The 114,145-nt window shown below is 44.7% G+C and carries 114 protein-coding genes, 2 tRNA genes and 1 pseudogene; 95 read left to right on the plus strand and 22 right to left on the minus strand.

From position 1 onward, the window contains the following. The first annotated feature begins 154 nt into the window (after positions 1 to 154). Genes ACMN7X_RS05225 through ACMN7X_RS05260 form a run of 8 tightly spaced genes read left to right on the plus strand, consistent with a single transcriptional unit; the run spans position 155 to position 7,900 of the window. Complete coding sequence (locus tag ACMN7X_RS05225) at positions 155 to 1,021, plus strand: branched-chain amino acid ABC transporter permease (protein ID WP_418746437.1); 867 nt, start codon at positions 155 to 157, stop codon at positions 1,019 to 1,021. Positions 1,022 to 1,034: 13 nt separating this feature from the next. Further along, complete coding sequence (locus tag ACMN7X_RS05230; RefSeq protein ID WP_418746438.1) at positions 1,035 to 2,015, plus strand: branched-chain amino acid ABC transporter permease; 981 nt, start codon at positions 1,035 to 1,037, stop codon at positions 2,013 to 2,015. Beyond that, complete coding sequence (locus tag ACMN7X_RS05235; RefSeq protein WP_418746439.1) at positions 2,008 to 2,817, plus strand: ABC transporter ATP-binding protein; 810 nt, start codon at positions 2,008 to 2,010, stop codon at positions 2,815 to 2,817. The genes ACMN7X_RS05230 and ACMN7X_RS05235 overlap by 8 nt, the downstream gene beginning before the upstream one ends. Next, positions 2,810 to 3,520 carry an ABC transporter ATP-binding protein gene (locus ACMN7X_RS05240; protein WP_418746440.1) on the plus strand — a complete coding sequence of 237 codons (711 nt, stop codon included), beginning with the start codon at positions 2,810 to 2,812 and terminating at the stop codon, positions 3,518 to 3,520. The genes ACMN7X_RS05235 and ACMN7X_RS05240 overlap by 8 nt, the downstream gene beginning before the upstream one ends. Positions 3,521 to 3,540: 20 nt before the next feature. Continuing rightward, positions 3,541 to 4,647 carry an iron-containing alcohol dehydrogenase family protein gene (locus ACMN7X_RS05245; protein ID WP_418746441.1) on the plus strand — a complete coding sequence of 369 codons (1,107 nt, stop codon included), beginning with the start codon at positions 3,541 to 3,543 and terminating at the stop codon, positions 4,645 to 4,647. A gap of 51 nt (positions 4,648 to 4,698) precedes the next feature. Further along, a complete protein-coding gene (locus tag ACMN7X_RS05250) occupies positions 4,699 to 5,592 on the plus strand; it encodes a ribokinase (protein WP_418746442.1) in 894 nt (297 codons plus the stop codon). Positions 5,593 to 5,603: 11 nt separating this feature from the next. Beyond that, entirely contained in the window at positions 5,604 to 6,992 is a 1,389-nt protein-coding gene (locus ACMN7X_RS05255) for a lactate racemase domain-containing protein (protein ID WP_418746443.1), read from the plus strand. After that, positions 6,989 to 7,900 carry an AEC family transporter gene (locus ACMN7X_RS05260; RefSeq protein WP_418746444.1) on the plus strand — a complete coding sequence of 304 codons (912 nt, stop codon included), beginning with the start codon at positions 6,989 to 6,991 and terminating at the stop codon, positions 7,898 to 7,900. Before ACMN7X_RS05255 ends, ACMN7X_RS05260 begins: the two co-directional genes overlap by 4 nt. A 92-nt stretch (positions 7,901 to 7,992) precedes the next feature. Here the strand turns inward: ACMN7X_RS05260 and ACMN7X_RS05265 are convergent, their stop codons facing one another. From ACMN7X_RS05265 to ACMN7X_RS05285, 5 genes are all read right to left on the minus strand, one after another. Next, on the minus strand, positions 7,993 to 9,915 hold the full coding sequence (locus tag ACMN7X_RS05265) for a diguanylate cyclase (RefSeq protein WP_418746445.1): 1,923 nt from the start codon (positions 9,913 to 9,915) through the stop codon (positions 7,993 to 7,995). A 213-nt stretch (positions 9,916 to 10,128) separates the two neighbouring features. Continuing rightward, positions 10,129 to 10,752: a manganese catalase family protein gene (locus ACMN7X_RS05270; RefSeq protein WP_418746446.1), complete on the minus strand. Its 624-nt coding sequence runs from the start codon at positions 10,750 to 10,752 to the stop codon at positions 10,129 to 10,131. After that, positions 10,716 to 11,027, minus strand: a complete 312-nt coding sequence (locus tag ACMN7X_RS05275; RefSeq protein WP_418746447.1) for a spore coat protein CotJB — start codon at positions 11,025 to 11,027, stop codon at positions 10,716 to 10,718. The genes ACMN7X_RS05270 and ACMN7X_RS05275 overlap by 37 nt, the downstream gene beginning before the upstream one ends. Continuing rightward, positions 11,024 to 11,248, minus strand: coding sequence for a spore coat associated protein CotJA (locus ACMN7X_RS05280; RefSeq protein ID WP_418746448.1), 225 nt, complete (start codon positions 11,246 to 11,248; stop codon positions 11,024 to 11,026). Before ACMN7X_RS05280 ends, ACMN7X_RS05275 begins: the two co-directional genes overlap by 4 nt. Positions 11,249 to 11,317: 69 nt before the next feature. Continuing rightward, positions 11,318 to 12,202 carry a diacylglycerol/lipid kinase family protein gene (locus tag ACMN7X_RS05285; RefSeq protein ID WP_418746449.1) on the minus strand — a complete coding sequence of 295 codons (885 nt, stop codon included), beginning with the start codon at positions 12,200 to 12,202 and terminating at the stop codon, positions 11,318 to 11,320. A 177-nt stretch (positions 12,203 to 12,379) separates the two neighbouring features. Here ACMN7X_RS05285 and ACMN7X_RS05290 point away from each other — a divergent pair, with 177 nt between their 5' ends. From ACMN7X_RS05290 to ACMN7X_RS05335, 10 genes are all read left to right on the plus strand, one after another. Continuing rightward, positions 12,380 to 13,699, plus strand: a complete 1,320-nt coding sequence (locus ACMN7X_RS05290; RefSeq protein ID WP_418746450.1) for an aspartate kinase — start codon at positions 12,380 to 12,382, stop codon at positions 13,697 to 13,699. Between the two features lie 139 nt (positions 13,700 to 13,838). Beyond that, the gene (locus tag ACMN7X_RS05295; protein WP_418746451.1) at positions 13,839 to 14,717 is read left to right on the plus strand and encodes an amino acid ABC transporter substrate-binding protein; all 879 of its coding nucleotides are present in this window, start codon (positions 13,839 to 13,841) and stop codon (positions 14,715 to 14,717) included. Between the two features lie 177 nt (positions 14,718 to 14,894). Then, a complete protein-coding gene (locus ACMN7X_RS05300) occupies positions 14,895 to 15,545 on the plus strand; it encodes an amino acid ABC transporter permease (RefSeq protein ID WP_418746452.1) in 651 nt (216 codons plus the stop codon). An 11-nt stretch (positions 15,546 to 15,556) separates the two neighbouring features. Next, a complete protein-coding gene (locus ACMN7X_RS05305) occupies positions 15,557 to 16,315 on the plus strand; it encodes an amino acid ABC transporter ATP-binding protein (protein ID WP_418746453.1) in 759 nt (252 codons plus the stop codon). A gap of 132 nt (positions 16,316 to 16,447) precedes the next feature. Further along, positions 16,448 to 17,458: an SPFH domain-containing protein gene (locus ACMN7X_RS05310; RefSeq protein WP_418746454.1), complete on the plus strand. Its 1,011-nt coding sequence runs from the start codon at positions 16,448 to 16,450 to the stop codon at positions 17,456 to 17,458. Positions 17,459 to 17,599: 141 nt separating this feature from the next. Continuing rightward, the gene (locus ACMN7X_RS05315) at positions 17,600 to 17,764 is read left to right on the plus strand and encodes an Arc family DNA-binding protein (RefSeq protein ID WP_418746544.1); all 165 of its coding nucleotides are present in this window, start codon (positions 17,600 to 17,602) and stop codon (positions 17,762 to 17,764) included. Positions 17,765 to 17,786: 22 nt separating this feature from the next. Beyond that, positions 17,787 to 18,440, plus strand: a complete 654-nt coding sequence (gene deoC / locus ACMN7X_RS05320; RefSeq protein ID WP_418746545.1) for a deoxyribose-phosphate aldolase — start codon at positions 17,787 to 17,789, stop codon at positions 18,438 to 18,440. 1 nt (position 18,441) lies between these two features. Further along, positions 18,442 to 18,897 carry a cytidine deaminase gene (locus ACMN7X_RS05325; protein WP_418746455.1) on the plus strand — a complete coding sequence of 152 codons (456 nt, stop codon included), beginning with the start codon at positions 18,442 to 18,444 and terminating at the stop codon, positions 18,895 to 18,897. Further along, entirely contained in the window at positions 18,894 to 20,081 is a 1,188-nt protein-coding gene (locus ACMN7X_RS05330; protein WP_418746456.1) for a phosphopentomutase, read from the plus strand. Before ACMN7X_RS05325 ends, ACMN7X_RS05330 begins: the two co-directional genes overlap by 4 nt. A 45-nt stretch (positions 20,082 to 20,126) precedes the next feature. Beyond that, positions 20,127 to 21,443, plus strand: coding sequence for a putative ABC transporter permease (locus ACMN7X_RS05335; RefSeq protein ID WP_418746457.1), 1,317 nt, complete (start codon positions 20,127 to 20,129; stop codon positions 21,441 to 21,443). A gap of 49 nt (positions 21,444 to 21,492) precedes the next feature. Here ACMN7X_RS05335 and ACMN7X_RS05340 read toward each other — a convergent pair whose 3' ends face one another. Continuing rightward, positions 21,493 to 22,911 (minus strand): sigma-54 interaction domain-containing protein, encoded by a 1,419-nt coding sequence (locus ACMN7X_RS05340; protein ID WP_418746458.1) that lies wholly within the window; start codon positions 22,909 to 22,911, stop codon positions 21,493 to 21,495. 299 nt (positions 22,912 to 23,210) lie between these two features. On the opposite strand from ACMN7X_RS05340, the gene ACMN7X_RS05345 reads away from it, so the two are divergent. From ACMN7X_RS05345 to ACMN7X_RS05380, 8 genes are all read left to right on the plus strand, one after another. Beyond that, positions 23,211 to 24,779: an acyl CoA:acetate/3-ketoacid CoA transferase gene (locus ACMN7X_RS05345; protein WP_418746459.1), complete on the plus strand. Its 1,569-nt coding sequence runs from the start codon at positions 23,211 to 23,213 to the stop codon at positions 24,777 to 24,779. Positions 24,780 to 24,801: 22 nt separating this feature from the next. Continuing rightward, positions 24,802 to 26,094 carry a GntP family permease gene (locus tag ACMN7X_RS05350; protein ID WP_418746460.1) on the plus strand — a complete coding sequence of 431 codons (1,293 nt, stop codon included), beginning with the start codon at positions 24,802 to 24,804 and terminating at the stop codon, positions 26,092 to 26,094. A gap of 12 nt (positions 26,095 to 26,106) precedes the next feature. After that, positions 26,107 to 26,886: an enoyl-CoA hydratase-related protein gene (locus ACMN7X_RS05355; RefSeq protein ID WP_418746461.1), complete on the plus strand. Its 780-nt coding sequence runs from the start codon at positions 26,107 to 26,109 to the stop codon at positions 26,884 to 26,886. 13 nt (positions 26,887 to 26,899) lie between these two features. Then, positions 26,900 to 27,343 carry a MaoC/PaaZ C-terminal domain-containing protein gene (locus ACMN7X_RS05360; RefSeq protein ID WP_418746462.1) on the plus strand — a complete coding sequence of 148 codons (444 nt, stop codon included), beginning with the start codon at positions 26,900 to 26,902 and terminating at the stop codon, positions 27,341 to 27,343. A gap of 43 nt (positions 27,344 to 27,386) precedes the next feature. Then, on the plus strand, positions 27,387 to 28,529 hold the full coding sequence (locus tag ACMN7X_RS05365) for an acyl-CoA dehydrogenase family protein (protein ID WP_418746463.1): 1,143 nt from the start codon (positions 27,387 to 27,389) through the stop codon (positions 28,527 to 28,529). A gap of 11 nt (positions 28,530 to 28,540) precedes the next feature. Then, the gene (locus tag ACMN7X_RS05370; RefSeq protein WP_418746464.1) at positions 28,541 to 29,326 is read left to right on the plus strand and encodes an electron transfer flavoprotein subunit beta/FixA family protein; all 786 of its coding nucleotides are present in this window, start codon (positions 28,541 to 28,543) and stop codon (positions 29,324 to 29,326) included. An 11-nt stretch (positions 29,327 to 29,337) separates the two neighbouring features. Beyond that, positions 29,338 to 30,336 (plus strand): electron transfer flavoprotein subunit alpha/FixB family protein, encoded by a 999-nt coding sequence (locus tag ACMN7X_RS05375; RefSeq protein ID WP_418746465.1) that lies wholly within the window; start codon positions 29,338 to 29,340, stop codon positions 30,334 to 30,336. A 262-nt stretch (positions 30,337 to 30,598) separates the two neighbouring features. Continuing rightward, the gene (locus ACMN7X_RS05380) at positions 30,599 to 30,784 is read left to right on the plus strand and encodes a hypothetical protein (protein ID WP_418746466.1); all 186 of its coding nucleotides are present in this window, start codon (positions 30,599 to 30,601) and stop codon (positions 30,782 to 30,784) included. Between the two features lie 352 nt (positions 30,785 to 31,136). On the opposite strand, the gene ACMN7X_RS05385 is transcribed toward ACMN7X_RS05380, so the two are convergent. Both ACMN7X_RS05385 and ACMN7X_RS05390 read right to left on the minus strand, forming a co-directional pair. After that, positions 31,137 to 31,703, minus strand: a complete 567-nt coding sequence (locus tag ACMN7X_RS05385) for a chromate transporter (protein ID WP_418746467.1) — start codon at positions 31,701 to 31,703, stop codon at positions 31,137 to 31,139. After that, complete coding sequence (locus tag ACMN7X_RS05390) at positions 31,700 to 32,260, minus strand: chromate transporter (protein ID WP_418746468.1); 561 nt, start codon at positions 32,258 to 32,260, stop codon at positions 31,700 to 31,702. The genes ACMN7X_RS05385 and ACMN7X_RS05390 overlap by 4 nt, the downstream gene beginning before the upstream one ends. A gap of 297 nt (positions 32,261 to 32,557) precedes the next feature. Between ACMN7X_RS05390 and ACMN7X_RS05395 the strand changes: the two are divergent. Both ACMN7X_RS05395 and ACMN7X_RS05400 read left to right on the plus strand, forming a co-directional pair. Continuing rightward, positions 32,558 to 33,769 (plus strand): annotated as a pseudogene (locus ACMN7X_RS05395) (IS110 family transposase). A 223-nt stretch (positions 33,770 to 33,992) separates the two neighbouring features. Continuing rightward, complete coding sequence (locus ACMN7X_RS05400) at positions 33,993 to 34,868, plus strand: LysR family transcriptional regulator (RefSeq protein WP_418746469.1); 876 nt, start codon at positions 33,993 to 33,995, stop codon at positions 34,866 to 34,868. Here the strand turns inward: ACMN7X_RS05400 and ACMN7X_RS05405 are convergent. Continuing rightward, positions 34,852 to 35,292, minus strand: coding sequence for a DUF3842 family protein (locus ACMN7X_RS05405; RefSeq protein WP_418746470.1), 441 nt, complete (start codon positions 35,290 to 35,292; stop codon positions 34,852 to 34,854). The genes ACMN7X_RS05400 and ACMN7X_RS05405 overlap by 17 nt on opposite strands. A 54-nt stretch (positions 35,293 to 35,346) precedes the next feature. After that, positions 35,347 to 36,936: a peptide chain release factor 3 gene (locus ACMN7X_RS05410; protein ID WP_418746471.1), complete on the minus strand. Its 1,590-nt coding sequence runs from the start codon at positions 36,934 to 36,936 to the stop codon at positions 35,347 to 35,349. Positions 36,937 to 37,129: 193 nt separating this feature from the next. Between ACMN7X_RS05410 and ACMN7X_RS05415 the strand changes: the two genes are divergently transcribed. From ACMN7X_RS05415 to ACMN7X_RS05425, 3 genes are all read left to right on the plus strand, one after another. Next, positions 37,130 to 38,206: an endonuclease/exonuclease/phosphatase family protein gene (locus ACMN7X_RS05415; protein WP_418746546.1), complete on the plus strand. Its 1,077-nt coding sequence runs from the start codon at positions 37,130 to 37,132 to the stop codon at positions 38,204 to 38,206. A 90-nt stretch (positions 38,207 to 38,296) separates the two neighbouring features. Then, the gene (locus ACMN7X_RS05420; RefSeq protein WP_418746472.1) at positions 38,297 to 38,824 is read left to right on the plus strand and encodes a hypothetical protein; all 528 of its coding nucleotides are present in this window, start codon (positions 38,297 to 38,299) and stop codon (positions 38,822 to 38,824) included. A gap of 222 nt (positions 38,825 to 39,046) precedes the next feature. Then, positions 39,047 to 40,411: a citrate/2-methylcitrate synthase gene (locus ACMN7X_RS05425; RefSeq protein WP_418746473.1), complete on the plus strand. Its 1,365-nt coding sequence runs from the start codon at positions 39,047 to 39,049 to the stop codon at positions 40,409 to 40,411. A 54-nt stretch (positions 40,412 to 40,465) separates the two neighbouring features. Here the strand turns inward: ACMN7X_RS05425 and larA are convergent, their stop codons facing one another. Continuing rightward, on the minus strand, positions 40,466 to 41,743 hold the full coding sequence (gene larA / locus ACMN7X_RS05430; protein ID WP_418746474.1) for a nickel-dependent lactate racemase: 1,278 nt from the start codon (positions 41,741 to 41,743) through the stop codon (positions 40,466 to 40,468). Between the two features lie 204 nt (positions 41,744 to 41,947). On the opposite strand from larA, the gene ACMN7X_RS05435 reads away from it, so the two are divergent. From ACMN7X_RS05435 to ACMN7X_RS05455, 5 genes are read left to right on the plus strand one after another with little or no spacing between them, the layout of a single operon-like run. Further along, positions 41,948 to 43,003, plus strand: coding sequence for a GH25 family lysozyme (locus ACMN7X_RS05435; protein ID WP_418746475.1), 1,056 nt, complete (start codon positions 41,948 to 41,950; stop codon positions 43,001 to 43,003). Between the two features lie 41 nt (positions 43,004 to 43,044). Continuing rightward, positions 43,045 to 43,770 carry a hypothetical protein gene (locus ACMN7X_RS05440; RefSeq protein WP_418746476.1) on the plus strand — a complete coding sequence of 242 codons (726 nt, stop codon included), beginning with the start codon at positions 43,045 to 43,047 and terminating at the stop codon, positions 43,768 to 43,770. After that, positions 43,767 to 44,696, plus strand: a complete 930-nt coding sequence (gene cysK / locus ACMN7X_RS05445; protein ID WP_418746477.1) for a cysteine synthase A — start codon at positions 43,767 to 43,769, stop codon at positions 44,694 to 44,696. The genes ACMN7X_RS05440 and cysK overlap by 4 nt, the downstream gene beginning before the upstream one ends. An 8-nt stretch (positions 44,697 to 44,704) precedes the next feature. Beyond that, the gene (locus ACMN7X_RS05450) at positions 44,705 to 45,139 is read left to right on the plus strand and encodes a MarR family winged helix-turn-helix transcriptional regulator (protein ID WP_418746478.1); all 435 of its coding nucleotides are present in this window, start codon (positions 44,705 to 44,707) and stop codon (positions 45,137 to 45,139) included. Between the two features lie 17 nt (positions 45,140 to 45,156). After that, entirely contained in the window at positions 45,157 to 45,540 is a 384-nt protein-coding gene (locus ACMN7X_RS05455; RefSeq protein ID WP_418746479.1) for a metal-dependent transcriptional regulator, read from the plus strand. Positions 45,541 to 45,610: 70 nt separating this feature from the next. Here the strand turns inward: ACMN7X_RS05455 and ACMN7X_RS05460 are convergent, their stop codons facing one another. Continuing rightward, on the minus strand, positions 45,611 to 47,308 hold the full coding sequence (locus tag ACMN7X_RS05460) for a phosphoenolpyruvate carboxykinase (ATP) (protein WP_418746480.1): 1,698 nt from the start codon (positions 47,306 to 47,308) through the stop codon (positions 45,611 to 45,613). 83 nt (positions 47,309 to 47,391) lie between these two features. Next, complete coding sequence (locus ACMN7X_RS05465; protein WP_418746481.1) at positions 47,392 to 49,215, minus strand: DUF885 domain-containing protein; 1,824 nt, start codon at positions 49,213 to 49,215, stop codon at positions 47,392 to 47,394. Positions 49,216 to 49,383: 168 nt separating this feature from the next. Here ACMN7X_RS05465 and metG point away from each other — a divergent pair, with 168 nt between their 5' ends. The 4 genes from metG to ACMN7X_RS05485 all read left to right on the plus strand — a co-directional run bounded on the left by metG (position 49,384) and on the right by ACMN7X_RS05485 (position 53,480). Further along, complete coding sequence (gene metG, locus ACMN7X_RS05470; protein WP_418746482.1) at positions 49,384 to 51,345, plus strand: methionine--tRNA ligase; 1,962 nt, start codon at positions 49,384 to 49,386, stop codon at positions 51,343 to 51,345. Positions 51,346 to 51,576: 231 nt separating this feature from the next. Next, positions 51,577 to 51,816 (plus strand): HTH domain-containing protein, encoded by a 240-nt coding sequence (locus ACMN7X_RS05475; protein ID WP_418746483.1) that lies wholly within the window; start codon positions 51,577 to 51,579, stop codon positions 51,814 to 51,816. Positions 51,817 to 51,832: 16 nt separating this feature from the next. Beyond that, a complete protein-coding gene (locus ACMN7X_RS05480; RefSeq protein ID WP_418746484.1) occupies positions 51,833 to 52,687 on the plus strand; it encodes a DNA-methyltransferase in 855 nt (284 codons plus the stop codon). Further along, on the plus strand, positions 52,677 to 53,480 hold the full coding sequence (locus ACMN7X_RS05485) for a DNA adenine methylase (RefSeq protein WP_418746547.1): 804 nt from the start codon (positions 52,677 to 52,679) through the stop codon (positions 53,478 to 53,480). The genes ACMN7X_RS05480 and ACMN7X_RS05485 overlap by 11 nt, the downstream gene beginning before the upstream one ends. 33 nt (positions 53,481 to 53,513) lie before the next feature. Here ACMN7X_RS05485 and ACMN7X_RS05490 read toward each other — a convergent pair whose 3' ends face one another. Beyond that, positions 53,514 to 55,550 (minus strand): hypothetical protein, encoded by a 2,037-nt coding sequence (locus tag ACMN7X_RS05490; RefSeq protein WP_418746485.1) that lies wholly within the window; start codon positions 55,548 to 55,550, stop codon positions 53,514 to 53,516. A 59-nt stretch (positions 55,551 to 55,609) separates the two neighbouring features. Then, positions 55,610 to 56,485, minus strand: coding sequence for a DNA-methyltransferase (locus ACMN7X_RS05495; protein ID WP_418746548.1), 876 nt, complete (start codon positions 56,483 to 56,485; stop codon positions 55,610 to 55,612). Between the two features lie 103 nt (positions 56,486 to 56,588). Here ACMN7X_RS05495 and ACMN7X_RS05500 point away from each other — a divergent pair, with 103 nt between their 5' ends. After that, a complete protein-coding gene (locus ACMN7X_RS05500) occupies positions 56,589 to 56,756 on the plus strand; it encodes a hypothetical protein (RefSeq protein WP_418746486.1) in 168 nt (55 codons plus the stop codon). Positions 56,757 to 56,892: 136 nt separating this feature from the next. Here ACMN7X_RS05500 and ACMN7X_RS05505 read toward each other — a convergent pair whose 3' ends face one another. Together ACMN7X_RS05505 and ACMN7X_RS05510 are read right to left on the minus strand one after the other, a co-directional pair. Continuing rightward, positions 56,893 to 57,459 carry a chromate transporter gene (locus tag ACMN7X_RS05505; protein ID WP_418746487.1) on the minus strand — a complete coding sequence of 189 codons (567 nt, stop codon included), beginning with the start codon at positions 57,457 to 57,459 and terminating at the stop codon, positions 56,893 to 56,895. Continuing rightward, complete coding sequence (locus ACMN7X_RS05510; RefSeq protein WP_418746488.1) at positions 57,456 to 58,007, minus strand: chromate transporter; 552 nt, start codon at positions 58,005 to 58,007, stop codon at positions 57,456 to 57,458. The genes ACMN7X_RS05505 and ACMN7X_RS05510 overlap by 4 nt, the downstream gene beginning before the upstream one ends. 157 nt (positions 58,008 to 58,164) lie before the next feature. Between ACMN7X_RS05510 and ACMN7X_RS05515 the strand changes: the two genes are divergently transcribed. The 3 genes from ACMN7X_RS05515 (at position 58,165) to ACMN7X_RS05525 (ending at position 60,628) form a co-directional block, all read left to right on the plus strand. Beyond that, positions 58,165 to 59,013, plus strand: a complete 849-nt coding sequence (locus ACMN7X_RS05515) for a LysR family transcriptional regulator (protein ID WP_418746489.1) — start codon at positions 58,165 to 58,167, stop codon at positions 59,011 to 59,013. A 14-nt stretch (positions 59,014 to 59,027) separates the two neighbouring features. After that, positions 59,028 to 59,819 (plus strand): TatD family hydrolase, encoded by a 792-nt coding sequence (locus ACMN7X_RS05520; protein WP_418746490.1) that lies wholly within the window; start codon positions 59,028 to 59,030, stop codon positions 59,817 to 59,819. A 101-nt stretch (positions 59,820 to 59,920) separates the two neighbouring features. Next, positions 59,921 to 60,628, plus strand: a complete 708-nt coding sequence (locus tag ACMN7X_RS05525; protein ID WP_418746549.1) for a M15 family metallopeptidase — start codon at positions 59,921 to 59,923, stop codon at positions 60,626 to 60,628. A 270-nt stretch (positions 60,629 to 60,898) separates the two neighbouring features. Here ACMN7X_RS05525 and ACMN7X_RS05530 read toward each other — a convergent pair whose 3' ends face one another. Beyond that, entirely contained in the window at positions 60,899 to 62,089 is a 1,191-nt protein-coding gene (locus tag ACMN7X_RS05530) for a metallophosphoesterase (protein WP_418746491.1), read from the minus strand. Between the two features lie 146 nt (positions 62,090 to 62,235). On the opposite strand from ACMN7X_RS05530, the gene ACMN7X_RS05535 reads away from it, so the two are divergent. From ACMN7X_RS05535 to ACMN7X_RS05605, 15 genes are all read left to right on the plus strand, one after another. Then, positions 62,236 to 62,493, plus strand: a complete 258-nt coding sequence (locus ACMN7X_RS05535; RefSeq protein WP_178040229.1) for a type II toxin-antitoxin system prevent-host-death family antitoxin — start codon at positions 62,236 to 62,238, stop codon at positions 62,491 to 62,493. Then, a complete protein-coding gene (locus tag ACMN7X_RS05540; protein ID WP_418746492.1) occupies positions 62,486 to 62,836 on the plus strand; it encodes a type II toxin-antitoxin system RelE/ParE family toxin in 351 nt (116 codons plus the stop codon). Before ACMN7X_RS05535 ends, ACMN7X_RS05540 begins: the two co-directional genes overlap by 8 nt. A 39-nt stretch (positions 62,837 to 62,875) precedes the next feature. Beyond that, positions 62,876 to 63,748 carry a 16S rRNA (adenine(1518)-N(6)/adenine(1519)-N(6))-dimethyltransferase RsmA gene (gene rsmA, locus ACMN7X_RS05545; RefSeq protein ID WP_418746493.1) on the plus strand — a complete coding sequence of 291 codons (873 nt, stop codon included), beginning with the start codon at positions 62,876 to 62,878 and terminating at the stop codon, positions 63,746 to 63,748. 57 nt (positions 63,749 to 63,805) lie between these two features. Next, complete coding sequence (locus ACMN7X_RS05550) at positions 63,806 to 64,969, plus strand: DUF6128 domain-containing protein (RefSeq protein ID WP_418746494.1); 1,164 nt, start codon at positions 63,806 to 63,808, stop codon at positions 64,967 to 64,969. Positions 64,970 to 65,053: 84 nt separating this feature from the next. Further along, positions 65,054 to 65,737 (plus strand): TIGR00266 family protein, encoded by a 684-nt coding sequence (locus tag ACMN7X_RS05555; RefSeq protein WP_418746495.1) that lies wholly within the window; start codon positions 65,054 to 65,056, stop codon positions 65,735 to 65,737. Positions 65,738 to 66,034: 297 nt separating this feature from the next. Continuing rightward, positions 66,035 to 67,027, plus strand: a complete 993-nt coding sequence (locus ACMN7X_RS05560; protein WP_418746496.1) for a LacI family DNA-binding transcriptional regulator — start codon at positions 66,035 to 66,037, stop codon at positions 67,025 to 67,027. Between the two features lie 177 nt (positions 67,028 to 67,204). Further along, a complete protein-coding gene (gene dctP, locus ACMN7X_RS05565) occupies positions 67,205 to 68,272 on the plus strand; it encodes a TRAP transporter substrate-binding protein DctP (RefSeq protein ID WP_418746497.1) in 1,068 nt (355 codons plus the stop codon). A 19-nt stretch (positions 68,273 to 68,291) separates the two neighbouring features. Then, positions 68,292 to 68,810, plus strand: a complete 519-nt coding sequence (locus ACMN7X_RS05570) for a TRAP transporter small permease (RefSeq protein ID WP_418746498.1) — start codon at positions 68,292 to 68,294, stop codon at positions 68,808 to 68,810. Next, the gene (locus tag ACMN7X_RS05575) at positions 68,807 to 70,084 is read left to right on the plus strand and encodes a TRAP transporter large permease (RefSeq protein WP_418746499.1); all 1,278 of its coding nucleotides are present in this window, start codon (positions 68,807 to 68,809) and stop codon (positions 70,082 to 70,084) included. The genes ACMN7X_RS05570 and ACMN7X_RS05575 overlap by 4 nt, the downstream gene beginning before the upstream one ends. Before the next feature lie 33 nt (positions 70,085 to 70,117). Next, positions 70,118 to 71,002, plus strand: a complete 885-nt coding sequence (locus tag ACMN7X_RS05580; protein WP_418462732.1) for a DUF6282 family protein — start codon at positions 70,118 to 70,120, stop codon at positions 71,000 to 71,002. A gap of 63 nt (positions 71,003 to 71,065) precedes the next feature. Beyond that, positions 71,066 to 71,446, plus strand: coding sequence for a cupin domain-containing protein (locus ACMN7X_RS05585; protein ID WP_418462731.1), 381 nt, complete (start codon positions 71,066 to 71,068; stop codon positions 71,444 to 71,446). A 20-nt stretch (positions 71,447 to 71,466) separates the two neighbouring features. Beyond that, on the plus strand, positions 71,467 to 72,237 hold the full coding sequence (locus tag ACMN7X_RS05590; protein WP_418746500.1) for an HpcH/HpaI aldolase family protein: 771 nt from the start codon (positions 71,467 to 71,469) through the stop codon (positions 72,235 to 72,237). A gap of 97 nt (positions 72,238 to 72,334) precedes the next feature. Beyond that, a complete protein-coding gene (locus ACMN7X_RS05595) occupies positions 72,335 to 73,201 on the plus strand; it encodes a 3-keto-5-aminohexanoate cleavage protein (RefSeq protein ID WP_418746501.1) in 867 nt (288 codons plus the stop codon). Between the two features lie 29 nt (positions 73,202 to 73,230). Next, positions 73,231 to 73,956, plus strand: a complete 726-nt coding sequence (locus ACMN7X_RS05600; RefSeq protein ID WP_418746502.1) for a CoA transferase subunit A — start codon at positions 73,231 to 73,233, stop codon at positions 73,954 to 73,956. Continuing rightward, positions 73,944 to 74,600 (plus strand): 3-oxoacid CoA-transferase subunit B, encoded by a 657-nt coding sequence (locus tag ACMN7X_RS05605; RefSeq protein WP_418746503.1) that lies wholly within the window; start codon positions 73,944 to 73,946, stop codon positions 74,598 to 74,600. Before ACMN7X_RS05600 ends, ACMN7X_RS05605 begins: the two co-directional genes overlap by 13 nt. A gap of 42 nt (positions 74,601 to 74,642) precedes the next feature. On the opposite strand, the gene ACMN7X_RS05610 is transcribed toward ACMN7X_RS05605, so the two are convergent. Beyond that, a complete protein-coding gene (locus tag ACMN7X_RS05610; RefSeq protein ID WP_418746504.1) occupies positions 74,643 to 75,212 on the minus strand; it encodes a helix-turn-helix domain-containing protein in 570 nt (189 codons plus the stop codon). A gap of 152 nt (positions 75,213 to 75,364) precedes the next feature. Between ACMN7X_RS05610 and ACMN7X_RS05615 the strand changes: the two genes are divergently transcribed. From ACMN7X_RS05615 to ACMN7X_RS05645, 7 genes are all read left to right on the plus strand, one after another. Continuing rightward, positions 75,365 to 76,732 (plus strand): amidohydrolase, encoded by a 1,368-nt coding sequence (locus ACMN7X_RS05615; protein ID WP_418746505.1) that lies wholly within the window; start codon positions 75,365 to 75,367, stop codon positions 76,730 to 76,732. A gap of 53 nt (positions 76,733 to 76,785) precedes the next feature. Beyond that, a complete protein-coding gene (locus tag ACMN7X_RS05620) occupies positions 76,786 to 77,865 on the plus strand; it encodes a BMP family protein (RefSeq protein ID WP_418746550.1) in 1,080 nt (359 codons plus the stop codon). A 96-nt stretch (positions 77,866 to 77,961) separates the two neighbouring features. Beyond that, the gene (locus ACMN7X_RS05625; RefSeq protein ID WP_418746506.1) at positions 77,962 to 79,479 is read left to right on the plus strand and encodes an ABC transporter ATP-binding protein; all 1,518 of its coding nucleotides are present in this window, start codon (positions 77,962 to 77,964) and stop codon (positions 79,477 to 79,479) included. Continuing rightward, positions 79,479 to 80,507: an ABC transporter permease gene (locus ACMN7X_RS05630; protein WP_418746507.1), complete on the plus strand. Its 1,029-nt coding sequence runs from the start codon at positions 79,479 to 79,481 to the stop codon at positions 80,505 to 80,507. The genes ACMN7X_RS05625 and ACMN7X_RS05630 overlap by 1 nt, the downstream gene beginning before the upstream one ends. Positions 80,508 to 80,522: 15 nt before the next feature. After that, positions 80,523 to 81,464 carry an ABC transporter permease gene (locus ACMN7X_RS05635; RefSeq protein ID WP_418746508.1) on the plus strand — a complete coding sequence of 314 codons (942 nt, stop codon included), beginning with the start codon at positions 80,523 to 80,525 and terminating at the stop codon, positions 81,462 to 81,464. A gap of 97 nt (positions 81,465 to 81,561) precedes the next feature. After that, entirely contained in the window at positions 81,562 to 82,434 is an 873-nt protein-coding gene (locus ACMN7X_RS05640; protein WP_418746509.1) for a YitT family protein, read from the plus strand. A 23-nt stretch (positions 82,435 to 82,457) separates the two neighbouring features. Then, positions 82,458 to 84,587, plus strand: a complete 2,130-nt coding sequence (locus tag ACMN7X_RS05645) for a DNA topoisomerase III (RefSeq protein ID WP_418746510.1) — start codon at positions 82,458 to 82,460, stop codon at positions 84,585 to 84,587. A gap of 100 nt (positions 84,588 to 84,687) precedes the next feature. Here ACMN7X_RS05645 and ACMN7X_RS05650 read toward each other — a convergent pair whose 3' ends face one another. Further along, complete coding sequence (locus ACMN7X_RS05650) at positions 84,688 to 84,936, minus strand: hypothetical protein (RefSeq protein ID WP_418746511.1); 249 nt, start codon at positions 84,934 to 84,936, stop codon at positions 84,688 to 84,690. Between the two features lie 249 nt (positions 84,937 to 85,185). On the opposite strand from ACMN7X_RS05650, the gene ACMN7X_RS05655 reads away from it, so the two are divergent. The 13 genes from ACMN7X_RS05655 to ACMN7X_RS05715 all read left to right on the plus strand — a co-directional run bounded on the left by ACMN7X_RS05655 (position 85,186) and on the right by ACMN7X_RS05715 (position 98,127). Then, a complete protein-coding gene (locus ACMN7X_RS05655; RefSeq protein ID WP_418746512.1) occupies positions 85,186 to 85,737 on the plus strand; it encodes a LutC/YkgG family protein in 552 nt (183 codons plus the stop codon). Between the two features lie 20 nt (positions 85,738 to 85,757). Then, a complete protein-coding gene (gene ldhH / locus ACMN7X_RS05660) occupies positions 85,758 to 87,914 on the plus strand; it encodes an L-lactate dehydrogenase (quinone) large subunit LdhH (RefSeq protein ID WP_418746513.1) in 2,157 nt (718 codons plus the stop codon). A gap of 53 nt (positions 87,915 to 87,967) precedes the next feature. After that, a complete protein-coding gene (locus ACMN7X_RS05665; protein WP_418746514.1) occupies positions 87,968 to 88,960 on the plus strand; it encodes a polyprenyl synthetase family protein in 993 nt (330 codons plus the stop codon). Further along, entirely contained in the window at positions 88,947 to 89,888 is a 942-nt protein-coding gene (locus tag ACMN7X_RS05670; protein ID WP_418746515.1) for a prenyltransferase, read from the plus strand. Before ACMN7X_RS05665 ends, ACMN7X_RS05670 begins: the two co-directional genes overlap by 14 nt. Then, positions 89,881 to 90,579, plus strand: coding sequence for a ubiquinone/menaquinone biosynthesis methyltransferase (locus ACMN7X_RS05675; RefSeq protein WP_418746516.1), 699 nt, complete (start codon positions 89,881 to 89,883; stop codon positions 90,577 to 90,579). Before ACMN7X_RS05670 ends, ACMN7X_RS05675 begins: the two co-directional genes overlap by 8 nt. Positions 90,580 to 90,631: 52 nt before the next feature. Then, positions 90,632 to 91,933, plus strand: a complete 1,302-nt coding sequence (locus ACMN7X_RS05680; RefSeq protein ID WP_418746517.1) for an FAD-dependent oxidoreductase — start codon at positions 90,632 to 90,634, stop codon at positions 91,931 to 91,933. A 1-nt stretch (position 91,934) separates the two neighbouring features. Next, complete coding sequence (locus ACMN7X_RS05685; protein WP_178042694.1) at positions 91,935 to 92,219, plus strand: ferredoxin family protein; 285 nt, start codon at positions 91,935 to 91,937, stop codon at positions 92,217 to 92,219. Between the two features lie 73 nt (positions 92,220 to 92,292). Continuing rightward, positions 92,293 to 93,501, plus strand: a complete 1,209-nt coding sequence (locus ACMN7X_RS05690) for an ArsA family ATPase (protein ID WP_418746518.1) — start codon at positions 92,293 to 92,295, stop codon at positions 93,499 to 93,501. Next, the gene (locus tag ACMN7X_RS05695; protein ID WP_418746519.1) at positions 93,498 to 94,664 is read left to right on the plus strand and encodes an ArsA family ATPase; all 1,167 of its coding nucleotides are present in this window, start codon (positions 93,498 to 93,500) and stop codon (positions 94,662 to 94,664) included. Before ACMN7X_RS05690 ends, ACMN7X_RS05695 begins: the two co-directional genes overlap by 4 nt. An 18-nt stretch (positions 94,665 to 94,682) precedes the next feature. After that, positions 94,683 to 95,885: a class I SAM-dependent methyltransferase gene (locus ACMN7X_RS05700; protein WP_418746520.1), complete on the plus strand. Its 1,203-nt coding sequence runs from the start codon at positions 94,683 to 94,685 to the stop codon at positions 95,883 to 95,885. A 21-nt stretch (positions 95,886 to 95,906) separates the two neighbouring features. Further along, positions 95,907 to 97,019 carry a DUF362 domain-containing protein gene (locus ACMN7X_RS05705; RefSeq protein WP_418746521.1) on the plus strand — a complete coding sequence of 371 codons (1,113 nt, stop codon included), beginning with the start codon at positions 95,907 to 95,909 and terminating at the stop codon, positions 97,017 to 97,019. Between the two features lie 4 nt (positions 97,020 to 97,023). Further along, positions 97,024 to 97,719: a DUF4272 domain-containing protein gene (locus ACMN7X_RS05710; protein WP_418746522.1), complete on the plus strand. Its 696-nt coding sequence runs from the start codon at positions 97,024 to 97,026 to the stop codon at positions 97,717 to 97,719. 334 nt (positions 97,720 to 98,053) lie between these two features. Then, positions 98,054 to 98,127: transfer RNA gene (locus tag ACMN7X_RS05715), tRNA-Pro, on the plus strand. A gap of 78 nt (positions 98,128 to 98,205) precedes the next feature. Here the strand turns inward: ACMN7X_RS05715 and ACMN7X_RS05720 are convergent. Continuing rightward, positions 98,206 to 98,925 (minus strand): hypothetical protein, encoded by a 720-nt coding sequence (locus ACMN7X_RS05720; RefSeq protein WP_418746523.1) that lies wholly within the window; start codon positions 98,923 to 98,925, stop codon positions 98,206 to 98,208. Between the two features lie 328 nt (positions 98,926 to 99,253). Here ACMN7X_RS05720 and ACMN7X_RS05725 point away from each other — a divergent pair, with 328 nt between their 5' ends. From ACMN7X_RS05725 to ACMN7X_RS05770, 10 genes are all read left to right on the plus strand, one after another. After that, on the plus strand, positions 99,254 to 100,414 hold the full coding sequence (locus ACMN7X_RS05725) for a PD-(D/E)XK nuclease family transposase (RefSeq protein ID WP_418746524.1): 1,161 nt from the start codon (positions 99,254 to 99,256) through the stop codon (positions 100,412 to 100,414). Positions 100,415 to 100,605: 191 nt separating this feature from the next. Then, a complete protein-coding gene (locus tag ACMN7X_RS05730) occupies positions 100,606 to 101,661 on the plus strand; it encodes a glycosyltransferase family 2 protein (protein WP_418746525.1) in 1,056 nt (351 codons plus the stop codon). 55 nt (positions 101,662 to 101,716) lie between these two features. Next, entirely contained in the window at positions 101,717 to 102,721 is a 1,005-nt protein-coding gene (locus ACMN7X_RS05735) for a glycosyltransferase family 2 protein (RefSeq protein WP_418746526.1), read from the plus strand. A gap of 23 nt (positions 102,722 to 102,744) precedes the next feature. Then, the gene (locus ACMN7X_RS05740; protein WP_418746527.1) at positions 102,745 to 103,533 is read left to right on the plus strand and encodes an ABC transporter permease; all 789 of its coding nucleotides are present in this window, start codon (positions 102,745 to 102,747) and stop codon (positions 103,531 to 103,533) included. Positions 103,534 to 103,544: 11 nt separating this feature from the next. Continuing rightward, positions 103,545 to 104,285: an ABC transporter ATP-binding protein gene (locus ACMN7X_RS05745; RefSeq protein WP_418746528.1), complete on the plus strand. Its 741-nt coding sequence runs from the start codon at positions 103,545 to 103,547 to the stop codon at positions 104,283 to 104,285. Positions 104,286 to 104,296: 11 nt separating this feature from the next. Continuing rightward, positions 104,297 to 105,496, plus strand: coding sequence for a glycosyltransferase (locus ACMN7X_RS05750; RefSeq protein ID WP_418746529.1), 1,200 nt, complete (start codon positions 104,297 to 104,299; stop codon positions 105,494 to 105,496). Next, positions 105,469 to 106,413: a glycosyltransferase family 2 protein gene (locus ACMN7X_RS05755; RefSeq protein WP_418746530.1), complete on the plus strand. Its 945-nt coding sequence runs from the start codon at positions 105,469 to 105,471 to the stop codon at positions 106,411 to 106,413. The genes ACMN7X_RS05750 and ACMN7X_RS05755 overlap by 28 nt, the downstream gene beginning before the upstream one ends. 34 nt (positions 106,414 to 106,447) lie before the next feature. Next, entirely contained in the window at positions 106,448 to 107,545 is a 1,098-nt protein-coding gene (gene glf, locus ACMN7X_RS05760) for a UDP-galactopyranose mutase (protein WP_418746531.1), read from the plus strand. 55 nt (positions 107,546 to 107,600) lie between these two features. Next, positions 107,601 to 108,584 (plus strand): LysR family transcriptional regulator, encoded by a 984-nt coding sequence (locus ACMN7X_RS05765; RefSeq protein WP_418746532.1) that lies wholly within the window; start codon positions 107,601 to 107,603, stop codon positions 108,582 to 108,584. Between the two features lie 417 nt (positions 108,585 to 109,001). Beyond that, positions 109,002 to 109,910, plus strand: a complete 909-nt coding sequence (locus ACMN7X_RS05770) for an aldose 1-epimerase family protein (protein WP_418746533.1) — start codon at positions 109,002 to 109,004, stop codon at positions 109,908 to 109,910. 52 nt (positions 109,911 to 109,962) lie between these two features. Here the strand turns inward: ACMN7X_RS05770 and ACMN7X_RS05775 are convergent, their stop codons facing one another. Then, positions 109,963 to 110,124 carry a DUF1540 domain-containing protein gene (locus ACMN7X_RS05775; RefSeq protein WP_178040843.1) on the minus strand — a complete coding sequence of 54 codons (162 nt, stop codon included), beginning with the start codon at positions 110,122 to 110,124 and terminating at the stop codon, positions 109,963 to 109,965. Positions 110,125 to 110,296: 172 nt separating this feature from the next. On the opposite strand from ACMN7X_RS05775, the gene ACMN7X_RS05780 reads away from it, so the two are divergent. The 6 genes from ACMN7X_RS05780 to rpsF all read left to right on the plus strand — a co-directional run bounded on the left by ACMN7X_RS05780 (position 110,297) and on the right by rpsF (position 114,121). Beyond that, positions 110,297 to 111,655 (plus strand): peptidoglycan binding domain-containing protein, encoded by a 1,359-nt coding sequence (locus tag ACMN7X_RS05780; protein WP_418746534.1) that lies wholly within the window; start codon positions 110,297 to 110,299, stop codon positions 111,653 to 111,655. A gap of 94 nt (positions 111,656 to 111,749) precedes the next feature. Further along, positions 111,750 to 112,352 carry a GDSL-type esterase/lipase family protein gene (locus tag ACMN7X_RS05785; protein ID WP_418746535.1) on the plus strand — a complete coding sequence of 201 codons (603 nt, stop codon included), beginning with the start codon at positions 111,750 to 111,752 and terminating at the stop codon, positions 112,350 to 112,352. Further along, positions 112,349 to 113,386: a DUF2804 domain-containing protein gene (locus tag ACMN7X_RS05790; protein WP_418746536.1), complete on the plus strand. Its 1,038-nt coding sequence runs from the start codon at positions 112,349 to 112,351 to the stop codon at positions 113,384 to 113,386. The genes ACMN7X_RS05785 and ACMN7X_RS05790 overlap by 4 nt, the downstream gene beginning before the upstream one ends. 49 nt (positions 113,387 to 113,435) lie before the next feature. Then, positions 113,436 to 113,508: transfer RNA gene (locus ACMN7X_RS05795), tRNA-Thr, on the plus strand. A gap of 36 nt (positions 113,509 to 113,544) precedes the next feature. Then, positions 113,545 to 113,727 (plus strand): DUF951 domain-containing protein, encoded by a 183-nt coding sequence (locus ACMN7X_RS05800; RefSeq protein WP_418746537.1) that lies wholly within the window; start codon positions 113,545 to 113,547, stop codon positions 113,725 to 113,727. A 106-nt stretch (positions 113,728 to 113,833) separates the two neighbouring features. Further along, complete coding sequence (gene rpsF / locus ACMN7X_RS05805; protein WP_132092017.1) at positions 113,834 to 114,121, plus strand: 30S ribosomal protein S6; 288 nt, start codon at positions 113,834 to 113,836, stop codon at positions 114,119 to 114,121. Positions 114,122 to 114,145 lie beyond the last annotated feature (24 nt).

Here is a 114,145-nt window from a genome sequence, read left to right on the forward strand (position 1 = left end):
CTGAGAAATAGAGATACCCTGAAGAATATGCAAGTGTTGTAATGCACGCATTTCTGCAGGGTATCTCTATTTCTCTTTTTAATGGGTAGAAATCGGCATTAGCCGATTTCCCCTTTTCATCAAAGAGTGGACTTGCGGGTTAGGAGGTCGTTATATGATTGGAATTTTGATACAGCTTATTGTCAGCGGTATCGCCATGGGATTTATTTATGCGCTGGTCGGCATTGAATACACATTGATCTGGAATGCTTCCGGTGTATTGAATTTTAGTCATGATAAATTGATTACTCTTGGAGCATATATTTTCGGCGGAACTTATATTCTCGGTTTGGGTATGGGATATGGGCCGGGAATTATATTGAGCCTGATTACGGTTGCGTTGATCGGCCTGGTGATTGCAAGGGCCATATTTATTCCGCTTCGGAATATGACAATGATTTATACAATTATGGCGACAGTCATGTTGGGGAAAATTATTATTGAATTTGTCCGTTTGTTTTGGGGACCGGTTCCATTTTCTGTTCCGGGATTTTTGATAGGAACGGTGAAGATCGGCAGCGTTGTTATTTCGATAGCTAATATTGCTATCATCATTGTGGCGGCGCTTTGTGTCGGTGCACTTCAGTTATTTTTATACAAAACAAAACCGGGAAAGGCCATGCGCTGCGTTGCTCAGAACCGGAATGCTTCCCAGTTGATGGGTATTGATGTAAAACATGTAATGATGATCACAGTGGCTATCAGTATGATGATCTGCTGTCTGATCGGTTTGCTTGTTTCTCCGCTGCTGAATATCAGTACAACTATGTCAAATATGATCGGCCTTAAAGGTTTTGCAGCCGGTGTTATCGGCGGCTTCGGCTATCTGCCGGGGGCAATTATCGGCGGCCTGGTTATCGGCATTATTGAGAATCTCGCGTCAATGGTGCTTCCGTCGGTTTATAAAGATATTGTGGCTTTTGTTTTACTCGTCGCTTTCCTGTTGATCCGTCCGAAGGGCATTACAGGGAAGACACGATAGAAAGGAGTAAAGCATGCAGAAAATTCAAAATAAGAGAATCATTTGGATTGCAGCGGCATTTATCATTTTGGCCTGTGTGCCGCTGGCCGTTAAAAATAATTATTATATCACTTTATTAAATCAGCTGACGATTAATATGATTGTTGTTTTTGGCTTGAATTTTGTTACCGGTCTGACAGGCCAGATGAACCTGGGTACGGCGGGTATTTATGCGATCGGCGCATATATTTCAGCCATTTTATCCAGAAACTTTGGTATTTCGCCGTGGCTGACCATGATGATAGCGATCGGCGCAGGCTTTTTGATCGGCCGGGGTCTTGGATATCCGAGCTTGAAACTGAGAGGACCGTATCTTTCACTGACAACGCTGGCCTTTACGGAAATCGTTCGTATTTTCGCAACCAATCTGACGGAAATTACAGGAGGTACGCAGGGACTTAAAGATATTCCGCGCTTTTCCGTCGGACCGATCGCCCTGGATAACAATGTCAAGTATTTTTACTTTATGCTCATCGTTGCCATTATTATGTGTCTGATTTCCGCGCGGATCGTTTATTCCAAATGGGGCCGGGAATTCCGGGCGATCCGGGATAATGTGGACGCTATCGAATCTCTTGGGCTGGATGTAAAGAAAATCAAGATACGGGCGTTTACGCTGGCGGCCATGTACGGCACCTTTGCCGGGGCTTTGTATGTGCATTTTAATAATTATATCACCAGTCTTTCATTTACAACGGATTTGTCCATCAACTATGTTATTATGCTGATGGTCGGCGGAATCGGAGATATTTTTGGAAATATTATCGGTGCCGTGGTCATTACAATGCTGCCGGAGGTACTGCGGTTTTTGGGCGATTACTATCAGATCACCTATTGTATTCTTGTCCTGCTCAGCGCCCTGTTCCTGCCGAATGGACTGATATCCATTTACGGCAAGGTGGTAAGGCTGTTTAAAAAGAAGGCAGCGGTGAAAGGCGGTGAGGACTGTGAGTAATGAACAGATTATATTGGAGGCAAAGCATCTGACAAAGCGTTACTTCGGGCTGGTGGCAGTTAACGATCTGAATTTCCAGGTAAAAAAGGGACGTATCCATGCACTGATTGGCCCGAACGGCGCGGGAAAGACGACAACAGTTAATATGATCACCGGCGATGATCCGCAGACAGAGGGGGAAGTTTTGTTCTGCGGTCAGCCGATCTCCAAAATGCCGATTTATGCCAGAGCCCAGTTGGGGATCGGGCGGACGTTTCAAAATATCAAGTTATTTTCCACAATGACAGTCATGGAAAACCTGATGATCGGCGCACAGAGTAAAACCAACCAGAATATTTTGTCCTGGCTCATAAATTTCAAAAAGGCCAATAATGAGGAAAAGGCATTAAAAGAGAAGGCAGAAGAAATATTAAATTTTATCGGGATGTATAAATATAAAGATGAGGCCGTAAATAATCTGGCCTATGGACGTCAGAAGATGACCGAATTGGGACGTACACTGATGACAGATCCGAAGCTCATCCTTCTGGATGAGCCCGCAGCCGGTCTGAACCCGTCGGAGCGCAAAGAGTTTATTGACATTATTCAGAAGGTTTATGAGAAAAATGTGGATATGTTCCTGATTGAGCATAACATGGATGTGGTTATGAACCTGAGTCATGATATTACCGTTTTAAACTTTGGATGCAAGATCGCGGAGGGCAGTCCGAAAGAAATCCAGCAGAATGAAGAGGTTATCACGGCATATCTGGGTGAAGGATACCGTCAGAAAATGGCAAAGGAGGCTGGAACGAATGCTTAAAGTAAATCATATTGATGCTTATTATGGTAAAGTCCAGGCCCTCCACGATGTGAGCCTGGAGGTTGGCGGGGATGAGATCATTTCTCTGATCGGCGCCAACGGGGCGGGAAAAAGCACGTTGATGAAAACCATTATGGGGCTGATCCGGCCGAAGCATGGAAATGTTGAATTTCAGGGTGAGGATATGACGAAAATCCGGAATACGAAAATCGTATCGAAGGGAATCGTCTATGTGCCTGAAGGCCGGGAGGTTTTTCCGGAAATGTCGGTTCGGGACAATCTGGAAATGGGCGCTTACTGCCGAAAATATTCCCAAAAAGAAATGAATGATCATTTGGAAGAGATGTATGCCATCTTCCCGAAGCTGGGTGAGCGTCAGAAACAGCTGGCCGGTTCTTTGAGCGGCGGTGAGCAGCAGATGCTTGCAATCTGCAGGGGCTTAATGAGTGACCCGAAACTGATCATGTTTGACGAACCGTCTTTGGGATTGGCGCCTGTTATTGTGGAAGATATGTTCCGTGTTATTGTGGACATCAATAAGACAAAGAAGATTCCGATATTGCTGGTAGAGCAGAATGCCTTCATGGCGCTGAGCATTTCAAACCGGTCTTATGTTATGGAAAACGGTCGGATCACGCTCAGCGGCCCGAGTAAGGAATTATTGGAAAGCGACGAAGTCAAGAAATCTTATCTTGGCGGATGATGAATGTTGGGGGGATTAGAATGATGGATTTAAGTATCAATGAAACGATAAAATATAATAAGTCAGGCCCGGCAAGATATTGCTGCCGCACGAATGTCTGGGATGAAATTGAAAAATTGCTGACGCCTTACGGCAAAAAAACGATCGTCAGCGGAGGGACCCGTTCGAGAGCATCCATTCAGGACAAGCTGTTCCCGGCCCTTGAAGCAGCCGGTATCGAATACATAGTAAATGCATTTATCGGCGAGAGTAGCATGAATAATGTAGAAAAACTGGTGGCTATGTGCCGGGAATATGAACCGGATTTTATCATTGGCACCGGTGGCGGAAAATCGTTGGACACGGCAAAATATGCAGCGGAGATTTATGGAGTTCCGATCATAACGATTCCGACGATCGCGGCGACCTGCGCATCGGCCAGCAATCAGATCATCGTTTATTCGGATGAGGGAGAATATCTGGAAAATGTTTATCCGAAAACAAATCCGCCGTTGGTGATCGTTGATCCGGAGGTAATCTTGAAAGCGCCGAAAAAATATTTGATCTCGGGCATTTATGATTCCCTGGCAAAGTGGTATGAGGGCAGCGCGTCTCTGCCGGGTTCGGACAATGCGGACACTTTCGACTATATGGCGCTGGCAGTGGCAAAAATGTTGAAAGAAAACCAGTTTAAGGATGCCCGCGCGGCTTTGGATGCGATGGATAAAGGGGAATTGACAAAGGAATTTATCAATGTCGTCAACCTGAATATTTATACCGCAGCCCTGGTTCAGGCCCTGGGAATTAAAGCAGTCCGCAACGGCATTGCCCATTCGACCCAGAATGGATTGACAAAACTTCCGGGCGGCCATCATATCACCCATGGAGAAAAGGTGGCCTACGGTATTGCCGTTCAGTTGATGGTACTGAATGCTCCGGAGGAAGAAAAAGAAGAATTGAAGAATCTTTATACATCCATGGGACTTGTGGCTACCTTTGGCGGTCTGAATCTGGAGTTTACGGATGAAAATATTCATACAGTGGCCTTAAAAGCTGTATCCGATGTCTTGATGCGGACAAAACCTTTTGATAATATTACAGAAGAGATGATGTGTCAGGCAATCCGGGAGGTGGAGACTGCTTTTTAGCGGTAAGGCCGGACGGTTATTCAGACAGGAATATATAAGTGGGGTGTAACGATGAAGATATTGAATTTTGGCTCAATAAACATTGATAATGTGTACCATGTGGATGATTTTGTAAAGCCGGGCGAGACAAAAAAATCGCTGAGTTTTCAGGTGTTTCCGGGGGGAAAGGGTCTGAATCAGTCGGTGGCTCTGGCACGGGCGGGAGCCGCCGTGTATCATGCCGGAAAGATCGGGCCGGACGGTCAATGGCTGGCGGATTTGATGAAGACTTCCGGCGTGGATACGGCTTTGGTGGAAAAGGCAAAGTGCGATACGGGGAAAGCGATCATACAGGTAAGCGATACCGGGCAAAATGCGATCATACTCTATGAAGGTGCGAATCAGGAGATGGACAGAAAATATATTGAACGTGTGCTGGATCAATTTTGTGCGGGAGATATACTGGTGCTTCAAAATGAGATTAATCTTGTACCTGAAATGATTGAATTGGCCCGGCAGCGGGGATTGAAAATCGCTCTGAACCCGTCTCCGGCCAATGAAGTGATCCATCAGTGTGATCTGAGTAAAATTCAATGGTTACTGTTAAATGAAGTTGAAGGCGAGTGGATGACGGGCAAAAAGGAGCCGGAAGAAATATGTCGGGAATTGCTGAAAGCTTATCCGAATATGGAAGTGGTGCTGACTCTCGGAAGTCAGGGCGTTTTGTACCAGTCCGCGGAAAAGAAATGTTTTCAGAAGGCATTTAAAGTAGACGCTGTGGATACCACCGGGGCAGGAGACACATTTACCGGGTATTTCCTCAGGTGCGTTTCGGAGGGGGAGACTCCGGAAAAGGCTTTGAGGCTGGCTTCAAAGGCCGCGTCCATCGCCGTGTCCAGGGCAGGAGCTGCCGTTTCCATTCCTTATTGGAGTGAAGTTGTTCGGGAAGAAGAGCCGGGCAGATAAGCTGCCAATAGATGCGGACGGTAAGTCGTGCCCTGAAAAAGGGGATGACGGATATTTCAGAGAATTATTTAAATTGCGGCAGCCGGGAGATGACACAGTTGTTGTCAGATGTCCGACTGCCACAGTTTTATAGAGTAAAACAAAAATTTGACGGGTCACATATGACGGATGAAATGATCGTATCTGTTTTAAAAGGAGAACTGAGGGAAGTTCTGATCATCAGAAAGCGGGCGGGAAATCCGGGACTTTGCGGAATGCGGATCGCCGTCACGGCGGGAAGCCGGGGCGTCGCGAATATCGCGCTGATTCTCAAAACAATTGTTTCATTTTTAAAAGAAAACGGCGCTGTTCCGTTTATTATTCCGGCCATGGGAAGTCATGGGGGAGCGACCGCCGAAGGTCAGAAAAATCTTCTGGCAGGCTATGGCATTACGGAGAAAAGCATGGGATGCCCGATTGAGTCATCGATGGATGTGAAAAAGATCGGAAATACGGCGGATGGACGGGATGTTTTTATTGACCGGCTGGCCGCCGAAGCGGACGGCATCATTGTGGTGGGGAGGATAAAGCCCCATACGGCTTTCCGGGGGCCTTATCAGAGCGGCCTTATGAAGATGATGGCCATCGGACTGGGCAAGCAATACGGGGCTTCGGTATGTCATGCGGAGGGTTTTCAGCGGATGGGTTATAATGTCCGGACCTTCGGAAGCGCTGTTATTAAACATGCCAATATTTTATGCGGCGTAGGCATTGTGGAAAATGCCTTTGATGAGACAAGAAAGATCAGGGTGCTGCCGAAGGAAGATATTGAACGTGTGGAGCCGGAATTATTAAAAGAAGCCGAACAGCATATGCCGCAGATTTTATGGCCGTCCTGCGATGTCCTTATTGTGGATGAGATCGGCAAAAATTTCAGCGGCGACGGTATGGATCCGAATGTGACGGGGTCTTTTGCGACGCCCTATGCCGACGGCGGTATTCGGGCGGAGCGCATATGTCTGCTGGATCTGTCGCCGGAAACCCATGGCAACGGCATGGGAACGGGGATGGCCAGTGTGATCACCAGGCGTATTTTTGATCAGCTTGACGTAAATACAATGTACATTAATGCGATGACCTGTAAAAATCTCAATGGTTCCAGGATTCCCTGTGTGATGATAAACGATAAAGAAGCCATCCAATTTTGTTTAAAGACGTGTGTTCAGGCAGACCGGCGCCGTCCGAAGATCCTGCGGATATGCAACAGCCAGTTTGTTGAATATCTTTGGGTTTCGGAAGCATTGATTGAGGAATTGCCGGAGACAGCGGAAATTATTTCAGGGCCGTCCCCTCTGCCTTTTGATGCGGAGGGCAATCTGACGGACCGGCTGCCGAGGCAGAGAGGCCAGAGATTTCAATGATCCTATCGACCGTATTGGGTAAAATTATTTCTATATTTATAATAATGATTGTCGGAATCCTTTGTTGGAGATCCGGCATTATAGACGATGCTTCCAAGGAAAAATTTTCGCGGCTGAGTACTCAGATTGTCAGCCCGATGGTTATTTTTATGTCGTTTCAGATAGATTACGACCGGAAATTACTGATACACATGGGAATTCTTTTCGGGATGGCTGTCGTATTTTTTCTGATGGCCATTGCGGTGGGACGGATATTTCTTCGGGAAAAAGCCGGATATGACATCGCGGTGGAGCGTTTTGCCGTAACCTACGCCAACTTTGGCTACATGGGCCTTCCGCTGGCTGAGGCGCTTCTCGGCAATACGGGCGTGATTTATATGGCGGTTTTTATTGCCGTTTATAATCTGTTTGTATGGAGTCATGGCATTATGCTTTTGGACGGCAAAGGATTTCAGGTGAAAAAGCTCATCAATCCGAGTATGGCCGCGCTGGTTTTGGGCTTATTGTGCCTTATATTTCAAATAAAGATCCCGGAAAGCCCGGCCTTTGCCATGAATTCGATCGCGGCGATGAATACGCCGCTGGCTATGATCCTTTCCGGGGCGATTGTCGCACAGATTCATTTCGGGAAAATATTCCGGGATGGCCGGCTGTTTTGGGTCGTACTTTTGAGGCAAATCGTGTCGGCCGGGATATTTTGCGGAATATTGCGATTTATTCCGATCGAGGCGCCAATGAAGGTGATTGCGGCGGTGGTGGCGGCCTGTCCGGTAGCCTCGATGACAATCACATTATCGATTATTTATCACAGGGACAGTTATTATGCGACGGAGATTTTTACAGTGTCAACACTTTTATGTATTGTGACGCTTCCGTTGTGCCTGTTTATTGCGGGCGCAAGCCTATAAAGAAAAACGCTGTATCGCAGCTTTTTATGGCGCGATGCAGCATTTTTCTTTTTTTGATGGGATGCGGTGCTTTTACGGTCTATTTATAGGTATCATACAGTGTCTTTGCAGTCTTTTTTTCGCCGCCGTTTGTTTTCATACATCCGTTTATCTGCCTCAATGATCAGTTCCGAATAGGTCATATCGGCTTTCGTCAGACTATAGCCGAGTGAAAAACTGAGTCGGACAAAGGTCTTATCATCGATTTGGGCAGTACCCCAGTCCTGGATTCCCTCAAGGGCATGAATCGCATTGAGAAGCTCTTCTTCACTGTCATATTGATATAAAAACAGAATGAATTCATCGCCGCCCTGCCTGGCGGCAATGCTGGATTTTGGGCCGAAGTTATGAATCATTCTGGCGATATTTTTAAGGTAAATATCCCCTTTTTCATGGCCATAGGTGTCGTTGACAGCTTTTAGCCCGTCGGCATCAATCAGGACAAAGGCGCTGAAGCCGAGTTTCTCAGGTTCTTTAAATAAAGAAGCAAGCTTATTATCCAGTCCTCTTCGGTTGTACAGCCCGGTCAGCAGATCGGCGTCTCTCTCAAATTCAAGAGCTCTGCGCCGAATGATTTCACTTGTTACATTGATAGCGACACCGAATATTTTATTGTTTTCATCGAGTTCTTCAAGTCTTACATATTGCTCGGCTTGTTCGCTGAGCCGGTATATGCCGGGTTCGTTTGGCACCGGATTCCGGCGGATATTGTCAATAAATGATTTAAATAAATTATAATCCGAGGCCAATCGTTCGGCTTCATCTGCATCGATTCCGAGAATCATAGGAATATATTCGGTGAATCGAACTTTGTTCATATGCGGATTGTATTCATATACGCCGATATATCTGTTTGCTTTGCTGAGAACATAGGACATTTTTTTGTTATTGTCCAGAAGACTTTTTATCATCATATTGAGATAGGTACTTAACTCTGAAAATTCGAGGCTGCTTTGAATGTCAATGCTTTCATCAAGATTTCCGTCAGAAATCGAGCGAAGCTTTTGGTTGACTTCCTGGATTCTTTCTACAACGTATCGATTTATATAACTGGTTGCCGCATGTGACAGAATTAATGCAATGAGTGCGAGACAGGCGGCAAGCAAAAAGGATATTGTAGGAATCTGCTGATAAAGTGCACTGTTCAGCACAATGCGGCCAAGATAGATATTGTCAGCCTTTTTAAATACGCAGTAAGTTTTATTCCCATCGATGGTGGCGGGAAAGCCGTGTGTGTTTGTTTGAATGTTGTCGATGGTCAAACCGATTTCATTGATATTTCTTCCGATATATTTTGCAAGGGTGGCTCCGATAATTTCCCCTGTTTCGGCATCAATTGCGCAGTAACCTGCCTCAGGGCTTACAGCAAACAGAGAAAAAATATGGGAAAGCTCATTTTTTTCCGTGATTTTCATAACATTGACCGGTTCCATGCCCACCTGGACAATAAAATCACCGGTCCGGCTCCAAAGCGCGGAATACTGCATCAGTTTCCCCTCTGCCGTGTTGGGAGTGATATCCTGGACAAGCTGCAGGGTTTTATCTTCCAGAAGGGGTTTAAAGAAACGCATCTGCTCGCCGGAATCAAAGGTATAATTGAAATATTCCGGGTGAGTTCCGGCAAAAATCCGGCCTGTATTGTCAAAAATATGGATTTCGTCAACTTCCGTAATTTCCGCTATGCGTTTCAGTTCCTCGGTATCATATACAATATCCGGCTCGTTTTCAATAATGCGTGAGATAGTCTCAGCATTATGAATACATGTCTGTGAGTATTCCTGCTGGGCGTCCGCCAGTTCTTTTTGATTTTCCGCTAATATCTGTTCAATCTGCGAAAAGGTTTTTACGGCTGTCTCATAAGCGCGGTTCTGCTCGATCATAACCAGAATGAATGTGACCATAATCAGTATAACTGCTACCGAAAACAATGTGATCAACTGCATATACTTGCGGATGGTTGTTTTAAGAGTATTCATTCGTACCTGCCTTTCACGAAGCGGGCAAAAGACGGCGAGCCGCTCGCCCGCAAGGCGATGGCTATTGTTTCAGTTATTCATAGCATACCAAGAAATGATTTTTTTTACAATAGAAAATATTGTTTTGCAGCTTGAAAGACGATACATCAAAATCAGGAAACCGCTGCTCCGCGGCCTGTCAAAAGGCTGCGAAGCAGCGGTGCTTTTATCCGGTTATTTTGCGCATGGCGGGCAGGTAGTCGGTGCATCGAAGGATGGGTTAAATGCGTAGAAGTTTTTGGAATCCAGCTGTTCCTGCAAAATACGGAGTGTTTCACCGAAACGCTGGAAGTGTACGATTTCACGGGCGCGGAGGAATCGGATCGGGTCGGCAACTTCCGGGTCTTTTACAAGCCGCAGGATGTTTTCGTAAGTTGACCGGGCCTTTTGCTCGGCGGCCATATCTTCAAACAGATCGGTGATCGGGTCGCCTTTGGACTGGAATTCGCAGGCATTAAACGGAATACCGGCTGCAGCCTGCGGCCAGATGCCGACAGTGTGGTCAACATAATATTTATCAAAACCATATTTTTTGATTTCTTCCATAGATAAATTCCGTGTAAGCTGAGTTACGATGGTGCCGACCATTTCCAGGTGAGCCAGTTCTTCTGTACCTATATCGGTGAGCATACCCATGGCCTGGCGGTTTGGCATGGCAAAACGCTGCGAAAGATAGCGCATGGATGCGCTGAGTTCGCCGTCGGGGCCGCCGTACTGGCTGAGTATCACCTGGGCAATCTGGGCGTTTGGCTGTGTGATATTTATCGGATATTGCAGTCGTTTCTCATAGTTCCACATGAGCAGTTACCTCCTTCCCAAGGCCATTGTTGATGAATCCACTCCCAGGAGTTGCTGGCAGCATCGTTGGCGGTGTCAATGGTTAAAGGCCCGAAACGGCGGGCATATTCTTTTAAAGCCGCATTTCGGCGTTCGCTGTGCTCATGGAAATAGGCCAGAGCTTCCTGATTTGCAGGATGGGAATCCAGGAACAGGAGAATATCGTCCACGGCAAAACTGACCTGATTAATATATTCAATTAATTGAGACTGGGAAAACTGACATAAATTTCTCATCGCGCACACCTCTTTCCACAAAATGGTTTATGAAGTTCAGGGAAAATGGTGCCGACTTCCAGAGCATGACTTAAGTCAAATGTTGTCTGAAAGGTCTGCATAGGCACGTAGGCCATAGCGATGGGATAGGTGCTGATATTTTCACAGGCCGGTGCTGCCGGCGTCGGCATAGGCCGGGTTACGGGCTGGCAGCACGGAGCCATATTTTGTCGGTAATTCATAAAAGCTCCTTTCGGAGAATCACTTATTTTACTATCAGTGTATGAAAACCGAGAAGAAATGTGAGAATATTAAATAATAATCTGAAGGGCGTTGTGTATATTCTGGATGTGAATTTCTTTGCTGCCCTGTGCGTATTCGCCGTCCAATGTCCACGGAACTTCGGTTTCCGGATAAATATCCAGAGAGTTCGCCTGGAAAAATGTAATGACATCCGGGTCGTAGGCCTGGGTGTTGATGGAAACGACAATTTTTGTCAGATCAAGCAGGGTTTTTGGCATTTTAATGAGCATGACTTCAAAAAGACCGTCATTAAAATCCACCAGTTCTTTATTCAGGCGGATCATACCGCCGACGGATGTGGAATTGCAGACAGCCCCCCAGATATAATTATCTTCCATAACAGCATCACCGTGGATGATTTTCATATGGCACGGTTCGATGGTTGAAAGATCCTTGACCCCTTCCAAAAGATAAGCGAGGTGTCCGAGACGGTTTTTGAGCGATTGGGGCGTATTATAGGAAGCTTCAGTAAAAGCTCCGAAAGACGCCACATAGGAAAAATAAAGCTGGTTAAAGCTGCCGATGTCAATCTTTCGCGGTGAACCGGTCATAATTTGACGGGCAATATCGACAGAACTGCCCGTCAGCCCGATGCTCCGGGCAAAATCATTGGTGCTTCCGGACGGAATATAACCCACAGGGGGATGCCCTTCAATAGGAACAAGGGTGGATACCATGCCGTTAAAGGTGCCGTCTCCGCCGCAGCAAACAACTAAATCGTAAGGCACGTTCTCATTTATGGATTCTTTGATTGTTTCCGAGATATATTTGGTAACATTTAATGTCAATTCATAATCTGCCTCACAGAAAATCTGGCAGACTTCCAGAAGGCTGTCTTTGATCTTTATGGTGCCGGAACTTGGATTGACAATAAAAAGTAAGCGTTTTTTCATGATGATAACCTCCTTCGGGCTTTTAAAATATCCGGTTGTCCAGATGCCTGAGATATAGATATTATATATTATTTTGCGTGCGGTGGCTACTATAAGTTTTGTAATAAAACGTTGACAAATGGGGATTCTGTTATATAATTTTAAAAAGCAGGAGAATATTATTTGGAGGCTATTCAGATGAAGAAGGTTGTAAAGTTCGGCGGCAGTTCTCTGGCCAGCGCCGAACAGTTTAAAAAGGTGGGTAATATTATCAAAAGCGACCCGGACAGAAAGTATGTGATCCCTTCGGCGCCGGGGAAGCGTTTTGCAAAAGATATTAAGGTGACCGATATGCTTTACCGCTGTTATGAGGCGGCTGTGGCAGGAGAGCCGTTTGGGGAACTCCTGGAGCAGATCAAAGCGAGGTATAATGAAATTATTCAGGGGTTGGCCCTTGATTTATCGCTGGAAGAAGAGTTTAAGACGATTGAAACGGCCTTTAAAAATAAAGAAGGCATTGACTACGCAGCCTCCAGAGGAGAATATTTAAACGGCCTTATTATGGCTGAATATCTGGGATATGAGTTTATTGACCCGGTGAATTTTATTTTTTTCCGTAAGGATGGGGCTTTGGACCAGGAAAAAACTTACAGTTCTCTGGGAGAGAAACTGAAAAAAACTGAGCGGGCGGTCATCCCGGGATTTTACGGCTGCAGCGCAGATGGGAAGGTTCAGACCTTTTCCCGCGGCGGTTCCGATGTCACCGGCTCTATTGTGGCTAAGGCCGTGCTGGCGGATATTTATGAGAATTGGACCGATGTTTCCGGCGTGCTTGTGGCAGACCCGCGGATCATCGAGAATCCGAAGCCGATTCATACGGTAACTTATAAGGAATTGCGGGAACTTTCCTATATGGGAGCCAGCGTTCTTCATGAAGATGCTATTTTCCCGGTACGTTCGGAGGGGATTCCGATCAATATCCGGAATACAAATGCGCCGCAGGATGCGGGAACCTTTATTGTTGAAAGCACCTGTGTAAAACCGGATTATACGATTACCGGCATCGCAGGAAAGAAAGGTTTTGTTTCGATCACAATTGAAAAAGATATGATGAACGCTGAGGTCGGCTTTGGACGCCGGGTTCTCGAGGCGTTTGAAAAGGAAGGCGTTTCCTTTGAACATATGCCGTCCGGCATTGACACCTTGACTGTCTTTGTGCATCAGGATGAGTTCCAGGAGAAGGAGCAGGCGGTTCTTGCAAGCCTGCATCGCGCGGTACATCCGGATTCCATAGAGATGGAGGGCGACTTAGCCCTGATCGCTGTTGTTGGACGGGGTATGAAGGCGACTCGAGGTACAGCGGGAAGAATTTTCTCTGCTCTGGCTCATGCCAATGTTAATGTCAAGATGATCGACCAGGGCTCCAGCGAGCTGAATATTATTATCGGTGTTCAGGATAAGGATTTTGAAGCTGCGATTAAAGCAATTTACGATATTTTTGTGACTATTCGTCTTTAAATTTGTTTTATGGGAAAATGTGGAAAGATGTCGCCGGAAGGCGGCATTTTTCTTGACATAAATACGCTTTTATGCTACTATGATAAAGCGTTACACGAATAATAGAGTGATTAACACAAGAATTCAGGAGGAAAGAATCATGAAAAAGAATATGGCATTAGTTATGGCCGCAGCGCTGGCAGCTTCTTGTCTGGCAACGGGGTGCGGCAATAAAGCGGCAGAAACAAAAGCAGATACAACGGCAGAGACAACCGCTGAAACCGGTGCAGAGAGCAAGGAAGACGGCGAGACTGCCGCAGCAGCCGGCGAGCGGACAACTCTTACGGTTGGTTTTGACGCAAGCTTCCCGCCATACGGATATCAGGAAAACGGCGAGTATGTTGGATTTGATTTGGATCTGGCCCAGGAGGTTTGCGAGCGAAACGGATGGGAGCTTGTAAAAACACCGATTGACTGGGATGCAAAGGATATGGAATTAAATTCCGGCGCGATTGACTGTATTTGGAACGGCTTTACGATGAATGGCCGTGAAGATGCTTACACATGGAGTGAGCCGTACATTGATAATACCCAGGTGTTTGCCGTAAAGAAAGACGGCGGCATTACATCGGCGGCGGATCTGGCCGGAAAAACAGTTTTAGTTCAGGCAGATTCCTCGGCACTGGCTGCATTGACGGATGAAGAAAATGAAGAAATCAAGGCGCTGGCAGATTCCTTTGCGGAACTTCGCGAAGTGCCGGATTATGAAACCGCGCTCCTGGAGCTTGAAGCCGGTTCGGCAGACGCTGTAGCCATGGATGAGGGCGTTGCAAGAGATAAACAGAACAAAAATGATAATATTACGATTCTGGATGAAGAGATCTCCAAAGAACAGTATGGTATCGGCTTCAAACTTGGAAATGAAGAATTGCGTGACCAGGTATGGGCTACGCTGCTTGAGATGGAAGCCGATGGAACGGTGGATACCATCGCTGATAAATACTCCGTAAATAAAGACAACATCTGTATCAGCAAATAAGACGAAAAACATCAGGGGAGCGACCAATATCGCTCCCCTTTATTGTGAGCACTTAGCGAGGTGTTTTCGAGCTTAGTGCGAATGTACTCCTCGAATCTTAGCGAAGTAAAACTGAGCTCAGTTGAGAGGAGTTACCCCTGTGAGTACAGCGGGGGACTTTACGGAGGAGGTCAATAGATGGCGGTAACAGATATTATAAAACAATTATCCGGCGGTATGGGCGTGACCCTTGAAATATTTTTTGTCACGCTGATCACATCGCTGATTTTAGGGCTGGGACTGGCATTGGTTCGAATGTCCAGATTCAGGATTCTTTCTATTCTTGCGAAAATATACATATCCATTATGCGGGGAACGCCGCTGATGCTTCAGCTTTTAGTTGTTTATTTCGGACCGTATTTTATTTTCGGTATCCCGATCACCAGTTCCTATCGTTTAAATGCGGTATTGATTGGTTTTGCCCTGAATTATGCAGCCTATTTTGCGGAAATTTACCGCGGAGGGATCGCGGCGGTGCCGGACGGACAGTATGAAGCTGCAAAACTGCTTGGCTACAGCAAAAGTCAGACATTTATCCATATCGTGATGCCTCAGGTCATCAAACGGATCATTCCGGCGGTAGCCAATGAAACGATTACTCTTGTCAAGGATACATCGCTGGCATTTACGTTGGCTGTGGCCGAAGTGTTTACATTGACAAAGCAGCTGGTGGCGGCCCAGTCTTCGGTCGTTCCTTTTATCGTTGCCGGCGTATTTTATTACATTTTTAACCTGGTTGTCGCCATGTTCTTCGATTATCTGGAAAAGAAGCTGAGCTATTATCGTTAGGAGGGTGAGAGATGAATTTACTTGAGATGAAGCATATTAAAAAGAGCTTCGATGGATTGGAAGTTCTGAAGGATATCTCCCTGACGGTAAATGAAGGGCAGGTATTGAGTATTATCGGGCCGTCCGGCTCGGGAAAATCCACGCTGCTCCGCTGCGCCACCATGCTGGAGAATATAGACGATGGGGATATTATTTATTTGGGAGAAGCTGCGGCGAAAAGCGAGGGCGGCAAAGCGTCCTACGCCAAGGCAGCGGATTTAAAACGGATTCATGGATATTACGGGTTGGTTTTTCAGAATTTCAATCTGTTTCCTCATTATTCTGTCATAAAGAATATCACGGATGCACCGCTGCGGGTGCAGCATCGGAACAGGGAAGAGGTATTTGAGGAAGCGAAGGAGCTGCTTCGGAAAATGGGATTGGAGGATAAGGCAAATGCCTATCCGTATCAGTTGTCCGGCGGGCAGCAGCAGCGTGTGTCTATCGCGCGGGCGTTGGCTATGAATCCAAAGATTTTATTTTTTGATGAGCCGACATCGGCCTTGGACCCGGAGCTGACCGGTGAGATTTTAAAAATCATTAAAAATCTGGCGGCGGAAAAAATGACGATGGTTATTGTTACCCATGAGATGAATTTCGCAAAAAATGTGTCGGATTATGTTATTTTTATGGACAAGGGCGTTATTGTTGAGGAAGGTTCGCCGGAACGGGTTTTCAATTCGGAAAACCAGCGTATGAAGGAATTCCTTGGCAAGCTTAATGCGGAATAAAAAATCGATGTGAGAGCTGTATCAGAGGTAAATAGATAGATTTGCTGATGGTACAGCTTTTTTGTTGACATCCAAAGAAAAAAGAGATATGATATTGATATCAAAATGATATCAATTCAGGGAGGAAATATTATGAAGACGGAGAATGGAAATATTGAAGAAAAGCTTCTTCATCCAATGAACGGCGGGGTGATGCTCATTGTTGATCTGATTTTGCTGGCGGCCTTTGGATTTTTGTTTGCCTTTGGTATTCGCCAGTCGGTATATGGACATATCGGTTTAGCCGTTGCTATGATCATAGTATCGTGTGTCGGCGTTGTCGCGGTGTGCATTTGCTTTGGAGGTTTGAAGACGGTGCGGCCGAATGAGGCGTTGGTATTGACCTTGTTTGGCGGTTATTATGGGACGATCCGAAAACCGGGATTTTATTTTGTAAACCCTTTCAGTGCATCCAACAGTCCCCTTTATGATAAAGCCCAGAGTGCGGCGATCAAGGCGGCCAAGGCGAAAACAAGCGAGTTGGAGATCGTTACTACGCCGGGAAGAAAACGGGTATCCTTAAAGAGCAATACGCTGAAAAATGAAAAGCAGAAGGTCAATGACGGCATGGGCAATCCGATCGTTATCGGAACAAATGTTATCTGGCGGGTGGAAGATCCGACAAAGGCAGTTTTTAATGTGGAGGATTATATGGAATTTATCTCCATACAGACAGATTCCACGGTGCGTAATGTGGCCCGTCTTTATCCTTATGATGTGATTGATGAGGAAAATGATGAGAGTGAAAAGACACTTCGCGGCAGCGTTCAGGAGATAGCGGACCGGATGGAAACGGCATTGCAGGAGCGTGTCAATGTGGCCGGCATCGTGATTGAGGATGTGAAGATCACAAATCTGGCCTATTCGGAGGAAATTGCAGCGGCCATGCTTCAGCGCCAGCAGGCAACGGCCATCATTGCGGCCCGTCAGAAGATTGTGGACGGCGCCGTCGGAATGGTGAAGATGGCGATCGATAAGCTTGGCGATGAAGAGATCGTACTTTTGGATGAAGAAAGAAAAGCGGCGATGGTCAGCAATCTTCTCGTTGTTCTCTGTTCCGGAAAAGATACCCAGCCTATTGTAAACAGCGGAAGTATATATTAAACTTTAACTTACAGGGAGGGAGGCGGAGCCATGGATAAAATTCATTTGGATGAAAATTTAAATGAAAAAGAAGAAAAGCTTCGGGCACGTCTGGAAAAAATAAATTCCCTTGAAAAAGAAATTAAGGAGCGGGAAAAGGCGATAAAAGCCAGGGAAAATGCCAGAAAGCAGGTGCTGCTTCGGCTGCCGCAGGGCCTTTGGGAGGACATTTCCGAGTGGGCCTGCGATGATTTCCGCTCAATTAACGGACAGATAGAGTATTTGCTGACGGAAGCGGTGAGGAGCCGCAAGAAGGGAAAGGGATGATTAAATGAATCAGAACTGCAGGATGACACAAGAAGAAATTTTATCAAAGGTGGACCATACACTATTGACACAGACAGCCACCTGGGATGAGATCAAGGCGATTTGCGACGATGCGGTGACTTATGGCACAGCTTCTGTGTGCATACCGCCGAGATTCGTTAAACAGGCGAAGGCGTATGTTGGTGACAAAATGAAGATTTGTACGGTGATTGGATTCCCGAATGGTTATTCAACGCCGGAAGTGAAGATTTTTGAGACCCGGCAGGCTCTAAAGGACGGCGCGGATGAGATTGATATGGTGATTTCTGTAGGCACAGTTAAAGAGGGAAAATATGACCGGGTTCTTAAAGAAATCCGGGATATTAAGGCGGTCTGTGGAGGCCACATTTTAAAGGTAATTATTGAAACCTGTTTTTTGACGGATGAGGAAAAAATGAATCTTTGCCATGTTGTTACGGATTCGGGTGCGGATTATATTAAGACATCGACGGGGTTTGGCGGCGGCGGAGCAACCTTTGAGGATGTGAAGCTTTTTGCGGAAAATATCGGGCCGGGGGTTAAAATTAAGGCCGCCGGAGGGATCACATCTATGGAGGATGCGGAAAAGTTTATTGAATTGGGTGCTTCGAGGCTTGGCACGAGCAGAATTGTAAAGTTGGTTAAAGGAGAAATGTGATATGTGGGAAAATCTCATTCAGAAGGCGATCGGACAATTGGATCATGCCTATGCGCCATATTCGGACTTTAAGGTTGGCGCTGCACTTTTAAGCAGTGACGGTCAGATTTTTACCGGCTGCAATATAGAAAATTTTGCCTATGGACCGTCCAACTGCGCAGAGCGCACAGCGATTTTTAAGGCGGTCAGCGAGGGCGTGCGGGACTTTAAAGCGATCGCCATTGTCGGAGGAAAGCATGGGGTCATTCGGGATTATTGTGCGCCCTGCGGCGTTTGCCGCCAGGTGATGGCGGAGTTCTGCAGTCCTGAAGAATTTCAGATAATTCTGGCGAAAAGTCCGGAGGATTATCAGATCTATACTCTGGCAGAACTATTGCCAAAGGCCTTTTCTCCGAAAACAATGGCGGATTTTCAGACATCTGAGGAAAAAGAATCCGGGGAGGTGGAGCAGAAATGAAAAAGTTTCGGCGAATATTTTTAATTGTTATTGATTCTCTGGGCATCGGCGAGATGCCGGATGCGGCGGATTACGGTGATACGGGGGCGGATACCCTGGGACATATATCCGAGTGTGCGGATAGTTTTTGTATTCCGAACCTTCAAAAGCTCGGAATGGCAAATCTGAAACAATTGAAACAGGTTGAACCTGTGGAAGGACCTGTGGGATATTATGCGGCGCTCCGGGAGGCCAGCGCCAGCAAGGATACTATGACAGGCCACTGGGAAATGATGGGTCTGAAGGTGACGACGCCTTTTAAGACCTTTACGGATACCGGTTTTCCGGAAGATCTGATCGCAGAGCTGGAACGGCGGACGGGTCACAAGGTTATCGGCAATAAGAGCGCCAGTGGAACGGTCATCCTGGATGAACTGGGCGAAGAGGAGATCGCAACGGGTCATATGATCGTCTATACTTCAGCCGACTCGGTGCTTCAGATCTGCGGCAATGAAGAGACCTTTGATTTAAAGGAATTGTATCGCTGCTGCGAGATTGCAAGAGAGCTGACGATGCGGGAAGAGTGGAAGGTTGGACGGGTCATCGCAAGGCCTTATGTCGGAAAGAAGCGGGGCGAATTTAAGCGCACAAGCAATCGCCATGATTATGCTTTGAAGCCGTTTGGCCCGACAGCTCTGAACGTGCTTAAAGATGCCGGCAAGGATGTCATTGCCGTCGGCAAGATCAATGATATTTTTGCGGGCGAAGGGATTACCCGGGCGGAACGTTCAAAATCCTCGGTGCATGGCATGGAGCAGACGATTGAACTGGCCGGAGAAGATTTTGAAGGTTTGTGTTTTGTCAACCTGGTGGATTTTGACGCCCTTTGGGGGCACCGCAGAAATCCGGTGGGTTATAGAGAAGAGCTGGAGCGCTTTGATGTGAAGCTCGGAGAGCTTTTGGATAAAATTGGGGACGAGGATTTGATCATGATCACGGCCGATCATGGCAACGACCCAACTTACAGCGGTACGGATCACACCCGGGAGAAAGTTCCGCTGCTCATTTATTCGCCGTCCTTTGACAAAGGCGGTTCACTTGGAGAACTGGATACCTTTGCAGTGATTGGGGCGACGATTGCGGATAACTTCGGCATAGAGATGCCGGAAAATACCATCGGGTATTCCATCGCGGACCGGATTTAGTGAACATGATGTGCGATCAGATAAGATAAAGGGAGAGAAAGGCTTATGCATCTGGAGATTTACTTATATATTACCTTCTTTTTTATCTATTCCTTTTTAGGGTGGGTGACAGAAGAAATATTTGCGGCCTTTAAGTATGGGCGCTTTATTAATCGGGGATTTTTGAATGGGCCAATGTGTCCGGTTTATGGAGTCAGTATGTTTATTATATACAATGTTCTGACGGATTACAGTCTGCAGCCCGTGTGGCAGTTTATCGGAGCCGTCGGCATTGTCACCGTGATTGAGTATGTGACAGGTGCGCTTTTAAGGAAGATCACCGGAAGACGTTTCTGGGATTACCGGGAATTACCCCATAATTTAAACGGATACATTTGTCTCAGATATTCGATTTTCTGGGGAGCGCTCTCTGTGGCAGCCCTGTGGCTTGTTCATCCGGCAATTCACATTTTACTGATCTTGACGCCAAAGCGAGTGGTTGAGGCGATAACATGGATAGTCGGCATTGTGTTTATGATCGATGTCGTTGTTACTTTGGCCGCTTCTTTACATTTAAATTTTAAGGGCGGTGTCGCCGAGAACGTTGTTAATCAGGCCAGTGAAATGCGAAAAACGATGGGAAGACAGATTTTTCTCGTTGTTCAGCGGCGTATGTATACATCTTTCCCTGAATTGAAAAGTCAGGAGCCTTCGGAAGAAAAGGGATTCGGACGGGTCAGCGGGCGGACTTTTGCCAAAGGCCTGTGTCTGGAAAAGCTTGTCTGGATGTTTTTTATCAGCGGCGTGGCGGGCGATATTGTTGAGACGATCTACATGTGGGCGACGACCGGGCAGGTGATGAGCCGGAGCAGTTTTCTTTATATCCCTTTCAGCATCGTCTGGGGAGTCGGAGGCGCTTTGGGAGTGGGGCTGCTCTACTCGGTGCGGAGAAGCAGAATTCTCATTTTTCTGGGAGGTTTTTTCTTCGGCGGTGTGTTTGAGTATTCGTGCTCGGTTCTGGCTGAATTCCTTTTTGGAACCACCTTTTGGGATTACAGCAAGATTCCCTTTAACCTGAATGGACGAATCAATCTGTTGTTCTGCGGGTTCTGGGGGATTGCCGCAGTCATCCTTATCCGGCTTATTTATCCGGTGGTCAGCCGATGGATTGAAAAAATCCCTTTGATTTCAGGGACAATTCTGACATGGGTACTGATGGCCGTTATGGTTCTTACGGCAGCCGTGTCGTCCATGGCGATCACCCGGTATGTACAGCGGCAGGCATCTATACCGCCAAGGACGGCTGTCGGAGAGTTCCTTGATGAACAATATCCGGATGCCCTGGTGAAAAAGGTCTATCCATATATGAAAATTGTAGAATAGCAAAAAAAGAGAGCTTAGTCGGCGGGTTTGGACTAGGCTCTTTTTTGACTTATTTTTGATAGTCTTTCGGATTCAGGCCGAGTTTTTCCAGCTTTTTATAAATGCCGGAAATGTGCAGACCTGTAATGGCGGAAAGTCTGGACATATTACCTTTATTTTCCTTCAGTAGATTCTCGAAATAGGTCATTTCACAACCTTTTTTGTATTCCTTATAGGTCATGGTTTTTCCTGTATGCTTTGAAAGATAATTTTCAAAAGAAGTGACAACTGCCGCAGGTTCATTATCATTCGGCTGTATGATCTGAATCGTGTTATGCAGAGCAACGCCATCGGTAATGACGTATCTCTGGATGACATTTTTTAATTCCCGGATATTTCCCGGCCAGGAGTAAGATACAAGCGCATCAAGGTATTTATCGGCCAGATGAACATCTTTGCCGTATTTTTTATTGTATTTATTTAAGAAAAACTCCGCGAGAGGAAGAATGTCCTCCGGCCGCTGGCGGAGCGGCGGCAGGGTGAGGGGCAAAATGTTTAACCGATAATATAAATCCTCGCGGAAGGTGCCCTCTTTAACCATTTTCAATAAGTTGCGGTTTGTGGCGGCGATGATACGAACATTCAATTGTTTTGTTTCTTTGCCGCCGATTTTGCGTATTTCTCCGGTTTCCAGAAATCGGAGTAGTTTTGGCTGAAGCTGCGGCGAAAGTTCGCCGATTTCATCTAAAAATAATGTACCGTTATTTGCCAGTTCAAATAATCCCATTTTTCCATTCTTGTTGGCGCCCGTGAAGGAGCCTTTTTCATAACCGAAAATTTCGGATTCCATCAGGGATTCCGGAATTGTCGCACAGTTGACGGGAACAAATATTTCTTTATTTCTCTGGCTTTTGGCATGTATAAATTTGGCCAGGACCTCTTTTCCGGTGCCTGATTCACCATAAATAATGACGTGGGTGTCGATTTGCGCAATCTGCTGTGCAAAATTAAAGGTACTTTTGCTCTCAGAGTTTACTGCAATATAGGACGGTTCATTGCGTGAATTGATGACCGTATTCAGAAGTTTTCGCATATGCTCGCTGTTTTCCTGCATGAAGCTGTTGTATTTTTCGGAAAATGCTTCACCCTGGCTAAAAGCGATAACCCGGATTAATTTTCCATTCTCATCAAAAATCGGACGCGAATAGGCATAAATACCGTGATCAGGGTCGCCATTAACCAGGAGATAAGTCATTCGCGGTTCCTTTGCTTCGATGCAGTCGACAAGGGCGCTCTCGCTGAATACGCCGCGTTCCCGGAGTTCATAAGCCGAAACGCCGATAAAGTCTTCCCGGGACATCCCCGTCAGATTGCAGGTCCCTCTGGAGCATAAGAGAATGATGCCTTTGCTATCTGTGATCAGAATACTGCCTTCGTAATTTTCCAGTATATCTTCAAAATATGCCATATCATTTCCAAATGGTTCCATTAACAAAATCCTTTCTAAAAAAATAGAATTATAATTTTTTATTCTAAAAAAATAGATAAATTTGTGCTCAAATTAACTATAACATAAAAATTTCAAAAATAAAAGTCATTTTTTGAATGTGCGAAATGCTGTAAAAAAATTAAAATAGAACTTAAAAATTATGATATTTTAACAAAATTTAATTTTTTAGGGGGGGGGTAAATTTGGAACAGAAAATGCTGAATAGTAGGGTGAAACTAAATTGATAAATAATTGTCAATTTAGGTGTGGAAAAACTTACATTTAAAGGAGGTTTATGTATGAGTAAAGTTATTTCATTGGAGGAAGCGGTTGCTTTGATTAAGGATGGTGACTGCATTGCCACTTCCGGTATTTGCATGGAAGGGGTTCCGGAGGAAGTGTTGGCAGGTATCGAGAAGAGCTTCCTCGAAACCGGCAAACCGGCCGATCTTCATGCAATCTTTGCAGCCGGTCAGGGCTGCTGGGATGATGAGCACGGCTGGCAGCATATGGCCCATGAAGGTTTGGTGACCCATGTCATTGCCGGACATTATGGAACATGTAAATCTTTTGGAAAGCTGGTGGAGGAAGAAAAGGCGGTTGGTTATAACCTGCCACAGGGCGTTATCGTTGATCTGTTCCATGAAGCGGTTAAAGGTATGCCGATGCACATCACCAAATTGGGACTGAAAACCTTTGTCGATCCGCGTATCGAAGGCGGAAAAGTAAACAAATTGGCAAAAGAGGCAGAGGATATTGTTAAAGTTGTGGAAATTGACGGTGAAGAGTATTTAAGCTACAAGACACCGAAAATTGATGTGGCTATCGTTCGGGGAACAACGGCGGATGCTTTTGGAAACATTTCTTTTGAAGAGGAAGCGCTTCCGATCGATATGCGGGTTCTGGCCATGGCAGCTCATGCCTGCGGCGGCAAAGTGATTGTTCAGGTTAAATATACCTGCGATCGACTGATGACAGATAAGGTTGCCATTCCTGGAATCTTCGTGGATGCGGTAGTTGTATCCCGGGAACCTGAAAAGAGTCACAGACAGACACAGCAGCATTTCTATCAGCCAAGTATTTCCGGACATACATTTGTTGCAACGGACGCTATTCCTGAAATGGCCTTTGATACACGTAAATTGATTTCACGCCGTGCGGCTATGGAATTAACTCCGGGCGCTGTTATTAATCTGGGCGTTGGTATGCCGGAAGGAATTGCCAATATCGCGGCAGAAGAGGGCGTCAGTGATTTGATCACCATGACATCTGAGAGCGGCGCGGTAGCCGGTGTGCCTATGGGCGGACAGTCCTTTGGCGCCGTTCAGAATGCCTGGGCAGTCGTTGAGCAGGAAGTTCAGTTTGATTTTTATGACGGCGGCGGTCTGGATGTATGCTATCTTGGCTTGGCTGAAGCCGACAGAGTCGGAAATGTCAATGTCAGTCATTTTGGAACAAATGTTACAGGTTGCGGCGGATTTATCAATATTTCCCAGACAACGCAAAATCTTGTTTACTGTGGAACATTTACAGCAGGCGGTCTGAAAGAAAAAATCGAAGACGGCAAGCTGGTTATTCTTCAGGAAGGACGAAGCAAGAAATTCCTTAATGAGGTACAGCAGATTACCTTCAGCGGCGAGTATGGCGCAGAAGTCGGACAGAATGTACTTTATATCACGGAGCGCGCGGTGTTCAAACTGGTTCCTGGCGGCCTGAAGCTGTTGGAAGTTGCTCCGGGTGTGGATTTACAGAAAGATATTCTTGATCAGATGGAATTTACACCGATTATTGAGGACTACAAGTTAATGGATGAAAGACTTTTCAGAGAAGATAAGATTAATCTGAAAGAGATAATGCTTTCAAAATAATACGAAATAGGGGGAAAGGTATATGGGTATTTTATTAATTGTTATAGGTTTGGTAATTATGACAGTGCTTGCTGTTAAAGGTGTACCGATTTTATGGTCGGCGCTGGTAGCGGGAATATTTGTTCTGGCAACCTCCGGATTAAATGTGGTCGAAGGGATCACCACGACATATATGACCGGATTTTCCGGATATATTATGAATTATTTCCTGATGTTCGTGCTGGGCGCTGTTTTCGGAAAACTGTGTGAAGTCAGCGGAGCATCCGACAGTATTGCAAAAGCAGTTGTGAGCAAATTGGGTGAAAAATATGTTGTTCTCGCGATTATCGTGGCAGCAGCAATCCTGGCTTTCGGCGGAGTTTCTCTGTTCGTTGCATTGTTTACATTGTATCCGTTGGGCATGAGTTTATTTAAACAGGCAGATATTCCGAGACGTTTGTTCCCGGGAACCTATATTGCCGGTGCTGCAACCTTTGCAATGACGGCGCCGTTTACACCGTCCACACAGAACATTGTTCCTATGGCTTATCTTGGAACAACGCTTTCTTCCGGTATGGTTCCTGGTATTATCGGTTCCGTATTCTGCGCGGTTGTTGTCTGCATCTACATGCAGTGGCGTGTTGGTAAAGTTAAGGCAAACGGTGAACATTTTGTTCCGTTGGCCGGTGAAGAATTCGGTAATGATGACGGAAAAGATATTCCAAACCTTATTATAGCCTTGGTTCCTATGATTATTTTAATTCTTGCATTAAATGCTTTTGGATTATCCGTTGTTGTAGGATTGTTTGTTGGTGTTATTGCTGCTGTGATTCTTTATTGGAAATGGCTGCCTCACAGCATGGCCGCATTCTGGAAAGATATTTCTGCAGGCGCTCAAAACGGTATTATGTCTATTGCAAATACAGCGGCTGTTGTAGGTTTTGGTTCTATCGTTACGGCAACACCTGCATTTTCAACTTTAGCCGGTATTGTTGAAAACTTTGCCCAGAATGGAAATGCTTATGCGGCGGCAGCTGTTTCTGTAGCAGCGATTGCCGGTATTTCCGGTTCGGCTTCCGGCGGTTTGGGTATTGCGGTTCCTATCGTGGCAGATATTTTCCTTCCGATGGGAATTAACGCGGAGGCATTACATCGTATTGCGGTTATTTCCAGTTCAGCATTGGATTCTCTGCCGCATAACGGTTTTGTAAACACATGTCTGCAGTATACACATACAAACCATAAAGAAGCTTACCTGGATATCTTTGTTGTATCCGTAGTGGTTACCATTGTTGAAACAATTTTGGTTATTGCGTTGTTCTCGGTTATGGGATAGGAGATGTGAAATATGGAATATGAAAATTTGATTTATGAAAAACAGGGACAGGTTGCAGTGATTACATTGAATCGTCCAAAGGCATTGAATGCGCTTAATGATGTGCTTTTAAGGGAATTAGCGGATGCGGTTGAAGCTGTGGCAGCGGATGAGGATGTCAGAGTGGCCGTGATCACCGGTGCCGGAAAAGCATTTGCGGCGGGTGCGGATATCGATTATATGAAAGATTTTAATCCGATCCAGGCAATGGCTTATATGGAGCAGGGACAAAGCCTGTATCGCCGGATTGAAAAAATCCGCAAGCCGTTTATTGCGGCAATCAATGGTTTTGCTCTGGGCGGCGGCTGTGAGTTGACAATGGCCTGCGATATTCGTATTGCATCCACAAAGGCAAAAATCGGACTTCCGGAAGTTGGATTGGGTATTTTCCCGGGATTTGGAGGAACCCAGAGAATGCCGCGCCTGATCGGAGATGCGCTGGCAAAAGAATTGATTTTTACAACCCGCCAGGTGAATGGACAGGAAGCAAAGGAGATCGGCCTTGTTAATCGGGTCGTCGAGCCGGAAGAATTGATGAGTACAGCTTTGGAGATGGCGAATGTTATTGCGGGTAAGGCGCCAATCGCAGTGGGACTTGCAAAAGATGCCATTAATCGGGGCAGACAGGTGGATATTGATGACGCCATGTCTATTGAAGCCGCCAATGACTGTCTTGCATTTTCAACGGAGGACCAGAAGGAAGGCATGCATGCTTTTGTTGAAAAACGTCCGCCGGTATTCAAGAATAAATAAGGAGGAGAATGTTATGTCAAGAGGTAAAAGATATAACGATTGGGTCATCGGTGAAACAATTACGACCAGCGGCCGTACAGTCACCGAGTCCGATGTTACCAGATTCGCCGGACTTTCAGGCGATTACAATCAGTTACATACAGATGCGGAATTTGCTAAAAAAAATACACCTTACGGTGAAAGAATAGCACACGGAGCATTGACTTTTTCTATAGCAACAGGCCTTATGGATCATTCCGGGTTAATTGAAGGTGTGGTTGTCGGATTCCTGGGAGCGAATCTTAAATGGCCGGCGCCGGTTCTCTTCGGTGATACGATTCACCTGGAGGTTACAGCGGTGGATAAGAAACCGACGAAAAACCCAAAACGGGGTATCGTTACACTGAATGTCAAAGTTGTTAATCAGAATGATGTTGTTGTGGGCGATGAAGACTGGACGATCATGTTTGTTGTATAAAAAGCGATTTTTATAAATTTATTTTTAGTAGGAGGATTATATTATGGGATATGTTTTAAATGAAGAATCGATGGATATTGTAAAGCTTGCAAAAGATTTTGCTGAAAAAGAAGTAAAGCCGGTTTGCGCAGAGTATGATAAGAGCGGTGAATTCCCGATGGATCTTTATCAGAAAGCATTTGATTTAGGTTTCCATGCACTTGAAATTCCGGAACAGTTCGGAGGAAGCGGACTTGATTATTATACATGCTGTGCTGTTTATGAAGAATTTGCAAGAATTGATGCCGGTTTTGCTACCGGTGTTGCAGCCGACGGCCTTGCATTAAAAACTGTATTAATGTTTGGCAGCGACGAACAGAAGCAGTATTTTGCGGATTACATCTGCGGCGGAAAAGGCAACGGCTTTGCGGCTTTTGCTTTAACAGAGCCGGATGCCGGTTCCGATGCGGGCGCAGGTAAAACAGTAGCTGAAAAGGTTGGCGACGAGTATGTCATCAATGGCCGGAAATGCTTCATCACAAACGCAGGTCCTGCACAGATTTATGTTGTATTTGCGATCACAGATAAATCTAAAGGCGCAAAGGGTTATTCGGCATTCATCGTAGAACGTGACAGAGCCGGTGTTTCCGTAGGCAAGGAAGAAGATAAGATGGGCATCCGTCTTTCCAATACGGCCGATGTTGTCTTTGATGATGTTCATGTACCGGCGGATCATTTGATCGGCAAAGAGGGTAAAGGCTATGGTTATGCGATGTCTACCCTGGATCTGGCCAGACCGATCATCGGCGCTATGTCTGCCGGTATTATCCGCAGATGTATTGAAGAATGTGTAGAGTATGCAAAACAGCGTGTAACCTTTGGAAAACCGATCATTAAACATCAGGTAAATTCCTTCAAACTTGCAGATATGGAGATCAAACTTGAAACAACCCGTGCGGGAGTTATCAATTGCTTTAACCAGTATTATGCAGGAAAACCATACGGAGAGGCAGCAGCCATCGCAAAATGCTACGGCGGTGATTCTGCAGTTCAGTGTGCCCTTGAGGCTATTCAGATTTTGGGCGGCTATGGTTATTCCAGAGAATATCCGGTTGAAAAACTTTTGAGAGATGCTAAGATCATGCAGATTTATGAAGGAACGAATGAAATTCAGCGTATGGTTATTTCTGGCTATGTTTGCCGATAGGAGGATTTTTCATGAATATTTTGGTTTGTGTAAAACAAGTACCGGATACGACGGAAATTAAAATTAATTATGAGACAAATACATTGATTCGTGAAGGTGTGCCGAGCATTGTCAATCCTTTTGATGCCTATGCGTTGGAAATTGCTGTTCGTATAAAAGAAAAACACGGAGGCACAGTCACTGTTTTAAGTATGGGACCGGAGCAGGCTAAGGCAGCTTTGAAGGAGTGCTTATCGGTGGGCGCCGACAATGCGTATCTTTTGTCCGACAGAGCTTTTGGCGGTTCGGATACTCTGGCAACCAGCTACATTTTGTCTTCAGCCATTAAGTCGCTGGGTGAATTTGACCTGATCTTATGCGGAAAACAGGCTATTGACGGCGATACGGCGCAGGTAGGGCCGGAAATCGCAGAACATCTCGGATTACCACAGGTTACCTATGTGCTGGATGCGGATATTTCTGAGGATAAGCTTTCGGTGAAGAAGGAAACGGAAACAGGTTATGAAATGATTGAAACTTCCATGCCTGCAGTACTTACCGTGGTAAAAACCGCCTTTGAACCGAGGATGGCATCGGTTAAGGCAAAGATCGCGGCAAACAGGAAACCAATCTCCGTAATTACTTCTCAGGATATAGAGATCGATCTGACACGGGCCGGCCTGAAAGGTTCACCGACAAAGGTTAAGAAAACATTTACGCCGCCGATGAAGGGCGACAGCCTGATTATCAAAGAGGATACGGCAGAAGCTTCTGTGCGTAAACTGGTATCTATTCTTGATGAAAAGAGTATTATTTAGGAGGTGGCGAAATGTTTGAAGAATACAAAAACCTGTGGGTATATATCGAATCGAATAAGGGAGCCGCAGCCAATGTCGGTTTGGAACTTCTGAATCCGGCACGGGCATTGGCCGACAGTGTTGGTGAAAAATTGGTTGCTATTGTTATTGACGGTGAAAATACGGAAGAAATCGGTTCCGAGGCCATTAAATACGGCGCTGATGAAGTGATTCTTGTGGAAGGCCGTGAATACAGCGATTATTCTACCGATGCTTACACAAATGTATTGGATGTCCTTGTGAAAAAATACAAACCGAGCGCATTATTTATCGGAGCGACAAACCGGGGACGTGATTTGGGACCTCGTCTGGCGGCAAGACTGGCAACCGGTCTTACAGCAGACTGCACCAACTTATCCATGGATAATGGAAATATTGTCTGGACCCGTCCGGCTTTTGGCGGAAATCTGATGGCGAATATTCTTTGTCCGGAGCACAGACCTCAGTTGGGGACGGTACGTCCCGGCGTATTTAAAAAGGCGGAGCCGGATGAGAACCGGACAGGCAATCGGATTCGCGAGGTTATCAATACACCGGAAGAAATGATCCGGACGAAGATCGTGGATATCGTGACAACAGTTTCTTCGGATGTTCCGAATATTGAAGAGGCTGAGATCCTCGTTGCGGGCGGGGCCGGAGTCGGCGGACCGGAAGGCTATGAGGTACTGAAAAAATTGGCTGTTGCCCTGGGCGGAAGTATAGCCGCGTCCAGAGCGGCTGTAGATGCCGGATGGATCGACCACGCATATCAGGTTGGACAGACCGGTAAAACTGTTGGGCCAAAGATTTATATTGCCTGCGGTATTTCCGGAGCAATTCAGCATATTGCCGGTATGTCCTCTGCGGATACAATTATTGCCATTAACAAAGATCCGGATGCCAATATATTTAAAGTGGCGGATTACGGCATCGTAGGAAACTTGTTTGAGGTTGTACCTATTTTGGAGCAGGAAATTTTAAAAAGAAAATAAAAGATTAATAAAAGACTTGCCATAATAAACCATATATGTCGTAACTTAAATCAAACTCCTTAAAAAAAAGGGCCGCTGGGAAATAATGCACCGATTTTCCAGCGGTTCTCTTTGTTTGCGCGACATGGGCGCGCTCTAACCAGAGCAAAGAAACATTTCAGTTGATTTTCTGAGGCATTTTGCACATAATAAAGATGAGCAAGCAGCTAAGCTTGTGGGGCTACAAAAGGAAGTGCCATTAACACAAGAAGGAGATGCGATTATGGCTATGTCGAGCATTTTTACAAATATCGTGATCAGCGATCCGAAAAAAGCAGAGAAGTTTATTGATGCGCTTGAAGCGTCAGGCCTTGATCCTGAATGGAAGCCGACGACACCTGTCAAGCCGCCGCTCGCTGATATAGAAGTGATTTGCAGACTGATGGCAAAGAGGGTTCAGAGAAAGTGAGTCATTTTACATCGGTAAATATTCTGGATATGATAAACGCAATCGGAGAGGAGGAACTGCAGCTCATTCTCTCCGATTTCTTTTGTCCGAAGAATCATGAAATTGAGGAGCTTGACAGGAACTGTGAGAAGAAAAATCCAGATATTTGGAGACAGATATTCTGTAAGGGACTCTGTTAAGTATATCCAGCTGATGAAAATTATTTAAGAGGGGAAATCCCATCCGGTGCCGCGTGGATGGGATCTTTTTTTACGAGCGGCCTTGTGATTGGGTAATCAATGATTCAAGGTTTCATACTGCGGGCGGATTTCCAAAAGGACATACACCAGAGGAATTTTTTTAAAGAAAATGGTTATAGATAGACCATAGCGCCGACAATGCCGCTGATGACAATGATGATCATCGGATGGATTTTCCATTTGCGGAGGATAAGCAGTACGGCAGAAAAAGTGAACAGGGTCATCCAGTTTAAGTCTTTAAATAACGAGTGAAGGTCCGGCGCGGTTGTTTCAAAAAGCGCAAGCAGGATAATGGTAGCCGCCGCCGAGATAATTAAGCCAAGGGAAGCAGATTTTAAGCCGTTTAGTATTTCAAATATGTAGGCAGAGCTTTTGTGCTTTTGAAAAAAGCGGTATAAAAACAGGGAAATAAGCACGCCGCAGAGGGTGCAGCCCAGGGTGGCGGCCACAGCTCCCTGAATTCCACCGATCTGGAGGCCGACAAAGGTGGAAGTATTCACAGCCAGCGGGCCGGGGGTCATCTGGGAGATGGTGATGATGTCTGTAAAAGTTTTCTGGCTGATCCATCCGGCCTGATTTACAACCTGTTCCTGAATTAGAGGGATAATGGCATAGCCGCCGCCGATGCTCAGCAATCCGATTTTAAGAAATGTAAGAAACAGTTCCCATACAGTGGTCATTTATTTTCTCTCCTTTTCCAGAATACTCGCAGAACACATAAAAAACAGCATAGAAATAGTATGAGCGCTACGTTTATATTAAAAATAAAATTCGCAAGGAAAGCGGCCGGTATCATAAGAGATAAAAAGGGAGAGTGCTCTTTTTGAATCAATGCATACATGTCGATGATCAAATCGACGATCAGAGCAGCGACACCGGCCTGCATCCCTTTTAACACGGCGGCGACAAGCATGTTTGAGATAAAGAGCGTATAAAATACAGATATCCCGCTTAAAATGGCAAGCGGTGGTATAATGGCTGCGATACAGCTTATCGCAGCGCCGCGGAAACCGGCGACCTGATACCCGGCCAGAGCCGATAAATTGATGGCAATTGCACCGGGGGTCGACTGGGCCACGGCAGCCATATTCATTAAATCCGCTTCACTGAAAAAATGTTTGCGGTTTACAAAATAACGCCGTACCATAGGAACTACGACATAGCCTCCGCCAAAGGTAAAAGTGCTGATAAATAGATTAACGGCCATAAGCCAGAGATATGTTTTATATGATTTCATAGGAATCCTTCTTTCTACTACAATATAAATATGGTTAATATCCCTTACAGCCAGTAAGGAATTACCCATCTTGTTGCTTAAGCTGTATAATGATGGAGCAATCGGTATGTCGTCTCCCTTTCTTGGTCTTCGCGTCCGTCAAGCAGACTGATAACCAGCTCCTCATTCGCAGCGTTCGTTTTATGCAGGTTGAATCGCCTTAGGTGCATTCGTGTCACACCACAGTAGATTGAATAGGCAATGAGTAAAACTGGTGCTTATCCATTGCATAATCAAATTTTAAGGAGTGACAGATTTATGAACGCAGTAGGTATCGATGTTTCTAAAGGTAAAAGTATGGTTGCTATCATGCGCCCATTCGGGGAGGTTGTTGCTGCCCCCTTTGAAATCAAGCACACAACCAGTGACATCAACTCACTTGTTAAATTAATCAATTCTACCGAGGGCGAATCCCGTATCGTAATGGAACATACTGGACGTTATTATGAAGTCCTTGCCCACCAGCTCTCTGAGGCTAACCTGTTCGTCAGCGCTATTAATCCAAAACTAATCAAGGACTTTGATAATAATTCCCTCCGTAAGGTTAAGTCGGATAAAGCGGATGCTGTAAAAATCGCCTGATATGCACTTGACAAGTGGCAAAATCTCAAACAGTATAGTGTTATGGATGAATTACGCAATCAGCTCAAAACCATGAACCGTCAGTTCAGCTTTTACATGAAGCACAAGACGGCTATGAAGAATAACCTCATCGGCATCCTTGATCAAACCTACCCTGGCGTCAATACCTACTTTGACAGTCCTGCACGTAGTGACGGCAGCCAGAAATGGATTGATTTTGTATCCACTTACTGGCATGTGGACTGTGTTCGTAAGATGTCCTTAAATGCCTTTATTGACCACTATCAGAAGTGGTGCAAAAGAAAGAAGTACAACTTCAGTCAGTCAAAAGCTGAGGAAATCTATGGAAAAGCAAAGGAACTTGTTCCTGTACTTCCAAAGGATGAAGTAACGAAACTCATTATTAAGCAGGCGGTTGACCAACTTAACAGTGCCTCTGTAACTGTGGAAGAATTGCGTTCCCTCATGAACGAAATAGCCTCTAAGCTCCCGGAATATCCTATCGTCATGCAGATGAAAGGCGTAGGTTCGTCACTTGGTCCACAACTCATGGCTGAGATTGGCGATGTGACCCGATTCACTCACAAAGGCGCGCTCACAGCTTTTGCCGGCGTGGATCCCGGTGTGAATGAATCTGGCTCTTATGAGCAAAAGAGTGTTCCCACTTCCAAACGTGGCTCCGCAGATCTCCGCAAGACCCTGTTTCAGGTAATGGATGTTTTAATCAAAACCATGCCTCCGGATGATCCCGTTTATCAGTTCCTCGATAAGAAGCGGTCTCAGGGCAAGCCTTATTATGTCTACATGACTGCCGGAGCCAATAAATTTTTACGAATCTACTATGGTCGTGTGAAAGAATATCTTTCATCACTTCCAGAATCTGAATAGCTTCATAACACTTTTCTTCAGACCAGCACAGGTGTGGTGGCCTTGTTTTGATACCTGTTTTTCAACCTGTATAAAATTTTCAATTTTCATAAATTTAGCCTTGACTTTTTATTTGCAGGCTGCTTCATTGATTATATAACTTGTCATTCAATCTGTAAAATGATATAATTTAATGAAAAACATGAATTTAATTCATATATTAAGGTGGAGAAGGAGCGAATACATGAATATAAGGCATTTGGAAATTTTAGAGGCGATTGAAGAGACCGGAACATTTACGGGGGCTGCCAGAAAATTGCATTTGACCCAATCCGCAGTATCCCATGCGGTGGCGGAGCTTGAACAGGAAGCGGGAACGGCACTGTTTGACCGGTTGCCGAGGGGAGCCTGCCTGACTCAATGCGGCATGGTCCTTTTAGAGGAAGGACGGGGGATTCTGAATGCTTGCCGGGATTTGGACCGGAAACTCAGTCATTTGGAGGAAAATACGCCAATCAATGTGGTGTCAAGTATTACAATAGCTTCGTTTTTGCTGCCGCCGATTTTAAGCCGGATGAAGCGTCTATTTCCGGAAATTCAAATTAATGTGCGGGTGGTAAGCGCCAATAGATCCATGGATATTTTGAAGAGAGGAGAAGCAGACATTGCTTTTTGGGAGGGGACAGAGCCGCAGGGAGCCTTTCGGACCATCCCGCTGGGCAGTTATAAGTTATATGCTGCATGTGTAACAGATTATCCGCTGCCGGAACAACCGATATCATTGGCCCGGCTGTGTCGGCAGCCGTTGTTATTGCGCGAACCGGGAAGCGCGATTCGGGATACCTTTGACAGTGTACTTTCTTTGGCAGGTCAAAGGGCCTATCCAATATGGGAAAGCGTGAATTCTTCGGCCCTCATTAAAGCGGCGGAAGCCGGATTGGGAATTACAGTTCTGCCGGAGAACCTGCTGACGGATTCATTACGCAAAAAAAGCCTGCAATTAGTTGAAGTGGAAGGGCTGCCTATAGAGAATCGAATGTTAGCCGTATTTCATAAAGATAAGTATTTAACCCGGCCGATGCAGATGATGCTGGAAAATATTATCAGCTCAACTCTTTAATGCGCTGGATGGTCATCTGCACGGCTTTATCGATGAACATTTGGAGCGGCCCCGTGGAGAGCATGGCAATCCGGGTGTTGCAGCTGTCAAAAGGGATCAAAATCCGCAGAGCGTCGCTCTGGCCGACGGCATTGGCCATTTTTGGCGATAATTCGCCGAGAATGGAATCCGGGACAACAATCGCCACAACGCCGACAATAATATCCGCTTTGCCGGCGTTTTTTACGATCGCGTTTTCCCCGGTAGCGCCATCGTCAGCCCCGCCGCGAATCATATTGGAGGTGGCAGCGGAATTGGTTCCTAAAGCCCGGACGATCACCGGAAGGTCCTTTGGGAGCTGCTTTGTAAGACTTTCAATATATTGGCGGCCGATACCGCCGCCCTGGCCGTCAATGACAGCGATTAAAATATCTTTTTTTATCATAACGCACAATCTCCTGAGACATTTCAGAGGGTTTCACAGTAAGTGGCGCCGGGTTTACCAGCGGCCGAATTCGGATAATTCAAGTCCTTTATTTTTATCCAGCACGGTGTTCACTGCCCATTCATGAATAAAGAGCAGCAGAGGATTGCCTTTCAGGTCTTTAATTCGTTTCATATCGGAAGTTCCATTGATACGTGCAACATCTGTATCAGGACTTGTAACCCAGCGAATATATTCATGGGGCATGGCGTCCATTCGGATCTCAACACCGTATTCATTTTCAAGGCGGAACTTTAACACATCAAACTGGAGGACGCCGACAACGCCGACAATGATTTCCTCCATACCGGTATTATATTCCTGAAAAATCTGGATAGCGCCCTCCTGAGCAATCTGGGAGACGCCCTTGATGAACTGTTTACGTTTCATCGTATCCACCTGGCGCACTTTGGCAAAATGCTCCGGCGCAAAAGTCGGAATACCTTCATAGGCAAAGTTTTTTCCCGGAACAGAAATCGTATCTCCGATGGAGAAAATTCCCGGGTCAAAAACACCGATAATATCACCGGCGTAGGCTTCATCTAAAATTTTTCGCTCCTGCGCCATCAATTGCTGAGGCTGAGAAAGTTTCAGCTTCTTTTTGCCCTGTACATGGTAAACATCCATGCCGGCCTCAAATTTGCCGGAGCAGATACGCATGAAAGCAATTCTGTCCCGGTGGGCTTTATTCATATTTGCCTGAATCTTAAAGACAAAGGCGGAAAAATCTTTATCAAAGGGGCTGATCTCCCCGGCGTCGGATTTTCTCGGCAACGGATGACTTGTCATCTCAAGGAAGTAATTTAAAAAGATTTCAATGCCGAAATTTGTGAGGGCTGAGCCGAAGAATACAGGCGTCTGTTTTCCGTGGCTGACTTTTTCTATGTCAAATTCAGCGCTGGCTCCATCCAGAAGTTCGATATCATCCTGCAGTGTCTGGAACAGTTCATCGCCCACCATGCCGAGAAGTTCCGGGGAGTCCACGGCAAGATTCTCAGAAGCGACTTCTTTTTGTCCGTTGGCAAAGGCAGTGAAGGTGGTTACATGTTTTGCCCGGCGGTCGTAGACGCCGCGGAATTCCTTGCCTGAGCCGATCGGCCAGTTCATCGGACAGGTCGTAATGCCGAGAACCGATTCGATTTCGTCCATCAGTTCAAAAGGGTCGTTGGCATCCCGGTCCATTTTGTTTATAAAAGTAAAGATAGGAATATTTCTCAGCAAACATACTTTAAACAATTTTTTTGTCTGAGCTTCAACACCCTTAGAGGCGTCGATAACCATGACGGCGGAGTCGGCAGCCATCAGTGTCCGATAGGTATCTTCGGAGAAATCCTGATGCCCCGGAGTATCCAGAATGTTAATGCAATATCCGTCATATTCGAACTGTAATACAGAAGAGGTGACGGAAATACCTCTCTGCTTTTCAATTTCCATCCAGTCAGAGACCGCATGTTTTGCCGTCTTTTTTCCTTTGACCGAACCGGCCAGATTAATGGCGCCGCCGTAAAGCAGGAATTTTTCTGTTAAAGTTGTTTTACCTGCATCCGGATGGGAAATGATGGCAAAAGTTCTTCGTTTATTAATTTCTTCTTTTAAATCAGCCAAGGGAATACCTCCAAATCATATCTGTTTCATAATCACTAAATTTAAATTATAGCTTATAGCTAAAGGCAGTGTCAATATTAAAGATTGACTTCTGTAAAATCCCTGTTTAAAATAGGTAAAAAGGGGTGTGAAAAGCATGAAAAAGGGAGAAAAAGGATGAAAGATCAGCGGGGGCGGCCTTGTTTTGCGGGGCGTGATCATTATAATTTTAGCCCTGCTCCTGGTGGTCGGCGGATATGTGATTTACCTGCAGTCAAATTATTATCGGATTGAGGACCATGCGGCACTGGCGGTTGAGAATAACGGGGAAAATGTGCTGAAAACCGGAGATACATATTCGGTTGTTACATATAATATTGGTTTCGGCGCTTATGGGCCGGATTACAGCTTTTTTATGGATACGGGAGAAATGAAGGATGGAACGAAAACTTCGGGAAAATACGGCAAAGCGATGAGCCTGGAATCGGTTGAAGCGCACACCGAAGGCGCGCTGGGCGTGATTGAAGATCTGGATGCCGATTTTTATCTGCTGCAGGAAGTGGATGAGGATGCGGATCGAAGTTACCATGTGAATCAGAAGGAATTTATAAAAACAGCGATGAAAGACTATGCCAATACTTTCGCCAATAATTTCCATTCCGCCTATTTATTTTATCCATTTAATGACCCCCATGGGGCGGTTCAGGCCGGTCTGCTGAGTTTCAGCCGTTATCAGATTTCAGAAGCGGAGCGGCGGAGCTATCCGGTGGACAATAGTTTTATCACAAAATTTACGGATTTGGACCGGTGTTTTGCGCAAATGCGTCTTCCGGTGGAGGGCGGCCATGAACTGGTGCTCATTAACAGCCATATGTCGGCCTATGATGAGGGCGGTACGATTCGGGCTCAGCAGCTGGAATTGTTGAATTCTGTGATGAGCGAGGAGTATGCTAAAGGAAATTATGTGATTGTCGGCGGAGATTTCAACCATGCTATGGGAGAAGCTGTGGCCGAAGGATTTCCTACAGAGCAGAAATTCCCTGCATGGGTGGCTGTGCTGACGGAGGATGACCTGGCTGACGGTGTGCGGATCGTGCGGGCGGAAAATGAACTGGAAGTGCCGACCTGCCGGGGCGCCGACATCGTATATACAAAGGGTGTGAATTATACGACAGTTGTCGATGGATTCCTTGTGACCGACAATATCCGGGCTGCTGCGGAAAATGTGGATACGGATTTTGCCTATAGCGACCACAATCCGGTGAAGCTTCAATTTGAATTGATGAAATAAGATGAAAGAATAAAGGATTGTTCCGGCGGCCACACTTATGTTATACTGTCTGAAGGGCTTGTGACTTTGACTTGGAAAGGTGGTCATTTGATGAGTAATATTCAGGAGATAGAGACTTCCGTCGGGACTTTCAGAGCCGGACGGGTGGAATTTTATGAAAATGGGACAGTGAGATCGGCAGAACCGGAGCAGCAGGTGTTTTTCAGTCATCAAACCGGATTGTATATTGCCTATGACAATACACCGTTAAGAGATGAGAAACATCTGCCGACCATAGAGTTTGCGGAGGATGGTACTGTCCGGGCGCTTCGAACCGTTGGAACCGGCTTGATCTGCCGGCGGAAGAACGGTGCGGCCGGAGGAGAGAAGGGCGGCAGTGCGTTTCAGATTGGAGCTGAATGGCGGCCGGACCCACGGAATACGGGGGCAAACGTATTGATTCCTATTCGAATTCAGTTTTTTGAAAATGAACTGGTTGTTACGGACAGTGATGGAAAAGTGATACATCTGTCTCTGGATGAATATGATATTCAGGTGGATTATCTGACGGATAATATTGTCATGGGCGGCGGCTGCGGAGACTGCAGCACGTGCAATGGATGCTGTAATGTAGAATAACCGGTGAGGCAAAAACGGCGTATCATATATGAAAGGATTTTGGATTAGGGGCGGGGACAGCCGGAAGCAAAGCTGTCCTCGTTTTTTGTCGTTTTTAGGGGAAAGTGTGAAAACTTCGTGAAACTTTTCTAAAGAAGCATAAAATTTCATGTGAAATAATTGACAAATATTTTTAAAGGATGTTAGAATCTAATGAAACAGGGAAGTGGAGGTGTATATCTTATGGAGCAGAAAGAAAAGATGAGTCTTGTGGAATATACGGATATATACGGAAAGATATGCGAGAATACAGATTTAATTTCGGCAGAACTTTTTGATGAATACGGTGTAAAGCGGGGGCTTCGTGATAAGAATGGAAATGGTGTGCTGTCTGGATTAACGCATATTTCGAAAATTGAAGCATTTAAAAATGTGGACGGAAAAAAAGTGCCCTGCGATGGTAAGTTATGGTATCGGGGATATAGTGTGATTGATTTGGTGAAGGGATTTCATGGCGAGCGGTTTGGCTATGAGGAAATTGCCTATCTTCTTTTGTTTGGACGGCTGCCGAATCTGAGGGAGTTGGATGAGTTCAAAGGCGTATTAAATGCCAGCCGGACGTTGCCGACAAATTTTACAAGAGATGTTATTATGAAGGCGCCGAGTAAGGACATTATGAATTCTATGACAAAAAGTGTTCTCACTCTGGCATCCTATGATGAAAATATGGGGGACCAGTCCATCAGTAATGTGCTGCGTCAGTGCCTGCAGTTGATCGCGGTTCTTCCGATGCTGGCTGTCTATGGTTATCACGCATTTAACCATTATGAAGGTGGGGACAGTTTTTATATTCACCGGCCGGATGAAAATCTTTCTACGGCGGAGAATATTCTTCTCATGCTTCGGCCGGATAAAGTTTACACGGAATTGGAAGCAAAGGTTTTAGATATTGCGCTTGTGTTACATATGGAGCATGGCGGCGGGAATAATTCAACATTTACGACCCGCGTTGTATCATCCGCCGGTTCCGATACGTATTCGGTTGTGGCAGCAGCATTATCCTCGCTGAAAGGCCCGAAGCATGGCGGCGCCAATATCAAGGTTGTCGAGATGATGCGGGATCTGCGGGAACAGGTAAATGATCTGAATGATGAGGAAGCCATTAGGGATTATCTTGGAAAGCTTTTGGATAAGCAGGCTTTTGATAAGAAGGGTTTAATTTACGGCATGGGTCATGCCGTGTATTCTCTTTCTGATCCGAGGGCCCGGGTTTTTAAGAGCTTTGTGGAACGCCTGGCTAAGGCCAAAGGGCGGGATGAGGAATTTCAGATTTATTCCGCCGTAGAGCGTCTGGCGCCGGAGGTTATTGCGGAGAAACGAAAAATCTATAAGGGCGTCAGCGCCAATGTGGATTTTTACAGCGGCTTTGTATATAACATGCTGGATATCCCGTTGGAGTTGTATACGCCGATCTTTGCTATGGCGCGAATTGTTGGATGGAGTGCCCACCGTATTGAAGAGCTGGTAAACGTGGATAAAATTATCCGTCCGGCCTATCTGAGTATTATGGAAGAAAAGGAATATCGTTCTCTGGAAGACAGAATATAGTTCAAAGGCTTATATAAAGAGGGCTCCGGGATTTCTCCCGGAGCCTGATTTTAATTAATCTCTGACAACAACAGCAATACCGTTTGGAATACATGTTAAGCTTGCGTCTTCACCCTTCAATTCTCTTGCGCGGGCGTAAGCCGCTTCAAGTGTCGGGAAGTATTCAGCTTTCATATCTGTAATCATTTTTTCCTGTTCCGGCTCTGCGACAAAGAGAACTTTGTGCTTGCAGAGAATACGGCAGTAGATCTGAGCACACCACTGGTCAGGCAGCGTGTCTTCCTGGGCAGTTGCCATGCACTGGTCATAAAAAGCCTGAGCAGATTCGGCTTCTGCGATAGAGCGGTAATACTGTTCGCCGCCATGACCGTCAGAACAGGTGGCCAGCATGATGATAACCGCATCCGGATTCGCGGTAGCTTCTCCGGCGCTCATACCCTTTGAACACTGGTAGGCATTCTGATCCAGCGGATATCCACCGTTGGTTGTAATGACGATATCTGCCGGTGCCGGTTTTACCACACAGTATTTGGCGAGGAAATCCGCACCCTGGCGATGAGCGGTATTGAAGTTTCCGGCGAAGGCGGCAACGGTCTTTTTCTCCTCATCAATGACAACATTACAGATAAATGCCAGATGAGCCATTTCTGCTGCGGCAACCATGTCCTCATGGATCGGATTCTTATCAAGAATTCCGGTACGTGCATATGGGCTGTCGATAAATTTAGAGCAATGATTGCCCATAACAGTTACCGCATCGCATACGCCCGGGAGAACGCTCTTGCGCCCGCCGGAAAATCCGGCAAAGAAATGAGCTTCAATAAAACCTTCCGCAACGAGAAGGGAGGCGTTCAATGCGATTTTATCAATAATACAGTCCGGGCCGGAAGGCAGTTTTCCGACTTTGGCATTGCGCTCCGGATCATGAGCATCATGGACAACGATGTTATCCTTAAATTCTTCATACAGCGTATCTCCAAGCTTGTCTTTCAACTCATCAACGGTTGTCTGACGATGGAAACCGGTGGCCACAAGAAGTGTGATCTTGATATCCGGGTTGCCCATTCTCAGTTCACGGATCATGTGCGGAAGAATGTCCTGGCTTGGCACCGGGCGTGTATGATCGCTGATAATGATCGTACAATCCGGTTTGCCTTTGGCGAGTTCGAAGAGGCGAGGGCTGTCGATCGGATTTTCCATAGCCTCTGCAACAATATCATAACCGCTTTTTTCGCTGCGTAATTCATCAATATTGGAAGTTAATACAGGGGTGTCATCCGGTACTTCCAAATCAAGAGTTGTTTTTCCATAAAGAAAATTTACTGTTTTCATAAATGTCCTCCTTAAAATCTTTCACTACTAAATATCCTCGTCACTACTATACGGTATTTTGTGCAAAATGTCTATAAAAGTTATTTGTTTAACAAAAGAAACTATACATGTTCAACAAATTGGTTGGACCAATTTAAATATTTAACCGGATTTCATCCGGAACATATACTATTATTAAATAATAAAATGGGATTGGTAGCGGTTATGCCGAAATTTGGAATCGATGTAAGTTCTTTTAATGGTGATATTAATTTCACAATGATTAAGGAGCAGATAGATTTTGTCATTATACGCTGCGGCTACGGCAATGATGTGATCAGCCAGGATGATTCAAAATACGAAAGAAATGTGCGGGAGTGTGAGGCGCTGGGGATTCCCTATGGCGTTTATTTTTATTCTTATGCCCTGAATATGGAAGATGTGGAGAGTGAAATACGCCATTGTCTCAGGCAGGTGCGAAAGGCCAAACCGACTTACGGTGTGTGGCTGGATATGGAGGACGGGGATGGATATAAGGAGAGAAACGGCTTTCCTTCAAAAGAAATGCTGGTGTCCATAAGCGAGAGATTTTTGATGGGGATTGAGTCTGCCGGATATTACGCCGGGCTTTATGCAAGCTTGTCCTGGCTGAATGGTTATCTGAATGACCGGAGACTGGATCGGTTTGATAAGTGGGTAGCCCAGTGGAATTCAACAAATTCCTACACGGGAGCTTACGGGCTGTGGCAGTTTACGAATCGAAAATATCTGGCAGGATGGACGACGCCTTTTGACGGAAATTATGCGTACTATGATTATCCGGCTCTGACAGCAGGGAATCCGTCAGAACCGGAGGAACAGCCGGCGCCGTCCCCGGACGGTGAAACAATGAAGGTGATCGGCAATGGGGTTAATTTCCGGGAGGACGCCTATGTGGGAGCCCCGGTCATCTGGCAGCTCTATTACAATACAGAGGTTACCTGGCTCTGGGATGACGGATGGGGCTGGTCAAACTGTATATATAATGGAAGAAAAGGGTTTATCGCGAATGAATACCTTTCCGGGTGGCAGAAATTGTCCGTCTATAAGAAAGCGAAGGTTTTTGGCAGCGGTGTGAATATGCGGGCTTATCCGGGAACCGGCGGCGCTGTCGTTGGCCAATTGGGCTGGGGGGATGAAATTTCAATTATTTCGATTAACCCTTCAAACTGGATGCGCATTAAATACGGTGAATTATTCGCCTATGTAAAATATGATTCTTCGTATATAAAAATATTGTAAAATATGATATTATAGTATAAAAGATTCGGGAGGGGAGAAAAATGCCGGGATTTATTATTCATCTGGCGGAAGCGTCCATGATTATGAATCATATAGGAAAAGATTTGGATTCGGATTGGAAGCAGGAATTTCTGTTTGGCAATCTCCTTCCGGATACACGTTTGGGAGAAGATAAAGCGATCTCCCATTTCTGGTCGGCGGAGGGCGCAGAAAATATTGCCAGGGCGCCCAAATTATCACTTTTTCTGGAAAAATACGGTCATCGATTGGATGAACCGGTCATTTTGGGATATTACGCACATCTGTATCTGGATGAGCGGTATGTGGATGAATATTGGCCGAAGATTTTAACATTTGAAGATGATAAAGGACGGCCGGAACCGAGAAAGGCTTTCATCCATCGGGTGGAACTTAAGGAAAGCGGAGATTTTATCCCTTTTGAGAAGTTCTTTTCGCCGGAATATTATTATGGTGATTATACGCGGAGCAACCACTGGCTTGTGGAAAAGTATCATATACGGCCGCCGGAATACCGGCTTTTAGAAAATGTGAACATGGAGGAAGTGGATGCTTCGCGGCTGAGCCAGGTGTTGACGGAGCTCGAGTATATTTGTCATAAGGGAAAGCCGGGCGACGAAAAGCAAATGAAAGTGTTTAATTTGGAACAGCTGGACGTTTTTGTTCAGTATACTGCGGAGCGGTTTTATCAAAATATGATACAATCGTCTCATATTATGAAAGGTGTAAGGAGAGGAATCAAAAGATGATTTATAATAATGTGCTGGAGGCTATGGGCCATACTCCGATGATTCGTTTAAACCGAATGAATTCGCCGGAGAATGCGGAGGTGCTGGTAAAATATGAAGGCCTGAATGTGGGCGGTTCTATTAAGACACGTACGGCTTTTAATATGATAGAGGACGCAAAGAAAAAGGGGCTTATTCATGAGGATACGATCATTGTGGAGCCGACAAGCGGTAATCAGGGCATCGGACTGGCATTGATCGGCGCGGTTCAGGGATATAGGACGGTAATTTTTATGCCGGATTCGGTCAGCGAGGAACGGAGAAAGCTGGTACGGCATTACGGCGCCGAGGTGCGGCTGGTGCATGATGCCGGAAATATCGGAGATTGTATTGACGAATGTCTGCGGCTGGCCCTGGAAATGGCAGAGCAGGATCCCCGGGTGTTTGTACCTCAGCAGTTTGAAAATCCGGCCAATCCGATGGTCCATCGGCATCATACGGCCCTTGAGATTATGGAACAGGTCGGCGGGCCGATTCATGGCTTTTGTTCAGGAATAGGAACCGGCGGAACCATTACCGGGATCGGCGAGGTTTTGAAGGCCCAGAATCCGGATATTGAAATCTGGGCAGTGGAGCCGGAAAATGCGGCGATTCTGGCCGGCGGAACGGTGGGAACTCATTTGCAGATGGGAATTGGCGACGGCGTTATTCCGCCGATTTTGAATAAGCAGATTTATGATCATATTTATGTAGTCACAGATGAGGAAGCTATTCAGACGGCGAAGGATCTGGCGCGGCTGGAAGGACTGATGTGCGGGATTTCCAGTGGCACCAATGTTGCGGCAGCTTTGAAACTGGCAAAAAAGCTTGGCAAAGGCAAAACCGTTGTGACGGTGCTGCCGGATACGGCGGAGCGGTATTTTTCAACGCCGCTGTTTGAAGAATAGAGGGATTTATGGATTCATACAATCAATTAAATGAAGTATTGGTGCATTTGTTTAATCATACAATGAAAATCGAAGAGGAATCTTTAATAAAGGGCGAATTTAAAAATATCTCCGTCAATGATATGCACATTATCGAGGCTGTGGGTGATGGCGAGCCTAAAAATATGTCGTCGATTGCCCGGCTTGTCGGCGTGACCGTGGGGACATTAACAATTGCCATGAATAATCTGGTTAAAAAGGGATATGTGATCCGAACCCGCAGTGAGAAGGACCGGCGGGTCGTGCTTATTTCTTTGAATGAAAAGGGACGGCGGGCTTATAGGCGCCATGAACAGTTTCATTTGGACATGATTCAGGCAATGCGTCAGGGCCTGGATGATGAACAGTGCCGGGTTCTGATCCAGGCGATGCGGAATTTGAGAGACCATTTTAAGGCAGTATAATGGCCGGGAGGAAAGATATGAAGATAAAAAACGGATTGTCCAGTTCGATGGAGGATTATTTAAGAGAAATATATGTATTGACCCAGAAAAATGACGAAGTTCGTGTGACAGATATTGCGCAGATTCTTGGAATATCCAAACCGAGTGTGAACCGGGCAATGAATACGCTGAAAGAACAGGGATACATCGAGCATGAGCATTATGGGACGATCAGGCTGACAAAAGAAGGGGCAGAGGCCGGAAAAAATGTTTATGATACCTATAAAGTCGTTTATAAATTTCTGACGGATGTGCTGGAGGTTCGCCCCGCGGAGGCGGAGGAGGAGGCCCATTTGCTGGAGCATGATATCAGTAAGGGAACGCGAAAAAAACTGAAAAAGTTTATGAAGAAAAGAAAATAATATTCAAAAGAGGAAAACGTTTCCATCCGAAACCGTTTCAAGGCTTCGGATGGAAACGTTTTTTTGCAGATTAGTTTAATTCGTCAACAACCTTCTTGATAGCTGCCAGAGCATCATCAGGAAGCTTGTCATAGCCGTCTTTTAATACGGAGAATTCTTCGATTTCATTGACACGGTCCATCATGCGGGCCTTTAACTGAGTCAGATATTCCGCATCGTTCATATCCGGAATGAAACCTTCCCAGTCCATGATCTCGATATCGGAGAATGGTCCCCACGGTTTGAATTCGCCCTTCTTTTCCACAATGGCTTCAAGAATACCGAGGGTGTCTTTCGGCTGTACCTTTTTGCCCATGAAATCACCGGTGTTGATGATGTAGCAGTCGACATTCTTTTCTTCCACCAGTTTTTTAAACTTCTCGTAGTCATTGGCCAGCGGATAGGTACGGAACGGATTTGCATAAGGAACGACAACCAGCTTGTTCGGATCCACACCAGGGGCAAGACGTTCAGCGGAGGAACGTTTTGTTGCCAGTGTTGCGCCCATAACGGAGGCAAGAGAAGCTCCTTTTAATTTAACGACCGGCGGAATGGTCGGATCTTTCATGATCCAGAAAATAGCATTTACCGGAGAATCGATCCGATCTACCCGGTTTGGAGACCAAAGCTTGGATTTGATCGCGCGGCCGTTGCCGTTGCGGATATCTTCGGTGACAAGCTGAATCTTGCCTTCCGAATCCAGTGTCGCGGAATTATTCATGGAAGTGAGGAGATATTTATTGTCCTCGCAGCCGGTTGGATAATCCGCGGTTTTATCAAAGTAGGTCGGCTCGATGGCGATGGATGCGCAGGTGTCTGTATTGATGATAAAGGCATCATCATGAAGCACCTTGATCTCATATTTGCCGCCGTGCTTTGCGTGAGTCAGCGTTGATTTGCCCGAGCCGGATAAGCCGTAAACGGAAGCGACAAATTTGGAGCCGTCGCTTAAGGTATATTCCTTCTGGCCGCCGTGGCAGGAAGCATAGCCGTTGCGGTTGGCGATCGCCCAAACCATGGTCAGAGTTCCCTTTTTATGTTCGCCGAAGTATCTCATACCGAGAATGCAGGCGCAGTTTGTTTCCGTGTTAAAATAACACAGAGTCTTTTTTGCCGGGTCGCTCAGACAGCTTAAGTCCACACCCGGACGGTCGGAACCATTCCACTGAGGATCGGAGAAGATATAAATATCTGCTTCTTTGCCGTCGCCGACAGGCTTGGAATTCTTGTACATTTTTACATATTCATCGGACATATACTGGAAGTTCAGCATCCAGGAATAAAGAATATTTTCTTCCCCTTCCGGAATAAGCAGATGGCATTTGACCATGAATTCAGGATCAAGTCCGGCATAAACCTCTGCGTGGTACATGGTTTTCCAGCGGGATTCATAAATCGCGTCCATGGCGACTTTATCCAGTTCCTCACAGTTGACGCCCGGTTCGCCTGCAATACGGCGGGCAACGGCATAACGGCCGGTGATGGCGCCATCGTTGAAAAGAAGAACCTTTGCATCTTTTTCAAGCCCGAATTCTTCACCGCGATATACCGGCATATCTGTAACAATAGTTCCCGGGGAGTTTTTCGCCAGTTCATAGGCTTCCTTTAAAGTATTTACTTTAACGACATTATTTCCGTAAAAGGCGGCTTCGATAATTGAACGGGTTTTGGAAAATCCAGGTTTTCCGGCCCCGATTTCGTTGATATTGTAATAAGCTTTTGTTGACATTGAAACATCCTCCTTTTTTTGTTAATCATTTGTCTATCTACCACTATAAACAACAATTGATTGAATGTCAAGAATCCGGTGTTTCAGGCGGCCATATTTATGGCGGCCTCTGCGGTTTCTTCGATGCTCTCTTCGGCGGCTTCCGGCACTGCATCCGGCATATATTTATACAGGATAGGGAATGGCGCCGGGCCAAGGTCGAGGAGCTGCTTGTGAAAATCTTTGATATCAAAATCGTCGCCCAGATTTTCGGACATGGTATTCCGCATATCAAGAATCTCGTCCAGGCCGATGCCGTAAATCATATAATTGGTCGGATTATAAAGCACCTGGTCGTAAACTTCCTGAATGGTATCCTCATCGACAGCCAGATATTGACATAAAAAATCACCGGTTTCTTTGATGCCCCATCCTTCATAGTGAATTCCGAGATCAGTGCGGCAGTAGAGGTTAAGAGTCATTTCCGAAAACGACATTTTGTAGAACTCGGCGACGTCTTCTTCGAAACCGCAGTAATCATAGGAAAGAGCTTCCGCGTAGGATGCCCATCCCTCCACATAGCCGGAAGATTCGTAGACTGTGCGTATCGGGTCCGGGTTTGTATTATAGTAATAGGTTATCTGATACATATGGCCCGGATATCCCTCGTGGGCCAGAGTCGGCATCAATTCATTTCCGACACTGTCATTGAGATTCAGATAAATTTGATTGTTTGCGGTGTCGTCGATTCGCGGAATGAAATACATGGCCGGGCTTAAGCTTTCGGCCAGAGATTCGTGGACATTTTTCAGAGTATAATCGGCTTTTGGCGCCTCCGGCATCTGTTCGGCAGTCAGGGTAGCCTTAAAATGTTCAACGATTTCTTTGGGATCATCCAGCGCATACTGGGCGCTTTCAACAGCATCAAAAATATCCGGGTTGGAATTCATGATAAAAGCCATTGAGAAAATAGCTTCGTTTAATTTAGACTCTGTCAGTTCGATTAGTTCTTCCGGCGTCTTATCCGTGCCTACGGAAGATTTTAAAAGGTACTTATAATATTCCCGGCCATTTTCATAAGAAGCCAGATTGCCCTCTTCAGGCGCAGTATCAAGCTGCGCAGTCAGACCATCGACCACAGCCTGGTAGGCAGGAATGACGGAATTTAGTACGGCATCGCGGTTTTTTTCTATATACGCGTTTTTTTCTTCATCGGAGAGATTCAGATCTTCCAGTTTTTCCGGGAATACTTCAATGAGAAGATTGGTTTCCGGCGATTCCATGAAAGCGGTACAGTCTTCAATGGAAGTTTCCAGGGCTGATCTGCACATGCCGTATCCGGCTTCCGCTTTCTGAGCTTCAAATTCAAGAAGAGAATCCATGTAGCCGCCAAGCAAATTTAAGAGAGCCAGATAATCTTCCACATCTTCTGCGTCGTCAAAATGATATTCGGCCATTGTGATCGGAAACTGACTCTGGAAGCCGAGCATCGGAGACAGATTCATAGTGTGATAAATATAGTCGTAGGATTCCAGATCGGATTCCAGATAATATTTGACAACATCATAGGTCACTGCCCGGTCTCCGCTCAGCCCGGTGATCGCATTCAGACGATCCAGATAAGCTTGAGTCTGGGCTTTGCTGTCGGCGAAGTCTTCTTCTGTCAGAGGGACCTCACCCCAGGTGGCTTCTTCAAGCTCTATACCGTAGGCGGAAGGGTCTTTTAATGTATAATTTAATGTCAGAGTGTTGTCACTGGCATAATCTACAAAAATTTCATGGGTTAATTCGTCAAAGGTTTCTTCGGCGGATGGTTTCTCCTGGGCTGTGCTTGCCGTTGTATCGGCTGGCGAACTGCAGCCGGTAAAAAGCAGTGCGGCCGAACATGCTGAAAGCAGTAATGTTTTTATTGGCTTGTTTAATTTCATGCCTGTAAATCCCCCTTTATATTGATGCTTTTAGTATAACAGAAAAAGTCCGGGATATGTAGGGAATTTTCTATGAAATTTCCTTGAGTTTAAATCGGGGATATATTATAATAAAAAAATAGCTTGTGATGTTATGATGAATATATAATTCTGATGGGAGGAAGAAACATGGCAAAGAAACCATATTATATAACAACAGCGATTGCCTATACATCCGGGAAGCCGCATATCGGCAATACCTATGAAATCGTTCTTGCCGACAGTATTGCCCGGTTTAAACGGGCGCAGGGATATGATGTGCGTTTTCAGACAGGAACAGATGAACATGGGCAGAAGGTGGAGATCAAAGCTGCTGAAGCCGGTGTTACGCCGAAGGAATATGTGGACGGCGTGGCCGGTGAGATCAAACGGATCTGGGATTTGATGGATACGTCCTATGACCGCTTTATCCGTACAACGGATGCGGATCATGAAGCGCAGGTACAGAAGATCTTCAAAAAGCTTTATGATCAGGGAGATATTTATAAAGGCTATTATGAGGGCAAATATTGTACTCCGTGCGAATCATTCTTTACGGAGAGTCAGCTTGTGGACGGTAAATGTCCGGATTGCGGCCGGGAAGTGATTGATGCGAAGGAAGAAGCGTATTTCTTCAGAATGAGCAAGTATGCGGATCGTTTGATCGAGCATATTAACACCCATCCTGAATTTATCCAGCCGGAATCCAGAAAGAATGAGATCATGAATAATTTCCTGCTTCCGGGCCTTCAGGATCTGTGCGTGTCCAGGACCTCCTTTACATGGGGAATTCCGGTAACCTTTGATCCGAAGCATGTCATTTATGTATGGATCGACGCACTCAGCAATTATATTACCGGGCTTGGGTTTGATCTGGACGGAAACAGCGATCCGATGGTGGAGAAATACTGGCCGGCCGATCTGCATTTGATCGGCAAAGACATTATTCGTTTCCATACAATTTACTGGCCGATCATGCTGATGGCGCTGGATATCCCGTTGCCGAAGCAGGTGTTCGGTCATCCATGGCTGCTTGTCGGCGAAGGTAAGATGAGCAAATCTAAAGGAAATGTTATTTATGCCGATGATCTGGTAGACTATTTTGGCGTGGATGCCGTGCGTTATTTTGTTCTCCATGAGATGCCGTTTGATAATGACGGTTCCATCACATGGGAGCTGATGGTTGAACGTCTGAACTCCGATTTGGCTAATATCCTTGGAAATCTGGTAAATCGTACCATTTCCATGACAAATAAATATTTCGACGGCGTGGTGACAAATCCTGGCGTTGACGAGCCTGTGGATGAGGATTTGAAGCGGGTGGCCCTGGAAACTCCGGGAAAAGTTGCGGCAAAGATGGACAAACTGCGCGTTGCGGACGCAATCACGGAAATCTTTACGCTGTTCCGCCGCTGCAATAAATATATTGATGAAACGGAGCCTTGGAATCTGGCAAAGGATGAGGCAAAGAAGGACCGTCTGGCGACAGTGCTTTATAACCTGTTTGAAGGCATCCGAATCGGCGCGGTCTGCCTTGAAGCTTTCCTGCCGACAACTTCAAAGAAGATCCTTGATCAGATTGGTACACAGCAGAGAGATTTCCTTGAACTGGATACGTTTGGCCGGATGGAGCAGGGAACTCATGTGACGAAGAAGGCGGAGATCCTTTTTGCCCGCATCGACATGAAGGAGTTCATGGAAAAACTCGAAGCCGACAAAGCGGCTAAAGAAGCTGAAGCTGCAAAAGCGGCAGCCATGGAAGCGGGCATCGATATTGAGGCAAAACCGGAAATCACCTATGATGATTTCGCAAAACTCCAGTTCCAGGTGGGCGAGATCATTGCCTGCGAGGCGGTGAAGAAATCGAAAAAACTGCTTTGTTCTCAGGTGAAGATCGGCAGCCAGGTACGCCAGATCGTATCCGGCATCAAGGGCCATTACACACCGGAGGAAATGGTCGGCAAGAAGGTTATGGTGGTTACGAATCTGAAACCGGCAAAACTGGCCGGCGTTATGTCCGAAGGTATGCTGCTCTGTGCGGAAGATGCAGACGGAAATCTGTCCCTGATGATTCCTGAAAAGGAAATGCCGTCGGGCGCGGAAATCTGTTGACAGGTGTATGCGGAAAGATAACGGAAAATGTTGACAGAAGAATAGATTAAAGAAAAAGGTCATCTCGAAGGGTCTTGGAAGGACTGTGAGATGACCTTCTTTAATTTAGTTTATTAATATTCTCCTGATTGGGCGGATTGAATTGACAGAATGCAAAAGAATGCTTATCAATATTGACTTTAGGCTTTTTATAAGATAAAATGAAGTAAAAGAATGCAAAGGAGATAGATTATGAGATATACATATTTAGACTTGATTGAAGAAGTTCTCAGAAGTGAAAAAAGGGAGATGACACTTGGGGAAATATGGGAGATTGCGGAGAAAAAAGGGTATAGTAAGAAACTTATGTCTGTTGGAAAAACACCGGTTAACACCATGAATGCGAGTATAAGAAAACACATAGAAAGTGCAAAAAATGTTAAATTTAAGCAAACATCAAAAAATCCTGCGTTGTATTACTTGAATAATTAAAGAAAGGCACGTAGAAATGATCAATGATTATATAAATACCATTTTTAACAGGGATTGTCTTGAAGGTATGAAAGATATGCCGGATAAGTCGGTTGATTTGGTTATAGCTGATCCGCCGTATAATTTATCTAAAGGGGCAGAATGGAAATGGGATAATAGTGTTGTTTTAAGGGGTATGGGAGGAAATTGGAATAAAGTAATGGTTGACTGGGATAATATGTCCTTTGAAGATTATTGGAATTTTACTTTTCAGTGGATATCCGAAGTGAAAAGGATCTTGAAACCTACGGGTTCTGTATGGATATTCGGGACATATCATAATATGGGGATTATCAATGTAATCTGCCAAATGTTGGACGTGGAAATAATTAATGAAATTATATGGTTTAAACGTAATGCATTTCCTAACCTTTCGGGCAGAAGATTTACTGCTAGCCATGAGACGATTTTATGGGCTCATTCTGGGGGTAAAAAAAGGCAATATTATTATGATTATGAATATGTAAAAAATACAGAATTCCCTGAGGATCTGATAAAACAACCAGGTAAGCAAATGCGAACTGTATGGGATATTCCGAATAACAAAACTAAGGAAGAATTGGCATATGGAAAGCATCCGACGCAAAAACCTATAAGGTTGTTAAAGAGAATGATCTTATCATCAACTAAAGAAGGAGATATGGTTTTTACGCCATTTAGCGGTTCTGGGAGTGAATGTGTAGCAGCAAAAATGTGTGGAAGAAGATATTGTGGATTTGAATTAGATCCACAATATTATAATATTTCTTTAGAAAGATTAAAGCATTGCGAAAGGGAGAATGTACAGATTAATTTGTTTGAGAAAGGCGTGCATGAAAGTAATGAGAATTGAACCAGTGATTAAGTGGAGCGGCAGTAAGCGATCACAGGCACAGGAAATAATCAAACGATTTGAGAAGTATGATTGTTATTATGAACCTTTTTTGGGTGGAGGGTCTGTTATGTACGCAGTCAATCCATCAAAGGCTATTTGCGGAGATATTTGTGAACCACTAATTGGTTTTTGGAAGATGGTTCAAAATAATCCTCAGGAGATAATAAAGTACTATTCGGATGAATGGCATCGTTTACAAAAAGATGGCTGCAAAGTCTATTATGAAATACGTTCCAGATTTAATGTTGATAAGTCGCCATTGGATTTATTATTTTTATCCCGTACATGCGTAAATGGATTAATAAGATTCAATGCAGATGGAGAATTTAATAATTCTTTTCATCATACGCGAAAGGGGATAGATCCTAAACGTTTTAAAAAAATAGTTTTTGATTGGCATGATCGAATTGCAAATGTTCAGTTTTTATGTGGTGATTATAGAGAAACAACAAAAACAGCAACGAAAAAGGATATAGTTTATTTAGATCCACCATATGAGAATACTAAGGGAAGATACTATGGAACGATCAATTATGAAGAATTTTATGAATATTTGTCTGATTTGAATAAAAGGGAAATTAGATACGTGTTGTCGTTTGACGGTATACGTGGCGATAAAGAATATGAGACAGATATACCAAAGGAATTATATGTAAAGAAGTTTTTACTTGCTTCGGGAAATTCTTCGTTTAAAAAAGTTATGGATAAAAGTACTGAACAGGTATATGAGGCATTATATTTAAACTGGTAAGAGAACTGATCTCTTACCAGTTTGCTGAACAGATTAGATGATATCAAAGATGTTGATTAGTGATTGCCGAAACTGTATCATACATTTAAGATAATCGGCTAAAGTGTTACCTAAATCAGAAAAACCCTTAATTTGAATTTTACAACGAGATGTCGATGAGTCTATAGTAAATCCCATTAAAATATCACAGCTGCATTTATAGGAAATGGAACTTAAATCAAAATTTGGCGGAGCAAAAAAACATCCTATAGAAGCACATATAAAATCAGATGCGTTTACTGTAGACGTTGAAATCGTCCAAATTTCTGAGTTTAATGAGCGTTCTACACTTGGACAGTAGGATAATAAGTCGTGTATGTATTTTGTGAGCGCGGGACCGATGCCGGGTTCTAAATTCCTTGCAGATTCCTTTGATTCAGTACATATTATTAATGGTTTTTCGAACAAATTAAATAGAACAGTAATATGATCAGGCCTTTTACTGTCACTTACGCGGGGGAGTGTCAGCCATCTGAATTCCGTGCCAATTGAAGGGTTGATATTGTTTATTAGAGATATACCGCTCCAATCACCTCCTGGGGGATTGCAAAAACCTTCAAAAGTATCAGGAATGATATAGTTAAATATAGTGTGTATAAAAGTATCTACATCATTTTCTGTATAATGTGTTGGATAGGGGTAAATAAGCATATTTGTGGCCTGGTTTTTGATGGTTAAAGAGGCGGCTTTATTTTCTTTGTTTTGAATCAGGCGAATAATATTCGATGATTGTACTGTTTTAGGTATTTTGGGCGCATCAAGTATAATAAAATCGCTTAAAGATACAATAGCGCTCCATAAACCATTTCCATGAGCTAATGAAAGTATATTTTGATCAAGTTTTTGTACCGTTGATTCGGAAGTCTCGCCATATACAAATGTAAGTATCTCTGTTTTTTCACTGGAAAGCATTGTAATTAAAGGAAGAATTCCTCTATCTGGCCGTGCGTCATCTCCGCGCGGTTTAAATCCTTTAAACATGCAAACAATCAAGTCGGTTTCAGTCGCTAATTTGTTACGAAAATCATTACTCATTTCAGGATAAAGAGTAGTTAATTCGTTTACAAATTCAACCTTACTGTGTGAAGGAATTAAGCCAAAAGGCAAATCTTTTGAGGCAATTCCAATACTGTATTTTGTTGCTAAATCAGCAAACTCTTTATTGTGTCCTGTGACTGATTTCCGGGCAATTTTCTTGGCAAAAGGAAAGGGATTGTTTTGTTTTGCAAATGCAAGAATATCACCATTATAGTCGTTGCGTATAGAAAACCAATCTTTTTGGCTAAAACTATTGACGCTATTTGCTTTTGACATAAAGTCCATTACGTTTAGGCTCTTTTGAAGTAATGTTGAATATATAGAGCTTACATCAGTTTTATATATTAATCCGTGAAGTAATGCATATACATCCTCTTCGCCGAATAGTGATGTGTCAAAATTTTGCAGAGAAGGATCAAACGAGGGATGAAATTCTTCTGATTTAAAATAAACTTGAATAGCAGGGTATTTCCAAAGCCTTGAAGCATTGTAATAGCTATATGGGATGGCTGCATTTGGAAAACGCAACGCTTTTCTCTTACGGTTTTTATCTAATTCATATTTAACAAAGTCTATAATATAAAGATAAGGGCATATGTTAGCCCGGATGGTTGAGTATGCTCTCCCGTTGCGTTGCCAGGCTTGATTTCCTGCCTGCAAAGCGCTACAAAATTCAATGGCGAGTAATATTTTTTCATTATCATCGGTTTCTTCGGTTAGTAACACATCCGGAGTCTCATTTAGAAAACTTCCATTATCTTTTAATAATTGAAAAATATTTGAAGTCCATCGATCGCTGGTATTTTTATTGAAACCGGGAAAAAATTTAAAAAATAAAGTGTCAGAATTTTTAGTGGTCATTTTTACTGATGGACATGCGGGAGAGAGGAAAAATCTTTCTTCCCTTTGCACTGGAACAGATTTTGTAATAATGTTGTAGAGACGTTCACATTCGATGATATTATCACCATGGATTCTAAAATGTTTAATCATATGTAGTACCTCCGCATGTATAATAAATTAATTATATCATTTTATGTTGAAAATATGTGTTAAAAATTTGAAAGACGTTTGAGAGATGCTTCACAGTAGTCCCTATTGATATCGCATCCTATGAATTTACGATTAAGATTTAATGCGGCTTCACCCGTTGTACCAACACCCATAAATGGATCTAACACTATTGCATTAGGATTGGAAGCGATTTTAATTAAGTGTTCAATTAACACAAGTGGTTTTTGAGTAGGATGATTGGGAAAATCTATTTTTTCAGGAAATCGACAAGAAGGGCATTCGAAGAAATTGTGCATTTTTTTTTGCCCTAAAAAATTCCAAATGTGATTTTTGTTCCAAAGACAAACTATTAATTCACAGCTGTTTAGAAAACTGTTTTTATATACGCTTTCTGTGGGGGTGGTTTTATGCCATACAAATAGTTGGAAGGTCCTAAATTCCTTATCAAAAGCATCGTGCCATTTGCCAAGAAGCGAATAGCTTGTAAAGATAAATATATTTCCCTTGGGGGATAATATTCGTTTAAAATCATTTACATAATCTAAAGGGTTTAATTCTATTTTGTCCCACTTAGCAATATCGTTATTAATTGTTCTTCCGTTTGCAAGTTTAATGTTGCCGGTAGATTTAGAAGCAATGTTATATGGGGGATCAGTTAAAATAAGGTCAATAGAGTTATTTGGGATTCTTGAAAGAAGATTTAGGGCATCTTCGTTGAAAAGTTTATATTTATTTGTATTTGTAGAAAACAATGTATTCTCCTTTACTATAGATTTTTTATGATTGTATTGCAATAAAATTTGGAAAACAGATGCAAAATTACGGTGGGGAAACCTTTCTATATTAGAGTTGGAGGGAAGTGGGTAGCCCCGAAGAGCCCGGAAAATAGCTGTGGGACTGCCCATTTTTATCATGTGCACTGTTTTTTCTTCCCAGGTTCATTTACTTTTAATCCGATGTGGTTAATGGTATTTTTGTGGTATTTTATCGGATGCTGTACATGGCTGAAACAATGGGATGAAAAAAGTCTGCGAGGAACCGCAAAGAAAAGATACGTTAAGAAGATATGTAAAAAATAAGAAGTTTCATGTCAGCGGGACCGAAGCCGCTGTGGAAGATATGTTTATTTTAAAATACAGGCGGGATTTTATCAATCATCATTCATCGACGGTGTTCGAGATGTAAATGGAGCAAAAGAGATCATAAACAGCAAATTTCTTCGAAGAAGGTCGAAAAGGAAGATAAGCCGGGGATTTATACAAAAAAATAGTGCATTCAGGGAAATCGTGTTTTAGATTTCGTGAATGCACTATTTTGACCTTTAAAACTTGAAAATAATTCCGATGACGGCAGAGGCAACGACCATGAGAATCGGATGAAAATCCTTTTTCTTCATAACAAGGTAGATGACTACAGCCAAAAGGATGGACTTATAGTTCAGCAGGTCCGCGATATTTTTGGTAATTTCATACTGATCCAGGCGGAGAAGAGCAATCTTAGCGACGCCGAGACCGGCGGCGATAATTAACCCGGTGGATGCCGGGCGGAGACCATAAAAAACATCCTGAACCAGTTTGGATTCCTTAAATTTATTTAATATCTTTGATATAAGAATGATAATGACAACGGAAGGAAATACGAGGGACAGGGGGCCGATAATAGCGCCCGGGAGTCCGAAGGAAGTAAATCCAACATAGGTTGCCATGTTGACGCCCATAGGTCCCGGGGTGGATTCGGAAATGGCGATCATATTGGCCACATCCTGAGCATTAAACCATCCGGTGGCGGATCCCATGGCATAGAGGAATGGCAGGGTTGCCAGACCGCCGCCGACAGCAAAAAGCCCGGTTTTAAAGAATTCAAATGCTAAACGTAACAATCCGCTCATTTCTTTTCACCTCCCGAGATACCTGTGCGTTTGAAGAGAACTCCTGCCATGCCGGCCAAAATAACGATGAGGGCCGGAGACAGAGGGGAAAACAGGGATAAAAGTAAAACAACAATACAAATGCCGAGGCAGACTTTATCAATCACAGATTTTTTAGCAAGTTTGGAAACCGCATTGAAGATCAGGACACAGACACAGGCCCGGATGCCGTTGAAGGCATATTTGACAATGGCAAGGTCGGCAAAGTTTTTCAGGAATGCGGCAATCAGTGTGATAATAATAAGTGACGGCGTGATAATTCCGAGAGTAGCAGCAATACCGCCGATAACCCCCTTTGTTTTGTAGCCGACAAAGGTGGCCGTATTGACGGCAATAATACCCGGCGTACACTGGCCGATGGCAAAATAGTCCATGATTTCATCTTCGGTGGCCCAGTGGTATTTCTCGACAACTTCCTTTTGAAGCATCGGCAGCATTGCGTAGCCGCCGCCGAAAGTAAAAGCTCCGATCCGGAAGAAGGCCATGAAGAGATTTAGTAATTCTTTCATAAATTGATTCCTCCTCAAAGATATAGTATTTCCATGATATTCCGGGAAATGCTTGATTTTCCCTGAAACTATTGGTATCATATCATAAATAAATATATATGAAAAGTATTAAAAAAATATATAATCCATATCAAAAAGATATAGAAGGGGTGATGTGATGGATTTAAGGCAGTTGGGTTATTTTACTGCAATTGTGGATGAGGGAAGCATTTCAGCAGCGGCAAAAAAACTGCATATTTCGCAGCCGCCCCTGAGTAATCAGATGAAATCCCTGGAAGCCGAGTTGGGGGTCACTCTTTTTGAACGGGGACTTCGAAGCATCACGTTGACAGATGCGGGGAAATTAATGTATGAGCGGGCGAATACCATATTGGACATGGCTTCTGCGGCCAAAATGGAGATTGACAGTCTGGGCAATGGCCTTCGGGGGACGCTGCGAATAGGAATGGTATCCTCATCTGTCACCGGGCATGCGGCGCGGAGGCTGATGGCATTCCGTGAAATGTATCCCGAAGTGAATTTTCAGATTTATGAGGGAAATACTTATCAGCTTTTGGATGGCCTGAAAACAAATCATATTGATCTGGCTTTAGTACGGGCGCCTTTTCCGCAGGATGGTTTTATTTGTCATAAATACCGGGAAGAATATTTTGCCGCCGTTGGATTGCCGGGCAGTCTTCCGGAAAATCCGGGGCTGGATGCAGTGGCCGAATGTCCGCTGATTTTGTATCGCCGCTGGGAAGGGGCGATCCGTCAGACATTTGCGGATAAGGGCCTTTCGATTCATCTGGCCTGCATGGTGGATAACGCCTGGACAAGTATTCAGATGGTCCGGGCCGGAATGGGGGTGGCTCTGCTGCCGAAATCTTTTGCGGAGGATATTCCTCAGGTTCAGATTCGGGAATTAAATGAGGAGACCCTGAAAACCCAGTTAATGCTGGTTAAGCGGGATGACCGGTATATATCGAATATTACGAAAATATTTTTTGAAAAATTTGAAATATAAATGGGAGGTACATTATGATCTTTGATACACATGCGCATTATGATGACAGAAAGTTTGATGACGATAGGGAAGAATTGTTAAAGCAGCTCCGGGATGCCGGAATCGGGCGGGTCGTAGACATCGGCGCGGACATTGATTCTACCCGGAAGGCAGTGGCATTGGCCAAACAGTATGATTTTATTTATGCGGCGGCAGGCGTTCATCCAAGCGATGTGGATTGTCTGGATGAGCGGAGCTTTCAGTGGCTGACCGGCCTGGTGGAGGAATCCGTCGAGGAGAAGGGGAAAATTGTTGCCGTGGGAGAGATCGGACTGGATTATTATTGGGAAAAGGACCCGGAGCAGCGTAAAAAACAGAAATACTGGTTTGAGCAGCAGATGGAACTGGCCCGGAAAACAGGACTTCCGGTGGTGATCCATTCCAGGGAGGCGGCAAAGGATACCTGGGATATGATGAACGGATTAAAATGTGAGGATATCGGCGGCGTCATTCATTGTTATTCCTATTCGGTGGAAATGGCGCGCAATTACCTCAATAAAGGCTTTTATCTCGGGATCGGCGGCGTTGTCACCTATAAAAATGCCAGAGTTTTAAAAGAAGTCGTTCAATATGCGCCGATGGACCGGATTGTCCTTGAGACGGATTGTCCGTATCTGACGCCTTCGCCAAATCGGGGAAAACGCAATAGCTCTCTGAATCTGCCATATGTCATCGAGGCGATTTCCGCTTTAAAAGGAATACCGGCGGATGAAGTGGAAACCATAACCTGGGAAAATGGCAGACATATGTATCGGATGTCGGAGTAGTTTGTCAGGATTAATAGATTCTTAGGATTTAAATAATTGAATGTTAAAGTGTCTGCCCATCTTTTCTAATACAATCAGTATGGAAAGGGAGGTCGGACATGATGAGACGGAAAAATAAAAGACGGCGCAGGGCGGCGTTCGGAATATACTTTTTACTGGTTATAGCAATTTTGATGCTTATCGGCGGGATAAAACTTGTCGTGGATAATTGGACGACGCCGGCTCGGGCTTCGGGCATGGGAATAGATACCGGTGAAAGCGGCGATGGATGGCAGCTTCTTCTCGTAAATCGGTGGAACCCGATTCCTGAGGGGTATGCGCCGGAATTAACGGAATTGTGGAACGGAGAGTCGGTGGACAGCCGGATTTATTCGTATTTGCAGGAAATGTTTGATGATGCGCGGACGGAGGGGCTGGAGCCTTATGTCAATGCCGGATATCGGACAAATGAGGTGCAGCAGTCTTTGATGGACCAGGAAGTTGAGGATTATATTTCCCAAGGCTATTCGGAGGCGGATGCCAGAGAAATGGCGGAACAGTGGGTGGCGGTGCCGGGGACCAGCGAACATCAGCTGGGTCTGGCTGTCGATATCAGTATGGATGACAATGGAAGTCAGAGCGCCGTGGACGTCTGGCAATGGCTGATGGAAAACAGCTATAAATACGGCTTTATCCTCCGGTATCCCGAGGACAAGACAGAGATTACCGGAATCGCTTATGAGCCGTGGCATTACAGATATGTGGGTAAAGAGGCTGCGGAGGAAATATATCGCCGGGGTGTCTGCCTGGAGGAATATCTGGGCAATTAAATATATCTGAAGAAAAGGTGCTGTTTGCAACGTTCCTAATTGCACTGCTTGCCTATATCGATAGGAATAACAAGCGAAAATAAACAAGCCTGCCTTGTACTTAGCGGTCTAGGCAGGCTTGAAAACCATCTGGGAAGCTAACCACTTTGTGGGCGGTTGCTCCTTTTCTAGGTTTAATATAACATACTTATCTTGAAAAAGCAATAATAAGGGAAAATAAAGAATTTTTGCCTTAAATTTTTGGAAATCATATCTATCGAAAATTTATACCTATCGAAAATGCACTTTGATATTTACTACTTCGCTTTTAGTTCCAACACGCATATTGGGCCCGAAAAGTCCAACGCCGGAGGTGACGATGCTCTGCATATGATTTTTCCTTAAATATCCGGCCGGATTTTCCCAGATCAGTCTGCAAAGAAAATTTGTCGGAAAGGTCTGACCATCGTGGGTATGTCCGCACAGATGCAGATCGATTCCGGCATCGTCAATTTCCTGCAGGAATTTCGGTTCGTGCTCCATAACGATCACCGGTTTGGAACTGTCCAGTTCATCCATGATTTCCTGCGGTGTTTTCCTCACATCGACGCCCCGGCCGGGACGTTCCTCATCGGCACGGCCGACAAGATAGAAAGAGTTGTCGATGAGAAGCGTTTCTTCAGTAATTAATTGGATGCCGGCCCGATTGAGAAAATCATCCATTCGGGGATCGCTGGCCTTTTTCTTTTTTGAAGGGAATGTGAAACCGGCGAGGATCTTTTCATCCGTGTCGTGATTGCCATAAACGGCATAGATGCCGTATTTGCTGTGAATCTGGGACAGTATTTGAATGAGTTCTTCCGGTTTTCTCATAGCGTGATAATCGTTATCAAAAATATCTCCCGCAATCAAAACAATATCCGGATTTTGAGCATTAATTTTTTCAACCATCTGGCGCATCATTTTCGGCCCGACAGTGTAGCCGAGATGTAGATCTGCAGCAAGGGCAATGTTTAATTCATCCAGCTTGCCGCCGTCCTTATCAATAGTGACATCATAGCTTGTACTGCGGACACGGACAGCGCTGATAACGCCCCACATACAGAGAAAGGCAATGACAATGATACAGGCAAAGCCGACAGCGGCAAAAGTTTTTCTGGAGGCAAGAAATTCCTCCGGTACAAAGCGGGTGAAATGCAGAAACAGGCGCAGACATTCAGCGACACCCAGAACAAGGATGGTGTATAAAAGAATTCCAAGCCAATAGGAGCCGATGCAGGCGAAAATCCGTTGGATTCCTGAGTGGGGCAGGATAAAGGCCAGTCCGATAGACAGCGCTAAAAGACTGTAAAGGACTATGAAAAATAAGCGGAAGCCCAATCGGCTCGTCTGCTCCGAACAGGCGGAAAACCACTGAAGAGCCCGGACACATATATAAATATTTCCAATAATATAAAACGGTGATAAAAACAGTGCAATCATAAAAAATCTCCAATTCCTAATATGCACTTTCAGTATAGCATAGTTTCGCTTGAAAATCTTGAAATATTGCTTGTGGAACGGAGACGTTTTGGATATACTATAATTAATGATAAAATTATGATAAAATTAAGATAAGGAGTAGCGCGATGATACAAATTAAACCTGTTTCTGATTTGAGAAATAAATTTCCGGATATTGAGAAAATTGTAAATGCGGGTGAACCGGTATATTTGACTAAAAATGGGTATGGTGCAATGGTAGTATTAAGTATTGAAGCATATTCCAAACTGATTGATAGTGCAGAGGCAGCCTTGGATGAAGCGGAATTTGCAGCAGAGAATGACAGCAGGCGTTACACGCATGAAGAAGTTTTTGGGGGACTCCGAAGGAGGATAAATGGCTGATACAAAATATATTTTGCGATATTTACCATTGTTTTATGAGGAGCTGGAAGAAAAAGTGGTGTATATCGCTGAAAAATTAATGAATCCACAGGCAGCGAATGATTTGTTGGATATGGTAGAAACAGCAATATTGGAACGGCTGCCGAGTGCAGAAGCCTTTGAACCCTATCATTCACTGAAGAAACGGAAGTATCCATATTATCATATATATGTAAAAAATTATGTAGTTTACTATGTTGTAATTGATGATGAAGGCCCAGATAAGATTATGGAAGTTCGGCGCTTTTTACATAGCAGACAAAATCATAATGCAGAAATTGACATTTGTCCCCGGGGACGATAAACTGTTAAGAAGTACGGAAAAAATCAAGAGGAGTTGTGCATGGAAAAGTTATCAAATCCGCAGAAAACGATAGAGACAATAAAAAAATATCAGTTTAATTTTCAGAAGAAATTCGGACAGAATTTTTTAATTGATGAGCATGTCATTTCCAAGATCATCAACGGGGCGGGGGTCACAAAGGATGACTTTGTGCTGGAGATCGGACCGGGAATCGGAACTCTGACCCAGTATCTGGCAGAAGCCGCCGGGGAGGTGGCCGCCGTTGAGATTGACCGAAAGCTGATACCGATTTTGCGGGAGACACTATCGGAATATGATAATGTGACGATTATTAATGAAGATATATTAAAAGTAGATATCCGGGCGCTGGCATTGGAAAAGAACGGCGGAAAGCCGATCAAGGTTGTCGCCAACCTGCCCTATTATATTACAACGCCGATCATTATGGGGCTGTTTGAGAGCCACGTGCCGGTAGATAATATTACGGTGATGGTGCAGAAGGAAGTGGCAGCCCGGATGAAGGTCGGTCCGGGAAGCAAGGATTACGGCGCCCTGTCTCTGGCGGTGCAGTATTATGCTGAGCCTTATCTGGTGGCCAATGTTCCGGCAAACTGTTTTATACCAAGGCCGAATGTGGATTCGGCGGTGATCCGTTTGACCCGGCATGCCGGGCCTGTAGTATCTGTGGATAATGAAAAGCTTCTCTTTGATATCATTCGGGCATCATTTAACCAGCGGAGAAAGACGCTGCAGAATGGTTTGAAGAATTCAGATTTGATTTCGGCATCAAAAGAGGACATTGTGGAAGCTATCCGGGAAGTCGGACTGCCGGAAACAGTGCGGGGTGAAGCGCTGACTTTGGAGCAGTTCGCAGCGCTGGCAAATATTCTGAATAAAAAAATAAAGGATTGATATTAGAAATAATCTCCCGGGTATCCGCATAGGATAGTCAAAAAGGGGGATTTTTCTATGTCGGATTATAGTCGTTTTGTTTCCTATATGTATCTCTATGAGAATGGTTTAAAAACCATGAATGCCGGCTTTGTGAAAGTGGAGAGCCGGAACGGACAGTGCCGGATCGGGCTGTCGCTGAAAAATGTTTATACCGGTTTGGAACGCTGCCGGGTATATATGTTTATCCGATTTGGGCAGGAACTTCGGGGCGTTTATATCGGGGATGTGCAGATAAAAAATCATGGCAGCGACTGGAATTTCAGAACAGATACAATGAATATTGCGGGCTCCGGCTATCGGCTGGATCAGATGTCCGGCATGATCATACTGGGTGAAGGGGAAAAGTTTTATGGAACCCGGTGGGACCATGGAGATTTGGATATCCATCGGTTTGTTACCCAGTGGGATGATAGTCAACCAGTGAAAGAGGAAGCGGCGCCGCCGGAGCCGGAGGTGATGGAAGAGAAAGATACACCTGCAGAGGTGGAAGCGGTAAAAGAAGGCAAAGCGGCAGTAGGGATGGAAACAGTCAAAGAAAGTGAAGTCCCGGCGGAATCGGAGAAAATAAAAGAAAATGAAGCCCCGGCGGAGCCGGAGAAAATAAAAGAAAATGAAGCCCCGCCGGAGTCGGAGAAAATAAAAGAAAATGAAGCCCCGCCGGAACCGGAAGAAGTAAAAGAAACAGAGGTTCCGGCAGACGCAGGATTGAAGCCGGAGAGAACTGACGAAGCCGTCATAGAAGCGGAAGCAGTTACCGGGGGTGGAAAAGAGGCGGAAAAAGAGAGCGGCCGCCTTGTATCCATGGAAACGAATGAACGGCAGCGCAATTTTGGGAAAATTCTTGAGCAGTGTCCCGGCATGTATCCCTTTGAGGATGATTCGGTGGATGCCTGTGTGCGGCTTGAACCTCAGGATATCGGGAGGATGCCGATTGACTGCTGGTCCTACGGAAGCAACAGTTTTCTTTTACATGGGTATTATAGCTATCGGCATCTTATTCTGGCCCGTGTTAAGCCTGAAAAGGAGAAACGGGGTTCCTATATTCTGGGGGTTCCGGGCACCCAACATTCCAGAGAAGCATTTATGGCGAATATGTTCGGTTTTCGGGAGTTCAAGCCGATTCGGGAGGGCAGCGAGGGACCAAGTGACTTCGGATATTGGTATACATTTCTGGCCTGACGAAGCCCGCCCATGCGAAGCATTTGACATACGGGGTGCCAGCATGGCATACTAGAGAAAAAGGAGTTTGGAGGAGGATTTTTTATGCAGTATAAAGTATTTGGGAAACCCTTTCCGGCGGTGTCGCTTCGGATGAACCGGGGAGAAAGTATTTATACCCAGTCGGGCGGTATGAGCTGGATGACCGATGGATTTTCTATGGAAACCAATACTCATGGAGGGTTGATGAAGGGATTTGGCCGTATGTTTTCCGGTGATTCTCTGTTTATGGCGACATACACGGCGCTGCAGGATAATCAGGAGATTACGATGGCAGCATCCATGCCGGGGGAAATACATACTCTGGAAATTTCTCCCGGAAGAGGATATATTGCGCAGAAAGGCGCTTTTCTCTGCGCGCAGCACAGTGTGAATCTGGATGCGGTGCTGACTAAAAAACTGTCCAGCGGTATGTTCGGCGGTGAAGGCTTTATTCTTCAGCGCCTTTCCGGAAGCGGCATTGCGTTTCTTGAACTGGATGGGACGGTGTGCGAATATGATCTGGCGCCGGGACAGAGATTAAAGATTGATTCGGGCAATGTGGCTTATTTTGAGGAAAGCGTTAGATATTCTATTGAAACAGTGAAAGGATTTAAGAATATTCTTTTTGGCGGTGAAGGATTGTTTTTGACCGTGCTGGAGGGGCCGGGCAAGGTATGGCTTCAGACAATGACAGCTTCGGAACTGGCCAACAAAATTGCGCCGTATATACCGGTATCGGGAAATTAAAGATCGGAATTGAAAAAGGGAAAACCTTCGGGGCTAAAAACTCCGGGTTTTCCCTTTTTGCAGGATATTTTGATAAAAGGTGGGGGGAAGAAAAAATAGATTACAAATTGGGAACGTTACCAAAATGCACAAAATAATGTAGACATTGGTATCGGAATACGGGAAACCATTGTAGAAAATTACTAAAAATCAAAAAAAGTAATGAAAGCCATTGACTTTTTGACTAATAAAGATTATGATAATGACATGAAATGAAAACGTTCCCAGAACAGAGAGAAAGGAGGGCTGCTGGAAAATATGGTAACGCTTAAGGATTTGGAAGCAGCGTCAGGCATATCAAAATCAACCATTTCCAGAGTAATTAATAATGATCCGAATGTTAAACAGGAGACACGGGACAGAGTATTGGAGTATGTTCATAAGATGAACTATAAACCGAATGTTGTAGCCCGGAGCATGATTACAGGGTCATTGCCGTTGGTGCTTATCATCGTGGGAGATATTCAAAGCGATTATTTTGCAAGAACCGTTGTCGGGGTGGAGAAGGTTTTATCGGTCAAAGGCTATATGCCGGTGGTATATAACAGCATGTACGATGTGGAAAAGGAAAAGCAGTTTATATCTATGGCAAAAAATTTCAAATTTGCCGGATTAATACCAATGACAGCTTTTAATACGGAGCAGTTAGAGGATGTTCTTCAGGATGTGGCTTGTCCGACTGTTCTGATTAACAGAGATATTCGAAGGATGCAGTTGGATGAGGTCATCGGAGATGATTTTGAAGCGGGATATCTGGCAACAAAGCAGTTGATTGACAATGGACATCGAAAAATTGTGTATATATCTGGTGATTCCCAAAGCTCTACAGTTAGTAGAAAAAGGGAAGAAGGGTATCGAACGGCCCTTGAGGATTACGGAATTCCAGTGGATGAATCGCTTATTTTCAGGGGAGAACTCGATGTGAAATCCGGGTATAAAATGGCAGAAAAAATTTTTTCAATTCAAGATGTTACGGGAATTTGCTCAAATAATTTTTTGATGGGTATTGGCCTTATTCGGTATGGCCGGACTATTGGAAAACATTTATTAAAAGAATATGATTTGGCATGTTGCGAATGTGTTCCGGAGCTCTATGAGAGGGAAAGAATTGCTTACGCAGGGCCGGACTTGGAAGCTATGGGGCAAAAGGCGGCGGAGTTTTTAATCAAAAGAATTGAAAATTCAGATGAGCCTAGACAAAAGATTTATTTTTCAGCGACAAAGGTATATAATCCTAGGCACAGAAAATGAATTCACCGGTTAAGGAGAAGTCGAAATAGAGCAAAGGGCCTGCTCCTTAACCGGCCGGGGAGAAGTCGGAATGGACATATTTTTTTGACAAAAAATGGGAACGTTCCCGAAAAAAAGGACGGGAGAAGGTCATTTAATGGAACAAGCTTCACACTATGAGAAAGGGGAAAATTAAAAATGAAAAAAAGAATTATGAGTATTGCGCTTGTAGCGGTGTTGGCAGTAGGATTGACGGCTTGTGGTGGAGGAGAAACAGCTTCGACGCCGGACACAAAAGAGGAAACGACTGCGGCGGTTTCGGACACTGTTTCAGGTGGTGAAGCCGGTGGTAAAGTGGCTATTAAGATGGCTACGGGCGGACAGGATACATTGCCTAGTTATGCAGCTGTAATCGATGTTATAGCGGATATTGAAGCTGCGGACAGTAATGTGGCATTTGAATATTATGGAGCGCGGCAGCTTGGTGATGATGACGCTATACTGCAGCAGGTTATGAGCGGGACGCTTCAGATGGGTGGCCTGGGAGCTTCAACACTTTCAACTTATACCAATTTGATGGATGCTTTTACAATTCCGTTTTTAATCAGTGATTATGATATTGAGAGAGAGGCAATGAAGTCGGAAGAGGCTCAGGCAATTTTTGACAAAATTGAAGAGGATTTGGGAGTAAAGGTTTTGGCTTCTTATGATTCAGGTATGCGTCACCTGGCAAATAATACCCGTCCGATTACGAGTGTGGAAGATATGAAGGGACTCAAAATGCGTGTTGTTCCGACAGATTCTCTGATTGACTCCTTTACCGCAATGGGTGCAAATCCATCGACAATGAATTACGGTGAGATTTATACCGGTCTTCAGAATAAGATTATTGACGGTGAAGAAATTAATATCACATCGATTTATTCAGAAAAACATTATGAAGTATTAAAGTATTTTACTGAAATTGGGTTATATCCATTTGAAACTGTGATTGTGTGCAACGCGGATTGGTTTAATTCTCTGAGTCCTGAGGTTCAGCAGGAATTGGAGGAAGGCTTCACAAAAGGCTATGATTATGTATTTGATAAATACCTCAAAGATGCAGAAGCAAAAGGCTATGAAGCTATGGAAAATGCCGGTGTTGAGGTGAATAAGATTGAAGATGTGACCGAATTTAAGGCTGCGGTTTCAGATGTGGTTGAACAATATAAGAATCAGGATCCGCTCATCAAGGCATTTGTTGAGATGGTGGAAGGCATCGAGTAAAGGGTAAGGGTGTAACTTTATGGAGATTTTTATTAAACAGTATTCGAAGATAATGGATTTTTTTGTAAAGTTGATAGAAATTATTCTTGCCATTGCTTTGGCAATAATGACGCTGGTTACTTTTGTTGAAGTCATACGAAGATATGTTTTGGGACAATCCTTTGTCTGGGCCGAAGAACTTACCCGGTTTTTACTGGTGGGAATGACTTTCATTGGCGGGGCTGCTGCCTATAAAATTGGCGGCATGGCATCCTTCGATTTGCTCATATCCCATGTGGCCAAGGGCAGGCCGATGATTGGCAAGGCGATTAAAATTGTCGACAATGCTATTATTGGGGCTGTCAGCGCATATCTTGCGGTTAAAGGATTTGGCTATACATTTTCACCGATGGTCGCAAAAATGCAGAGCCCGGGCTTAAAAATGAACATGAGTATTGTATATATCAGTATTCCTATTGGATTTTTGTTGATAGTTTTGTTTGCAATTGAACAGGTTTTGCAGGCTGCGGCTGAAAAGGAAGAAGGTGAGGACAAATGACCTTAGTTATTCTTGTGTTTGTGGGTACATTATTAATCGGTTTGCCGATGGCATTTGTTCTTGGCCTGGGAGGACTAGCCCACCTTGTTGCGATTAATTCGCCAACCTATTTTTCAATAATTACGCAAAGATTATTTACCGGTGTCAATACTTTTTCCCTGATGTGTATTCCATTTTTTATTCTGGCCGGAGAGCTGATGAACAGCGGCGGTATTACAAAGCGGCTGCTTGATTTGGCGAGGGAAGGTTTGGGATGGATTCGGGGAGGCATGGCTTACTGCTGTGTTATTTTGGCAATGGTTTTGGCAGCAATCCTTGGTTCAGCCAATGCGGTTACGGCAATCCTGTGCGCGATTCTTATTAAAGAAATGGCAAAGGATGGTTATGACGATGATTTTACAGGTTCATTAATTGCGGCTTCCGGTGTTTTGGGTCCGATTATTCCTCCAAGTGTAACGTTTATTATTTACGGCGTGCTCACAGGCGTATCGGTTCAGAAAATGTTTGTTGCCGGAATTGCTCCGGGAATCCTGCTTGGTATCGGCTATATATGTGTCATTTTATACTATACAAAAAAACGCGGCTATAAGAAATCTAAAGAAAGATTTGACCCGAAGGCTTTCGTAAAGGCCTTAATTAAGGCATTGCCGGCTCTGATTGTTCCGGTGGTTATCATTGGCGGTATTATGGGCGGGCTGTTTACACCAACAGAAAGCGGCGCTGTCGCTGTTGTGGCTGCAATCGTGGCCTCTTTAATCTATCGGACCTTTGATTTTAAAGCGCTGCCTGGCATTTTATTAAAGACAGGGGTATCTACAGCGGGAATCATGCTGATTGTGGCCTTTGGAAATATTATGGGATGGACCCTGGCAATGGATAATATTCCATCCTTAATTACAACCAGTATTTTATCTTTGACAACGAATAAGTATATTGTCATGCTGTTGATTATTCTTGCGCTGATTGTCATCGGCTGTGTTATGGAAGGCTTTTCCGCAATGTACATTTTTGTGCCGGTGTTTGCACCTTTAGCTATGGCTGTTGGATTTGATCCGATTCATTTTGGAATTATCTTCTGTTTGATGTCTACGATTGGATTGATTACGCCGCCGGTCGGTATGCTTCTGTTTGTGACGAGCAATATATCGAAGATACCGTTGGGGAGATTGAGTAAGTCGATAGCGCCGTTTGCGGCCGTAGCTTTAGTGGTGACGCTGATACTGGCCTATTTCCCTCAGATTGTAATGTTTATACCAAACCTTATGGGTATTTAACAAAATATATAAATGATAGGAGTGATTATTTAAATGTCAGTTTCAAGAGAAATTTTAAAGGGGTTTGTGGACATGCATGTCCATGCAGGACCGTCGATTGCCGTTCGGAAAGTGGATGCTGCTGAAATGCTTTTTCAGGCAGAGGAAGCAGGCTATAAAGCATTTCTTGTAAAAGACCATTATTTTCCTACAATGATGGGAACAAAAATGGTTACGCAGCATCTTGCGAAAAACGGATGTCAGGTTTTTGGCGGAATTGCGTTGAATCAGTCTGTCGGCATGTTTAATCTGCACGCTGTAGATGCGGCATATCAGTTGGGAGCAAAAACTGTGTACATGCCTACGGTCTCAGCGAGAAATCATGTGGTTGGACACTCGGGAGGCCATTTTGTCGGAAGCGGAAATATGCAGATTGTGGATAATGGTTCCATTTATCTGGATGAAGAAGGAAATCTTAATCCGGATTGTGTAAAAGTTATTGAGTATATTGCCAAACGACCGGATATTATCCTGTGCACAGGGCATGGACGGGCTGCAGAAGTGGATGCTGTCGTTACAAAGGCTGTAGAACTGGGTGTTGCTAAAATTTGCGTGAACCATCCTCATTTTCTTGTGAATGCTACATATGAGCAGATGACAAAATGGGCGGATATGGGAGCCTACATTGAGCTTAATGCGGCGGTATTCAGTTCAATCGCCAAATCAGGCACCTGCCCGGATGAAGTCATCGGCGAAATTCTGAAAGCAGTGCCAAAGGAGAAAATTGTGCTTGACTCCGATTTGGGACAGAAAGTGAATGTGGCACCGGTGGAAGGAATGTATCAGTTTATCTGCAAGCTTGTGGATGAATTCGGTGTTACAGAGGAAGAAATTAATTTGATGGGCAAAGAAACACCGTCAATGTTATTGGGGATCTAAAAAGTATTAAATTACTGAAAAATTAAAAAATTTATTAATAAAAAAGTTTAGGAGGAATTTATTATGGCAGTAAATATTATTAATTGGGATGAACTTGATTGGGAACCGATTCGGGAGAAAATGCGTAAAAAATGTTTTAATCCTTCCGGATGTACAATTCAGATTGCGGAAATCGAAAAAGGACATACCCCTGGCCCACATAAACATATTTATGAGCAGATTGCTTATATTCTGCAGGGTGAATGCGATTTCTATGTTGACGGCTATCCATATCATATGACACCTGGAACAATCATGGCGATTCCGCCGATGTCTGAACATTATATCGTTGCAACTTCCGATGAAACCGTTGTTAATCTCGATGTGTTCACACCGGTAAGACCGGAGTACAAACAGGGCGAAATTGTCCGCAAAATCATCAAAAGACCGGAAGATGAGGAATAAGGTGCAGGTGGTTGTCCGTTATGAAAATGCGAAATTATCTGAGAGAAAAGATAAATGAAAAGGGCTATGTCATCGGGGCTTTCGTGGCCTCCTGTAATCCGACAAATGTGGAGATTCTGGCAATGAATGGCATGGATTTCGTGATTCTTGACATGGAACATTCCCCATTGGGACTGGAAACCATGGTGGATATGATTCGGGCCGGGGAGACTTACGGTATGGTATCCATCCCACGGGTATATACTATGGAAACCAAGCTGATGCGTCGGATTCTCGATGTCGGTGCCCATGGCATCATGGTGCCGATGGTAGGAAACGGGAGTGATGCAAGGTATATTATGGATGCTGTGAAGTTTCCGCCTTTAGGGCTCCGGGGAATGAATGCGGGCCGCGGGCCACGATGGGGAGCCTATGAAAATTACCTGTCGGAAGCAAATGACGCGTTATTTACCATATGTCAGTGCGAAACGGTGGAAGGGTTGGAAAACATTGATAAGATTGCCGGGACTCCCGGAGTGGATTGCGTATTTATCGGCACCGGGGACCTTTCTCTGGATATGGGACATCCAAATGACCTGAAGCATCCGGAGGTTGCGGAGGCAATCGATAAAATCCGCAGGACATGTGAAGATGCCGGGGTTATTCCGGGAATTGTGACATCAACACCGGAGGATGCGGCGTGCCGTATAAAAGAAGGCTTTAAAATAGTAACTATTATGAATGATTTGGGTATGTTTAAAAAGCAGTCTCTGCTTCAGATTGAGAAGGTGCATGAGCTTTGCGATGAATAAAGAGTAATGGAACCCTCCTTTGTTCATATAGAATCGGATATCAGGCCCTGTGTGAGGGGCCTGATATCTATATAGAGATAAATGTGGAGAAGAAAATATGAGTGATTTAAAAAATAAGCGTATTATAACGGTAGCAGTTACAGGGGCATGGCCGACACGGCAGGATAATCCGGCATTGCCTGTAACACCGGAGGAAATAGCGGAAGATGTTTATGAGTGCTGGAAGGCCGGAGCGGCCGTGGCACACATCCATGTGCGTAATGACGATGGGACACCATGTACAGATTTTGAGCGTTATAAAGAAACGATTGATTTGATTCGGGCAAAAAAAGATTGTGATATTTGCATTAATATTACAAGTTCCGGCGGAACTTTAGGCTCTGGAAGTACAGAAGATGACGATGAGGCGCGAATTAAGCCGATAAGGGAACTGCTTCCGGAAATTTGTTCCTATGATTGTGGAACTATGAACTGGCAGAATCGGACAATTCTGGAAAATCATCCGAGATTTTTGGAAACATTGGGGAAAGAGGCCAAGAGGTTGGATATTAAGCCGGAAATAGAGATTTTTGATGCAGGGATGATATATACGGCCGAGCATTATGTGAAAACCGGTATTTTAAAAGCCCCATGCCATTTCCAATTGATTTTGGGAGCGGCTGGCGGCGTGAAGGCAACTTTAGAGGATTTAATAATGTTAAAGAGCCGCATCCCGGAAGGAAGTACTTGGGCAGCAGCCGGGATTGGCCGTGGCCATGTGCCGATTATGATGGCGACAATCGCGATGGGTGGTCATCTGCGTGTGGGGATGGAGGATAATGTATACTACAGCAAGGGCGTTTTGGCTGAAAATAACGCTCAGTTGGTTTCAAGAGCAAAACGATTGGTTGAGGAAGCCGGATATGAGACGGCAACTCCGGAAGAGGCAAGAAAAATTCTTGGGCTTGTAAGAAAGGTTCAATAGCCCTGGAAGTACATAGAGAAGGTGATTGGATGATAGATAAAGTGATTTCAGCAGAAGAGGCTGTGGCTGGCGTCAGAGATGGAATGACAATTATGGTTGGCGGATTTCTTGGAACAGGTTCACCGGAAATACTCATGGACGCGCTTGTGAAAAAAGGGGTTAAACATTTGACGGTGATAGCTAATGACGGTGGATTGGATGCAGGTCAGCCTACTGGTCCGGCTGCAGGAAAAACAGCCAGAGGTGTTGGAAAATTATTGGAACATCATATGGTAGACCATTTGATTGTGTCCCACACAGGAGTAAACCCTAAGATTAATGAGCAGGTGGCGGAAGGAATTTTGACATATACGCTTGTGCCGCAGGGGACTTTGGCTGAAAAAATCCGTGCCAGTGCTTATGGCCTTGGCGGCGTTCTGACACCGACAGGCGTTGGAACATTGATGGAGTCGGAAACAGATGAGTGTGGCCGTGAAAAAATAACAATGGTGATTGATGGCAGAAAATACCTTATGGAGCGACCGTTAAAAGCGGATTATGCTTTTATTCGCGCTTCTGCGGCAGATCGATTTGGAAATTTTATGTGTGCCAAGGCAACAAAGAATTTTAATTATGTGATGGCCGGAGCGGCGGAGCACACAATTCTGGCGGTAGAAAAATTAATGGAAGTCGGCGACGAAAGTCCGGAATATTATGCTGTGCCAGGAGTGTTGGTGGATGCGATTGTTGAAGGAGAAAAACCATGGCAGATATAAAAGAAAGAATTGCAAAAAGATGTGCAAAGGAATTTAAAGACGGAGATTTTGTGAACCTTGGTATTGGATTACCAACGATGGTTGCCGATTACATTCCGGAGGGAATAACCGTAACTCTGCATTCAGAGAATGGCTTTTCCGGTTTGGGAGAACTGGCTAAGGCGGGAGAAGAGGATGTGGATATCGTGAATGCCGGGGGAATGTATGTTACTGCGGTGGACCGGGTAAATTATTTTGACACATCAACCAGCTTCGGGCTGGTACGGGGCGGACATGTGGAAGCTACGGTGCTCGGAGCTATGGAAGTTGCGGAAAATGGAGATTTGGCGAACTGGATTGTTCCGGGTAAAAAAGTTGCAGGAATGGGCGGCGCAATGGATTTGGTAACAGGCGCAAAACGGTGCATTGTTGTCATGCAGCATACTCAGAAGGGAGCCCATAAGATTCTCAAAAAATGTACATTACCTCTGACGGCAGAGAGGTGTGTTGATTTGATTATTACAGAAATGGGTGTCATGGAAGTGACATCGCAGGGCCTGGTTGTCACCGAATTACATCAGGATTACACAAAAGAGGACATACAGAAAGCGACAGGCTGTCCGTTGATATTCAGCGATACGCTCAAAATAATGGAAGATAATTAAAAAAATCCCTCAGACTTTATTGTGAAAAATCTGAGGGATTTTTTAAAATTTATAAGGCGATGTGGAAATGATCAACATCTTAGCATCGATATCTGAGGTGTTCGTCCAGCGATGACCGATATAATTCGGATAGTACAGACAATCGTATTTTTCAAGTACATAGGTGTTATAGTTTTCCAGTTCAAAGTTGATGCACCCTTCCAGTATAAATACCAGTTCTTCGCCGCCGTGATGGGCATAGGTGCCGGAGTCGGAATTGGAAGGGATATCGATAATAGCGCCCCACATTTCGTTGCGCCCCTGGGTGATCAGTGATTCGACAAGGGCTTTTCCGTTGCTGATATTCCGGATAAATGTCTGCTGTTCGTTATGGCGGACAAGTCGGACGTTGCTTATATCCTCATCCAGAAACAGTGAAAAGACCGGAAGATCCAGCGCATTGCAGAGGGCCTGCAGTGTGAGGAGATTCGGCGAAGTTTTTCCCGTTTCAATCTGACTGATCGTGCTGGCAGCGATTTCAGAGCGGGCGGCCAGATCACGGATAGACATGTTTTTTTCGGAACGCCGGTTTTTTAATATAGTGCCTATTTTATTTAAATCAATATCAGACATAGGGGTCCCTCCTTTTCTGATTTGCTATTATATAGAAAAAAAAGACATTCGTCAAATACAAATTTCATCAATATTCGTCTCCAGGGTGATTGACAAAGCGAACATGATTCGTTATAATGAACGCAGTTTAACAGAGGAGATGGTAAATTTCTATGAAAACATTGTTGAAAAATGCGCTTATTGTCACCATGAATGCGAAAGAAGAAGTTTATTCTGAGGGCAGTGTTCTGGTGGAAGATGACAAAATCAGTAAGATCGGACATTTTGAGTTAAAAGAAGACGTGGATGAGGTTATTGACTGTAAAGGTAAGATTATTATGCCGGGCCTTGTAAATACCCATGTACATACATCACAGCAGCTTGGACGGGGTTTGGGGGACGACGTAAATCTGCTGACATGGCTCCATGATCGTATCTGGCCTTATGAGAGCAATATGACAGAGGAAGATTCCTATGTATCCACATTGGCCTGCTGTCTGGAGCAGATTAAGTGCGGATGTACATCATTTGCTGAGCCGGGCGGACAGCATGTAGCCGGTATGGTTCGCGGCGTTGCTGAAGCCGGCGTTCGCGCGAAACTGGCAAAATCCGTGATGGACTGCGGTGAGGGTCTTCCAAAAGTATGGCAGAAAACGACGCAGGAAGAGCTGGACAAGCAGGAAGAAGATTTGAAGAAGTTCCATAATACCTATGATGGACGTGTCCAGGTATGGTTTGGACTGCGTACAATTTTCAACTGTACCGATGATTTGATCGTCCGTTCGAAGGAACTGGCAGATAAATATAATGTCGGCGTACATATGCATGTTGCCGAGGTTAAAGATGAAGTAGAATATATGCAGGCCACCAGAGGTGAGTGGACGGTAACTCATTTGAACAAACTGGGTGTTCTGGACAAAAACTTCCTTGCGGTGCATACCGTATGGTTGACCAATGAGGAAGTTGAAATGTTCCGAGATCATCAGGTGAAGGTTTCTCACAATCCGGCGGCCGCAATGCGTGTGCTCGGTTTTGCCAAGGTGCCTAGAATGCTTCGCGAAGGCATCTGCGTAACGATCGGTACAGACGGCGCGCCGTCCAATAACCGTATGGATATGGTGGATGAGATGTATCTGACATCCCTGATCCACAAGGGCTGGCGTTTGGAGCCGGATGTTGTGAAGGCTCAGGAAATCCTGCGCATGGCAACCATTAACGGCGCAAAGGCCTTGATGGATGAAGACCTTTATGGTTCCCTGGAAGCGGGCAAAAAGGCCGATCTGATCGTTATTAATCCGGATTCCGCAGGTATGCTGCCGCTGCACGACCCGGTAGCGAACCTCGTAACATCTATGCATTCATCCAATGTGGAGAGCACCATGTGTGATGGCAAGTGGCTGATGAAGGACCGCATTGTTCTTTCCTTAAATGAGGAAGAAGTACTTGCGGCCGCAAAGGAACATGCAGCAGCAATTCGTTCCCGGGCCGGCATCGAACTTCCGGAGCGCTTCCCGGTAGTTTATCCGATGGCTTCTAAATAGTCATTTATATTATTTTAATATAAAATGAATTAATCACAAAAAGGGTAAAGGAGATTGAAACAATGAAAAAACTTGTGGCAATGGCATTGAGCCTGACACTGGCTGTTTCCATGTTAACAGCATGCGGTGGTGGCACAAAGGAAACAAAAGCAGAGACAACGGCAGAAACAACAGCAGAAACCGGTGCAGAGACAAGCGGTGAAACAAAGGCCGCAGCAGACGGTGAAAGTCTGAAAGTTGCGCTTTGTGTAACCGGCGCAGTCAACGATATGGGATTCTGTCAGTCCGCATACGAAGGACTTGAGTTGCTTGAAGAAAAATACGGCGCTGAAATCGCTTATACAGAAAATCTTCAGGCAGCAGATATGGCAGCAGCATTTACAGATTATGCATCAAGCGGTTATGATATCGTTATCGGACATGGTTTCCAGTTTGGCGATCCGGCTCTCGAAGTTGGCGAGCAGTATCCGGATACGATATTTATCTGTACGGAATCCAATGCGGCAGCAGATAATGTAGCTTCTTATGTTATGAGCTGTGAACAGGGCGGATATATCGAGGGTATGCTTGCGGCAAGCATGACAAAATCCAATAAAATCGGTTTCATTGGACCAATCGAAGGCGCTTCCCTTATTAAGATCATGAATGGTTTTGAGGATGGTGCAAAATCCATTAATCCGGACATCGAAGTTCAGACAGCATGGACAGGTAGTTTCACAGATACAGCTCAGGCAAAAGAGGCAGCTCAGGCTATGATCGACAGCGGTGTTGATTTCATTGCCCATGATGCGAATGAATGTGGCAACGGCGCAATCGCTGCAGCTCAGGAAGCCGGCATTTACGCAACAGGCGATTCCTATGATCAGCATGAACTTGCTCCTGAAACTGTACTTACATCTTCTATGTATAATGTACCTCTGGTTATTGAATCCGCTTATCTGGATGTTGTTAACGGCACATTCAAAGGCGAAGTTAAATACCTTGGTATGGCTGAGGGCGTTGTAGAAATGGCTCCATACTATGATATGGAAAGCGTTATTCCTGAAGACGTTCGCACAATGATTGATGAAAAAATTGAAGCCATCAAATCCGGTGAATTTGTAGTACCGCTTGATGAAAACGTAAGAAAATAATTTGAATCAGCTATAAAGAATAAGCAGACGGGACGTACTGGCTAAGGCCGGTACGTCCCATGTCTGGTTCATTGAACACATTGAAGGAGAAAGGTTATGGCAATCTTAGAGATGAAGCATATCAGCAAGGCTTTTTCCGGCGTATATGCCAATGAAGATATTAACTTATCCGTGGAAAAAGGTGAGATTCATGCTCTGCTTGGTGAGAATGGTGCAGGAAAAACAACGCTGATGAATATTTTGTTTGGTATTTATACAGCGGATACCGGAGAAATTTACTGGAAGGATAAAAAAGTGTTATTTGATTCTCCAAGAGAGGCGATTGATCAGGGAATAGGCATGGTGCATCAGCATTTTTCACTTGTTCAGAAGATGACGGTGCTGGAGAATATTATTCTCGGACTAAATCAGGACGGCCTTTTCATTTCAAAGATGGATGCCAGAAAGAGTATTGTTGAGCTGGCGGAAAAATACGGCCTTCGGGTAAGACCGGATGCAAGGATCAGGGATTTATCCGTGGGTGAACAGCAGCGAGTAGAAATTTTGAAGGCTTTATATCGGAATGTGGATTTGTTGATTCTGGATGAGCCGACCGGCGTTTTGACGCCAAAGGAAACTCAGGATTTTTTTGAGGTTCTGAGAAAATTGAAAAAAGAGGGTTACGCGGTCATCATTATCACACATCGTATGAGTGAGATTATGGCGATCAGTGACCGGGTAACGATTTTGCGCGATGGAAAGAAAGTTAAGGAACTGGTAACTTCCGAAACCAATCCAAAGGAATTATCCATGTATATGATCGGGCGGGAGCTGCACGGGGATTTTGAGATACAGGAACAGTTGGACAACGGTGTCGCTTTGGAACTTAAAAATGTGAATATCATGAAGGGCGAAAAGGCGATATTGGATAACATTAATCTCACTGTCAATAAAGGAGAAATTCTTGGCATTGCCGGGGTTGACGGAAACGGGCAGACCGAGTTGGCCGAGGTGATTGCGGGGATTCGTCGAAATACTTCCGGCGAGATATGTTTTATGGGTGAGAATATTCAGAAAGCGACAGTGAAGCAGCGTTTTGATAAGGGAATTTCCTATATATCGGATGACCGCCATGCGGATGGGCTGGTGATCGATATGACATTGAAAGAAAATATGCTGCTGAAAAATTATGATAAAGAACCTTTTTCAAAAAAAGGTATTTTCAATAAAAAGCCGATTGAAGAACAGGCGAAAAAAGCGATTGAAAAGTTTCAGATCAAGACAACGGGAACAACGGGTATGGAATCTGTGGTCAAACTTTTATCCGGCGGTAATCAGCAGAAAATTATCATTGCCAGAGAGGTGACAGAGGAGGCAAAATTGGTTATTGCCAATCAGCCGACCCGGGGATTGGATATCGGCGCCACCGAGTTTGTGCGTCAGACATTGATGGATGTTCGTAATTCGGATCGGAGCGTTTTGCTAATCTCGGCGGATCTGGAAGAGATACTGGCATTGTCGGATCGGATCGCGGTGATGTTCGGCGGAAAGGTTGTCGGCGTGCTTAACCGCAGTGAAGCGGATGTACAGAAGATTGGTTTATTAATGGGCGGAATGACAAAGGAGGCCATGTGATGACGGATAAGAGAAATAAAGTGATTCAGGCAGTTGTTATTGCATTGATTACGATTATCGTGGGAACAGGTCTCATAGTGATGTCAAATGCCGATCCGATGGAAGCTTATGCTAATTTCTTCCGGGGGATTTTTGGAAATTTAAATGGTTTTTGCGAGGTGTTCGTTAAGGCAACACCGTTGATCTTTACGGGGCTCGGCTGCGCGGTGGCATTTCGAACCGGATTTTTTAATATCGGAGCGGAAGGCCAGTTTTACATGGGGGCGCTGACCTCTGCCATGGTTGCCCTCGGACTTCAGGGAATTCCGGGAATTGTCCGGATTATTCTGGCCTTGATCATCGGCTTTTTGGCCGGAGGCATCTGGGCGCTGATTGCGGCCATATTTAAGGCGAAATTCGGAATTTCGGAAATTATCGTTACAATCATGTTGAATTATATAGCGATTAATCTGATCGGACTTGCCGTTCGTACCTTCTTAATGGACCCGGCCGGCAGTGTTCCCCAGTCGGCAAAGATTGATGAATCCGCATTGCTTATGCAGATTTTGCCGCCGACCCGTCTTCATGTGGGCTTCATTATAGCGCTGCTGGCAGTTGTGATCGTGTGGTATCTGTTGGAAAAGACGACCCTCGGTTATGAAATCAAGGTGGTCGGCTTTAATAAACGAGCGGCAGCCTGCAACGGCATATCCGTTATGAAAAATATTGTTATTTCCGCATTTTTAAGCGGTGGTCTGGCGGGACTTGCCGGTGTGGTTGAAGTGCTTGCCATTCAGAAAAAACTTTTGGAGGGCATTTCTTCAAACTGCGGCTACACGGCGGTGCTGATTGCACTGATGGCCGGAAATCATCCGGTGGGTGTTGTTGTGGCATCGATCGCCATGGCGGCCATGCAGGTCGGAGCGAATACAATGCAGCGTCAGCTTGGCGTTCCTTCGGCAATCGTAGACATACTTGTCGGCCTGGTTGTCCTCCTTATTTTGGCAAAGGGCCTGATCAATCGAAAAAAAGCAAGGAAAGCGGCATAGAAAGGGGAGAAAAAAATGTTGGAACAGATATTGACGGTAGGATTTTTTACAGCCTTTTTCTCTGCCATGGTGCGTATGGCTGTGCCTTTGATTTATGCCGGTTTGGGTGAAATGTTCGCTGAAAAAGCCGGAATCTTAAACATTGGTATGGAGGGTGTTATGCTGAGCGGAGCTTTCTGCTCCTTTGCGGGAGCCATGTTTTCCGGCAGTTTGTTTATCGGACTTTTGTGCGGTATTTTGGGTGGTGTTGCGGTTGGCATGATCCATGCGTTTTTGTCGATCAAACTGGCGCAGAATCAGTCGGTCAGCGGTATCGCTATTAATATGTTTGTCCTCGGCGTGACGAGCTTCTTTTCAAGAATATTGAAAGAGGGAAAGAGCTATCAGCAGTTGACGACCTATTCAACGATAAAGATTCCGATACTCAGCGATATTCCATTGATTGGGGATGCCTTGTTTAATCAGGATATTTTTACTTATCTTCTGTATATATTAGTTATTGTTATGACTGTTTTTTATGCGAAAACAGCAAAGGGTCTGGCATTTCAGGCGGTGGGCGAGCATCCCCGGGCTGCGGATGCCGCCGGTATTCCCGTACATAAATATCAGTACATTGCGATGCTGGTGAACGGAATCCTGGGCGGGATCGGCGGCGCCTATCTCGTGCTTGTCCAGCTGGGCGTGTTTACCGAGAATATGATTTCCGGCCGCGGTTATATCGCCCTGGCGGCGGTCATCCTTGGAAGATATACGCCGGTGGGAACCTTTGGCGCGGCTCTTATTTTCGGAGGGGCCAATGCCCTACAGATTCGACTGCAGGCCGTCGGCGTACCGCTGCCGGCCCAGGCGCTGGCAATGCTGCCTTACATTATTACATTGATCGCCCTGCTCGGTTCCATCGGGCGGAGCAATGAACCGGAATCTTTAAGCAAACCGTATATCCGGGGAAGCCGTTAAAACTTTAATATGATAAAACAACGAAGAGTATATTTTAAAGAAAAATGTACTCTTTGTTTTCGTTTTGGGGTAAACTGGAAAAAGAGGAGGAAAAAATATGGGAGAAAAATTTCACGGAAAAGAAAAAATATTGGATTTGATTTTTGAAGTTAGCGGGATTTTTATTATGTCTTTGGGGATTCATTGCTTTTTGGTGCCGGCGAATATTGCGCCGGGCGGTGTTTCGGGTATGGCGATTTTGATCCAGTATTTATGGGGACTGCCGATCGGCTTGATGTCCTTTGTGATCAATGTGCCGATTTTTATATTGAGCTGGCGGTATCTGGGTAAAAAATATACGATGCAGAGTCTGGGCGCCGTATTGCTCAGCTCAGTCATTTTGGATTATGTGGTGACGCCGTGGGTGCCGATGTACACGGGGGAACGATTTTTGGGTTCTCTGTTTGGAGGCATTTTTGTGGGCGCCGGTTTAGGGCTGGTTTTTTTGCGGGGATTTTCCACCGGAGGTACGGATGCAATTTCATTTTTGCTCCAGCGCAAATTTCCCCACATGCCGATCGGGCGGACATTGATGTTGATCGACGGATTGGTACTTGCTATTTCTGTGCTTGTATTTCATAATATAGAAGCGGGACTTTTTGGCGTCGTGGCGCTGTTTGCCCAGACAAAGCTTATTGACAGTATTGTTTATGGCAGCGAGCACGGCCAGATGCTCCTCATTGTTTCAGAGAAAAATATGGAGATTAAGGATAAAATTCTTGTCGATGTGGACAGGGGCGCGACTATTTTAAAGGCGGTCGGCGCATATACAATGGAAGAAAAGGACGTCCTTTTATGTGCGGCGCGCAAATCTCAGTTTGGCCAGATCAAGCGGATCGTGCGGGAAATCGATCCGAATGCTTTTTTCATTGTCAGCGAGGTGAGCCAGATTCTCGGAGAGGGATTCAAGCCTGTGTCCAATGATCTGTAATTAAGGAAGGAACGGATATAAATATGAAAACATTAGTTATTGCCGAAAAGCCTTCAGTGGGCAGGGATATTGCCCGAGTTTTAAAATGCGGCAAAAATAATCAGGGCGCTTTGGAAGGAGATAAGTATGTTGTCACCTGGGCATTGGGCCATCTTGTGACGCTGGCGGATCCGGAGGCCTACGATTCGAAGTATAAAGCCTGGGAGATGAAGGATCTGCCGATGCTTCCGGAAAAATTTCAGCTGGTGGTTATAAAGCAGACAGGCAAACAGTATCAGACAGTTAAAAATCATTTGTATCGGAAGGATATTTCCGATGTGGTCATTGCCACCGATGCGGGGCGGGAAGGCGAGCTGGTGGCCCGCTGGATTCTTGCAAAGGCGGGGAGTCATAAACCGGTGAAGCGGCTTTGGATTTCTTCGGTGACAGATAAAGCGATTCGGGAGGGCTTTGCCCATCTGAAGGACGGAAGGGCCTATATGAATCTCTATGCGGCGGCGGAGGCTCGGGCGGAAGCGGACTGGCTTGTCGGCATCAACGGCACCCGGGCGCTGACCTGCAAATATAATGCCCAGTTATCCTGCGGCCGTGTTCAGACACCGACATTGTCGATGATCGCACAGAGAGAAAAAGAAATCCGGGAATTTAAACCGGAGAAATATTATGGGCTGACTCTGTCCTGCGGCGGCGTTACATGGAGCTGGCAGGATGGAAAGTCGGGGAGCAGCCGGACATTCAGCAGCGAACGCATCGAAAAAATTAAAAATCAGGTTCAGGGCGAAAAGCTGACGGTTCAGGAGGTTCATCGGACAACAAAGAAAATCTATTCGCCGGGACTTTATGATCTGACCGAATTGCAGCGGGATGCGAATAAACGTTTCGGCTTTTCGGCAAAAGAAACATTGAATATCATGCAGAGGCTTTATGAGAATCATAAGGTACTGACCTATCCGCGAACCGATTCCCGATACATAGGAAAAGATGTGGCCGAGACGCTGAAAGAGCGGCTCAGGGCCTGCAGTGTGGGGCCGTACCGGAAAGTTACCGGGAAACTGATCAATCAGACATTGAAATTAAGTAAAAGTTTTGTGGATGACAGCAAGGTGTCGGATCATCATGCCATCATTCCGACGGAGCAGTTTGTTCAGTTGGAGCATATGAGCAGTGATGAACGAAAAATTTATGATCTGGTTGTCCGCCGGTTTGCGGCAGTGCTGTATCCGCCATGTGAATATGAGCAGACCACGTTGAGGGGGACCTGCGGCGGTGAAACATTTTCGGCGAAGGGAAAAATAATGAAGCAGCCGGGATGGCAGGCGGCCTATGAGGATTTTCAGGAGGAAGAAGCAGAGGAGGATATTCGGGAACAGCTGCTTCCTGAGATCAAAGAGGGAACCAAAGAGCTTGTGACCCGGGTTAAAATGAATGAGGGACAGACAAAACCGCCGGCTTATTATAATGAAGCAACGCTGTTGACGGCGATGGAGAAGGGCGGTCTTGGAACGGTGGCTACCCGGGCGGATATCATTGATAAATTGTTTAACACATTTCTGATGGAGAAAAAAGACAAAGATATTTACGTCACTTCTAAGGGGCGCCAGCTTTTGGAACTGGTGCCGGAAGATTTGAAGAAACCGGCCCTGACGGCGGATTGGGAAAAGAAGCTGACGGCTATTTCGGAAGGGCGGCTTAAAAAAGACGTTTTCATTCAGGATATCCGGGGTTATACAGAGGAGATCGTTGCCGAGATCCGCACCGGCGACGGGAAATTCCGGCATGAGAATCTGACGAACACAAAATGCCCGCAATGCGGCAAACGCATGTTGGCGGTGAAAGGCAAAAACAGCCGGATGCTTGTCTGCCAGGACAGGGAATGCGGTTACCGGGAGACGGTAGCCCGGACGACGAATGCCCGGTGTCCGAAGTGCCATAAACGGATGGAAATGTACGGTAAGGGCGATGCTCAAACCTTTGTCTGCGTTTGCGGCTATAAAGAAAAGCTTTCTGTGTTCCAGGAACGCAGAAAAAAGGAGGGCGCCGGTGTAAGCAAAAAGGATGTTCAAAAATATTTGAACAAGCAGCGAAAAGAGGCGGAACAGCCGTTGAATAACGCCTTCGCCGAGGCCTTTGCCAAATTAAATCTGAAGGAATAGATATACCCATTCGGGATGCCCGAATGGGTATAGGAAAAGCGGGTGGATGAAGTCAACATTTAGTCAACTTCTTCCCCTGCTTTTTTCGCGTTAATTTCGGCTATTTTGTCAGAAAATATTCATTTGCAGTTCCGATGGGCCTGCCTTCCGGCGTCATTACGATAAATTTACCCCATTCCGCAACCATATTTTTCAATTCTCCGGCTTCCGGTTCAGTGACCTGCCAGCAGACGATCAGCGGCTGGTCGGCAATATCGGTGGCTCTGCTCCAGATCATGATAAAATCCTTATCGGAGTCATCAAGACACATATCCCCTTCAAGCTTTAATGCAATTTTTTCTTCGTCCATATTTTTATCCTCGAATTTCTTGATTTTATTCAATCATAACAGATAGGATGTTTTGAATCAATACAGAAAAGCGGTTTTTTGGTGTCAATGACCAAGATTGACAAAAAATTGACTAAAATTGAAGAAAATGTAGTCAAATTGATTAAAAAAACATACAAAATACATGCTGTAGCGTTGACTAACTGTATTTTTTTTAATATACTAGATAAGTAAAACGACGCAATAAATTCGTCAGAAAGGGGCGTAACAATGAATAAAATCACGGATGAATTGTACGAAAGATTCAAAACGAATCTTGAAGGCGTGAACGGAACATGTGTGCGCGCATCCAAGGAAAATCTTGGTAAGGCTGTTGCCGGAATTTTTACAGAGGCCGGCATCCCGGATACCTGTATCGTTGAGACTCCGCTCATGAAAGAGGCGGGCGTTATCAATGCTCTTGAAGAGGCAGGTATTAAAGTGTACACAGATCACATTCGTCTCAACGCAGAGAAAGTAAAAGGCGGTGTTTCAGAGAGTCAGTTTGGTATTGCAAATCTCGGCACCATGGTTCAGGCAAGAGACGTTATTGATGAGAGAATTGTATCAACCATGTCAGAATACTATATCGGTATTATAAAAGGCTCGATGATCGTGCCGGAATATGACGATATGTTTGATATTATCTCAGGATGGCCGGAGATGCCGAACTTTGTCGGTTTTGTTACCGGTCCGAGCCGTACGGCCGATATTGAGTGTGTCAGCACCGTTGGTGTTCATGGACCACTTCAGCTTTCTATTGTTGTTGTAGATGATGAATGATAAGGTAAGGAGGGAATATAATGTCAAGTGAAGCATTAAAACAAGAAATTCGGGCTGCATTGGACAACACCACTCTTGCCAGAACACTCGGTACATTTTGTAAGACTTATCCGGCCAGACGAGAGAAAGCTTACGAAGGTGTTGATTTTGAAGCCACACGTCAGAAGATCAGTGAAGTAAAACGTTATGCAGCAGATCATGTGGATGAGATGATTGCAGACTTCACGAAGAATTGTGAAGCAAGAGGCGGACATGTTATCGTTGCCAAGTCAAAAGAAGAGGCAATGGAGAAAATCCGCGAACTTGTTAAAGAAAAGAACGTAAAAACGATTGTTAAGTCGAAATCCATGGCTTCTGAGGAACTTCATTTTAATAAAGTTCTCACAGATGACGGCGTTCTTGTTCAGGAAACGGACCTCGGTGAGTTTATCATAGCTCTTGAGGGAAATACTCCGGTACATATGGTTATGCCGGCACTTCATCTGAATAAAGAAGAAGTTGCTGATCTGTTTACAGATTATACAAAAGTTAAAAATGCACCAATCATTGCGGAAGAAGTTAAGACTGCACGTAAGGTTATGAGAGAGAAATTCTGCTCAGCCGATATGGGTGTTTCCGGTGCAAACGTAGCTGTTGCCGATACAGGTACAGTATTTACCATGTCTAATGAAGGTAATGGACGTATGGTCGGCACTCTTCCTAAAATCCATCTTTATATTTTCGGTATTGAGAAATTCGTAAAATCCATATCCGATGCACGTTGGATTTTCAAAGCGCTTCCGCGTAACGGTACAGCACAGAGAATTACAGCTTATATTTCCATGTATACAGGTGCAACAGAAGTCGTTACAGATAAAGAAAACGATACAAAAGAAAAGAAAGAATTTTATGCGGTGATCATTGATGATCCGGGTCGTCGGGCAATTCTTGCAGAGCCTGAATTCAGACAGGTATTCGAATGTATCCGCTGCGGCGCCTGCCTCGATGTCTGTCCGGCATTCGCATTAGTCGGCGGCCATGTATACGGCTCCAAAGTATATACCGGCGGTATCGGTATCATGCTTACTCACTTCCTTATTAACGAACAGCGTGCCAGCGAGATTCAGAATCTCTGTCTCCAGTGCGGAAGATGTAAGGAAGTCTGCGGCGGCGGTCTTAAGATCACAGATATGATCCGTAAGATTCGTGAGAAAGATGCAAAAGAGCATCCAAATGCGATCAAGAAATTCGCGCTTGATGCAGTCAGCGATCGTAAGCTGTTCCACTCCATGCTTCGTGTTGCTTCTGTGGCTCAGGCTCCATTTGCAAAGGGTCAGCCGATGATCCGTCATCTGCCGATGTTCCTTTCCGGTCTGACAGAAGGAAGAAGCTTCCCGAACATTGCACAGGTTCCGCTGCGTGACATCTTCCCGACAATTGAGCAGAACGTTGAAAATCCAAAGGGCAAGATCGCTCTGTTTGCAGGCTGTCTGCTTGACTTTGTATATACGGATCTGGCACGGGATGTTGTTCTTGACCTGAATTCCATCGGCTATGTTGTAGAGATGCCTCTGGGACAGGCTTGCTGCGGTTGCCCGGCGTCAACAATGGGTGATGTTGAAAATGCTACAAAAGAAGCGGAGATCAACATCGAAGGTATGGAAGCAGAGAAATATGATTATATTGTTTCCGCATGTCCATCCTGTACACATCAGCTCCGTGATTATCCGAGCTTCTTCGAAGAAGGCACAGAGATGCATAAGAGAGCAACAGAACTCGCAAATAAGACATTCGATTTCTGTAAACTGTTCTATGATCTCGGCGGATGCGAAGAATCCGGAGACGGAAAAGCCGTTAAAGTTACTTATCATGACAGCTGCCATCTGTGCAGAAGCCTGCGCGTAACTCAGGAACAGCGTGAACTTCTCAAGAACACCAAGGGTGTTGAATTTGTTGAGATGGAAGATCATGATAACTGCTGTGGATTCGGCGGTACATACAGCGTACTTTATCCGGATATTGCAACACCTATCCTTGAAAAGAAGATTGAAAACATCAAGGCTACAGGCGCAGACGTTGTTGCTGTTGACTGTCCGGGATGTATGATGCAGATTCGCGGCGGTTTGGATGCCCGTGGATTGGATATCAAGGTTAAACATACAGCAGAAATTATTGCTGAAAAGAGAGGCCTTGTATAAGATTTAAATCGACATTTATAAAAATAGACTAAAGATGAACTGGAGATAAAAGAATGACAGAGCGGAATAATGCCTGTACGATGATGGAAGAGTCAGCGATGGAACGGGTAAATTACTATATACACAAAATCGCTGAAAACTCATTTGCCGGCACCAGAACAGGCGCCGTACTGGATGATGTGCTCGGTTCATCCGGGAAAATGATTCGCCCCAGACTTTTACTGCTTTGCAGCGCTTTTGGCCCCGACTCTTCGGAGCGGGCTGAAAGGCTCTGCATGCTGGCAGCGATGGTGGAACTCACTCATATGGCGTCGCTGATTCATGATGATATCATTGATGAAGCACCTTTCCGGCGCGGAAAGCCTTCAATTCAGGGCAAATACGGAAAGGATGCGGCAGTGTATGCCGGCGATTTCCTGATTGAGAGAGTTCATTACTGGCAGGCGAAAGAGCAACTTATTGATGCAGCAAAGATTCTTTCGAAAACCGTTGAAGATATGTGCATCGGAGAGATAGGTCAGGCGGTATGCAGATATGATGAGAATGTGACCGTGGACGCCTATTTGAAGAATATCAAAGGAAAGACGGCCTCTCTTTTCAGTACGGCCTGTGAATTGGGAGCGATCGAGGCGGGATGCAGCAGTGATATTGCCGAAAAACTTAAATGTTTTGGAGAATATCTGGGCATTATGTTTCAGTTTCGCGATGACCTTCTGGATTTTACATCCAGTGAGGTGGCCGAGGGAAAGAAGACCCATAAGGATTTCCACGATGGCATATATACGCTTCCGGTGCTTATGGCTCTCAGAGTGACTGAGGGCAGGGAGGCGCTTCTCCCGATTATGAGAGAAAATGCAAAGCGGAATTTGAGTGCGGAAGAGATAGAACAGATGGAGAAAGATGTTGTCCGCTGCGGCGGTGTGGAGCGTACCGTGGAAGAGATCCACAGATATGCGGCCCTGGCCGGCGAGATACTGAATTCTCTGGAGGATATCCCGGAGGCACGGAAAATCAGAAGGATGTTGGATAAACTTGAGGAAATCTGAGCATTATAAACCACTGACACCGAAGCTGGCACTGAATTTGGCGGCGCCGCGTTCGTGGGTGGCTTCACTGTTTCCTGCGTTGTTTGCTGATTTTTACTGTTGGCAGCAGGGGCTGGGACTTACATGGGGCAAGGGAATCATGCTGATTGTGGCATGTGTTCTTCTTCAAAGCGCTGTGAATACTCTGAATGACTATTTTGATTTTATTAAGGGAACGGACAGTGCAAGCGATCATGTGGAAGTCAATGATGCAGTTTTGATCTACGGAAATATTGCCCCTCGGAGCGCATTGATCCTGGGGATCGGCTATTTAGCCGCAGGAGCTGTTCTGGGGTTGGCGGCCTGCAGAGGAAGCGGGATGATTCCTGTTGTTATCGGACTTATCGGCGGCGTAGTGATTTTGCTCTATTCCGGAGGACCGATTCCGGTATCCTATCTTCCGATAGGGGAGATCGTATCGGGGGTTGTGATGGGCGGCCTTATCCCATTGGGGATTGCGGGCTGTGCCGATGGGAAAATTCATTGGCAGATTTTATTCTACTCTCTCCCGATGATTTTGGGAATCGCATTAATTATGATGAGCAATAACGGCAGTGATATTGAAAAGGACAGGAAAGCCGGAAGGCGTACCTTCCCCGCATGTATCGGCAGGGCAAAGACCCGGGCATTGTATCGCTATCTTATCGTGGCGTGGGTGGCGCTTGTGCTGGTGCTTCCGACGGCGATGCTTGGCCCGATTGGCCTTGTGAGTGTGGTATGCGTGGCGCTCATCGGCAGAACGGCCGTCAGCGGGCAGCTGGCGCGCACGCTGGAGCCGGAAGGGCGTATAGCCACAATGCAGGGAATTGCCGTAAACAATATTATGCTGAACGGAGCTTATACAGCTGCTTTTGCAGCAGGATTCATTCTGGAGGTTTTACATGGCTGAACATTCGAAAGAACAGCGTGTTTACAGTGTATTTCAGAGCATTTCGGAGGGCTATGACCGTGCAAATAACCGGATCAGTCTGGGATTGCAGAATAGCTGGAAGAAAGCGCTCACGGACAGACTGGCTGCGGATACTCCGCGGGGGACCAACATACTGGATGTTTGCTGCGGAACCGGGGATATAGCATTGAAAATGGCGGACGCAAGGCGTGACCTTAAAGTGACGGGGATTGATTTTTCACCGGCGATGCTTGAGGTGGCGGAAAGCAAGCGCTGCGGACGCAGAAATGTTCGTTTCACACAGGGCAATGCCATGAAATTACCCTATAGGGATGACAGTTTCACGGCGGCATGTATTTCGTTTGGACTTCGGAATACGGCGGATTATGAACAGGTCCTGCACGAGATGAAAAGAGTTGTCAGACCCGGTGGTTACATATATTGTCTAGATTCATTTGTCCCAGACAGTCCGGTTGTACGGCCGTTTTACAATATATATTTCCGCTTTATCATGCCGATGCTTGGCGGCGGCCGGAAATATAAAAAAGAATACATGTGGCTGTATGAATCGACACAGAAGTTTCTTCATCGGGGAGAACTTGAAGATTTATACCGCAGGCTCGGATTGAGAGCGGTAAACCATAAGAACAGGATGTGCGGTGCGTGTGTCCTGGTCTGGGGACAAAAATAAAATAAAAAAAGTAAATATTGACCTTTGGCTTTATACAATAAGGAGGATATAAATGAGCGAGAGAGAATTTGACGCCGACGTTATCATCGTGGGTGGCGGACTTGCCGGATGCTCTGCAGCGATTGTTCTCGCAAATGCAGGACTCTCTGTTATCGTTATTGAACGTGGAGATTATTGCGGCGCAAAGAATATGACAGGCGGACGTCTCTATGGGCACAGTCTTGAAAAGATTATTCCGAATTTCAAAGAAGAAGCCCCAATTGAGAGAATTATCAAACATGAAAAAGTTTCTCTCATGACAGCGGATGGCTCTCTGGATATCGGATATGGTTCAGCAAAATTAAGTTCGGAGCCGGGAAATGCTTCCTACACTGTACTTCGTGCAAAATTTGACCAGTGGCTGGCTGAAAAGGCTGAAGAGGCCGGTGCAGAAATTATCACAGGTATTCTTGTTGATAATCTGATCGTTGAAGACGGCAGAGTTGTAGGTATCGAATCTGACGGCGAAGAAATGTATGCGGAAGCTGTTGTTCTTGCAGATGGTGTGAACTCACTGCTTGCACAGCAGATCGGCATGAAGAAAGAGCTTGAACCTGGACAGGTTGCAGTAGGCGCTAAAGAGACGATCAAACTCAGTGAAGAAATTATTAACGAACGTTTCGCTCTTAAACCTGGCGAAGGTACAGCATGGCTTTCAGCCGGTGACCCTACAGTCGGCGGTTTCGGCGGCGGATTTATCTATACAAATAAAGACACAGTATCCGTAGGTGTTGTTGCAACATTAAGTGATATCGGACATTCAGATATATCTGTTCCTCAGATGCTTGACAGATTTAAAGAACATCCGGCTGTTGCTCCGTTTATCGAAGGCGGAGAAACGATTGAATATTCCGGACATCTTGTACCTGAAGAGGGAATTCATATGATTCCTGAACTTTACAGAGATGGCGTTCTTGTTACCGGTGATGCAGCCGGCATGTGCATCAACCTTGGCTTTACCGTAAGAGGTATGGATTTTGCGATTGAATCCGGCCGTATTGCAGCCGAGACATTGATCAAGGCACATGAAATCGGTGATTTCAGCGCAGCTACACTTTCCGAGTATGAAAAAGCATTGAAAGAAAGCTTTGTTATGCAGGATATGGATGCTTGCAAGGGATTCCCGACATTGCTTACCTGCCGGGCTATCTTTGAAGATCTTCCGGCTATGGCTGATGATATTGCAGCTAAATTGTTTACAGTGGATGGTCAGCCGAACAGCGGACTTATAATGTATATTATTGAGTCTATTGCGAAGAAGACCAGCGCTAGAGAGCTCGTTGACATGATTACAAATATACTGGAGGCGTTCTAATATGAAGAAATTGAGTGTTGAAGCAAAATTAGGCCTTGACGTATTCCATACTGATGAAGAGAACTCTCATATCGATGTTGACCTTGAGTGCAAGGACGAGGAAGAAATAAGAAAACTTGTTTTGGCCTGCCCGGCAGAATGCTATAAGTACATTGATGGAAAGTTCAGCTTCTCATATCTTGGATGCCTTGAGTGCGGAACCTGCAGGGTTCTTTCCCATGACAAGATTGTTAAGAGTTGGAAACATCCACACGGTGAGATTGGTGTATCTTTCAGACAGGGTTGATAGACCGTAATAGAATGAGTCACATCAGAGTCAGACTTTGGTGTGACTCTTTTACTACATTGGAGGAATGTAAATGGGCAGAATTATTATTTTTACCGGCAAGGGCGGTGTGGGGAAAACCAGTGTGGCGGCAGCACATGCTATAGCGTCTGCCGATGAAGGTAAACACACACTGCTTGTCAGTGCAGATATGGCACACAATCTTGGAGATATTTTTGAAACAGAAGTAGGTGGGCATGTCAAACAGGTAAAAGAGAACCTGTCCCTGTTGGAGCTTGATCCGGATATGCTTATGAAAGAGGAATTTCCCAATTTTAATAAAGCGATTGCCTCTTTGATGGGAAGCTCCGGGGCAGCCCTTGGAAATGTCGGGGATAATTTTATGATTCCCGGATTTGAGAACCTGTTTTCCCTGATGAAAATTAAGGATATTTATGAGAGCGGCGAATATGAAAGAATTTTTGTGGACTGTGCGCCGACAGGAGAGACGTTATCGCTTCTGAAGCTTCCGGAGCTGCTCACGTGGTATATGGAAAAGTTTTTCCCGGTTGGAAAGGTAATGGTGCGGGTATTGGCCCCGGTATCAAAGGTGAAATATAAAGTGACTCTTCCAACCCATAAAGCGATGAATGAAATTGAAGAAATGCATGGCCAGATGGTTTTATTGCAGGAACTTCTGAAAGATTCGGACATTTGCAGTGTCCGTTTAGTGTGTGTGCCGGAAAAGATGGTTGTGGAGGAGACAAAACGGAATTTTATGTATTTGAATCTGTATGACTATCAGGTGGACGGCGTTTTTATAAATCGGATCCTGCCGGAAGAAACGGGCAGCGATTTTATGAATCACTGGCGGGATATACAGAAAAAGTATATTGACGAACTCGAAAGAGTGTTTGCCGATGTGCCGGTGACAAAGATACCGTGGTATTCCAATGAGGTCCGCGGAAGAGAGGCTATCGCGCGGCTGGCCGGCGACGTATTGAAGCTGCCGAATGTTTTTGATATAAATGTGCGTAGAGAGAAAGAGACCTATGATGTCATTGACGGGGGCTATTGTCTGTCGATACGGCTTCCGGGAGCCGAGACGGATAAAGTAGCGGTCAATGTGCATGATATGGATGTAGATATAAAAGTAAATAATTATCATCGGTGTATTCCTCTTCCGAATACGCTGCGAGGCGCGCAGATTATGGATGTGCGCTTGACGGAGGACAGGCTTCAGATTGATCTGAGGCCGGCGGAGAGGACGGAGGAAGACGGAAAGGATGTGAAGCAGCCATGAGAATTCTTATCTATACCGGGAAAGGCGGTGTCGGAAAGACCAGTATTGCGGCTGCGACGGCTGTAAATTCTGCGCTTTCCGGGAAAAAAGTCCTTGTTATGAGTACGGATCAGGCCCATAGCCTGGCGGATTCGCTGGATATGAAGCTGGGATTTGAGCCGACGGCGGTTTTTGAAGGACTCTGGGCTTTGGAGATCGACCCGGTGGCGGAAAGTACGAAAGCCTGGGGAAATTTAAGAGATTATCTGAAACAGATTATTTCTCAAAAGGCCAACGGCGGTATTGAGACGGATGAGGTTTTATTATTTCCCGGCCTTGATGAATTGTTTTCACTGCTTAAGATCCTTGACGCCTATGAGAGCGGTGATTATGATGTGATCATCATTGACTGTGCGCCGACGGGAGAAACCTTATCTCTGCTCAGATATCCGGAGAGACTGAGTGTGCTGGCGGATAAACTACTGCCTTCGGTGAGGAGTATGAACAATGCTTTGGGCGGTTTTATTTCCCGGAAAACCCAGGTGCCGAAGCCGAGGGACCAGGTATTTGAGGAATTTGACAAGCTGGTCAAACGGCTGACCCAGCTGCAGAAAATTTTAAAGAACCGGGAACTGGCCAGTATGCGGATTGTGACAACTCCGGAGAGGATTGTCATGGATGAAGCCAGACGCAGTTATACATGGATCAATGAATATGATTTCGGTGTGGATGCCGTTTATGTGAATAAGATTTATCCGGAGGAGGCCATGCAGGGCTACTTTTCGGGCTGGACAGATATGCAGGCGAAAAGTCTGGAGATTGCGGAACAGAGTTTTGGCGACTGCCGGGTATTTAAACTGATGCTGCAGGAGGATGAACTGCGCGGAATTGATGTTCTGAAATCTGTCGGGGATAAACTTTATGCGGAAGCGGCCCCGGAAACCGTATTTTGCCGTGAGCAGGCATTTCGGATGGAAGATGAACAGGGGACAAGAATATTTATTATCAAACTTCCTTATGTATTTGAAAAAGAGATTCAGGTTTCTAAGGATGGAGAAGATTTGATTCTTGTTGTGCGTAATCAGACAAGGCGTTTTCATTTGCCGGATAAAGTGCGCCGGAGAAAAATGACAGGGTGGTCTTTTGAGGACGGCGAACTTCGTATTCGGTTTGATTATGATTAATATGGGAAGGTGTAAATTATGGAAGAGAAAAAAGATATTGGGCTCAGTTATCTGCGTCAATTGGAGATGAATCCTCCGAAGGAAAGTAAGGCGCTTTATTTTCAGTTCAGTGCGAAATATGGGGAAACGATCGGCCGGAAAATGCTCAGTGATATTTATCGTAAAATTCGTGAATATGAGCAAAATCCGAATTATCTTGCTGAATTTTATGAGATGAAAAATGAGCTGTTGGATAAAGCACTTCTCTTTAACGGAGGATATCAGGCGGACAATTACCGTCAGATGTGTAACTGGATTGTGGAAAACCATGATGTTTTTGGAAAGGAAATTCTGGATGCAGGCTGTGAGTGCGGAATTATGAGCTGTTTCCTTGGAATGGCATTTCCGGAATCACATATTACAGCGGTTGACCGCAGCCCGAATGCGATCAAGGCGGCAAAAGAGCTGGCGGCCAGACTGGATGTACACAATATAACGTTTATAAACGCGGATGTGACAAATCTTCCGGGGCAGAAATATGACACGGTATTTGCGATGCGGCTTCTTCAGGAGAACTGTGCCATTGACCATGTGATGTCCAGTTATAATCTGTTAAAGGCGGAGGCTGCCGAATTTGCGGAGAATATTCATCCGTTTGCGAAGAAACTGACGGCGCTTGTTGCCGAGGAGGGCTATCTTGTGTCGGCAGAACGGTGCGATGTGGACCCGGTATTTCTTGGATGGATGCAGAAGCTTAATGAGTTTGGGCTGGCCGGCGTGCCGGAATGTCATAAGGAGCTTGTCTGCAAGGAAATGGAAAATGAGGGCCGTATCCAGGTTTATGTGGCCCGCAACTGCGGTATGGAGGAAGCGGATGAGGTATATAGATTCTGGTGTGCCTGCCAGATCGTCCATACAGAGTTGACTCAACATTCTCAGTATACGGGCTGGTATGCGGACATGGAACTGCAGAACTTTTCAAAAGATTTATTGGATGGCTTTATTATCCAGGATACGGAGGGAAATAATCTGCTGACTTATTCTCTCTGGACACATAAGGAATTCCCGGATATTGTGCTGGTTTATCAGGCGATGGGAGACGAGCATATTCTTTCTCTCTTTCAGGCTTCAACAAAGGATGATATTATCCGTCAGATAGAGGCGATGAAAGATGAGTATGTGCAGGCCGGGACGGTAGCAAAGAAACTGGTATATGAAAACGGTTCGCTTTGCATTGCATAGAAGGAACAGAAGGGGACAAGCATGGACCGTAAAGACATATTTGTGATTCAGGGAAATCAGTATAAAGAAATGGCTGTGCGGGTTCTGGAGGCAGCCCGGGTGGCAGAGAATATTGGAGACCGCGGCCGATGCGTCGGCCTGAAGCCCAATCTTGTCGTGGCACGGGATGCCTCCGGCGGAGCGACAACCCACCCGGAGTTGGTGGACGGCGCATTGACCTATCTGAAAAATTACGGCTTTCATCAGTTGGTTGTATTGGAGGGCTCCTGGGTTGGAGACAGAACATCGGAGGCTGTAATAGCCAGCGGCATTGATGCCGTATGCAAAAAACATGGTGTACCCTTTATAGATACTCAGAAGGACCGTTTTCGGGAATGTAATGGGGCCGGAATGAAGTTAAAGGTTTGCGAACAGGCTTTGGCGGTGGATTATCTCATTAATATGCCGGTGCTGAAAGGGCATTGTCAGACAATCATTACCTGTGCACTGAAAAACAGTAAAGGCCTGATACCTGATTCGGAAAAACGGCGTTTCCACACGATGGGACTTCATAAGCCGATTGCCCATCTGAATACCATTATCCATCAGGATTTTGTACTGGTGGATAATATCTGCGGGGACCTGGATTTTGAGGAGGGCGGCAATCCGGTGGTGATGGACCGGGTGCTTGGCTTTAAAGACCCGGTGCTCTGCGACAGCTATGCGGCAGAGAGCATGGGCTACCGGCCGGAAGATATTGAATATATCCGTCTGGCAGCAGAACTTGGCGTGGGAAGTATGGATACAGCTTCGGCAAAAGTTATATCTCTCAATGCGGGGACTGATGGGCAAATGGGCAAGAAGCCGATAAAACCGGCAAAAAATACCCGGAGAGTTGCCGGACTTGCTGGGTATGCCAGCTCTGAGGACGCCTGTTCGGCCTGCTACGGCTCCTTGATTTATGCGTTAGACCGGCTGAATGAAGCAGGTCTCTTAAAATCAAAGGAGAAGGGTACCCTTGCGATCGGGCAGGGCTATCGCGGTAAAAGCGGGGACATCGGCATCGGTCAGTGCACCGCCTGTTTTGAGAAAAGTCTGGGCGGTTGTCCGCCAAAGGCCGTGGATATCGTTCAATTTTTAAAGGAAAACTGGTGAAGCTATGGGGATCTTTGATAAAATAAGAGGAAATAAAACAGTAACACCGGAAGAACGGAGAAAAAAGAATAACGAGTACATCAAAAAAAACGGGATTGCCTGTTTAGAGAGTTTGCCGGTGATAGAATCTAGTGCTTCAGTGAAATTAAAAAGTATAGATGCTGTCTGCCGGAGGGCCATTGCCTGTCTGCTGTCTATCCAGCTTGCCTGTGATATTGAAGAGCAAAATGATTACGGCGAATCCAGAGAATTATTTTTGAATCTGTTGAAAAAATATCATGTTGAGAAGTTCCTGTTGGAAAAAGAAAAAAGATTATTTGAAGATAAGTACAGTTCCCAGGACGTCATTGATGTTGCCTGGACTTATGAAGCTTATTGGGCGTTGATCTGGATATTGGGAGTAATCGATGATATAAAAATGCCGGATACTATTTGCGATTGTCGGAAGGCCATTACCATTGTTGGCGATTGCAAAGACTATGAGGATTTTAAAAGCCAATGCAAAATCCGAGATGTTGAAGAGATATTGGATATTCTGGATTTATATTATCGGTATCATTGGGCATGCGTTGAAAAGCGCGTGCGGCCGGATACCAATATCGGCCCCCTTAATCCGGATGTGGTGGTGGAGAGAAGAAAAGGGCTTGAGTGGGTGATGTCAGATATCGAAGAGTGGGATGAAATCCCACTGGATACATAATGTATACCTTATCGCGCGAAGCGCGCCCATGCGAAGCATCTGACATACGGGATGCCCGAATGGGTATGAAATGCCAAGAGCGACTTCCTTGCGGAGAGTCGCTCTTAAACAATCGTTCGTATTCTTATCATTAAAAGGGGGAGGGTCCATCTTTTATAGATGGAGTTATGAAAAAATCTATCAAAATTTCTTTTGATGACTATAGTATATCCATATCTTGTGAAAAATATGTGGGTAGGATGTGAACAAATTGTTAAATTAAAAAAATTTTTTGCTGTTTTTCAAAAAATATATTGATTTTTTTTCAAAAACGCGATAGAATAATAGGGCACATCGAAGCGTGGCTCAGTTTGGTAGAGCGCTGCGTTCGGGACGCAGAGGTCGCGTGTTCGAATCACGTCGCTTCGACGATGGAAAAGCACCGGAAAGTCTAAGGTTTAAGGCATCCGGTGCTTTTTGTTTTGTTCGATTTATCAATAGGCTTTATTATTTCACAATCGCATACAGTTCTTCCAGGGCAGCATCAATGGCTTCCATGTCCGGGTCTGTTTCAGTAATCCCATCCCGAACTTTCATGATATATTCTGAATATGCCCAGTCATAGTAGGTTCCGTAAATATCCTTAAAGGAATCCAGATCGGTGATTTCCTCCCCGTTTCCAGCTTTGCCTAAAATTATACTTCCCACATAATTTAGAAAAATTGCTTCTGTGTGTGCCGTGTTTTCAGATGCCGCTTTTGCAGCAATTTGGCAGATTTTATCCCAGCTTCCCTCCGGAACGGCCGCCAGAGATTCCCCATAGACACTAAGAAGAGTCATATTGTTTAGAACCATAGAGATGCTTTCAGTTTCTTCCCTTTTAAAGATTTCCTCATAAAAAGGATCGACACTTCCATTCATCGCATACCAAATTGCCTTTTTGGATAAAGCTGTTAATTCATCTGCATTTTCTGCCTGTTCTACATAGATAGCATACTGATTGATCATAGGCAGGGGAATCCGATCCAATTCTTCCTGCGGAATCTGTGTTTCCTGTATCGTGGCAGCTGTGGTTTCTGCCACAGAAGTTTCAGCCACTGTTGTGTTCTCTTCACTTTCCGTTGCTGCGGAAGTTTCTTCTGCCTTGCTGCCAGCGCCTGCCGGGCTGCAGGCGGACATTGAAAATACCAGCGTAAGTGCTAAAAAACATATCCAAGTTTTCCTCATTATCAATACCTCCATTTTTACAATCCTGGTCGTGGCCTTCGGCCAACCTGTTTTTTATAGTAAAAGAATACCCCCCCCCGAAAAATATTGTCAAGATAATTTAGCTGCGAAAACTGTCGATGGATGATGGTTGCGGTCATTCCCTGAGATATGATATTATATTTTTGCAGCAAGAATCTTATGTCCTTCCGGGCATCCCGTATGTCAGATGCGGCGCATGGGCGCACTACGTCAAGCTCCGCGCGATAAGGTATCTTTTATCAAATCCTGATGGTTTATTCAAATCAGTTATCCAAAACAAATCAAAAAGAAAAAGGAGGAAATGCCTATGGCACATAATTTAAAGGACTATTTTCCTGTGATTCGGACACGGGAGGAAGTTGAGAAATGCATTCGTGAGGACAAACATCTTCGAAAGACTTTTAATGAATGGGAGTTACGGGAACAGGAGGAATTTCTGGATATCTGCACCGGCGTTCATGGGGCAAAAATGCTTTATGATGGATTTTTTAAGGAAGTTATGAATCCGGAATATGCCCCTGAAAGATTGAGTGATTTTTTATCCCTTGTTCTTGAAAAACAGATTCGGGTGATGAAGGTACTGCCGAATGACTCCTCACGACTCACAGATGAAAGTTCGCTGTTGATCATGGATATTGTCGTTGAATTTGAAGACGGTGGTATTGCCAATATCGAGGTGCAGAAATTAGGCTATCTGTTCCCGGGACAGAGAAGTGCCTGCTATTCGGCAGACTTGCTTCTCCGGCAGTATAAGCGGTTAAGAAATGAAAAAAAGAAAAAATTCAGTTACCGGGATATTCAGACAGTATATACGATTGTGCTTTTCGAGAAAAGTCCAAAGGAATTTCAGGAAAAGCCGGGGCTCTATTACCACCGGGTAGAACATAAAGTCAATACAGGGGTTAAGCTTGATATACCTCAGAAATTTGTGTATTTATCTCTTGACATCTTCAAGAAAAAACAGCACAATGAAGGAGAAAAGATACATAATAAACTTGAGGCATGGCTGACATTTTTCAGCAGAGATGAACCGGATATGATATTAAAGTTGATTGAGCAGTATCCGGAATTCAGGCCGCTGTATGAGGATGTTTATGAACTGTGCCGGAATGTGGAGGAAGTGATGCAGGTGTTTTCAAAAGAATTGCTTGAAATGGACCGGAATACTGTAAAGCTTATGATTGATGAAATGGAGGAGGAGTTACAAGAGAAGAGAGAGATACTAAAGGAGCAGGATCAGAAGATAGAAGAGCAAGACCAGAAGATAGAAGAGCAAGACCAGAGGATAGGAGAGCAGGACCAGAGGATAGAAGAGCAGGACCGCAAGATGGAAGAGAAGAATCAGAAGATTGCAAAGCAGGAGCAGCAAATGTTAAAGTTGAATGCTGAATTAAAACAGTCAAAAAGTGAGATGGCCGGGTTAATGCAGCGGATTGCAGAATTGGAAAAAATACTAATGGAGAAATAGAACAATGAAATACGGAAGATAAGAGGGCTATCTGGCAGATATAAGGCAGATGGCCCTTAATTTATTTATTGAGGCCTTTAAATCAAGATGCCTGCATAATTCGGTTTGACTTGATGAAATAATACAAGTATAATGAATGAAAATATATCCATTTTTTGGAGATGGATTGTCGGAAGAGCGGAGGTACAGATATGGAAGGTGCGAATTTACCCTTTGTTTCAGTGGTAATTCCGGTGCGGAATGAGCATAAATATATACGGGCCTGTTTGGATTCTGTATTGTGTCAGGATTATCCGAGGGACAGACATGAGGTGCTGTTGGCCGTGGGACCGTCGGAGGATGACACGGAGGAGATTATTCGGGAATATGAGGAGAGGTACGAGCATATTCATATGCTGTTGAACCTAAAAGGTACGATTTCCTGCGGCTTAAATATTGGTATTAAAGCGGCTAAGGGAGAGTATATTGTGCGTATGGATGCCCACTCGGAATTTGCTGAAAATTATATTTCAAAGTGCGTTGAATATCTTTTAAAAACCGGTGTCGAAAATGTCGGAGGGCCAATGGTAGCCAGGGGAAAGATACCATTTCAGAAGGCGGTGGCTCTTGCCTATCATTCTCCTTTTGCACTGGGAGGGGGAAAACAGCATATCAAAGGCTATGAGGGCTATAGTGATACAGTTTTTCTGGGGGCTTTCAGGAAAAGTACAGCGGAAAAAGTGGGCTTGTTTGATGAGAAACTCATTTTAAATGAGGATGATGATTTTAATTTCAGAATTAGTGAGATTGGCGGAAAAATTTTTATAACCAGTGAGATTCGCAGCATTTATTATCCCAGAGATACCTATATGGGATTGATCAAACAGTATTTTGGGTATGGCCTTTGGAAGGTGGCGGTTATAAAGAAACATCGCAGGCCGGCAAGGTTATCCCATCTCGTTCCTATGATGTTTGTTTTATTTCTAATGTTTGGCGGCTTGCTCAGCTGTTTTAATAAGGGTATTCGGAAATATTATGCCGGTGTGCTTGGGCTTTATACAGCGTTGGATGCGGGTGCTTCCTTTAAATTGGAGGTGGAAGATAATCCGGATAGCCTGATGCTCCGGCTCCGGTTGATGCTGATTCATTTTTTACTGCATGTTTCTTATGGCTGCGGTTTTATCGTCGGCATATTGCGATTCAGACATTATCCGGAAGCGGCGCAGAAGGCCTGCAGGCGGGGACAATCCGTTGACAAACCGGTATAAAAGCTATAGAATAAAATGATATGAAAGATAGAAAATTCAGGAAAGAGAACCCATTATGAGTGAAAAAATATTAACAGTTGTTGTGCCAAGTTATAATGTGGAAGCCTATCTGGAAGAAACGCTGAGTTCCTTTATTCATCCGGATATTATGGATGATTTGGAGGTGCTTATTGTTAATGACGGCTCCTCAGACAGAACAGTGGAAATTGGCGAACGCTATGAAATGGAGTATCCGCAGACCTTTCGCCTCATTACCAAAGAGAACGGCGGCCATGGTTCCACGATTAACCGGGGGATTAAAGAGGCGTCCGGAAAGTATTTTAAAGTAGTTGACGGTGATGACTGGGTGGATACGGAAAATTTTCGACGTTTGATTAAAATGTTGAAGCGGCTGGATGTGGATGTCGTTGGAAGTAATTATACGAAGGTTGATGATGCGAGCCGAGAGCCGGCGAAGCTTCAGGAGTATCCATTTGAGAAGGTGGAATACGGAAGAATTTATCGTTTGGAGGATGTAGTTGGAAAGGTGACCGTGCCGATGCATGCCATGACTATAAAAACCGATATCCTTCGAAATATGCGGGTAAAAATTGATGAGCACATGTTTTATGTGGATATGGAGTATATTACATTTCCGATTCCTTATGTAGATACCCTGATCTTCCTTGAACCTTCGGTATATCGGTATCGTTTGGGACTGCCGAATCAAAGCATGTCGATTAAAAAGATGCAGGCCAACCTGAAAAATCATCTTCATGTACTGCTCAGGCTGGAACGTTATGCGGAACATATGGATGGCCGCTTGAGTGATGCGCAGCGGCAGTATATCAATGAGATTATCGGCTGGATGATCGGAAGCCAGATGAAGATCTATATCAGTTTTCCGTTGGGCAGCGGTAAACGAAAAGAAGCGATGGCGTTAGATGCCTTTATGAAAAGGCGGAATTCCGGCGCCTATTACAGCGTGAAAAATAAAGCGGTGTGGTTCCTGCGGTATACGGGATTTTTAACTTTTCCGGCCGCCGTGCTGGCATTTAAACATCGCAGAAATTCTTATTAAAATACGTGTAAGGAGATTCCTATATGAATCTGATGATAGAACGTTTTGGAACACTTTTTCGCTATAAAGATTTATTGCGGGAACTGGTTGTCCGGGATCTGAAATTAAAATACCGGCGGAGCTTTCTCGGTTATCTGTGGAGTATTTTAAATCCATTGCTGATCATGCTTGTCATGGTGGCGGTATTTTCTCATATGTTCCGGGCAGGAATTGAAAATTTCCCCGTATATTTGTTATCCGGACAGGCTGTATTTGATTTTATTCGGAATTCAACAACCATGGCTATGTATTCGGTATTGGATAATGGGGCTTTGATTAAAAAGATTTATGTTCCGAAATATATTTTTACATTATCTAAAATAACAAGTACGATGGTGGATTTTGTATTTTCTCTGGGAGCACTGGTACTCGTTATGATTGTGACGCGCTCCGCGTTTACGCCATATCTGCTGGCGACGCCGATTTTGGTCATTCAGGTATACATTTTTGCCTGCGGTATGGGATTTTTTCTCTCCGCTGCTAATGTATTTTTCAGAGATATCCAGTATATTTATGGAGCATTTCTGGTGGCATGGCAGTATATTACGCCGCTGTTTTATCCGCTTGATCTACTTCCGCAGTGGCTTCAGACAATCGTTGTGTGGGTGAATCCGGCATGGTATTATGTGGAACACTTCAGGGATTTGGTTCTTTACGGATGTTTTCCGACGATGCGTGTATTTGTGGGCGGCTGGATTTGGGCCTTTATCATGTTGGCTTTAGGCCTATTTGTATTTAAAAAGACTCAGGATAAATTTATCTTATATTTATAGGAGCGCAGAAGATGGAAGAAGATTATATAGTTGATATAGAAAATTTGACAATCCGATTTAATCTGGCATCGGAAAAAATCAGTGATTTAAAAGAATATTTTATCAAGCTTGTCCGTCGGCAGCTGATGTTTCAGGAATTTCTGGCTCTTCAGGATATTAATCTGAAAGTAAAACGCGGGGAATCCTGGGGGCTGATCGGCGTCAACGGTTCGGGGAAATCCACGCTGCTGAAGTCCACCTGTGGTATATTAAAACCTTATAAGGGAAGTATACGGATTAACGGGAGCATAGCGCCGCTGATTGAACTTGGCGCCGGCTTTGATTATAATATGACAGCCCGGGAAAATATATTTTTAAATGGTACGGTTCTCGGACATTCCCGGAAATTTATGCAGGAGCATTTTGACGAAATTGTTGATTTTGCGGAACTGCATCAGTTTTTGGACGTGCCGATTAAAAATTTTTCTTCCGGTATGCAGGCTCGTTTGGGATTTGCCATTGCGACGATGGTCCGGCCGGATATCCTGGTGGTTGATGAAATTTTATCCGTTGGGGATTATCAGTTTCAGCAGAAATGTTATGGACGTATGCGGGAAATGCTGGAGGGCGGAACGACGCTGCTCTATGTTTCCCATGATATTCATTCGGTTCGGGAGCTGTGTGACCACGCAATTTGGCTTGAAAAGGGGCGAGTGCGCAGGAGTGGTTTAGTCAATGAGGTCTGCGATGAATATATGCAGGTGAACAGATAGGAGGAAAAACAATGGGAAGACCAAAGGTATCGGTGGTTGTGCCGATTTATAATGTTGAAAAATATTTGCGTCAATGTTTGGACAGCGTTGTTAATCAGACATTGAAGGATATTGAAATTATATGTGTAGATGATGGTTCCACAGATTCATCACCGGCAATTATTCAGGAATATATTGAAAAAGACAGCCGGGTGAAAGTGATCACGAAACCGAACAGCGGCTATGGCAATTCCATGAACCGGGGATTTGATATGGCTGAGGGAGAATACGTCGGCATTGTTGAATCCGATGACTATGCAGAGCCGGATATGTTTGAAAAGTTATACGAGATTGCCCACAAAAATAATCTGGATGTGGTAAAATCCAGTTACTATTTTTACTATTCGATTCCTAAGGAACGCAATGAAAAAGTTGAAATTGTTTCTAAGGCCAGAGAGGGCGTGACCTTCTGTCCGGCGACGGATTTTAAAGCCCCGATGGAGATGGTGGAATTCTTCAATTTGAAGCCGACCATCTGGTCCTCCATTTATCGAAGAGAATTTATTCGTGAAAACAATATCCGATTCAATGAAACCCCGGGAGCTTCTTATCAGGATGCCAGTTTTAATTTTAAGGTGATGGCTTTGGCTAAGCGGGTACAGCTGATTCGCGATGCTTTTCTTCATTATCGCCAGGACAATGAAAACTCATCTGTAAATTCATCAGGAAAAGTATTTTGCGTTTGTGATGAATATGCGGAAATGCAGCGCTTTTTGGATACTAATCCGGTGAATAGAGGAAGGTTGGAATTTGTCTGCAAGCGTATTAAATATGACAGTTATATGTGGAATTATGAAAGGCTGGCGCCAAAGTACAGATATATTTTTATTGAGCGGGCGTCCATGGAATTTAGGGATGATTTTGAGAAGGGTGCGATGAATCCGAAATATTTTGAGGATTACAAATGGAAAGATGTGAAGCTGTTAGTAGATGACCCGGCAGTATATTATACCCGGAAAGCTTTGAATCAGCCGGGCTATACATCAAAAGCCGTTCGTACGATACAGAATTCCTATTCCTATAAAATCGGAAGATTAATTACATTTTTACCAAGAAAATGTCTCGGTGGGATTCAAAGTATAAAGGATGACGGAATCAGATATACATTTAAGCTTGGATGTAAGAAGATTGCGGGGGGATTAGAATGGTTAAAAGACCAAAAATCTCGGTAATTATACCAATATATAATGTGGAAGACTATTTGAATCGATGCCTGGAAAGCGTGGTAAATCAGACACTGTTTGATATAGAGATTATTGGGGTGAATGATGGCACCAAGGATGATTCAGTGGCTATTATTCGGAAATATATGGTGTTGGACAAAAGAATCCAACTGGTTGAAAAAGAGAATGGCGGTTTATCCTCAGCGAGAAATGCCGGGCTTGAAGTGGCAACGGGTGAATTAATTTTGTTTTTGGATTCGGATGATTATCTGGCGTTGAATGCTTGTGAGAGAATATATGAAGAATATCTGAATTATGGTGCAGATATTATTGTTTTTGGTTCAACGCCTTTTCCTGAGATTCCGGAGCCGGATGCCTGGATTGCCTGGAACCTGGCTTGTCGGGATGTTTATTATCCGAAATTTCATCCGGATGCATTGTTTAAGGAACCGGCCGGCAATCCTTTTGCGTGGGACAGGGCCTTTTCCAGAGAATTTCTTATGAAAAATCATTTAAGATTTTCGGAAGAAGTGCTGTTTGGTGAGGATTTAGTTTTCATTTTTCAGGCGGCACCGCTGGCAAAGGGAATTCAGTTTATCAGTGATAAACTTCATTATTATCAGTGCTTCAGACAGGGGTCATTGATGAACAAGTACAGCGAGGTAAATGAACGAAAATTGAGTCAGCATGTTCGGAATATGCGGATAATTACCGATTTTTGGTACAAAAAAGGTTTCCTCAGGAAATGGGGCAAAGAATATACGGCGTGGTTTATCCGCTTTATCGGATCGGATCTGATTGTGGACCGGCCTGCCAACAGCCGTCGGTTGATCCATGATGTTAAAGAAATTATGGATGACTATCACATGAAATATGGGCGGCTGAAACTGAAGGGCATTGAAGCTTTTTGTAAAATATTTGCTTAATTGAAATCGAAAAAGATAAGATGGAGGTACGGGTGTGAAATACGATTATTTAGTGGTAGGAGCGGGGTTATTCGGTTCAGTATTTGCTTATGAGGCAAAAAAGCGGGGGAAAACATGTTTCGTGATCGATAAACGGCCTCACATCGGCGGCAATGTTTATTGCGAAGAGATTGAGGGAATCAACGTTCACAAATATGGCGCGCATATTTTCCATACATCCAACAAAGCAACATGGGAATATATTAACCAATTTGCTGAATTTAATAATTATATTAATTCGCCGGTGGCTGTGTATAAAGACGAATTATATAATCTGCCGTTTAATATGAATACCTTCAGCAAGATGTGGAATATTCGCACGCCGCAGGAGGCGAAGGATATTATTGCGAAACAGATTGAGGAACTTCATATTGAGGAGCCGAAGAATCTGGAGGAACAGGCATTGTCTCTGGCAGGCCGTGATGTGTATGAGAAGCTGGTAAAGGGTTATACGGAAAAACAGTGGGGACGCGACTGCACAGAACTTCCGGCCTTTATCATTAAGCGGCTGCCTCTTCGCTTTACGTATGATAATAACTATTTTAATGACCGTTTTCAGGGAATTCCGATGGGCGGTTACACGAAAATCATCGAAAAGATGCTGGAAGGCGTTGAGGTTCGGACAAATACAGATTACTTTGAGTTTATCAGAGAAAATCCGGACATTGCGGAGAAGACATTGTTTACAGGCATGATTGATGAGTTTTTCGGTTATAAACTGGGCGCGCTGGAATACCGCTCGGTTCGTTTTGAGACAGAGGTTCTTGACTGTGATAATTATCAGGGAAATGCGGTTGTAAATTATACGGCAAGGGAAGTGCCTTATACACGGATTATCGAACACAAACATTTTGAGTTTGGCAAACAGGAAAAAACGGTGATTTCCAGAGAGTATTCTTCCGAGTGGAAGGTAGGCATGGAGCCGTATTATCCGGTAAACAACGATGCAAATAATGCGTTGTTTGGGGAGTATAAAAAATTAGCAGAAAAGGAGGATAGGGTTATATTTGGCGGCCGTCTCGGCAATTATCAGTATTATGATATGGATAAGGTGATTGAGGCAGCGCTTGAATTGGTTTCAAAGGAATTATAAGTCCGTATAGGAGGGGACGGACGAAGGGTTGTGTTATATACAAAGGGGTGAAGTCGTGGATATACGACAATTAGAATATTTTGTGGAGCTGGCCAAGACGAAAAATTTCCGTAAGGCTTCGGAACATCTGCATCTTTCTCAGCCTGCCTTGAGCAAAAGTATTCGTATTTTGGAAAGCGAACTGAATACGGTGCTGATCGAGCGGACAAATAAAAGCTTTGAGCTGACGGATACGGGACAGGCTCTGCTTCAGAAATCTGTATTTCTGATTCAGCAGTTCCAGGACATTTATAAAATGATCGAGGATGTCCGACTGTCAAATCAGGGAGAAATTAAAATAGGCCTTCCGAACATTCTTGGATTTTTATGTTATTTCGAGTTGATTTGTGAGTTCCAGAAAGAATATCCGGGGATTCATATTTCTGTCTCCGGCGAGGGAACAAAGGATATCAACACGGCGCTGAGAGAAGAACGTCTGGATCTGGGAGTCGGGATGCTTTCGGAGAATGTGCCGATTGCCCGGGATGTACAGGTGATACCGCTGACACACGATGAAGGCGTTGCCGTGGTAAATAAAAATAAGACCTATGCAGCGGTGGATGCCATCAGCATCCGTGATATTAAAGATGAAAATTTCGTTTTGATGAATGAACAGTATCTTCTCTATGATGACATTATGCAGCTGTGTATGCAGGCCGGGTTCACGCCGAATGTGACGGCCAAAAGCAGCCAGTGGGATTTCCCACTGAAAATGGTTGATTTTAATCTTGGAGTTTCCATATTGCCGCGGCCGTTGGTGGAAAAGAGCCAATTGCCGAATATTAAGGCGGTTAAGATTAAGGAGGGTTTTAACTGGGACATTGGATTCTTCTGCTTAAAAAACCGTCCGAGGACTCATGCGATGAATCAGTTTATTAATTTCACGAAGGAGTATTTGAAAGAACATAAGGAATTTCATTATATTTATTATGCGGATACCGGCGAGGAGTGGAGCGGAAACTGGAAATCCGAAGAATCCAGAACAATAAAAGACGAATAGGTAAAAAGCTTCCGGCATATGGATTTTGTCGGAAGCTTTTTTTGTAAGTAAAATAGAGAAAAAAAGAAGTATCACTGTTGCAAGGACGAGACTGAGTGATGCTTCTTTTTGTATTGAGGGCTTAGGTATATATCTCCAAAATGGCAACTAAGGAAGCCGGTATTCCGACAGATGATACGCGGCTGCATACCATCCATCGGTGGTGTTTTCCCGTTAATAATATAACCTTTATTTATATTATAGGCAAACGCAGCTATGTTGTAAAATACATATAATTTATTAAAACAATAACTCAAAGTTATTAAAAAAACAAAAAATATTTTGGAGTGAAATTGCCGTAAAACGACATTGTTATCTCATGCATATTGTGATAAAATTAATATGAAGTTGACATATATATGTCGGGGGTGCAGCGATATGGGGCTTTTTAAAAGAAAACAGGTGTCCCGCTTTTATATTTTAAGAAATGATGATCTGGTTGTTTACATAAGTAATCAGGGCGCAGAACTTATGTCTGTTAAGAATGTAAAAAATAAAACAGAGTATATATGGAATGGGGACCCGGATTACTGGAATCGCCGTTCACCTTTATTGTTCCCGATAGTCGGGGAGTTAAACGGACAGGTATATCGCTATAAGGGTAAGGAATATCGGATGCCCCGCCATGGATTTGCCCGAAATATGCTGTTTAGCAAAAGCGTGGAGACCGAGGATCAGATTTGGTTTGCACTGGATTCAAATGAGGAGACGAAAAAGATGTATCCCTTTGACTTCCATCTGGCTGTTCGGTATCGTTTGCGTGGAAAGATTCTGGAAGTTCGATGGGTGGTGACTAATCGGGATTCGGAGACGATGCTTTTTTCAATCGGAGGCCATCCGGCTTTTCGGTGTCCGTTGGATAAGAATCACCCTCAAACAGATTATTACATAGGCTTTGATATGGAAAAACGGGGAAATCCCAAATATCATTCCTTGAGCCGAAGAGGTCTTTATGAAACCAAGGAATATGAGCTCCCGCTGGAGCAGGGACTTTATCGGTTTAATCGGGAAACATTCAGAAAAGATACGATGATATTTGAGGGTCAGACGACCCGGGTTTATCTGGTGCGTCCGAACAGGCATCCCTATGTCACGGTAACTTTTGCGGCCCCTTTGTTTGGCATATGGTCGCCGCCGGGAAAGCAGGCGCCTTTTGTCTGCATTGAACCATGGTATGGACGGTGCGACAGGGAAGGTTTTTCGGGAGAGCTGGATGAAAAGGATTGGATTCAGCGGCTGCGGCCGAATGAGAAGTTTGAGGCGGCCTATTTTGTGGAATTTGCATAAAAAGAAAAAAGTGGACAGCTATTGTCTGCCCACTTCCTTCTGCTTTTAAAGATTATGCTCTGAACACGAAGGATTCACAGTCAGTGCATTCGATTTTGGTTGGATGACTTTCGTGAGTGCCGACTTTAATCTGATTTAAAGTACAGTAATCTTCCGTTCCGCAATGATGTTTGCATTCTTTGATAGAACACTGGATACAGGCATTTTTACTCATGTTGTAAGCTCCTTTCAAATGTGTCATGATTTATGATATAAACCTCTGAATGGGTTTACACAAATTAGTATGCAGCATTGTTTTAATTTTATTCAGAAAAGGGAATATTAAATCTGACAGGATTTGGGTTTGATATAGAAAGATAAAGAAAATGAGCAAGAAGAAAAAAATTTTGATAATATCAGGATGTGTCGTCGGCCTTTTGGCGGCTTGTTATGTCGGCGTGTCCGTTTATTTTAGCAAGGTGTTTTATCCGAATACGGTGATTAATGGCATTGAGGTTTCTTATGAATCGCCGGAGGATGTTAAAACAGCTTTAGAACAGTCAATGCAGAGTTATGAGATGAAGGTTGTGACGATTGACGGAACAACAGAGACTCTTGCCGGAAAAGATTTTGATTTTGATTACAATTTTGATGAAGCAGACAAGTTGAAAGCTGAGGAAATGGGCTGGTATTGGCCGGTAAAATTCTTTTCTCAGACAGATTATGAGATAGAGGCCGTTTACGAATGGGATAAAGAAAAATTAAATAAAGAGATTGATGAGCTTCAGTGTATGACCCAGGAGATGACAGCGCCGGTCAACGCATCATTGACGGTGGATGATAATGGATTTAACCTGGTGGAAGAGCAAAAAGGCAATACGCTGAAAAAGGATGTGGTGAGATCAGAAATTGCAAAAGCTATGGAAAACGGTGAGACAGAGATTTCATTGGAAGAGGCCGGCTGTTATGAAGAACCGGAGATTACGATGGAGTCGCCGGAGATTCAGGATAAATTAAAAAAAGTGGACGAATTATGTCAGGCTGAGGTGACCTATAATTTCCATGGCAATGAGGAAAAAATCGGTAAAGAGCGGATACGGCAGTGGGTGCGTCAGAATGGAGACGGTGAGTATTATATTTCTGAGGATGCAGCCTATAATTATTTGTGTGAACTTGCCAGCAAATATGATACGATAGATTCTTACAGGGATTTCTATTCTTCCAGAGGTTACTGGATCACTTTGGAGCCGGGAACTTATGGGTGGGGAACGGACGTTGACAGTGAAATTAGTTTATTGATGGATGATATCGAAAACAAACGGGTGGCGAGCAGGGAACCAGTGTATTATATGACTCCATATGATTATCTGGATCCGAATTCTCCGGATGATATCGGATTTACTTATATTGAAATTGATCTGTCCGGGCAGTATATGTGGTATTATAAAGATGGTGAATTATTTCTTTCGACTCCGATCACATCGGGAACAATGAATACGGGACATGGAACGCCATCCGGGGTTTATTATATTTGTAATCGCCTGGAAAATATTGTGCTTACCGGTGATGATTACAGACAGCCGGTTAATTTCTGGATGAAAATTGTCGGTGGCGTTGGGATTCATGATTCGTTATGGCGTTCCTGCTATGGCGGAACAGAATATTTAAACAGCGGTTCTCACGGCTGCATTAACACGCCGTATGATGCGGTGGAATCTTTGTTTTGGAATACAGAGGTGGGTACACCGGTAATTATGTATTATTAAGTTTAGAGGGACATTGGGAAGTCGATTATTCACAATGTCCTTTTTAAATGTTATACTGAAATTAAGTCAAGGGGAAGACGGGGGTCAAATTGGAATGGAAAGAACAGATTTGGTATGCCTGGGGGACAGTATTGTGTATGGCTATGGCGTAAGCGAGCGTTATGCCTGGCCCTGTCTGGCATCCCGGGAGCTTGGAATACATATTTTAAATAAGGGGGAAAATGGAGATACGGCGGATGGAATGAATGTCCGCTTTATGGAGGATGTGGTTTGGAATCATCCGAAGGAAGTGTTTGTCATGGCGGGGGCCAATGATATTCTGATGGGAATTCCGCAGGCCCATACGAGAGAAAGTATGGATATGATCATCCGAAAGGCCCTTGCGGCGAATATTCCGCCAATCATTGGCATACCTCTCCAGGTGGATGGGGCGATGCTGAAAAAATGTTGGTACAGCTTTTTCAGCATTGAAGAGACAATGGAGATTTTTCGAAGTTACAGGGAATGGCTGCTGGATTATTGTGAAAAAAAGCAGATCCCTTATGTGGATTTTCAGAAAAAATTTCCCGAATATATAGAAAAAAAGGGGATAAGCCGGGCCTTCCGGGATGGTGTTCATCCGACAAAAGAGGGATATGCGGTGATGGCGGATATATTTTGTGATACTTATCGGAAAATGAAAGGGGTGGTTTTATGAAACAGCATGAGGTGACGCAGATACAACCGTTATTGGACAGTAAAGGCTGCGTGAATGAGCCGGGATGGGCGCGGAGTCTTGTGTGGCAGTATGAGCGGAAGAAAATTAAAGCGCCAAAGTTCCGTATTAAAGAATGGGATTATTATCTGGTGACAAATGATCATTTTGGAGCGGCCTTTACTATTTCTGATCTGGGCTATTTGGGGATGATCAGCGCTTCAGTGATGAATTTTGATGAGGGCTGGCACCACACGGAAACAATTCTCGTGCCGCTGACGATGGGCAGGCTGCATCTTGGCAGTCATTCCGACTATGGCAATGCGAATTTTAAAAATAATCGGGTCCATTTAAAATATTCGATGATTTTTGACAGGAGGAAGATCCAGTGCCATTTTAAGAATTTTAAAGATGGCAGGGATTTGAATACAGAGATATGGCTGCTTCAAAAACCGTCGGAGAGCATGTGTATTGCGACACCTTGGGCGGATAAACCCCAGGCCTTTTACTATAATCAGAAAATCAACTGTATGCCGGCCAGCGGATGCGTTCGGCTGGGGGAAGAACAATGGCGGTTTAAGCCGGAGAACGCCATGGGCGTGCTTGACTGGGGCCGGGGCGTATGGACCTATGATAATACCTGGTATTGGGGAACGGGAAGCGGCTGGATCGATGGCGTTCCTTTTGGCTTCAATATCGGTTATGGCTTTAGCGACCGCACATCGGCCAGTGAAAATGTGCTTTTCTACAATGGGAAGATTCATAAACTGTCGGAGGTGACCATGTGTATACCGATGGATATGGACGGTCATATGCTATATACGGAGGAGTGGCAGATCTTATCCTCGGATGGACGGCTGGAGGGAGATTTTGTCCCAATATTTGACAGAAGTGCGAAGACCGATGTGAAATTGATCATGACGGATCAGCATCAGGTTTTTGGACGATTTACCGGGAAAGCGGTTTTGGATGACGGCAAAATGTTGGATATTAAAGATTTTCTTTGCGCGATGGAGGTCGTTCATAATAAATATTAATATTTTGGGGCTGGACAAAATCAATTAATTTGGTATAATGGAAAAGCAGGCTACTGTGGCTCAGTCGGTAGAGCGACGCACTCGTAATGCGTAGGTCAGGGGTTCGAATCCCCTCAGTAGCTCGCTTTTTTTATATCTGTGGTTTTTTGGAGGACAGGATGGATATACAGGTAGGGGATATTATAAAATTGAAGAAAAAGCATCCCTGCGGCAGTTTCGAGTGGGAGGTTCTGCGGATCGGCGCAGACTTTCGGCTGAAATGTACCGGTTGTGGACATCCGGTGATGATCCCCCGGAAGCTGGTGGAAAAAAATATCAGAAATTTAAAAAGAGGCTTGTAACAGGCCTTTTTTTATGTTATCATAATTAATTGTGATATGTTTTTTATTATTTCCTTGCTCTCTGCGTATGACAGAGGGCCAGAAGACCAGAAGGAGGTGCAGCAGCATGAAAAAGTATGAATTATGCGTTGTTGTCACAACTAAAATCGAAGATGAGGAAAGAGCCGCAACCGTAGAAAAGGTGAAAGACATCATTACTCGTTTCGGCGGCAATGTGACAAACGTGGATGAATGGGGTAAGAGAAAGTTAGCTTACGAAATTCAGAAGATGAAAGAGGGCTTCTACTATTTCATTACTTTCGAATCTGATTCTAATTGTCCAAATGAAGTTGAACAGCGTGTTCGCATCATGGAAAATGTAATTCGGTATTTATGCATTAGACAGGACGCTTAATTTTCATTTACAGAAAGAGGTGTA

The sequence above is a fragment of the Frisingicoccus sp. genome (assembly GCF_048388605.1).
GTDB lineage: Bacteria > Bacillota > Clostridia > Lachnospirales > Lachnospiraceae > Frisingicoccus.

Excerpts from the sequence above, each read along its gene's own strand:
- ACMN7X_RS05225 (WP_418746437.1), top strand. The coding sequence starts at position 155 with ATGATTGGAATTTTGATACAGCTTATTGTCAGCGGTATCGCCATGGGA.
- ACMN7X_RS05230 (WP_418746438.1), top strand. The coding sequence starts at position 1,035 with ATGCAGAAAATTCAAAATAAGAGAATCATTTGGATTGCAGCGGCATTT.
- ACMN7X_RS05240 (WP_418746440.1), top strand. The coding sequence starts at position 2,810 with ATGCTTAAAGTAAATCATATTGATGCTTATTATGGTAAAGTCCAGGCC.
- ACMN7X_RS05245 (WP_418746441.1), top strand. The coding sequence starts at position 3,541 with ATGATGGATTTAAGTATCAATGAAACGATAAAATATAATAAGTCAGGC.
- ACMN7X_RS05250 (WP_418746442.1), top strand. The coding sequence starts at position 4,699 with ATGAAGATATTGAATTTTGGCTCAATAAACATTGATAATGTGTACCAT.
- ACMN7X_RS05255 (WP_418746443.1), top strand. The coding sequence starts at position 5,604 with ATGCGGACGGTAAGTCGTGCCCTGAAAAAGGGGATGACGGATATTTCA.
- ACMN7X_RS05260 (WP_418746444.1), top strand. The coding sequence starts at position 6,989 with ATGATCCTATCGACCGTATTGGGTAAAATTATTTCTATATTTATAATA.
- ACMN7X_RS05265 (WP_418746445.1), bottom strand. The coding sequence starts at position 9,915 with ATGAATACTCTTAAAACAACCATCCGCAAGTATATGCAGTTGATCACA.
- ACMN7X_RS05270 (WP_418746446.1), bottom strand. The coding sequence starts at position 10,752 with ATGTGGAACTATGAGAAACGACTGCAATATCCGATAAATATCACACAG.
- ACMN7X_RS05275 (WP_418746447.1), bottom strand. The coding sequence starts at position 11,027 with ATGAGAAATTTATGTCAGTTTTCCCAGTCTCAATTAATTGAATATATT.
- ACMN7X_RS05280 (WP_418746448.1), bottom strand. The coding sequence starts at position 11,248 with ATGAATTACCGACAAAATATGGCTCCGTGCTGCCAGCCCGTAACCCGG.
- ACMN7X_RS05285 (WP_418746449.1), bottom strand. The coding sequence starts at position 12,202 with ATGAAAAAACGCTTACTTTTTATTGTCAATCCAAGTTCCGGCACCATA.
- ACMN7X_RS05290 (WP_418746450.1), top strand. The coding sequence starts at position 12,380 with ATGAAGAAGGTTGTAAAGTTCGGCGGCAGTTCTCTGGCCAGCGCCGAA.
- ACMN7X_RS05295 (WP_418746451.1), top strand. The coding sequence starts at position 13,839 with ATGAAAAAGAATATGGCATTAGTTATGGCCGCAGCGCTGGCAGCTTCT.
- ACMN7X_RS05300 (WP_418746452.1), top strand. The coding sequence starts at position 14,895 with ATGGCGGTAACAGATATTATAAAACAATTATCCGGCGGTATGGGCGTG.
- ACMN7X_RS05305 (WP_418746453.1), top strand. The coding sequence starts at position 15,557 with ATGAATTTACTTGAGATGAAGCATATTAAAAAGAGCTTCGATGGATTG.
- ACMN7X_RS05310 (WP_418746454.1), top strand. The coding sequence starts at position 16,448 with ATGAAGACGGAGAATGGAAATATTGAAGAAAAGCTTCTTCATCCAATG.
- deoC (WP_418746545.1), top strand. The coding sequence starts at position 17,787 with ATGACACAAGAAGAAATTTTATCAAAGGTGGACCATACACTATTGACA.
- ACMN7X_RS05325 (WP_418746455.1), top strand. The coding sequence starts at position 18,442 with ATGTGGGAAAATCTCATTCAGAAGGCGATCGGACAATTGGATCATGCC.
- ACMN7X_RS05330 (WP_418746456.1), top strand. The coding sequence starts at position 18,894 with ATGAAAAAGTTTCGGCGAATATTTTTAATTGTTATTGATTCTCTGGGC.
- ACMN7X_RS05335 (WP_418746457.1), top strand. The coding sequence starts at position 20,127 with ATGCATCTGGAGATTTACTTATATATTACCTTCTTTTTTATCTATTCC.
- ACMN7X_RS05340 (WP_418746458.1), bottom strand. The coding sequence starts at position 22,911 with ATGGAACCATTTGGAAATGATATGGCATATTTTGAAGATATACTGGAA.
- ACMN7X_RS05345 (WP_418746459.1), top strand. The coding sequence starts at position 23,211 with ATGAGTAAAGTTATTTCATTGGAGGAAGCGGTTGCTTTGATTAAGGAT.
- ACMN7X_RS05350 (WP_418746460.1), top strand. The coding sequence starts at position 24,802 with ATGGGTATTTTATTAATTGTTATAGGTTTGGTAATTATGACAGTGCTT.
- ACMN7X_RS05355 (WP_418746461.1), top strand. The coding sequence starts at position 26,107 with ATGGAATATGAAAATTTGATTTATGAAAAACAGGGACAGGTTGCAGTG.
- ACMN7X_RS05360 (WP_418746462.1), top strand. The coding sequence starts at position 26,900 with ATGTCAAGAGGTAAAAGATATAACGATTGGGTCATCGGTGAAACAATT.
- ACMN7X_RS05365 (WP_418746463.1), top strand. The coding sequence starts at position 27,387 with ATGGGATATGTTTTAAATGAAGAATCGATGGATATTGTAAAGCTTGCA.
- ACMN7X_RS05370 (WP_418746464.1), top strand. The coding sequence starts at position 28,541 with ATGAATATTTTGGTTTGTGTAAAACAAGTACCGGATACGACGGAAATT.
- ACMN7X_RS05375 (WP_418746465.1), top strand. The coding sequence starts at position 29,338 with ATGTTTGAAGAATACAAAAACCTGTGGGTATATATCGAATCGAATAAG.
- ACMN7X_RS05380 (WP_418746466.1), top strand. The coding sequence starts at position 30,599 with ATGGCTATGTCGAGCATTTTTACAAATATCGTGATCAGCGATCCGAAA.
- ACMN7X_RS05385 (WP_418746467.1), bottom strand. The coding sequence starts at position 31,703 with ATGACCACTGTATGGGAACTGTTTCTTACATTTCTTAAAATCGGATTG.
- ACMN7X_RS05390 (WP_418746468.1), bottom strand. The coding sequence starts at position 32,260 with ATGAAATCATATAAAACATATCTCTGGCTTATGGCCGTTAATCTATTT.
- ACMN7X_RS05400 (WP_418746469.1), top strand. The coding sequence starts at position 33,993 with ATGAATATAAGGCATTTGGAAATTTTAGAGGCGATTGAAGAGACCGGA.
- ACMN7X_RS05405 (WP_418746470.1), bottom strand. The coding sequence starts at position 35,292 with ATGATAAAAAAAGATATTTTAATCGCTGTCATTGACGGCCAGGGCGGC.
- ACMN7X_RS05420 (WP_418746472.1), top strand. The coding sequence starts at position 38,297 with ATGAGTAATATTCAGGAGATAGAGACTTCCGTCGGGACTTTCAGAGCC.
- ACMN7X_RS05425 (WP_418746473.1), top strand. The coding sequence starts at position 39,047 with ATGGAGCAGAAAGAAAAGATGAGTCTTGTGGAATATACGGATATATAC.
- larA (WP_418746474.1), bottom strand. The coding sequence starts at position 41,743 with ATGAAAACAGTAAATTTTCTTTATGGAAAAACAACTCTTGATTTGGAA.
- ACMN7X_RS05435 (WP_418746475.1), top strand. The coding sequence starts at position 41,948 with ATGCCGAAATTTGGAATCGATGTAAGTTCTTTTAATGGTGATATTAAT.
- ACMN7X_RS05440 (WP_418746476.1), top strand. The coding sequence starts at position 43,045 with ATGCCGGGATTTATTATTCATCTGGCGGAAGCGTCCATGATTATGAAT.
- cysK (WP_418746477.1), top strand. The coding sequence starts at position 43,767 with ATGATTTATAATAATGTGCTGGAGGCTATGGGCCATACTCCGATGATT.
- ACMN7X_RS05450 (WP_418746478.1), top strand. The coding sequence starts at position 44,705 with ATGGATTCATACAATCAATTAAATGAAGTATTGGTGCATTTGTTTAAT.
- ACMN7X_RS05455 (WP_418746479.1), top strand. The coding sequence starts at position 45,157 with ATGAAGATAAAAAACGGATTGTCCAGTTCGATGGAGGATTATTTAAGA.
- ACMN7X_RS05460 (WP_418746480.1), bottom strand. The coding sequence starts at position 47,308 with ATGTCAACAAAAGCTTATTACAATATCAACGAAATCGGGGCCGGAAAA.
- ACMN7X_RS05465 (WP_418746481.1), bottom strand. The coding sequence starts at position 49,215 with ATGAAATTAAACAAGCCAATAAAAACATTACTGCTTTCAGCATGTTCG.
- metG (WP_418746482.1), top strand. The coding sequence starts at position 49,384 with ATGGCAAAGAAACCATATTATATAACAACAGCGATTGCCTATACATCC.
- ACMN7X_RS05475 (WP_418746483.1), top strand. The coding sequence starts at position 51,577 with ATGAGATATACATATTTAGACTTGATTGAAGAAGTTCTCAGAAGTGAA.
- ACMN7X_RS05480 (WP_418746484.1), top strand. The coding sequence starts at position 51,833 with ATGATCAATGATTATATAAATACCATTTTTAACAGGGATTGTCTTGAA.
- ACMN7X_RS05485 (WP_418746547.1), top strand. The coding sequence starts at position 52,677 with ATGAGAATTGAACCAGTGATTAAGTGGAGCGGCAGTAAGCGATCACAG.
- ACMN7X_RS05490 (WP_418746485.1), bottom strand. The coding sequence starts at position 55,550 with ATGATTAAACATTTTAGAATCCATGGTGATAATATCATCGAATGTGAA.
- ACMN7X_RS05495 (WP_418746548.1), bottom strand. The coding sequence starts at position 56,485 with ATGATAAAAATGGGCAGTCCCACAGCTATTTTCCGGGCTCTTCGGGGC.
- ACMN7X_RS05500 (WP_418746486.1), top strand. The coding sequence starts at position 56,589 with ATGAAAAAAGTCTGCGAGGAACCGCAAAGAAAAGATACGTTAAGAAGA.
- ACMN7X_RS05505 (WP_418746487.1), bottom strand. The coding sequence starts at position 57,459 with ATGAGCGGATTGTTACGTTTAGCATTTGAATTCTTTAAAACCGGGCTT.
- ACMN7X_RS05510 (WP_418746488.1), bottom strand. The coding sequence starts at position 58,007 with ATGAAAGAATTACTAAATCTCTTCATGGCCTTCTTCCGGATCGGAGCT.
- ACMN7X_RS05515 (WP_418746489.1), top strand. The coding sequence starts at position 58,165 with ATGGATTTAAGGCAGTTGGGTTATTTTACTGCAATTGTGGATGAGGGA.
- ACMN7X_RS05520 (WP_418746490.1), top strand. The coding sequence starts at position 59,028 with ATGATCTTTGATACACATGCGCATTATGATGACAGAAAGTTTGATGAC.
- ACMN7X_RS05525 (WP_418746549.1), top strand. The coding sequence starts at position 59,921 with ATGAGACGGAAAAATAAAAGACGGCGCAGGGCGGCGTTCGGAATATAC.
- ACMN7X_RS05530 (WP_418746491.1), bottom strand. The coding sequence starts at position 62,089 with ATGATTGCACTGTTTTTATCACCGTTTTATATTATTGGAAATATTTAT.
- ACMN7X_RS05535 (WP_178040229.1), top strand. The coding sequence starts at position 62,236 with ATGATACAAATTAAACCTGTTTCTGATTTGAGAAATAAATTTCCGGAT.
- ACMN7X_RS05540 (WP_418746492.1), top strand. The coding sequence starts at position 62,486 with ATGGCTGATACAAAATATATTTTGCGATATTTACCATTGTTTTATGAG.
- rsmA (WP_418746493.1), top strand. The coding sequence starts at position 62,876 with ATGGAAAAGTTATCAAATCCGCAGAAAACGATAGAGACAATAAAAAAA.
- ACMN7X_RS05550 (WP_418746494.1), top strand. The coding sequence starts at position 63,806 with ATGTCGGATTATAGTCGTTTTGTTTCCTATATGTATCTCTATGAGAAT.
- ACMN7X_RS05555 (WP_418746495.1), top strand. The coding sequence starts at position 65,054 with ATGCAGTATAAAGTATTTGGGAAACCCTTTCCGGCGGTGTCGCTTCGG.
- ACMN7X_RS05560 (WP_418746496.1), top strand. The coding sequence starts at position 66,035 with ATGGTAACGCTTAAGGATTTGGAAGCAGCGTCAGGCATATCAAAATCA.
- dctP (WP_418746497.1), top strand. The coding sequence starts at position 67,205 with ATGAAAAAAAGAATTATGAGTATTGCGCTTGTAGCGGTGTTGGCAGTA.
- ACMN7X_RS05570 (WP_418746498.1), top strand. The coding sequence starts at position 68,292 with ATGGAGATTTTTATTAAACAGTATTCGAAGATAATGGATTTTTTTGTA.
- ACMN7X_RS05575 (WP_418746499.1), top strand. The coding sequence starts at position 68,807 with ATGACCTTAGTTATTCTTGTGTTTGTGGGTACATTATTAATCGGTTTG.
- ACMN7X_RS05580 (WP_418462732.1), top strand. The coding sequence starts at position 70,118 with ATGTCAGTTTCAAGAGAAATTTTAAAGGGGTTTGTGGACATGCATGTC.
- ACMN7X_RS05585 (WP_418462731.1), top strand. The coding sequence starts at position 71,066 with ATGGCAGTAAATATTATTAATTGGGATGAACTTGATTGGGAACCGATT.
- ACMN7X_RS05590 (WP_418746500.1), top strand. The coding sequence starts at position 71,467 with ATGAAAATGCGAAATTATCTGAGAGAAAAGATAAATGAAAAGGGCTAT.
- ACMN7X_RS05595 (WP_418746501.1), top strand. The coding sequence starts at position 72,335 with ATGAGTGATTTAAAAAATAAGCGTATTATAACGGTAGCAGTTACAGGG.
- ACMN7X_RS05600 (WP_418746502.1), top strand. The coding sequence starts at position 73,231 with ATGATAGATAAAGTGATTTCAGCAGAAGAGGCTGTGGCTGGCGTCAGA.
- ACMN7X_RS05605 (WP_418746503.1), top strand. The coding sequence starts at position 73,944 with ATGGCAGATATAAAAGAAAGAATTGCAAAAAGATGTGCAAAGGAATTT.
- ACMN7X_RS05610 (WP_418746504.1), bottom strand. The coding sequence starts at position 75,212 with ATGTCTGATATTGATTTAAATAAAATAGGCACTATATTAAAAAACCGG.
- ACMN7X_RS05615 (WP_418746505.1), top strand. The coding sequence starts at position 75,365 with ATGAAAACATTGTTGAAAAATGCGCTTATTGTCACCATGAATGCGAAA.
- ACMN7X_RS05625 (WP_418746506.1), top strand. The coding sequence starts at position 77,962 with ATGGCAATCTTAGAGATGAAGCATATCAGCAAGGCTTTTTCCGGCGTA.
- ACMN7X_RS05630 (WP_418746507.1), top strand. The coding sequence starts at position 79,479 with ATGACGGATAAGAGAAATAAAGTGATTCAGGCAGTTGTTATTGCATTG.
- ACMN7X_RS05635 (WP_418746508.1), top strand. The coding sequence starts at position 80,523 with ATGTTGGAACAGATATTGACGGTAGGATTTTTTACAGCCTTTTTCTCT.
- ACMN7X_RS05640 (WP_418746509.1), top strand. The coding sequence starts at position 81,562 with ATGGGAGAAAAATTTCACGGAAAAGAAAAAATATTGGATTTGATTTTT.
- ACMN7X_RS05645 (WP_418746510.1), top strand. The coding sequence starts at position 82,458 with ATGAAAACATTAGTTATTGCCGAAAAGCCTTCAGTGGGCAGGGATATT.
- ACMN7X_RS05650 (WP_418746511.1), bottom strand. The coding sequence starts at position 84,936 with ATGGACGAAGAAAAAATTGCATTAAAGCTTGAAGGGGATATGTGTCTT.
- ACMN7X_RS05655 (WP_418746512.1), top strand. The coding sequence starts at position 85,186 with ATGAATAAAATCACGGATGAATTGTACGAAAGATTCAAAACGAATCTT.
- ldhH (WP_418746513.1), top strand. The coding sequence starts at position 85,758 with ATGTCAAGTGAAGCATTAAAACAAGAAATTCGGGCTGCATTGGACAAC.
- ACMN7X_RS05665 (WP_418746514.1), top strand. The coding sequence starts at position 87,968 with ATGACAGAGCGGAATAATGCCTGTACGATGATGGAAGAGTCAGCGATG.
- ACMN7X_RS05675 (WP_418746516.1), top strand. The coding sequence starts at position 89,881 with ATGGCTGAACATTCGAAAGAACAGCGTGTTTACAGTGTATTTCAGAGC.
- ACMN7X_RS05680 (WP_418746517.1), top strand. The coding sequence starts at position 90,632 with ATGAGCGAGAGAGAATTTGACGCCGACGTTATCATCGTGGGTGGCGGA.
- ACMN7X_RS05685 (WP_178042694.1), top strand. The coding sequence starts at position 91,935 with ATGAAGAAATTGAGTGTTGAAGCAAAATTAGGCCTTGACGTATTCCAT.
- ACMN7X_RS05690 (WP_418746518.1), top strand. The coding sequence starts at position 92,293 with ATGGGCAGAATTATTATTTTTACCGGCAAGGGCGGTGTGGGGAAAACC.
- ACMN7X_RS05695 (WP_418746519.1), top strand. The coding sequence starts at position 93,498 with ATGAGAATTCTTATCTATACCGGGAAAGGCGGTGTCGGAAAGACCAGT.
- ACMN7X_RS05700 (WP_418746520.1), top strand. The coding sequence starts at position 94,683 with ATGGAAGAGAAAAAAGATATTGGGCTCAGTTATCTGCGTCAATTGGAG.
- ACMN7X_RS05705 (WP_418746521.1), top strand. The coding sequence starts at position 95,907 with ATGGACCGTAAAGACATATTTGTGATTCAGGGAAATCAGTATAAAGAA.
- ACMN7X_RS05710 (WP_418746522.1), top strand. The coding sequence starts at position 97,024 with ATGGGGATCTTTGATAAAATAAGAGGAAATAAAACAGTAACACCGGAA.
- ACMN7X_RS05720 (WP_418746523.1), bottom strand. The coding sequence starts at position 98,925 with ATGAGGAAAACTTGGATATGTTTTTTAGCACTTACGCTGGTATTTTCA.
- ACMN7X_RS05725 (WP_418746524.1), top strand. The coding sequence starts at position 99,254 with ATGGCACATAATTTAAAGGACTATTTTCCTGTGATTCGGACACGGGAG.
- ACMN7X_RS05730 (WP_418746525.1), top strand. The coding sequence starts at position 100,606 with ATGGAAGGTGCGAATTTACCCTTTGTTTCAGTGGTAATTCCGGTGCGG.
- ACMN7X_RS05735 (WP_418746526.1), top strand. The coding sequence starts at position 101,717 with ATGAGTGAAAAAATATTAACAGTTGTTGTGCCAAGTTATAATGTGGAA.
- ACMN7X_RS05740 (WP_418746527.1), top strand. The coding sequence starts at position 102,745 with ATGAATCTGATGATAGAACGTTTTGGAACACTTTTTCGCTATAAAGAT.
- ACMN7X_RS05745 (WP_418746528.1), top strand. The coding sequence starts at position 103,545 with ATGGAAGAAGATTATATAGTTGATATAGAAAATTTGACAATCCGATTT.
- ACMN7X_RS05750 (WP_418746529.1), top strand. The coding sequence starts at position 104,297 with ATGGGAAGACCAAAGGTATCGGTGGTTGTGCCGATTTATAATGTTGAA.
- ACMN7X_RS05755 (WP_418746530.1), top strand. The coding sequence starts at position 105,469 with ATGGTTAAAAGACCAAAAATCTCGGTAATTATACCAATATATAATGTG.
- ACMN7X_RS05770 (WP_418746533.1), top strand. The coding sequence starts at position 109,002 with ATGGGGCTTTTTAAAAGAAAACAGGTGTCCCGCTTTTATATTTTAAGA.
- ACMN7X_RS05775 (WP_178040843.1), bottom strand. The coding sequence starts at position 110,124 with ATGAGTAAAAATGCCTGTATCCAGTGTTCTATCAAAGAATGCAAACAT.
- ACMN7X_RS05785 (WP_418746535.1), top strand. The coding sequence starts at position 111,750 with ATGGAAAGAACAGATTTGGTATGCCTGGGGGACAGTATTGTGTATGGC.
- ACMN7X_RS05790 (WP_418746536.1), top strand. The coding sequence starts at position 112,349 with ATGAAACAGCATGAGGTGACGCAGATACAACCGTTATTGGACAGTAAA.
- ACMN7X_RS05800 (WP_418746537.1), top strand. The coding sequence starts at position 113,545 with ATGGATATACAGGTAGGGGATATTATAAAATTGAAGAAAAAGCATCCC.
- rpsF (WP_132092017.1), top strand. The coding sequence starts at position 113,834 with ATGAAAAAGTATGAATTATGCGTTGTTGTCACAACTAAAATCGAAGAT.